General features: G+C 57.8%; 106 protein-coding genes and 2 tRNA genes (1 of these 108 running past the window's edge). 21 read left to right on the top strand and 87 right to left on the bottom strand.

Annotation, left to right across the window (positions count from 1 at the left end):
* The 24 genes from era to pyrR form a co-directional block, all read right to left on the bottom strand.
* On the bottom strand, positions 1-101 hold the 5' portion of the coding sequence (gene era, locus ACTQ0H_RS03510) for a GTPase Era (protein ID WP_195838553.1). The gene continues 973 nt to the left of window position 1, outside the view; only the first 101 of its 1074 coding nucleotides appear in the window; its start codon is at positions 99-101; the stop codon falls past the left edge of the window.
* 12 nt (positions 102-113) lie between these two features.
* Entirely contained in the window at positions 114-491 is a 378-nt protein-coding gene (locus ACTQ0H_RS03505; protein ID WP_427726826.1) for a diacylglycerol kinase family protein, read from the bottom strand.
* Positions 492-500: 9 nt separating this feature from the next.
* Positions 501-1010 carry an rRNA maturation RNase YbeY gene (gene ybeY / locus ACTQ0H_RS03500; RefSeq protein ID WP_441547817.1) on the bottom strand — a complete coding sequence of 170 codons (510 nt, stop codon included), beginning with the start codon at positions 1008-1010 and terminating at the stop codon, positions 501-503.
* Positions 1007-1993 carry a PhoH family protein gene (locus tag ACTQ0H_RS03495; protein ID WP_441015490.1) on the bottom strand — a complete coding sequence of 329 codons (987 nt, stop codon included), beginning with the start codon at positions 1991-1993 and terminating at the stop codon, positions 1007-1009. The genes ybeY and ACTQ0H_RS03495 overlap by 4 nt, the downstream gene beginning before the upstream one ends.
* Complete coding sequence (locus ACTQ0H_RS03490) at positions 1974-3266, bottom strand: MiaB/RimO family radical SAM methylthiotransferase (RefSeq protein WP_441547816.1); 1293 nt, start codon at positions 3264-3266, stop codon at positions 1974-1976. Before ACTQ0H_RS03490 ends, ACTQ0H_RS03495 begins: the two co-directional genes overlap by 20 nt.
* Before the next feature lie 9 nt (positions 3267-3275).
* Positions 3276-4424 carry a molecular chaperone DnaJ gene (dnaJ, locus tag ACTQ0H_RS03485; RefSeq protein WP_441547815.1) on the bottom strand — a complete coding sequence of 383 codons (1149 nt, stop codon included), beginning with the start codon at positions 4422-4424 and terminating at the stop codon, positions 3276-3278.
* An 81-nt stretch (positions 4425-4505) separates the two neighbouring features.
* On the bottom strand, positions 4506-5609 hold the full coding sequence (locus ACTQ0H_RS03480) for a DnaJ domain-containing protein (RefSeq protein ID WP_427747934.1): 1104 nt from the start codon (positions 5607-5609) through the stop codon (positions 4506-4508).
* A 58-nt stretch (positions 5610-5667) separates the two neighbouring features.
* On the bottom strand, positions 5668-6900 hold the full coding sequence (locus tag ACTQ0H_RS03475; RefSeq protein ID WP_441537861.1) for a coproporphyrinogen-III oxidase family protein: 1233 nt from the start codon (positions 6898-6900) through the stop codon (positions 5668-5670).
* Between the two features lie 2 nt (positions 6901-6902).
* On the bottom strand, positions 6903-7946 hold the full coding sequence (gene dusB, locus ACTQ0H_RS03470) for a tRNA dihydrouridine synthase DusB (RefSeq protein WP_441041564.1): 1044 nt from the start codon (positions 7944-7946) through the stop codon (positions 6903-6905).
* A 4-nt stretch (positions 7947-7950) separates the two neighbouring features.
* Positions 7951-9762, bottom strand: a complete 1812-nt coding sequence (lepA, locus tag ACTQ0H_RS03465; RefSeq protein WP_441537863.1) for a translation elongation factor 4 — start codon at positions 9760-9762, stop codon at positions 7951-7953.
* A gap of 96 nt (positions 9763-9858) precedes the next feature.
* The gene (gene rpsT / locus ACTQ0H_RS03460; protein WP_022094714.1) at positions 9859-10125 is read right to left on the bottom strand and encodes a 30S ribosomal protein S20; all 267 of its coding nucleotides are present in this window, start codon (positions 10123-10125) and stop codon (positions 9859-9861) included.
* 133 nt (positions 10126-10258) lie between these two features.
* Entirely contained in the window at positions 10259-11221 is a 963-nt protein-coding gene (holA, locus tag ACTQ0H_RS03455) for a DNA polymerase III subunit delta (RefSeq protein WP_427747932.1), read from the bottom strand.
* A 78-nt stretch (positions 11222-11299) separates the two neighbouring features.
* Positions 11300-12997 (bottom strand): DNA internalization-related competence protein ComEC/Rec2, encoded by a 1698-nt coding sequence (locus tag ACTQ0H_RS03450; protein ID WP_441547814.1) that lies wholly within the window; start codon positions 12995-12997, stop codon positions 11300-11302.
* Between the two features lie 602 nt (positions 12998-13599).
* The gene (locus ACTQ0H_RS03445) at positions 13600-14310 is read right to left on the bottom strand and encodes a helix-hairpin-helix domain-containing protein (protein ID WP_441537865.1); all 711 of its coding nucleotides are present in this window, start codon (positions 14308-14310) and stop codon (positions 13600-13602) included.
* A 214-nt stretch (positions 14311-14524) separates the two neighbouring features.
* The gene (thiI, locus tag ACTQ0H_RS03440; protein ID WP_427726849.1) at positions 14525-15769 is read right to left on the bottom strand and encodes a tRNA uracil 4-sulfurtransferase ThiI; all 1245 of its coding nucleotides are present in this window, start codon (positions 15767-15769) and stop codon (positions 14525-14527) included.
* Positions 15770-16051: a DNA-directed RNA polymerase subunit omega gene (locus tag ACTQ0H_RS03435; RefSeq protein ID WP_441547813.1), complete on the bottom strand. Its 282-nt coding sequence runs from the start codon at positions 16049-16051 to the stop codon at positions 15770-15772.
* Between the two features lie 5 nt (positions 16052-16056).
* Positions 16057-16626 (bottom strand): guanylate kinase, encoded by a 570-nt coding sequence (gene gmk / locus ACTQ0H_RS03430; protein WP_370450596.1) that lies wholly within the window; start codon positions 16624-16626, stop codon positions 16057-16059.
* The gene (gene mihF / locus ACTQ0H_RS03425; RefSeq protein ID WP_006236130.1) at positions 16627-16935 is read right to left on the bottom strand and encodes an integration host factor, actinobacterial type; all 309 of its coding nucleotides are present in this window, start codon (positions 16933-16935) and stop codon (positions 16627-16629) included.
* A gap of 240 nt (positions 16936-17175) precedes the next feature.
* Complete coding sequence (gene pyrF, locus ACTQ0H_RS03420; protein ID WP_441547812.1) at positions 17176-17892, bottom strand: orotidine-5'-phosphate decarboxylase; 717 nt, start codon at positions 17890-17892, stop codon at positions 17176-17178.
* Positions 17886-18794: a dihydroorotate dehydrogenase gene (locus ACTQ0H_RS03415; protein WP_154516266.1), complete on the bottom strand. Its 909-nt coding sequence runs from the start codon at positions 18792-18794 to the stop codon at positions 17886-17888. Before ACTQ0H_RS03415 ends, pyrF begins: the two co-directional genes overlap by 7 nt.
* Before the next feature lie 14 nt (positions 18795-18808).
* Entirely contained in the window at positions 18809-19576 is a 768-nt protein-coding gene (locus tag ACTQ0H_RS03410) for a dihydroorotate dehydrogenase electron transfer subunit (RefSeq protein ID WP_154516544.1), read from the bottom strand.
* Between the two features lie 116 nt (positions 19577-19692).
* A complete protein-coding gene (locus ACTQ0H_RS03405; protein WP_154516264.1) occupies positions 19693-20982 on the bottom strand; it encodes a dihydroorotase in 1290 nt (429 codons plus the stop codon).
* On the bottom strand, positions 20966-21910 hold the full coding sequence (locus ACTQ0H_RS03400; protein ID WP_035138537.1) for an aspartate carbamoyltransferase catalytic subunit: 945 nt from the start codon (positions 21908-21910) through the stop codon (positions 20966-20968). Before ACTQ0H_RS03400 ends, ACTQ0H_RS03405 begins: the two co-directional genes overlap by 17 nt.
* A gap of 4 nt (positions 21911-21914) precedes the next feature.
* The gene (pyrR, locus tag ACTQ0H_RS03395; RefSeq protein ID WP_138374176.1) at positions 21915-22499 is read right to left on the bottom strand and encodes a bifunctional pyr operon transcriptional regulator/uracil phosphoribosyltransferase PyrR; all 585 of its coding nucleotides are present in this window, start codon (positions 22497-22499) and stop codon (positions 21915-21917) included.
* A 450-nt stretch (positions 22500-22949) separates the two neighbouring features.
* Between pyrR and rpmB the strand changes: the two genes are divergently transcribed.
* Positions 22950-23138, top strand: a complete 189-nt coding sequence (rpmB, locus tag ACTQ0H_RS03390; protein ID WP_022094725.1) for a 50S ribosomal protein L28 — start codon at positions 22950-22952, stop codon at positions 23136-23138.
* Between the two features lie 229 nt (positions 23139-23367).
* Here rpmB and ACTQ0H_RS03385 read toward each other — a convergent pair whose 3' ends face one another.
* Positions 23368-23811: a hypothetical protein gene (locus ACTQ0H_RS03385; RefSeq protein ID WP_441547811.1), complete on the bottom strand. Its 444-nt coding sequence runs from the start codon at positions 23809-23811 to the stop codon at positions 23368-23370.
* Between the two features lie 232 nt (positions 23812-24043).
* On the opposite strand from ACTQ0H_RS03385, the gene adhE reads away from it, so the two are divergent.
* Together adhE and ACTQ0H_RS03375 are read left to right on the top strand one after the other, a co-directional pair.
* A complete protein-coding gene (adhE, locus tag ACTQ0H_RS03380; protein ID WP_427795671.1) occupies positions 24044-26692 on the top strand; it encodes a bifunctional acetaldehyde-CoA/alcohol dehydrogenase in 2649 nt (882 codons plus the stop codon).
* An 87-nt stretch (positions 26693-26779) separates the two neighbouring features.
* Positions 26780-27544, top strand: coding sequence for an aminoglycoside phosphotransferase family protein (locus ACTQ0H_RS03375; RefSeq protein ID WP_154516259.1), 765 nt, complete (start codon positions 26780-26782; stop codon positions 27542-27544).
* Positions 27545-27717: 173 nt separating this feature from the next.
* On the opposite strand, the gene ACTQ0H_RS03370 is transcribed toward ACTQ0H_RS03375, so the two are convergent.
* From ACTQ0H_RS03370 to rpsP, 27 genes are all read right to left on the bottom strand, one after another.
* Positions 27718-29439, bottom strand: coding sequence for a proline--tRNA ligase (locus tag ACTQ0H_RS03370; protein WP_441537867.1), 1722 nt, complete (start codon positions 29437-29439; stop codon positions 27718-27720).
* Positions 29440-30522: a flavodoxin-dependent (E)-4-hydroxy-3-methylbut-2-enyl-diphosphate synthase gene (gene ispG / locus ACTQ0H_RS03365; protein ID WP_441537868.1), complete on the bottom strand. Its 1083-nt coding sequence runs from the start codon at positions 30520-30522 to the stop codon at positions 29440-29442.
* A gap of 13 nt (positions 30523-30535) precedes the next feature.
* A complete protein-coding gene (locus ACTQ0H_RS03360) occupies positions 30536-31897 on the bottom strand; it encodes a M50 family metallopeptidase (protein WP_441537869.1) in 1362 nt (453 codons plus the stop codon).
* Positions 31898-31922: 25 nt separating this feature from the next.
* Positions 31923-33110, bottom strand: a complete 1188-nt coding sequence (gene dxr, locus ACTQ0H_RS03355) for a 1-deoxy-D-xylulose-5-phosphate reductoisomerase (protein ID WP_441537870.1) — start codon at positions 33108-33110, stop codon at positions 31923-31925.
* A complete protein-coding gene (locus tag ACTQ0H_RS03350) occupies positions 33110-34009 on the bottom strand; it encodes a phosphatidate cytidylyltransferase (protein WP_427717552.1) in 900 nt (299 codons plus the stop codon). Before ACTQ0H_RS03350 ends, dxr begins: the two co-directional genes overlap by 1 nt.
* 2 nt (positions 34010-34011) lie before the next feature.
* Complete coding sequence (locus tag ACTQ0H_RS03345) at positions 34012-34806, bottom strand: isoprenyl transferase (RefSeq protein WP_441041581.1); 795 nt, start codon at positions 34804-34806, stop codon at positions 34012-34014.
* Position 34807: 1 nt separating this feature from the next.
* Entirely contained in the window at positions 34808-35344 is a 537-nt protein-coding gene (gene frr, locus ACTQ0H_RS03340; RefSeq protein WP_006236112.1) for a ribosome recycling factor, read from the bottom strand.
* A 2-nt stretch (positions 35345-35346) separates the two neighbouring features.
* Entirely contained in the window at positions 35347-36069 is a 723-nt protein-coding gene (gene pyrH / locus ACTQ0H_RS03335) for a UMP kinase (RefSeq protein WP_441537871.1), read from the bottom strand.
* Positions 36070-36186: 117 nt separating this feature from the next.
* Positions 36187-37056 carry a translation elongation factor Ts gene (gene tsf, locus ACTQ0H_RS03330; protein WP_409064982.1) on the bottom strand — a complete coding sequence of 290 codons (870 nt, stop codon included), beginning with the start codon at positions 37054-37056 and terminating at the stop codon, positions 36187-36189.
* A gap of 45 nt (positions 37057-37101) precedes the next feature.
* Complete coding sequence (gene rpsB / locus ACTQ0H_RS03325; protein ID WP_055285135.1) at positions 37102-37830, bottom strand: 30S ribosomal protein S2; 729 nt, start codon at positions 37828-37830, stop codon at positions 37102-37104.
* 230 nt (positions 37831-38060) lie between these two features.
* Positions 38061-38969 (bottom strand): tyrosine recombinase, encoded by a 909-nt coding sequence (locus tag ACTQ0H_RS03320; protein ID WP_441547843.1) that lies wholly within the window; start codon positions 38967-38969, stop codon positions 38061-38063.
* Between the two features lie 8 nt (positions 38970-38977).
* Positions 38978-40315, bottom strand: coding sequence for a methylenetetrahydrofolate--tRNA-(uracil(54)-C(5))-methyltransferase (FADH(2)-oxidizing) TrmFO (gene trmFO / locus ACTQ0H_RS03315; RefSeq protein ID WP_427717560.1), 1338 nt, complete (start codon positions 40313-40315; stop codon positions 38978-38980).
* A 14-nt stretch (positions 40316-40329) separates the two neighbouring features.
* Positions 40330-41262 (bottom strand): DNA-processing protein DprA, encoded by a 933-nt coding sequence (locus ACTQ0H_RS03310; RefSeq protein ID WP_441537872.1) that lies wholly within the window; start codon positions 41260-41262, stop codon positions 40330-40332.
* A complete protein-coding gene (locus ACTQ0H_RS03305; protein ID WP_441537873.1) occupies positions 41262-42785 on the bottom strand; it encodes a YifB family Mg chelatase-like AAA ATPase in 1524 nt (507 codons plus the stop codon). The genes ACTQ0H_RS03310 and ACTQ0H_RS03305 overlap by 1 nt, the downstream gene beginning before the upstream one ends.
* The gene (locus ACTQ0H_RS03300; protein ID WP_441537874.1) at positions 42785-43270 is read right to left on the bottom strand and encodes a YraN family protein; all 486 of its coding nucleotides are present in this window, start codon (positions 43268-43270) and stop codon (positions 42785-42787) included. The genes ACTQ0H_RS03305 and ACTQ0H_RS03300 overlap by 1 nt, the downstream gene beginning before the upstream one ends.
* 188 nt (positions 43271-43458) lie before the next feature.
* Complete coding sequence (locus tag ACTQ0H_RS03295; protein ID WP_154516244.1) at positions 43459-44247, bottom strand: ribonuclease HII; 789 nt, start codon at positions 44245-44247, stop codon at positions 43459-43461.
* A gap of 93 nt (positions 44248-44340) precedes the next feature.
* Entirely contained in the window at positions 44341-44682 is a 342-nt protein-coding gene (rplS, locus tag ACTQ0H_RS03290) for a 50S ribosomal protein L19 (RefSeq protein ID WP_117583231.1), read from the bottom strand.
* A 148-nt stretch (positions 44683-44830) separates the two neighbouring features.
* Positions 44831-47590, bottom strand: a complete 2760-nt coding sequence (locus tag ACTQ0H_RS03285; RefSeq protein WP_441537875.1) for a hypothetical protein — start codon at positions 47588-47590, stop codon at positions 44831-44833.
* 172 nt (positions 47591-47762) lie between these two features.
* Positions 47763-50513, bottom strand: coding sequence for a pyruvate, phosphate dikinase (gene ppdK, locus ACTQ0H_RS03280; RefSeq protein ID WP_441057364.1), 2751 nt, complete (start codon positions 50511-50513; stop codon positions 47763-47765).
* 347 nt (positions 50514-50860) lie between these two features.
* A complete protein-coding gene (locus ACTQ0H_RS03275; protein ID WP_441537876.1) occupies positions 50861-51730 on the bottom strand; it encodes a pyruvate, water dikinase regulatory protein in 870 nt (289 codons plus the stop codon).
* Between the two features lie 34 nt (positions 51731-51764).
* Positions 51765-53861: a glycine--tRNA ligase subunit beta gene (gene glyS / locus ACTQ0H_RS03270; protein WP_441537877.1), complete on the bottom strand. Its 2097-nt coding sequence runs from the start codon at positions 53859-53861 to the stop codon at positions 51765-51767.
* Positions 53862-53864: 3 nt separating this feature from the next.
* Positions 53865-54776, bottom strand: coding sequence for a glycine--tRNA ligase subunit alpha (locus ACTQ0H_RS03265; protein WP_006236091.1), 912 nt, complete (start codon positions 54774-54776; stop codon positions 53865-53867).
* Between the two features lie 59 nt (positions 54777-54835).
* Positions 54836-55399 (bottom strand): signal peptidase I, encoded by a 564-nt coding sequence (gene lepB, locus ACTQ0H_RS03260; RefSeq protein ID WP_441537878.1) that lies wholly within the window; start codon positions 55397-55399, stop codon positions 54836-54838.
* Positions 55400-55401: 2 nt separating this feature from the next.
* Positions 55402-56160, bottom strand: coding sequence for a tRNA (guanosine(37)-N1)-methyltransferase TrmD (trmD, locus tag ACTQ0H_RS03255; RefSeq protein WP_441547810.1), 759 nt, complete (start codon positions 56158-56160; stop codon positions 55402-55404).
* 10 nt (positions 56161-56170) lie between these two features.
* Positions 56171-56662, bottom strand: coding sequence for a ribosome maturation factor RimM (gene rimM / locus ACTQ0H_RS03250; RefSeq protein WP_427717603.1), 492 nt, complete (start codon positions 56660-56662; stop codon positions 56171-56173).
* 34 nt (positions 56663-56696) lie between these two features.
* Complete coding sequence (locus ACTQ0H_RS03245) at positions 56697-56942, bottom strand: KH domain-containing protein (RefSeq protein WP_154516529.1); 246 nt, start codon at positions 56940-56942, stop codon at positions 56697-56699.
* 42 nt (positions 56943-56984) lie between these two features.
* The gene (gene rpsP / locus ACTQ0H_RS03240) at positions 56985-57335 is read right to left on the bottom strand and encodes a 30S ribosomal protein S16 (protein WP_427717582.1); all 351 of its coding nucleotides are present in this window, start codon (positions 57333-57335) and stop codon (positions 56985-56987) included.
* A 201-nt stretch (positions 57336-57536) separates the two neighbouring features.
* Between rpsP and dinB the strand changes: the two genes are divergently transcribed.
* Entirely contained in the window at positions 57537-58793 is a 1257-nt protein-coding gene (gene dinB / locus ACTQ0H_RS03235) for a DNA polymerase IV (RefSeq protein ID WP_427717584.1), read from the top strand.
* A 228-nt stretch (positions 58794-59021) separates the two neighbouring features.
* On the opposite strand, the gene ACTQ0H_RS03230 is transcribed toward dinB, so the two are convergent.
* The 20 genes from ACTQ0H_RS03230 to ACTQ0H_RS03135 form a co-directional block, all read right to left on the bottom strand.
* Positions 59022-59771 carry a transposase gene (locus ACTQ0H_RS03230; protein ID WP_441537879.1) on the bottom strand — a complete coding sequence of 250 codons (750 nt, stop codon included), beginning with the start codon at positions 59769-59771 and terminating at the stop codon, positions 59022-59024.
* Between the two features lie 229 nt (positions 59772-60000).
* Positions 60001-60456, bottom strand: coding sequence for a ribosome silencing factor (rsfS, locus tag ACTQ0H_RS03225; RefSeq protein WP_427726898.1), 456 nt, complete (start codon positions 60454-60456; stop codon positions 60001-60003).
* Between the two features lie 28 nt (positions 60457-60484).
* The gene (gene yqeK / locus ACTQ0H_RS03220) at positions 60485-61018 is read right to left on the bottom strand and encodes a bis(5'-nucleosyl)-tetraphosphatase (symmetrical) YqeK (RefSeq protein ID WP_427718844.1); all 534 of its coding nucleotides are present in this window, start codon (positions 61016-61018) and stop codon (positions 60485-60487) included.
* 87 nt (positions 61019-61105) lie between these two features.
* Entirely contained in the window at positions 61106-61783 is a 678-nt protein-coding gene (nadD, locus tag ACTQ0H_RS03215; RefSeq protein WP_441537880.1) for a nicotinate-nucleotide adenylyltransferase, read from the bottom strand.
* A 3-nt stretch (positions 61784-61786) separates the two neighbouring features.
* Positions 61787-63253: a GTPase ObgE gene (obgE, locus tag ACTQ0H_RS03210; protein ID WP_441537881.1), complete on the bottom strand. Its 1467-nt coding sequence runs from the start codon at positions 63251-63253 to the stop codon at positions 61787-61789.
* A gap of 86 nt (positions 63254-63339) precedes the next feature.
* Positions 63340-63597, bottom strand: a complete 258-nt coding sequence (gene rpmA / locus ACTQ0H_RS03205) for a 50S ribosomal protein L27 (RefSeq protein ID WP_154516202.1) — start codon at positions 63595-63597, stop codon at positions 63340-63342.
* Positions 63598-63630: 33 nt separating this feature from the next.
* On the bottom strand, positions 63631-64005 hold the full coding sequence (rplU, locus tag ACTQ0H_RS03200) for a 50S ribosomal protein L21 (RefSeq protein ID WP_035138585.1): 375 nt from the start codon (positions 64003-64005) through the stop codon (positions 63631-63633).
* Between the two features lie 67 nt (positions 64006-64072).
* A complete protein-coding gene (locus tag ACTQ0H_RS03195) occupies positions 64073-64885 on the bottom strand; it encodes a TIGR03936 family radical SAM-associated protein (protein WP_441537882.1) in 813 nt (270 codons plus the stop codon).
* Complete coding sequence (locus ACTQ0H_RS03190; RefSeq protein WP_441537883.1) at positions 64882-66759, bottom strand: TIGR03960 family B12-binding radical SAM protein; 1878 nt, start codon at positions 66757-66759, stop codon at positions 64882-64884. The genes ACTQ0H_RS03195 and ACTQ0H_RS03190 overlap by 4 nt, the downstream gene beginning before the upstream one ends.
* A gap of 9 nt (positions 66760-66768) precedes the next feature.
* Positions 66769-67698, bottom strand: coding sequence for a YcjF family protein (locus ACTQ0H_RS03185; RefSeq protein WP_441031136.1), 930 nt, complete (start codon positions 67696-67698; stop codon positions 66769-66771).
* Between the two features lie 18 nt (positions 67699-67716).
* Complete coding sequence (locus ACTQ0H_RS03180) at positions 67717-68943, bottom strand: FtsW/RodA/SpoVE family cell cycle protein (protein WP_154516190.1); 1227 nt, start codon at positions 68941-68943, stop codon at positions 67717-67719.
* Between the two features lie 9 nt (positions 68944-68952).
* Positions 68953-71022 carry a penicillin-binding protein 2 gene (gene mrdA / locus ACTQ0H_RS03175; RefSeq protein WP_441537884.1) on the bottom strand — a complete coding sequence of 690 codons (2070 nt, stop codon included), beginning with the start codon at positions 71020-71022 and terminating at the stop codon, positions 68953-68955.
* A gap of 13 nt (positions 71023-71035) precedes the next feature.
* On the bottom strand, positions 71036-71602 hold the full coding sequence (locus ACTQ0H_RS03170) for a hypothetical protein (protein ID WP_441537885.1): 567 nt from the start codon (positions 71600-71602) through the stop codon (positions 71036-71038).
* A 12-nt stretch (positions 71603-71614) separates the two neighbouring features.
* Entirely contained in the window at positions 71615-72556 is a 942-nt protein-coding gene (gene mreC / locus ACTQ0H_RS03165; protein WP_154516181.1) for a rod shape-determining protein MreC, read from the bottom strand.
* Positions 72557-72634: 78 nt separating this feature from the next.
* A complete protein-coding gene (locus ACTQ0H_RS03160) occupies positions 72635-73666 on the bottom strand; it encodes a rod shape-determining protein (protein WP_006236061.1) in 1032 nt (343 codons plus the stop codon).
* Positions 73667-73793: 127 nt separating this feature from the next.
* On the bottom strand, positions 73794-75098 hold the full coding sequence (locus ACTQ0H_RS03155) for a tetratricopeptide repeat protein (RefSeq protein WP_427726917.1): 1305 nt from the start codon (positions 75096-75098) through the stop codon (positions 73794-73796).
* 12 nt (positions 75099-75110) lie between these two features.
* Positions 75111-75653, bottom strand: a complete 543-nt coding sequence (locus ACTQ0H_RS03150; RefSeq protein WP_154516178.1) for a peptidylprolyl isomerase — start codon at positions 75651-75653, stop codon at positions 75111-75113.
* Between the two features lie 105 nt (positions 75654-75758).
* On the bottom strand, positions 75759-76913 hold the full coding sequence (locus ACTQ0H_RS03145; protein ID WP_441537886.1) for a zinc ribbon domain-containing protein: 1155 nt from the start codon (positions 76911-76913) through the stop codon (positions 75759-75761).
* 216 nt (positions 76914-77129) lie between these two features.
* Positions 77130-79847, bottom strand: a complete 2718-nt coding sequence (locus ACTQ0H_RS03140) for an HAD-IC family P-type ATPase (RefSeq protein ID WP_441547809.1) — start codon at positions 79845-79847, stop codon at positions 77130-77132.
* Between the two features lie 76 nt (positions 79848-79923).
* A tRNA-Arg gene (locus tag ACTQ0H_RS03135) sits at positions 79924-80000 on the bottom strand.
* A 203-nt stretch (positions 80001-80203) separates the two neighbouring features.
* On the opposite strand from ACTQ0H_RS03135, the gene aroF reads away from it, so the two are divergent.
* The 12 genes from aroF to ACTQ0H_RS03075 all read left to right on the top strand — a co-directional run bounded on the left by aroF (position 80204) and on the right by ACTQ0H_RS03075 (position 93662).
* Complete coding sequence (gene aroF / locus ACTQ0H_RS03130) at positions 80204-81226, top strand: 3-deoxy-7-phosphoheptulonate synthase (protein ID WP_441547808.1); 1023 nt, start codon at positions 80204-80206, stop codon at positions 81224-81226.
* 3 nt (positions 81227-81229) lie between these two features.
* A complete protein-coding gene (locus ACTQ0H_RS03125) occupies positions 81230-82144 on the top strand; it encodes a prephenate dehydrogenase (RefSeq protein WP_441547807.1) in 915 nt (304 codons plus the stop codon).
* A 36-nt stretch (positions 82145-82180) separates the two neighbouring features.
* On the top strand, positions 82181-83287 hold the full coding sequence (gene aroB, locus ACTQ0H_RS03120) for a 3-dehydroquinate synthase (protein ID WP_441547806.1): 1107 nt from the start codon (positions 82181-82183) through the stop codon (positions 83285-83287).
* Positions 83281-84600 (top strand): 3-phosphoshikimate 1-carboxyvinyltransferase, encoded by a 1320-nt coding sequence (aroA, locus tag ACTQ0H_RS03115; RefSeq protein ID WP_441547805.1) that lies wholly within the window; start codon positions 83281-83283, stop codon positions 84598-84600. Before aroB ends, aroA begins: the two co-directional genes overlap by 7 nt.
* A 1-nt stretch (position 84601) precedes the next feature.
* Positions 84602-85699 (top strand): chorismate synthase, encoded by a 1098-nt coding sequence (gene aroC, locus ACTQ0H_RS03110; RefSeq protein WP_441547804.1) that lies wholly within the window; start codon positions 84602-84604, stop codon positions 85697-85699.
* A 169-nt stretch (positions 85700-85868) separates the two neighbouring features.
* On the top strand, positions 85869-87014 hold the full coding sequence (pheA, locus tag ACTQ0H_RS03105; RefSeq protein ID WP_441547803.1) for a prephenate dehydratase: 1146 nt from the start codon (positions 85869-85871) through the stop codon (positions 87012-87014).
* Positions 87015-88253 (top strand): shikimate kinase, encoded by a 1239-nt coding sequence (locus tag ACTQ0H_RS03100; protein ID WP_441547802.1) that lies wholly within the window; start codon positions 87015-87017, stop codon positions 88251-88253.
* Positions 88254-88353: 100 nt separating this feature from the next.
* The gene (gene aroQ / locus ACTQ0H_RS03095) at positions 88354-88791 is read left to right on the top strand and encodes a type II 3-dehydroquinate dehydratase (RefSeq protein WP_441547801.1); all 438 of its coding nucleotides are present in this window, start codon (positions 88354-88356) and stop codon (positions 88789-88791) included.
* A gap of 129 nt (positions 88792-88920) precedes the next feature.
* A complete protein-coding gene (locus tag ACTQ0H_RS03090) occupies positions 88921-89370 on the top strand; it encodes a DUF4869 domain-containing protein (RefSeq protein ID WP_427748113.1) in 450 nt (149 codons plus the stop codon).
* Positions 89370-90371, top strand: a complete 1002-nt coding sequence (locus ACTQ0H_RS03085; RefSeq protein ID WP_441041620.1) for a hypothetical protein — start codon at positions 89370-89372, stop codon at positions 90369-90371. The genes ACTQ0H_RS03090 and ACTQ0H_RS03085 overlap by 1 nt, the downstream gene beginning before the upstream one ends.
* Before the next feature lie 154 nt (positions 90372-90525).
* Positions 90526-91650 (top strand): UDP-galactopyranose mutase, encoded by a 1125-nt coding sequence (gene glf, locus ACTQ0H_RS03080; RefSeq protein ID WP_441547800.1) that lies wholly within the window; start codon positions 90526-90528, stop codon positions 91648-91650.
* 236 nt (positions 91651-91886) lie between these two features.
* The gene (locus tag ACTQ0H_RS03075; protein ID WP_441547799.1) at positions 91887-93662 is read left to right on the top strand and encodes a phosphotransferase; all 1776 of its coding nucleotides are present in this window, start codon (positions 91887-91889) and stop codon (positions 93660-93662) included.
* A gap of 264 nt (positions 93663-93926) precedes the next feature.
* Here ACTQ0H_RS03075 and ACTQ0H_RS03070 read toward each other — a convergent pair.
* From ACTQ0H_RS03070 to ACTQ0H_RS03060, 3 genes are all read right to left on the bottom strand, one after another.
* Positions 93927-94003 (bottom strand) — tRNA-Arg (locus ACTQ0H_RS03070).
* A gap of 53 nt (positions 94004-94056) precedes the next feature.
* Positions 94057-94824, bottom strand: a complete 768-nt coding sequence (locus ACTQ0H_RS03065; protein WP_117776189.1) for an ABC transporter ATP-binding protein — start codon at positions 94822-94824, stop codon at positions 94057-94059.
* A 12-nt stretch (positions 94825-94836) separates the two neighbouring features.
* Entirely contained in the window at positions 94837-95682 is an 846-nt protein-coding gene (locus ACTQ0H_RS03060) for an ABC transporter permease (protein ID WP_441547798.1), read from the bottom strand.
* A gap of 161 nt (positions 95683-95843) precedes the next feature.
* Here ACTQ0H_RS03060 and ACTQ0H_RS03055 point away from each other — a divergent pair, with 161 nt between their 5' ends.
* Positions 95844-96779 carry a glycosyltransferase family 2 protein gene (locus tag ACTQ0H_RS03055; protein WP_427748122.1) on the top strand — a complete coding sequence of 312 codons (936 nt, stop codon included), beginning with the start codon at positions 95844-95846 and terminating at the stop codon, positions 96777-96779.
* Between the two features lie 173 nt (positions 96780-96952).
* Positions 96953-98029, top strand: coding sequence for a LicD family protein (locus ACTQ0H_RS03050; RefSeq protein ID WP_427748124.1), 1077 nt, complete (start codon positions 96953-96955; stop codon positions 98027-98029).
* 157 nt (positions 98030-98186) lie between these two features.
* On the opposite strand, the gene ACTQ0H_RS03045 is transcribed toward ACTQ0H_RS03050, so the two are convergent.
* The 9 genes from ACTQ0H_RS03045 to ACTQ0H_RS03005 form a co-directional block, all read right to left on the bottom strand.
* The gene (locus ACTQ0H_RS03045) at positions 98187-100079 is read right to left on the bottom strand and encodes a DUF4422 domain-containing protein (RefSeq protein ID WP_441547797.1); all 1893 of its coding nucleotides are present in this window, start codon (positions 100077-100079) and stop codon (positions 98187-98189) included.
* A gap of 11 nt (positions 100080-100090) precedes the next feature.
* Positions 100091-101101: a hypothetical protein gene (locus ACTQ0H_RS03040; protein WP_441547796.1), complete on the bottom strand. Its 1011-nt coding sequence runs from the start codon at positions 101099-101101 to the stop codon at positions 100091-100093.
* Between the two features lie 149 nt (positions 101102-101250).
* On the bottom strand, positions 101251-103308 hold the full coding sequence (locus ACTQ0H_RS03035) for a DUF6541 family protein (RefSeq protein ID WP_441547795.1): 2058 nt from the start codon (positions 103306-103308) through the stop codon (positions 101251-101253).
* Positions 103309-103469: 161 nt separating this feature from the next.
* A complete protein-coding gene (locus tag ACTQ0H_RS03030) occupies positions 103470-103808 on the bottom strand; it encodes a DUF2304 family protein (protein ID WP_441547794.1) in 339 nt (112 codons plus the stop codon).
* Between the two features lie 6 nt (positions 103809-103814).
* Entirely contained in the window at positions 103815-104507 is a 693-nt protein-coding gene (locus tag ACTQ0H_RS03025; protein WP_441547793.1) for a glycosyltransferase family 2 protein, read from the bottom strand.
* Between the two features lie 638 nt (positions 104508-105145).
* Positions 105146-106594: a sugar nucleotide-binding protein gene (locus ACTQ0H_RS03020; RefSeq protein WP_441547792.1), complete on the bottom strand. Its 1449-nt coding sequence runs from the start codon at positions 106592-106594 to the stop codon at positions 105146-105148.
* A 16-nt stretch (positions 106595-106610) separates the two neighbouring features.
* Entirely contained in the window at positions 106611-107633 is a 1023-nt protein-coding gene (gene rfbB, locus ACTQ0H_RS03015; protein WP_441547791.1) for a dTDP-glucose 4,6-dehydratase, read from the bottom strand.
* Positions 107634-107652: 19 nt separating this feature from the next.
* Positions 107653-108552, bottom strand: a complete 900-nt coding sequence (gene rfbA, locus ACTQ0H_RS03010; protein ID WP_441547790.1) for a glucose-1-phosphate thymidylyltransferase RfbA — start codon at positions 108550-108552, stop codon at positions 107653-107655.
* A gap of 24 nt (positions 108553-108576) precedes the next feature.
* Complete coding sequence (locus ACTQ0H_RS03005; protein WP_441547789.1) at positions 108577-109371, bottom strand: glycosyltransferase family A protein; 795 nt, start codon at positions 109369-109371, stop codon at positions 108577-108579.
* Positions 109372-109444: 73 nt separating this feature from the next.
* On the opposite strand from ACTQ0H_RS03005, the gene ACTQ0H_RS03000 reads away from it, so the two are divergent.
* From ACTQ0H_RS03000 to ACTQ0H_RS02990, 3 genes are read left to right on the top strand one after another with little or no spacing between them, the layout of a single operon-like run.
* On the top strand, positions 109445-110431 hold the full coding sequence (locus ACTQ0H_RS03000) for a glycosyltransferase family 8 protein (RefSeq protein WP_441547788.1): 987 nt from the start codon (positions 109445-109447) through the stop codon (positions 110429-110431).
* A complete protein-coding gene (locus ACTQ0H_RS02995) occupies positions 110418-111344 on the top strand; it encodes a glycosyltransferase (RefSeq protein WP_441547787.1) in 927 nt (308 codons plus the stop codon). The genes ACTQ0H_RS03000 and ACTQ0H_RS02995 overlap by 14 nt, the downstream gene beginning before the upstream one ends.
* Before the next feature lie 37 nt (positions 111345-111381).
* Positions 111382-112317 (top strand): glycosyltransferase family 2 protein, encoded by a 936-nt coding sequence (locus ACTQ0H_RS02990; protein WP_441547786.1) that lies wholly within the window; start codon positions 111382-111384, stop codon positions 112315-112317.
* 19 nt (positions 112318-112336) lie between these two features.
* Here ACTQ0H_RS02990 and ACTQ0H_RS02985 read toward each other — a convergent pair whose 3' ends face one another.
* The 3 genes from ACTQ0H_RS02985 to ACTQ0H_RS02975 form a co-directional block, all read right to left on the bottom strand.
* Positions 112337-113131 carry a DUF4422 domain-containing protein gene (locus tag ACTQ0H_RS02985; protein ID WP_441547785.1) on the bottom strand — a complete coding sequence of 265 codons (795 nt, stop codon included), beginning with the start codon at positions 113129-113131 and terminating at the stop codon, positions 112337-112339.
* Complete coding sequence (locus ACTQ0H_RS02980; protein ID WP_441547784.1) at positions 113121-114572, bottom strand: flippase; 1452 nt, start codon at positions 114570-114572, stop codon at positions 113121-113123. Before ACTQ0H_RS02980 ends, ACTQ0H_RS02985 begins: the two co-directional genes overlap by 11 nt.
* A gap of 20 nt (positions 114573-114592) precedes the next feature.
* On the bottom strand, positions 114593-115343 hold a 751-nt coding region (locus tag ACTQ0H_RS02975; protein WP_441547783.1), incomplete at its 5' end, for a glucosaminidase domain-containing protein.

The following is a 115343-nucleotide window of genomic DNA, read 5'->3' as shown; positions in this document are numbered from 1 at the left end:
TCGAACTCCTCGACCTCGCAAGCCTCAGTCGCTTCGGCATCCACAGCATCCAGGGGCTCGTCGTCCAGCGTTTCATCGATAGGCTGCATATTGTCGGACATGAAGATCCCTTTCTAAATAAAGCCGAGCGCGTGGGCAAATACCAACAAGCCCACAATCGCGGCGGTGATGGAAAGAACGTATACGGAGGCGGCGGCGATATCCTTTGCACGCTTTGCCAGCGGATGGAACTCCTGGGTCGCCAAATCGACAATCGCCTCCATGGCGGTGTTGCACAGCTCGCCGTGAATCACCAGGCCGCAGCAAATGATAATCGTAGCCCACTCGGCAATGTCGAGCCCCACGATGCAGCCGGCAATGACAGTGCACACACCCGCCACGAGCATGACCTTAATGTTACGCTCGGTCTTGACGGCAGTAACGAAGCCCTCCATGGCGTAGGAGAACGACTTTAAAAAGGACGGATGGTCCTTGTTCGATCCGGGAATCATAGACGGCTCCTAGTCGTGGGCATGGTTGGTGATGGGGCCGACGTGAACCAGCTTGGGGTCCTCGCCGCGCTCGAGCGCCAAATCGCGCAGGATGGCGTCCTCGCGGGCCTCCATGACCTCGGCCTCGTCGTCCACGATATGATCGTAGCCCAGTAAATGCAACATGCCATGCACGAGCATCAGGCGGCACTCATCGGCAGGGCTATTGCCAAAGCCGGGGGCCTGACGGGCAATGACCTGCGGGGCCAAGATGATATCGCCGAGCTCGAGCGTCTCGTCGGCTGGGATATCCCCGTCAAAGGCCGAGTCGCATTCAAACGAGAGGACATCGGTGGTACGGTCGATACCGCGCCACTCGTGGTTGAGCTCGTGCATCTCATCCTCATCGACATACGAAAGGGAAATCTCGACTTTTCGCTCAACGCCTTCGGCAGCAAGCACGACCTCGCAGATGTGCTCTACCTCCTGCACGTCAAGCAGCGTATCGAGCTCGGCATCGTTGCTGATCAATACACTCAACGGGACTCCTTTCGGTCGCGCACGCGTTTCTCGCGCACGTCATCATAAGCATCATATGCCTCGACGATTCGCCCCACCAAGGCGTGACGCACCACGTCGGCACGCTCGAGGTGCGAAAACGCGACATCGTCGACACGACCCAAAATCTGCTCAACGTCGGCAAGACCGCCGCGACGACCTACCAAGTCACGCTGGCTCAGGTCACCGGTAATCACAAACTTGGAGTTAAAGCCCAAGCGCGTCAGGAACATCTTCATCTGCTCGGGCGTGGTATTTTGAGCCTCGTCGAGCACCACGAAGGCATCGCTCAGCGTACGACCGCGCATGTAGGCAAGCGGGGCGATCTCGATCACGCCACGCTCCATAAGCTCATCGGTGCGCTCGCGATCCATCATGTCAAAAAGGGCGTCGTAGAGCGGACGCATGTAGGGATCGATCTTTTCCTCGAGGGTACCGGGCAAAAAGCCCAAGTTCTCCCCCGCCTCGACAACCGGACGCGTCAAGATCAGACGGCCCACCTCGTGACGCTTGAGCGCGGCAACGGCAAGTGCCATGGCCAGATAGGTCTTACCGGTACCGGCAGGACCCAAGCCAAACGTGATGGTATGCGAGCGGATGGCATCCACATAGCGCTTTTGACCGAGCGTCTTGGGGCGAATGGCACGACCGCGATACGAAAGCAGCACATCATCGCGAAGCGACGTAGCCCCGTACTCACCGTCGCGCAAGACGGCCAGGCAGCGAGAGACATCGTCGACAGACAGCGTCCGTCCGGCGGCAGCCTCGCGAAAAGCATGCTCGAAAAAGCGCGCCACGAGCTCGACCTCGTCCGGGTCACCGCACACGGCGATACGGTCGCCACGGGCGACCACGTGGGCGCGAACCAAGCTCTCGAGCGCACGAAGGACGCCGTCGCCGGCACCCAAAACGCGCGAGGGATCAATTCCATCGGGAACGGTAAGTCTAATCTTCGAGGCTTCCATGAACCTCCCTGCGTGCATGGACCAAGCCGGAATCATCGACTCCGATGATAGCAACATCGAGCAGGCACGGGGCTGTGAGTCCGCAGGTATCGTCAAGACGGGCATGATGAAACGAACCGAGCGTCAGGTTGTCGCCATACTCGAGCACGGCACGCTCGACGGTGCCCACGCGACGGCGGGCGTCGGCAATGGCGAGTTCCTGCGCCGCGGCACGCATACGACGGCTGCGCTCAGCCATAACCTCGGGCGGCACCTGGTCGGGCATGTCGGCAGCAAGGGTACCGGGACGCTTGCTATAGCGGAAGACATGCATGCGCGAAAAGCCCACGCGACGGCACAGCGCCAGCGACTCCTCAAATTCCTCGTCCGTCTCGCCGGGAAAACCGACGATCACGTCGCACGAAAGGGACGCCTGAGGCAAGTTGGCGCGGATCATACGCACCGTCTCCTCAAATGCCTCGGCGCTATAGGGACGGCCCATGCGATGCAGGGTCGCCGTGCAGCCAGACTGCACGGGCAGGTGCAAAAACGGGGCGATGCGCTGCGGATAGCGGGCCATGACCTTAAGCAGGGGCTCGGAGATATCCATGGGCTCGACCGAGGAAATGCGCACATGAGGAATAGACGTACGCTCCATGATTGCCTCGAGCAGCTCATCGATCTCGACGTGTTCGTCGGTCGCACTCTTGCCATCGTAGGCGCCCAGGTTCACGCCCGTCAGCACCACCTCGGGCATGCCGGCCTCCTGAGCCTCACGAACTTGTTCGAGCACAGACTCGACCGGCACGGAGCGCTCGGGGCCGCGGGCCTTCCACACAATGCAATAGGTGCAACGATGGTTGCAGCCGTCCTGGATCTTCACACCCAGACGCGAGCGACCGAGCGCGTCGACCACATCGCCGTCGCTACAGGCGGCCACACTATCGGACTCAACGCCCAGCACCTCGCAGACGCGTTCGGCGACATCGATCTTAGACGGCTCCGCGATCACGCGGTCCGAAAGCTCCAGAAGCTCCTCGGGGTGCAAATTGACAACGCACCCGGTCACGACCACATAGGGCTCTTTTGGATGAGCCAGCGCATGGCGGACGGCCTTACGGGTCTTGGCCTCGGCCTCGCCCGTAACGGCACAGGTGTTAATGACGATCAGCTCCGCATCCTGAGGATCCACCATTGCAAAACCCAGGCGCATAAGATCGGCAGTGATACGGTCGGACTCAACCCGGTTGACACGGCAGCCGAGGTTGACAACAGAGATATGAGGTGCGAGCACGCGGGCTCCTTAATCGAGGATGTCGTCGAGAGCGCTCTTAATGCGATCGGTCACCGATTTCTTGCCGGAAGCGACATCGTCGCCCGACTCGGCGGCGAAAGCCTCGAGCAGCTCGCGCTGCTTGGCGGAAAGGTTCGTGGGGACGAGCACGCGCAGCTGAACGATCAAGCGTCCACGCGAGCCGCCACCGCCGATACGGGGCATACCGTAGTTGTTGACACTCACGGTGTCGCCGTACTGCGTACCGGCGGGGACGCACACCTTGACGACCTCGTCGGGCAAAACGCCCTCAACCTTAATCTCGCAGCCGAGCGCAGCCTGCGCAATCGAGATATCGCTCACGAGGTACAGGTCGTCGCCGTTGCGTTTAAAACGCTCGTGATCGGCGACGCGCACGTTGACGATCAGGTCGCCCGAGGGCTCACCACGAAGGCCTGCCTCGCCAAAGCCGCTCACGCGCAGCTGGCGACCGGTCGAGACGCCGGCAGGGATATCGATGTCGATCTTTTCGTGCGAAGGCGTGCGGCCCTGACCGTCGCAGGTCTCGCAGGGATGGTCGATGACCGTGCCTTCGCCATGGCAGTCGGGGCAGGGCGAAGAGGACTGAACCTGACCCAGGAACGAGCGCTGGACCGTTGTGACATAGCCCGTGCCGTGGCAACGGCTGCACTGCTTTTCGGCCGCACCCTCGGCCCTACCGGTGCCATTGCAATCATCACAGGGTGCAAGGCGGTCATAGCTGATCGTCTTTTTGCAACCGAGCGCTGCCTCCTCAAGGGTCACCGAAAGGGAGATGGCCATATCGCGGCCGCGACGACGCTCGCGGCGATTTCGGGCGCCACCGCCGGCACCGCCGCCAAAGAACGACGAAAAGAGGTCGTCCATGCCCATGCCGCCAAAGATATCGTTAATGTCGACATAGCCGGAGCCACCGGGGCCGTCGGGCGAACCGTAGCGATCGTAGTTTGCACGCTTCTGCTCGTCGGAAAGAACGGAATATGCCTCGTTGAGCTCTTTGAACTTGGCCTCGGCATCGGGGTCGTCCGAAACGTCCGGGTGTACGATACGGGCCTTCTTTAGAAACGCGCGCTTAATCGTCCGCGCGTCGGCATCCTTGTCGACGCCAAGTACCTCGTAGTAATCCCTATTTTCCGACACGACCGAATCCTTCCGACTTTCATTATTGTCACAGTGCGTCCTATACCCAAGCTGGGCCGACCGCAAACAAAGGGTTTGATGTTATTGCATTGCGTAGGGCGAAAGCATGGCACGTTGCGAGCAGCTCGCAAACCAAACCGACACGAGAGCAAACATAAATCCGTTGGCAAAACCGTTGGCAAACTGCATCGCGCCGCGCTTCCACCACAGCAGGCTGCGGTGAAGCACGCCGTCCGAGAGCACCATGAACAAGCCCATGGCAAACGGAACAAAGCACATCATGGCAAAGGCCGAGAACACGCCCGAGATGGCCGACAGCACCAAAAAAGGCGCCACGATGCCCATCAGGTAAAAACCGGTACGAGCCTTGCCCTCCAGGCGTTCGGCCTCGACATGGGCGCGCCCGACCAAATCGCCGCCCGAGGCACCGTTGGTGCCGGCGTGACCCATGCCGTCAATATGGATCTCGTCGCCATCATGCGTGCCGGCAGGAAACTCAATCGTCTGCTCGGAGGTCACACGGGTCCGCCCGCTGCCACCGCAATCGGGGCAGGGGTCGGCGACGACCTTACCGGAACCGCCGCACTCGGGGCAGACCGACTGGAACGTGCCGGCACCAAACAGGAAGGACAGGTCGACGTCGATGTGGCCGCGACCGCCGCAGCTCGGACAGGTATGTGCATGCTCGGACGAGACAGAGCCCGAGCCTCCGCAATGACCACAGGTATCGAAGCGCGTATAGCGGACGGTCTTGCGGGCACCGCCCTTGGCCTCCTTGGCGTCGAGCTTAATATCGACGACCACGTTGGCGCCGTTCTCGGGATTATAGGCAGCCTGGCTGCGACGCTGCTGGCCCCAGGCGCCACCAAAGGGAAAGCCGCCCTCAAAGGGATTGCCATAGCCTGCGCTGCCGGCGTAGCCGCCGCCATAGGGCGAAGCAGAAGGAGCGCCGGCGAAGGGATTGCCCGAGCGCATGGCATCATAGCGCGCACGCTTCTGCTCGTCCGAAAGCACGGCATAGGCCTCGGAAACCTCTTTAAACTTTTCCTCGGCATCCGGCTCTTTGTTGACGTCCGGATGGAGCTTGCGGGCCTTTTGCTGAAAAGCCTTCTGTATATCACGCGAGGTGGCGTCCTTGGAGACACCCAAGATCTCGTAGTAATCTTTTTCGTTCATCGTCGCCATGCGCGGCAACCTCCTGCTCACAGCAGCGTATATATTGCGGTAATTCTACCCGAGCGGCCTAAGCTAGACCCCAAAACAGCTCGAACAGCATATTTCCATCGAGCCAGCCCAAGTGGGTGGGCGCTAAACGGGCGCGGGCGCGACCTGCTACAACATCTTTTGAGGTGATGCGCCCCGCATGCCCCTCGACATCATCGGGTACCCAGGTGGCAAGGCCCAATTCGAGCGCACGGTCGCAGGACACCGCCAGCTCGTCTGCAGGAATCACGCTTGCCGAGCGAACCAACAGGTCGGGCCCAATGCCACGCGTCATGCGACAGGCGAGCATCAAATCCTCCGCCGCCGCCTCGCGCCGCGACAGATACTCGGCATCAAACGTCGTCGCGGCATCGTCGCGTTGCACCAGACGCACGCGATACGCATCGCCGCGAGCGGGCACATCGGGATAAAGCCCGGCCAAGCGATCGAAATCCTCGGCGCCGAGCATGCCCGCGGCAGAGCGACCCAGGCCCAGATAGCCCCGTCCGGTCCAATAGGCAATGTTGTGGGCGCACTCATGATCGTCGAGTGCATAGCTTGCCACCTCATACGGGTGATAGCCGGCCGCACCCAGACGCTCACGCGCCGCTTCCATGCACGCAGCCTGAAAATCCTCGTCGGGCTCGAGCGACTCGTCGTAACACGCCATGCGGTAGAGCGGCGTGCCTTCCTCGAGCGTGAGGGGGTACACCGACACATGATGTGGCGCCGCTGCCAACACGCCATCGAGCGTGCGCTTCCAACTCGCTGAGGTCTGCCCGGGAAGGCCGCACATAAGGTCGCACGACACATCGAGCCCAGCGTCCTTAACCGTCGTGATGGCAGCGAGCGCCCGATCGGCATCGTGAATACGGCCGATGGCGGTAAGTTCGGCATTATCGAGCGTTTGCACGCCCAGAGAGACGCGTGTGACACCAACCTTGGCAAGCGCAGCGGCAAGCTCGGCGGTCAGCGACTCAGGATTAGCCTCGCAGGTAAACTCAACGGGCTTGCACCACATGCAAATACGCCGGGCAAGCTCCACCAGACGCTCTCCCGCCAGCGACGGTGTGCCGCCGCCAACATAGACGGTGCGGACTTGCGCAAGCGCCCCGGTGTCTCCAAAGGCATCAAGGCGCGCATACAGCTGCTCAAAATAGGCATCGAGCGCAGCGCTCAGGTCGCACGGAGCAAAACTGCGTGAGTCAAAGTCGCAGTACCGACACCTTTGAGCGCAAAACGGCACATGCGCGTACAGCGCGCTAACGGCCACCGTTAGGCCTCCAGCGGATGAGCGGGCACCGACTCGCCAGCGGCAAGCGCGGCCTCGCAGGCCACCACATCGCGCTCGATATCATCGACCAATGCCATGAACTCCTCATATGTAGAGCAACGCACCACCTGGGCGCGCCAGGCGGCAGCATGGGGCATGCCCTTTAGATACCAGCTTGCATACGTACGGGCACGCGACATGAGCGGCAGAAGCTCATGCGTCAGTGTGAGATGCTCGCGCAGGGCGTCCAGGCGCTCGACAGAGCTGCGCACCGGCACCGGTACGCCATTGAGCGCAAGGGCGCGAGCATCACCAAAGACCCAGGGATTACCGTAGATACCGCGTGCGATAAACACCGCGCTGGCACCCGAGTTGCGCAGATGCTCCGCGGCATCCTCGGCCGAGAACACGTCGCCCGAACCGATAACGGGAATCTCGACGGCATCGGCCACCTCATCGACGACCGACCAATCGGCCTGACCCGTATAGAGCTGCGTGGCACAGCGACCATGCACCGCCACAGCCGCGGCGCCCGCCCCCTCGAGCATCTGGGCAAACGTCGCGGCATTGCGATCTTCAGCGTAAAAGCCTTTGCGGATCTTAACGGTCACGGGCACGTGCGCCGCGCCCACCGCCGCCTCGACGATCTTTTCGGCCAGCTCGGGCGTGCGCATGAGCGCCGAGCCCTCCCCTTTGGTGACGACCTTGCGAGCCGGGCAGGCCATGTTGATATCGATCAGCGACAGGCGATCGCCCACACGCTCCTCGACGGCAGCGACGGCGCTCGCAAATTGATCGGGCTTGGAGCCAAAGAGCTGTACGCAGATCTGCTGCTCCTCGTCTGCCGGCAGCACCAGGCGCCACGTCTTATTGCTGGCATAGGCAAGGCCCGCCACGCTCACCATCTCGCTATAGGCAAGATTGGCGCCGCGGCGGCGGCACATGATGCGATAGGCGGGATCGGTCACGCCGGCCATGGGAGCCATAAGGAACGGCTGCTCGGCATAGGCACCCAGCAGCCGCGTACTGTATTCAGAAAGCGCCATGGAACTACTCGTCCACTTTGAGGATCGCCATAAAGGCCTCTTGCGGGACCTCGACCGAACCGATAGCCTTCATGCGCTTCTTGCCCTCTTTCTGCTTCTCGAGCAGCTTGCGCTTACGCGAGATATCGCCGCCATAGCACTTGGCCAAAACGTCCTTGCGGCGCGCCTTGACGGTCGAGCGGGCAATGATCTTGTTGCCGATGGCACCCTGAATGGGCACCTCGAACAGCTGGCGCGGAATAATTTCCTTAAGCTTGTCGCACAACCCGCGGGCCAGGCCATAGGCCTTGTCCTTGTGCACGATAAACGAAAGCGCGTCCACCTCGTCGCCCGAAAGCAGGATATCGAGCTTGACGAGCTCGGAGGGACGATACTCGTTGAACTCATAATCGAGCGACGCATAGCCCTTGGTGCGGCTCTTGAGCTGGTCAAAGAAGTCCAGGATGAGTTCGGCGAGCGGCATGTCGAAGCGCATCTCGACCGATTTGCTCGTGAGGTGGATCATGTCGGTCGTAATGCCGCGGTGCTCGATAGCGAGCTGCATGACGGCTCCCGTATACTCGGGCGGGCAGATAACCTTGGCCTTGAGGTAGGGCTCCTCAATACGCTCGATGCGCGTAGCCTCGGGCAGATCCTGCGGGCTGCGGACATCAATCATCTCGCCGTCGGTCTTGTAGACGTGGTAGTCCACCGAAGGGCTCGTGGCGATGAGGTCCAGGTTGAACTCGCGCTCCAGGCGCTCCTTGACGACCTCCATATGCAGCAGGCCCAAGAAGCCAACGCGGAAGCCAAAGCCGAGCGCCACCGAGGTCTCGGGCTCCCACACCAACGACGGGTCGTTGACATGCAGCTTATCGAGAGCGTCACGCAGGTTCTCGTAATCCTTGTTGTCGATCGGGAACAAGCCCGTGTAGACCATGGGCTTGGCCTCACGGTAACCGGGAAGCGGCTCAGGGCAGGGATTCGACGCCCACGTGAGGGTATCGCCCACGCGAACGGCCTCAGGGTCCTTCAGGCCCGTGACCACGTAGCCCACCTCACCGACCGTCAGCGCGTCGACCGGAGTCTCGGCGGGACGCTTGACGCCCACGCCATCGACCAAAAAGTCGCCCTCGGCCTGCATCATGCGCAGGGTATCGCCCTTCTTGATGGAGCCGTCAAAGACGCGGACCGTGGCGACGACGCCGCGGTACTCGTCAAAATACGAATCCAGGATGAGCGCCTTGAGCGGCGCCGTCGCATCGCCCTTGGGCGGTGAGATCAAAAAGACGATGGACTCCAGCAGATCATGGATGCCCTCGCCGGTCTTGCCCGATACGCATACGGCATCGTCGGCAGGAATCGCAAGGTCATCCTCGATCTCGGTCTTAACCTCGTCGGGGTGTGCCGACGGCAGGTCGATCTTGTTGATAGCGGGCACGATATCCAGGTTGGCGTTCATGGCGAGCGTCGCGTTGGAGACGGTCTGCGCCTCGACGCCCTGCGTGGCGTCGACGACGAGCACCGCACCCTCGCAAGCGGCAAGCGAACGCGAGACCTCGTAGGTGAAGTCCACGTGGCCCGGCGTATCGATCAGGTTGAACTGATACGTCTCGCCATCGTCGGCGTCATAGGAAACGCGAACGGCATTGGACTTGATCGTGATGCCGCGCTCGCGCTCGATATCCATGGTGTCGAGCAGCTGCGATTCCATGTCGCGCTCGTCGACGGTATGGGTGAGCTCGAGGATGCGGTCACTGATCGTGGACTTGCCATGGTCGATGTGCGCAACGATCGAGAAGTTGCGGATGTGGGAAATGTCAATTGAAGTATTCATGCGGACTATCTTACCCGAGCGGTACAAAAAATGGAGCCTGTTCCATAAAACAGGCTCCATTTATGCGCGTAATCTGAGTGGTGTGAAATTTACAACTTAGGCGTTGATGCTGTTCACGAGCTTGGCAAGACCGGACTTGCGGTTGGAAGCCTGGTTCTTGTGGATAACATGCTTGGCGGCAGCCATGTCGAGGCGCTTGGTGACGGTCTTGAGGGCAGCCTGGGCCTTCTCGGCGTCGCCCTCGGCGACGGCGGACTGGACATGCTTGGTCAGCGTCTTGAGCTCGGACTTGACAGCCTTGTTACGCATGCGAGCTGCCTCATTGGTGCGGATACGCTTCTTCTGAGACTTGATGTTTGCCACTTCTGGAGTTCCTTTCGAGTTCCTTGCAAAAAATGTATGACACCTCTGAGACACGGTGAGGTCATGCAAGCGCCTACTATAGCACGCTCCCCCTCAAAGGGATAGAACGAATTTGTCAAATAGACAGCTATCATCACGATTTTCTCAAGATGTTCGTAATCCAGAGCAAAAGCGCGTTCTGAGAATCGGCCGAACCCTTAAGAGCGAGCTCCACATCGACCGCGCCCTCGAGCGCCGCGACGAGCTCCGCCATCGAAAAGCGGCGTGCCCAGGTCAGGTGATTCTTAACCTGCCAGGGTTGAAGCTTGAGCGTCGCGGCAAGCTCGCGACCCTGTCCACGCGCATCGAGCGCCTTGGCGACGATAAGCTCGCGAATGCGTCCGCACAGCAGCGTGTAGGTCCACACATAGCTCTTGGCGGGTAGCAGCCCAAAGAGCTCAAGCGAGCGGCGCATATCACGAGCCGAGACCGCGTTGAGAAAATCCCAGGGCTGAACTTCGGCCGTGCGCACGATCCAGCGTTCCACATCGGCAAGCTCAATTTGCGGCGCATCGACCATCTGGGCAAGCTTGGCCAAGTCGTTATCGAGCATGCGAGTGTTTTCACCCGAACGCGAGACGAGTTCCTCGGCGGCCGCCGTCGAGATCGACTTGCCGTGCTGCGTCGCCATCTGCTGCACGCGGCGCGGTAGCTCCCAGCGCTTGGTGCCGGAGCAATCGATCACGGCCTTCTTGTCGATCTTGGCGATCGCCTTATACAGGCGCGTGTTCTTGGCAAGCGAGTCGGCGATGATGAGACAGACCGTTGTGGGGCTTGGACTCGCTAAATACTCGACAAGCGGCTCCGAGACCGCCTTGGCGAGCTTTGAGCAGCCGTCAAGGATTACCAAGCGAAACTCGCTGCCCATGGGAAAAGTGTTGAGCGATCCGATAATGGACTCGATATCGGGGTCCTTGGTCATGTCGCGCTCGTCGAGGTTGAACTCGACCATACCCGACTTTTCCAGACGCGCTTTCATACGCGAGACGGCGTGGTCGCGCTTGACTCCGTCGGTACCGACGATCAGATATGCCGGCAGCAGACCGGTTTCAGACATCGCGCTCCCCTCCCGCAGGCTCTCCAGTTCGTACCGTGCCATTCTATCCCACGGGTTGGTCCCGCGCCAACGGCAGCATCACGGTCGCTGACATCGCATGGTAAAACCGGCCGCAGTCGGCGAGACGGTAATGTCGCCTCTCTCGATAGTGCATGCGAACGCGCCGCCCGCATCGCTAACGGCATCGATGCAGGCATCGGATGGATGGCCGTAGCGGTTGCCCTCGCCCGCGCTCGCAATAGAGAGCTCGGGCTTAAGGGTTTCCAGCAGGTCTGTATCGACAGAAACTTTTGAGCCGTGATGCCCCAGCTTGAGCACATCGATATCACCCACCTCCTGTACAAACTCGCACTCCTGATCGAGCTCGGCATCACCGGTGAGGAGCATACGCAGGCTCTTGCCTTCCTGAGCATAGGAGAGCAGCAAGACAAGCGAGTCCTCATTGCCCTCACCGTCAACCGTATCAAACGGCCACATCACACGAGCCCGAAATGCACCGATATCGACTGTGTCTCCGCGAGCCACCTGCCGATACGTGACGCTTGGGCGATTCAGAACCTCAGCAGGCGCGCTGCCCATCGCATCCGCCGCAACCGCAATGGTTCCCACCGAAAACCGATCGAGTACGTCGGGAAGACCGCCCCAATGGTCATCATCCCAATGCGTCACGAAGACGGCGTCGATATGGTGGACGTTATTGCGTACCAACGCCGACACCACGCGCGCGTCGAGCCCACAGTCGACGAGCGCCACGGCGCCACCCTGACGAACCAGAATCGCATCGGCCTGGCCAACATCAAGGACTGTCACCGAAGGCGGCGCACATCGATCCCAATAGACATACGGAACGCCCGCTGCAAGCATCAAACACAGCAGCCCCACTGCCATGGACCGTGCGCTGGGGCGTGGCCACAAGACCAAGAGGACCACCAGCGAAAAAGGCACCACGTATACCAAGGGCGTATCGGGCGGCACGCTTACGGATGCGCCCGGAACGGCAGCAAAGAGCTGCTCAAAGAACAGGGCACAGCGAGCGATAGCCATGGGCACCACAAGCGCCCCGTGACGCAAGAGCGGCACAAGCGAGCAAGGCACCAGCACAACCGAAGATGCGAGCAGCACGCTTATCACCGGACCGATCACGGCATTTGCAAGCGGGGCAATGAGCGAAAACATCCCAAATGCGGGAATGGTTACGGGAAGTGTCGCGAGCTGTGAGCACAGCGTGACGGACAAAATACTGGCAACCCCCGATGGCACGCCCAGCTCGCCCAAGGCGTAGGTAGCGTAGGGGCAAAAACAAAGGATGGCAAAAACACTGGCGCACGATAGCTGAAAACCCATCTCGAACAATACCGTGGGACGCAGCAACACAAAGATTGCCATGGTGACAAAAAGAGCCGAAAGGCCATGCCGACGACGCCCGGCGCCGTTGACGACAAGCGTCGCCGCCACCATGCAGCACGCGCGCACGGCCGAGGGCGAAGCGCCCGTAAAGACGGCATAGGCAGCGAGGGCCAGCACCAACACCCCTCTCTGCAGCCCACGAGAGAGGCGAGTCTTTTGCAGGGCGCTCTCAATCACAAACCCAACGATGGCAAGATGGCTGCCCGAGACGGCGATAAGATGTGCGGTGCCCGTTACCGAAAACAAATCGCCCGCCGGCTGAGCACGCAGCTCGGAGGAGCGTCCGCAGACAACGCCGGCAATGAGCGAGCGCGCCGGATCGGTCTCGGGCGCGATAGCGGCAAGGAGCTCGTTTCGCAGCCAGGGCAACGGCCCCGGAAAGCCTTCGTCAACCGATACCAACCGGATGACCTTAACTTTTCGAAGCTCGCCCCGAAGCACGCGTGAGCGCCCGTACGCATCATTCTCAAAACGCGAAATTCGACCGATAGCACGTACATGCGAACCGGCGCCGAGCTCACGATCACACGACAGCCGTATCTCGCCCAAGCGCTTTCCACCCGCATATGAATCACAGGTATAGGAGTACGTCCCGTCATTGATGGATGGATCACCCTGTACAACAAACTCGAGACTGCTCGCAGCTCGATTATCCAGTGCCGTCGAAGCACGCAACGCCCCTATCGCCCAACCCGCGGACACGACCGCTCCCGCCAGGAGGCCGAGGGCCGCGGCATACAGCCATCGCCTCCACCGCACAAGACGCATACAAAACCGAGCCAATACGATGCACGCGGCAGCCGCAACGGGAATGGCCATAAGCAATGTGACGGGCGCTGCCCGCTCTCCCAGCAGCAAATCGGCTGCCACGTTAAGTACCAGGCCGCAGCTCGTACACAAGCCAGAACAAAGGGCCATCGTCCACGGCATTAGGGGCCGCGGCGGCATCACATGCTCGCACTCGGACACACTCATACGCAGATGCAATCTTTAATTTTGGCGAGCTTTTTCTCACCGATCCCCGATACGCGCATGAGGTCATCGACCGAGGCAAAGGCCCCGTTTTGAGTCCGCTCATCGATAATCGACTGGGCCGTAGAAGGCCCGATGCCCGAAAGCGTCTGCAGTTCCGCCGCACTTGCCGTATTGATATTCACAAGCCCCGACGAAGACCCCGCACCAGCAGTCTTGGCAGCACCGCTTTCGACCCCGCCGACCGCCGCAGCCGCTTGTTGCTCCCCCACCATCGGAACATAGATCTTTTGGCCATCTGTGATCTTGGACGCACGGTTAAGCCCTGTCACATCCGCCTCAGCCGTAAGCCCTCCGGCGGCATCGATCGCTTGGGACACCCGCGCTCCGTCTTTGAGCCGGTACACGCCAGGCCTCGCAACGGCGCCATCGACATCGACGTACACCTCAGCAGCAGAAGAACTCTTGGCAGACGACTCATCGGCATCATCAGGTAACCCTTCCCCGGCCCCGCGCACACCCGAGGCGCCCGCCACATCACTACGCTCAAACGACACGCCGCTGGAGCGGCTACCAAAACTTGCCATCGCCAAGCCGCTCGCGGCGGCAATGACAATCAGAATCGCCACGACCATCGCCTTATAGCCGAGTAGCTTTTCTGCCCAGCGGTCCATCCGTTTAACCCGTTCGTGTTGCTCGCGTTGCGCCATAGCAAACACCTCCCAACACCATCGTGTCAGGAAACGAGCGCCGTAGCCTCCGCACGCCCACACCGGTTATCGAAGTCAAACCAAAAGCTGACCAAAACCTTGCAGGATAGTGTCCATTTATTCAGATACACGTCGACAAATGAACCGTTTATCGCCTAATGCCCAGATAGATTGAGACCGACGATGCAAATGCACCGCCGGTCTATACACAACATTATTCGTGATCTTGGTAAATCTCACGTGGAGCAAGCTGAGGATGTTTACGTTTTAAGGTCTTAGGGGCCTTGTACGTGTTGCTCTCGAAGTCGATGTACTCGGTCTGTTTGAGCAAGCGCTCAATCATCTCCTCGTGATCGAACAGCTCCCACGCCTCATGCACGGCATCGAGTTTTGCATGCGTCTCGGGGCGGCGCGGCATAAAGAGCGTGCAGCAATCGGGAGCAGCCTCGGTCGAGATATCGAAGGTACCGATTTCCTCGGCACGCGCGATGATCTCCTGCTTGTCCGAACCGATCAGCGGGCGGAACACGGGGATCTTGACGGCCTCGTTGACGGCCATAATGTTCTCGAGCGTCTGGGAGGCAACCTGACCGAGCGATTCACCGGTCACGATAGCCTTGGCGCCCTCGATATGCGCAATGCGCTCGGCAACCGAATACATAATGCGGCGATACATGATCACGCGCAGGTTACTGGGGCAGGCCACGGAAATCTCACGCTGGCAATCGCCAAACGGCACCACGTACAGGCGGCCGATCTGGACGCCCGGCGCAAGCGCACGGATAATGTCCTGCACCAAATACTCGCTCGTATCGGGTGTCTGCGGACGACCGGAGAAATGTACCGGCACGCACACCGCGCCGCGACGCGCGAGCATCCAGGTCGCCACCGGAGAATCGATGCCCGACGACAGGAGCGTCACAACCTTGCCGGCGGAACCCACCGGCAGACCGCCCACGCCGCGCTCGGAGCGCGCATACACGTAAACGCTACCCTGGACCACCAGTACGTGCACCATCGCGTCGGGGTCGTGCATCTGGACCTTTTTATCGGGGAAGGCCTCGCACAGTACCTCGCCAACCTGACGATTGATATCAATCGAGGTGAGCTCGTAGTCGGTGTTAGAGCGTTTGGCATGCACCTTAAACGAATCGAAGGGACCAAACTCACGCAGCGCCTTCACGGCGGCGGCGCAGTACTCCTGCGGGTCGCGGTTGGTGTGATATGCCAGGGACACGCGGGCAACGCCGGGGACGGTGCGAATGACACGCGCCGCCTCGTCGGCCTGATGCTCGTTAAAGGTCACGAGGATATAACCGGAAATTCGAGACACGGCATTCACGGAAAAGGCGGCCAAGGCCGCCTTGATGTTATCCATGAGGATATGCTCAAAATGTGCGCGGTTCTTGCCCTTCAGTCCAACCTCGTGATAGTGGACCAGGCAGACGCGAGCTGCCATTTAGGCTTCAGCAACCTTGTGGCCGAGCGCCTTCTTGTAACGAACCTCGTCGTAGGAGATATCGCCGTCGACAATCTCGTCCATAGCCATCGAGATGGTATCGGCGCCGGAGAGGCCAATGGTAATGTCATCGACATCCTGAACGGCAAGCACGCGGTTGTGCTGGCCGCGCAGCATGCTGTTAATGTCGCAGGCGCGCTTGGAGGCAAGCGAGGCGAGCAGGAAGCGGTTGTGATCGGTCTTCTCCAGAAGATCGTCAATACAAGGCTTTACAACGGACACGGACCTCAGATCCTTTCATGCATATCGAGAACGCGAACGAGCTCATCGGTCGCGCGGTCGAGATCGTCATTCACCACGACGTCGTCGTAGCGGTCGGCAAGGGCAAGTTCATCGGCGGCGTTTGCCATACGCAGCTCGATCGTCTCGGGCGTCTCGGTGCCGCGACCGACCAGGCGATCGCGTAACACCTCAAGCGAAGGCGGCTTGATAAAAATCAACACGGCCTCGGGGAAACGCTCCTTGACCTGCAGGGCACCCTGGACATCAATCTCCAAGATCAGAGACGAGCCAGAGGCGAGCTTGGATGCGACCTCGCTCACCAACGTACCGTAGCAGTTACCGTGGACCTCGGCCCACTCAACAAACTCACCGTTTGCCACGCGGCGGTCGAACTCCTCGCGCGTCAGGAAAAAGTAGTTGACGCCGTCGACCTCACCTTTACGTGGCGCTCGCGTGGTAGCCGAAACCGTCAGGCCCAGGTTCGAGCGGCGCTCGCGCACACGAGTGACGAGCGTCCCCTTGCCTGCACCTGACGGTCCAGAAATCACAAAGAGCTTTGAATCCTGAGCGCTCACTTATTTGGTCAGCTGCTCGAGGAGCTGCTCGCGCTGACGGACGCCGAGGCCCTGGACGCGACGGGTAGCGGAGATGCCGAGCTCCTCCATGATCTTGGCGGCCTTGGCCTTGCCATAACCGGGCAGAGACTCGATGAGGGTGGAAACCTTCATGCGGGAAGCGATGGGGTCATCGGAGTTGAGCACGGACTCGAGGGACTTCTCGCCCTTCTTGATCTGCTCGCGAAGCTCAGCGCGGGCGTGACGTGCGGCGGCAGCCTTCTCAAGAGCCTGCTTACGCTGCTCGTCGGTAAGCTGAGGGAGTGCCATTCGAACCTCCAAATAGTTGGGTTATATCTGATGCAATAATTGGCATTTTAGCACGTCAAACGCACTAAATGCCCAATCGACGGCTCCATAGGTTAGACGATACCTGCGAAAAGTGCAATATACGGAGGTCAAAGTTGAGCCCCTGACCTGTGATTCCACACAAAGGATGGGAAAGTTTTCGCAGGCACAAGGGCTAATTTGTGCTAATAAGACCCAAAAGTGGTGACTTGAGGGAATCTTTTACGCGACGTTTTCGACCAGCTCGGCGACGATGGCGTCAAAGGCCGCAACCGGATCGTCGGAGCCGGTAATAGGACGGCCCACCACGATGTGGCTCGCACCGCGCTCGATAGCCTGGGAAGGTGTCGCCACACGGGATTGATCGCCCAGGGCGGCACCCACCGGACGCACACCCGGAGTCACGATCAGCGCGTCGGGGCCGAGCAGCTCACGCATGTCATGAGCCTCCATCGGCGAGCACACGATACCGTCGATGCCGTTGGCCTGAGCGAGCTTTGCCAGGCGAGCGGCCTCCTCGGCCACGGGCGACTCGACGCCGATCTCCGCCAGCGCATCCTGATTCATGCTCGTAAGTACGGTGATGGCGACGAGCTTGGCGCGGTCCTCGCGCGCCTCCTCGGCACCCTCGCGGCAGGCAGCGAGCATGGCGCCCGAACCCAAGCCGTGGACCGAGAGCAGGTCGGCACCGGCAAGCGAGGCCGAGCGAGCGGCACCGCGCACCTGATGCGGAATGTCATGGAACTTGAGGTCGAGGAAGACCTTAAAGCCCAAATCCTTGAACGTCTTGACGATCTCGGGACCCTCGGCGTAATAGAGCGTCATGCCCACCTTGAGCCAGACGGCATGGCCCGAAAGCTCATGGGCGAGCTCGAGTGCGCGCTCACGGTCGCAGTCGAGGGCGACGATAACACGGTCGCGGGCATCGGTCTCTAGCATTCGAACGCACCTACCAGCTCGTTGATGTCCTTTACGCCCTGGGACTCCGCCCAGGCCTCGAGCTCGTGCGCGATCTTAAGCGAAGCACACGGGTCGACGAAGTTGGCCATGCCGACCGACACGCAGGTGGCGCCGGCCAGGATAAACTCGGCCGCATCCTCGCCGGTCATGACACCGCCGACACCGTTGATGGGGATATCGACGGCCTGGGCGACCTCCCAGACCATGCGGACGGCGATGTGGTGGCACAGCGGGCCCGAAAGGCCGCCCTTGGGCTTGGCCACACGGGACCTGCGGGTGTGCACGTCAATGGCCATGCCCTGGATGGAGTTGATGACCGAAAGGCCGTCGGCGCCGGCAGCCTCGAGGGCGCGGGCGATCTCGGCGACGTTGACCGGAGCCATCTTAACGAACAGCGGCTTATCGGTCACCTTGCGGCAGGCAGCCATAACGGAAGAGGCGCCCTCGGGCGTGGAGCCCATGGCGGCACCGCCGGCGGCAATGTTGGGGCAGCTCACGTTGATCTCATAGCCGGCAGCCCAGGGGCACAGCTCGACATACATCTCGAGCGCGCGCACGAACTCATCAACGGAGTGACCGGCAACCTGGCAGATGACCTGGCAACCGTCCTTGGAGAGCTGCTCGAGCCACGGACCGGACTCGCGGGCGAAAGCGGCAACACCGGGGTTCTGCAGGCCCACGGAATTGATCATGCCGCCGGGGATCTCGGCCATGCGGGGTGCAGGATTGCCGGGCCAGGGCTCGGCAGCGCAACCCTTGGTGGTGATGGCACCCAGCTGGGAGACATCAAAGAAGTTCTGGAACTGCCAACCGTAGCCAAAGGTACCGGCTGCGGTGTTGATGGGGTTCTGCATCTTGACGCCGCCGAAATCGACGGACATGTTCACGGTACCCACTAGAAGACCACCACCTTGGAAGCATCGAACACGGGGCCGCACATGCAGGCGCCCTTCATACCGTCGACCGTCTCGACATTGCAGGTGTTGCAGGCGCCAAAGCCGCAGCTCATCATGCGCTCGAGCGACACCTCGCAGTACGCGCCGGCCTCGGCGGCAGCGGCGGCGACTTTCTTCATCATAACGGCGGGACCACAGCTGGCGACGTAGTCGTAACCGCCCTTGCCGAGCAGCTCAGCGGCAGGATCGGTGCATAAGCCGTGCGTACCCAACGAGCCGTCGTCGGTGCACACGTTGACCGTGGCTCCCAGCGCGCGAAACTCATCGACGCCCACGACCTTGGACGCAGTGCCAAAACCCAGGCACACGTCAACGGCCACGCCCTGCTCGGCAAGCATGCCAGCGAGGCACAGCACGGGCGGAACACCGATGCCGCCCGCCACGAGCAGCGCCTTCCTGGTGCCCTCGGGTACCAGCCAGCCGCGGCCGCCAGGGCCCAACAGGTTGGACTTGGAGCCGGGGCCCATCTGCGACAGACGACGGGTGTCGTCGCCCACGACGGCGTACCACAGCTCGACGGTACCGGCCTCGGCGTCAGAGCGATAGAAGCTCAAGGGCACGCGAAGCAGCGAAGAGGCATCGCCGGGCACGGCGATGTTCACAAACTGACCGGGCTTGAGCGCACTTGCAAGCTTGGGGGCCGAAATAACGAGCGAGAAGATGCCGTCGGCGATCTCCTGGTTCGAGACGACCTCGAAGTCGTGCATGCGTGCAGTGGAAGGTGTGGGCATAGACGCTCCAATCCCCCATGCAGTTGCATGGACCAAACGAACAGAAAGCGCGGCACCGCAAGGGCACCGCGCACAAAAGCGATAAGGCTATGCTAGCAGATGCAGCCGTCGGCAAGCGTCTGTTTACCGCCGACAAACACATCGGTGGCACGACCGGTGAGCGTGCGGCCGGCAAAACCGGAGTTCTCGGCGCGCGACTCGTAACCGTCCTCGCCGACCGTCCAGGTGACAGATGCGTCGAAGACGGTCAGGTCGGCAACAGAGCCCGCCTTGACCTGAACCTGGTCGAGGCCCAGGATCTCACGCGGCTTAATAGCCATGAGCTCGACCATGCGGCCCATACCCATCTTGCCCGTGTTGACCAGCTCGGTGAGCACGAGCGACAGCGAGGTCTCGAGGCCGATCATGCCAAAGGGCGCGAGCTCGAACTCACGGGCTTTCTCCCACGGCGTGTGGGGAGCGTGATCGGTGACGATGACGTCGACGGTGCCGTCGATGACACCCTGGCGGATGGCCTCGGCATCCTCGTCGGTACGCAGCGGCGGGTTAACCTTGAGCGAGGTGTTGTAGGTCTCGTCCAGGTCGTTCTCGGTCAGGAACATGTGATGCGGAGTGGCCTCGCAGGTAACCTGAACGCCAGCGGCCTTGCCGGCACGCACGAGCTCCAGGCCATGGGCGGTGGAGATGTGCTGGATGTGCAGCTTGGCACCGGTCAGTTTTGCGATCTCGATGTCGCGGGCGATCTGGAGCTCCTCGCCGGCAGCCGGCCAGCCCTCGAGGGCCAGACGAGTCGAAACCTTGCCCTCGTTGATCTGGCCGTGGCCGACCAGGTCCTCGTCCTGGCAATGGCTCATGAAGACCTTGCCGAACATCTTGCCGTAGTCCATGCAGCGACGGAGCATGCCTGCACCCTGCACGCCGCGACCGTCGTCGGTGAAGGCGACGGCGCCGTGGGCGACCATATCGCCCATCTCGGACATAGCCTCACCCTTAAGACCGCGGGTCATGGCGCCAGAAGGATAGACGCGGCAGTGGCCGACCTCGGCAGCGCGGGACTTGACGAACTCAACAACGGTACCGTTATCGGTAACGGGGTCGGTGTTGGGCATGGCGCACACGCCAGTGAAGCCGCCCTTGGCAGCTGCGCGGGTGCCGCTCTCGATGTCCTCTTTAACCTCGTAACCGGGCTCGCGCAGGTGGACGTGCATGTCCACCAGGCCAGGGACAAGATACTTACCGGAAAGGTCGCGGACCTCGGCTCCCTCGGCGGCGAGGTTCTCGCCGACCTCGGCGATCTTGTCGCCGTCGATCAGGACGTCAACGACCCCGTCAAGCTCGACGGACGGATCGACGACGTGGGCATTCTTAAGAAGCAAGGCCATTATCGGCACCTCCAAGCAGCAGATACAGGATAGCCATACGCACGCAGATACCGGCGTAGACCTGCTCCAGGATGACGGAGCGTTGCGGGTGGTCGGCCATATAGGAGTCGAACTCGACGCCGCGGTTGATGGGGCCCGGGTGGCAAATGATCGCGTCGGGCTTCATGAGCTTCTCACGGTCCTTGGTCAGGCCGAAGAGCTTGTGGTACTCGCGAATGGTCGGGAACGGGGCACCCTCGAGGCGCTCCTGCTGTACGCGCAGCATGTAGACGACGTCCAGCTCGGGCAGGACGGAATCGAGGTCGCTCGTCACGTGGTCGCAGCCCAGAACCTCGGGCGCCGGCGGCAGCAGCGTGCCGGGGGCGACGGCGTAGGTCTCGCAGCCCATGATCTTCAACGCGGGGATCAGCGAGCCGCAGACGCGGGAGTGGGCGATGTCGCCGACGACGGCGACTTTCAGACCGTGGAAGTCACCCTTGTGCTCCCAGATGGTGTACAGGTCGAGCAGAGCCTGCGTGGGGTGATTGTGCTTACCGTCACCGGCGCAGATAACACTCGCGGGCGAATTCTGCGTGACGATGTAGGGAGCACCGGCATGTTTGTCGCGCACGACGATGCAGTCGATCTTGTAGGCGTTGAGCGTCTCGACGGTATCGACGAGGCTCTCGCCCTTGACCGTGGAGGTCGAGGAGCCGCCAAAGTTGAGGCTGTCGGCCGAAAGACGCTTCTCGGCGAGCTCGAAGGAGCTGCGGGTACGCGTCGAGGGCTCGTTGAACATATTGACGATGGTCTTGCCCTTGAGCGTGGGGACCTTCTTGATGGCACGCTCGTTGACCTCGGAGAACGCCTTGGCGGTCTCGAGGATGAGCTTGATGTCCTCTTCGGAGTACTCGGTAATGTCGATCAGGTGCTTATGATTGAACGCCACGGTACTACTCACCTCCCAGCGGCGCGGAGCCCACGTGGGAACCCGGCGCGACGTCGTTGATCTCGACAGCGGTACGGCCGTCGACTTCCTTCATATATAGGTGCACGTTCTCCTCGTGCGACGAGGGAACGTTCTTGCCGACAAAGTCCGGCGAGATAGGGAGCTCGCGGTGACCGCGGTCAACGAGAACTGCCAGCTCGATGCGGCTCGGACGGCCCAGGTCCATAACGGCGTCCAGAGCGGCGCGGATGGTGCGGCCCGTGTACAGGATGTCGTCCACCAAAACGACGCGCTTGCCGTCGACGCTGAAGGGAATGTTGGTAGCGTGGATCGCGGGAGCGAAGTTAGTCGCATAGTCATCGCGATAGAAGCTGATGTCCAGGCTGCCGAGCGGAACGTCAACACCCTCGATCTCCTTGATCGCCTCGGCGAGCTTCTTTGCCAGAAGGTCGCCGCGCGTGACGATGCCGACCAGAGCGAGGTCTTCACAGCCCTCGTTGCGCTCGAGAATCTCGTGCGCGATGCGGGTCATCGCTCGGTTGACGGCGGTCTCGTCCATGATGACCGCCTTGGGGGAAGTCGTGCCCATCGATCTCCTTCCTCACATGTCTTGACTGCTGATACAGTCAAAAAAATAGATGCCCGACCGCTCAAAGCGGACCAGACACCCACAGGAAGGACTGCTCTATGGCAGCAATATAAATCCATGTGGGTATCTCGTACCCCTTTAATGGTCAAGGGATAGTGTAGCCAACCCCGAGCTTAATTGCGAGCATTAATACGGAGCAATCCGCAAACGGACTCAACGCTCCATAAACCTATATATATTTGCGGGACAAGCTTGAAAACGTCGATGCGAGCTGGCATAATCCCCTCTGCTACACGCAAATCGGATCTACGTCCAGGGCCGTAGCGTGGGCACTATCGCCATAAGAGAAATATCTCTGTGTAGATTACGCACAGGGAGCTGCTTCTGTGCTATAGTTCAGGCTTGTTTGTTAACGCGACATGTTCGTTTGTCGCCCAAGGAGGGTCAGTTATGTCCAAAGTTTGCGAAGTTTGCGGTAAGCACCCCGTTGCCGGTCGCTCCATCAGCCACTCTCACCGCGTCACCAACCGTAAGTTCCGCCCCAACATCCAGCGCGTCTACGTCGTCGTCGATGGTCACCGTCGCAAGATGAACGTTTGCTCCACCTGCCTTAAGTCTGGCAAGGTTGCGCGCTCCTAAATAAGGTCTTACCAACAAGTACCTCGGACTCTCCGGGTCAAAGACCTCGCGTTCACATAGAACTTACCAAAGGCGTCCTCTCTTGTGGAGGGCGCCTTTTTGCACTCATTGGGGACAGACTTACATGGGTGTTTTCACTCATTGGGGACAGACTTACATGGGTGTTTTCACTCATTGGGGACAGACATGATGCGAGTCTGCGGCGCCCCGACTAGCTCCGGCCCCTGCCTCACGCAGCTTCCTTCCAGCCCGCAGTTGCCTTGGTCACACTTGTAGCGCCGATACCGGTGATACGGGCAATTTGCTTGACCGTGAGATGTGCCTGCCGGAGCCTCAGCAGGCAGGCACCGCGTTCGGGGCGTGGCAGGGCCTTAAGCAGCGTAGGATCTATGCTCGGCAGGACTTCGCGCGCAACGGAAAGGGCCTCCTCATCGGGGATCCGACGGCGCGGAAGAACCTCCACCGACCAGATGCGCCCGGCAACTTCCTTGAGATGCTCGCAATAGCAACGGGAGCCTCCGACAATATCGAGCATAGGGGCCGCATCACAAATGTCAAAGGGATCGTAGCCCAGCTGATATGCCTTGAAGCTTGACCATCGGTACGCCTCGAGTGAGTCGAGCGCACCTTTCACAGGATTGAGATGGATATAATCGAGCAGCTGCACCGCCATAACAGATCCAGAACAGCGAAATTGCAAAACGATGTCTGTCCCAAATGAGTGAAAGCACTCATATAAGTCTGTCCCCAATGAGCGGGCCGATGCCAGGCAGATATTTTAATTAAAACGCTTCATCTAGTTGAAGCGTTTTAGTGTGCCTTTTACGGGAATCTTACCGTTCGCCGAATAATTTCTTGCTATCATGCAACACGTAGGGTAAATCTCCGATCGCAAGGAGACACAAATGGTGAAAAAGTCACCGGAAAACACTACTCCCGCAATTGTGGACAACGTAGAGGCGCTTGAGGCTAAACTCGCTCAGATGCGAGAGGCCCAGGCGCTTTTTGCTACGTACACGCAGGAGCAGGTCGACAAGATCTTCTACGAGGCCGCCATGGCCGCCAACAAGGCTCGTATCCCGTTGGCGAAGATGGCCATCGAGGAGACCGGTCGTGGCGTTCTTGAGGACAAGGTCATCAAGAACCACTACGCCGCAGAGTACATCTACAACGCTTACAAGAACACCAAGACCTGTGGTGTCATTGAGCGCGACGAGGCCTACGGCATCACCAAGATCGCTGAGCCCATCGGCATCGTGGGCGCCGTCATCCCGACGACCAACCCCACCTCCACCGCGATCTTCAAGACGCTGATCAGCCTGAAGACCCGCAACGCCATCATCATCTCCCCGCACCCGGCTGCCGCCAAGTGCACCATCGCCGCCGCCAAGCTCGTGCTTGACGCCGCCGTCAAGGCCGGCGCCCCCGAGGGCATCATCGGCTGGGTCGATGTCCCCTCCATCGAGCTGACCAACATGGTCATGCGCGATGTCGACATCATCCTCGCCACCGGTGGCCCGGGCATGGTCAAGGCCGCCTACTCCTCGGGCAAGCCCGCCCTGGGCGTTGGCGCCGGTAACACCCCGGTCGTCATCGACGACACCGCCGACGTGCTGCTCGCCGTCAACTCCATCATCCACTCCAAGACCTTCGACAACGGCATGATCTGCGCTTCCGAGCAGTCCGTGACCGTCATCGACACCATCTATGACCAGGTTAAGGCCGAATTCCAGAAGCGCGGCTGCTACTTCGTCAAGCAGGGTGCCGAGATGGAGGCCCTGCGCGGCGCCATGTTCAAGAACGGCGCTCTCGATCACCGCATCCCCGGCATGGCTGCCGCCAAGATCGCCGAGCTCGCCGGTATCGAGGTTCCCGCCAAGACCAAGATCCTGATCGCCGAGGTCACCTCCACCGACCCCGCCAAGGAGGAGTTCTCCCACGAGAAGCTCTCCCCTGTCCTGGCCATGTATCACGCCAAGGACTTCCAGGAGGCCGTCGACAAGGCCGAGCACCTGGTACTCGCCGGTGGCCCGGGCCACACCGCCTCTCTGTACGTGCATCCCGCCCAGGCCGATAAGATCAGCCTGTTCGAGCATGTCATGAAGGCCTGCCGTATCGTCATCAACACCCCGTCCTCGCACGGCGGCATCGGTGACCTGTACAACTTTGGCATGAAGCCGTCTCTGACCCTGGGCTGCGGCTCCTGGGGCGGCAACTCCGTCTCCGAGAACGTTGGGGTGAAGCACTTGATCAACGTTAAGACTGTGGCCGAGCGCCGTGAGAACATGCTGTGGTTCCGCGCTCCCGAGAAGGTCTACTTCAAGAAGGGTTCCACGCCCGTCGCTCTCGACGAGCTGGGCAGCGTCATGGGCAAGAAGCGCGCCTTTATCGTCACCGACCAGTTCCTCTTCAAGAATGGCAACACCCGCGCCATCGAGGCCAAGCTCGACGAGATGGGCATCGCCCACGACTGCTTCTACGACGTCGAGCCCGATCCGTCGCTGCAGTGCGCACGTCGCGGCGCCAAGCAGATGGCTCTCTTTGAGCCGGACGTCATCATCGCCGTCGGCGGTGGCTCCGCTATGGACGCCGGCAAGATCATGTGGATGATGTACGAGCACCCCGAGTGCAAGTTTGAGGACATGGCCATGGACTTCATGGACATCCGCAAGCGTATCTTCACCTTCCCCGAGATGGGCAAGAAGGCCTACTTCGTCGCCGTCCCGACCTCTTCGGGCACCGGTTCCGAGTGCACGCCGTTCGCCATCATCACCGACAAGGAGACCGGCATCAAGTGGCCGCTCGCCGACTACGCGCTGCTCCCCAACATGGCTATCGTTGACGCCGACAACTGCATGACCGCCCCGCGCGGCCTGACCGCCGCCTCCGGCATCGACGTCATGACCCACGCCATCGAGTCCTATGTCTCCATCATGGCCTCCGACTACACCAAGGGCCTCTCCGAGCGCGCTGCCAAGCTCGTCTTCGAGAACCTGCCCTCCAGCTTCGAAAACGGCGCCAAGGACCCGCATGCCCGCGAGGAGATGCACAACGCCTCCTGCATGGCCGGTATGGCCTTCGCCAACGCCTTCCTGGGCCTCAACCACTCCATGGCCCACAAGCTCGGTGCCTTCCATCACCTGCCCCACGGCATCGCCAACGCCATCATCCTGACTCGCGTCATGCGCTACAACGCCGCCGAGGCCCCCGTCAAGATGGGCACGTTCTCCCAGTATCCCTACCCCAACGCGCTGCACAACTACGCCGAGATGGCCAAGTACTGCGGCATCGAGGGCAAGGACGACAAGGAGGTCTTCGAGAACTTCATCACGAAGCTCGAGGAGCTCAAGGACTTCATCGGTGTCAAGAAGACCATCGCCGACTACGGTGTTGACGAGCAGTACTTCCTCGACACCCTCGACGAGATGACCGAGCAGGCATTCAACGACCAGTGCACCGGCGCTAACCCGCGCTACCCGCTCATGAGCGAGATCAAGGAGCTCTACCTGGACGCCTACTATGGCCGCGAGCCCCAGGACTACGCCGTCTGCTAGTTTTTAGCACGGTTATTTCGGCGGGGGTGAACGGGCGCACGCACGCCCCCGCCGCTGCTTCTATCGCATCGTTGAAAGGATGCAATCATGCTGCTCCCCGAATCCAAGACCGAGCTCGTCCGTCGCGGCAACAAAGTCGTTTACGACCTGGGCGACAAGATCGTCAAGGTCTTTAACGAGACCAAGCCCGTCTCCGACGTGTTCAACGAGGCTTTGAATCTTGCCCGCATCAATGAGTGCGGCATCCGCAGCCCCAAGGCTCTCGAGGTTTCTCAGCTCGAGAACGCCAACGGCTGGGCGCTCGTGACCGAGAAGGTTCCGGGCACCACCCTTGCCGAGAAGATGACTGCCGAGCCCCAGCGCTTTGGTGAGTACCTCGAGATGTTCGTCGACCTCCAGATCGAGATCCACGGCTACACCTCCCCGCTGCTCAACCGTCAGCGCGACAAGTTCGCCCGCATGATCGACAGCCTCGATCAGCTCAATGCCACCACGCGCTACAACCTTCAGGAGCGTCTGGACGGCATGACCAAGGAGTTCAAGGTCTGCCACGGCGACTTCAACCCCTCCAACGTCATCGTTGGCGACGACGGCCAGCTGTACGTCTGCGACTGGGCACACGCCACCCAGGGCTCCCCTGCTGCCGACGTTGCCACCACCTACCTGCTCTTTGCCCTCAACAGCAAGGACCAGGCCGAGGCCTACCTGGAGCTCTACTGCGATCGCGCCGACATGCCCATGCAGGTCGTGCGTCAGTGGACGAGCATCGTCGCCGCTTCCGAGCTCGCTCGTAAGCGCAACGTGAACGATGAGTTCCTTAAGAACTGGATCGACGTCGTCGATTATCAGTAATATCTGAGCGATTTATTTCGCATCGGAGGCACAAAGGAAAACCCCGCAGCTCGCATGGGCTGCGGGGTTTTCCTTTTAGCAACAACTGTCCCTTAGACGCAAAAGCGGCCCTGCATCTCTACCTCGAGAGACGCAGGGCCGCTTAACAAGTGCACTAAACGCAGCGGGCTCGATTAACGGCGTGCTGCTTTCACAAGCTCAGCCACCTTGGCGACAACCTCATCGATCGCCACATCCTCGCGCTCGCCCGTGGCACGATCCTTGAGCTCGACGGTGCCGTTCTTAAGGCCGCGCTTGCCGAGCACCACCTGATAAGGGAAGCCCATAAGGTCGTTGTCGGCAAACTTAAAGCCGGGACGCTCGTCACGGTCGTCTACGACAACCTCGATACCCTCGGCGCACAGACCCTCGACGATTTGATCGCAAACAGAAGCGCACTCCTCCTTCTTGGGGTCGAGCGGAATCACCGCAACCTCGTACGGGGCAACGGAGACCGGCCAAACGATACCGTGCTCGTCGTTGTGCTGCTCCACGACGGCAGCGAGCGAGCGGGAAACGCCCACGCCGTAGCAACCCATGATAAGCGGCTTCTCCTTGCCGTCCTCGTCCATAAAGGTGGCACCCATGGCCTCGGAGTACTTGGTGCCCAGCTGGAAGACCTGGGAAACCTCGATGCCGCGAGCAGCGGAGAGCGGCTTGCCGCAGAGCGGGCAAGGGTCGCCGGCAACGACGGTAACCAGGTCGGCCCACTCGTCGACGGTAAAGTCGCGCTCGGGGCAGGCACCGGTAAAGTGATAGTCGACTTCGTTGGCACCGCAGGCCCACTGCTTGGACTCGCGCAGGCTCTCGTCGCAGACCAGACGAATGCCCTCGGGCAGGTTAACCGGTCCGATAAAGCCCTTATGCAGACCGTAGGTCTGGAGCTCCTCGTCGGTCATCATGCGATAGCCCTTGCCAAAGACATGCTCGGCCTTGCAGTCGTTGAGCTCATGATCGCCCGGAACGATGGCCACAACCGGCTTGCCCTCGGCGTCGATGAGAGCCAGCGACTTGCGCGTACCGTTCTCGGGGAAGCCGAAGAACTTGGCGACGGCCTCGATGGTGCCCATACCCGGAGTCTCGACCTTGGTGAGCGTGCCGTCGCCGGGGCCCTCGGTCACAACGACCTTGGTGCTTGCCGCCTCGTCATCGGCAGCAAAGCCACAATCGTCGCAGTAGACCAGCGAAGCCTCGCCGGCATCTGCCAGCGCCATGAACTCGACGGAGGTGTCGCCACCGATCTCGCCGGAATCGGCGACGACGGGCAGGGCCTTAATGTAGCAGCGCTCGCAGATATTGGCGTAGGCCTGCTTCATCTTGTCATACTCCTCCTGCAGGCTCTCCTGCGTGGCAGAGAAGCTGTAGGCGTCTTTCATGATGAACTCGCGACCGCGCATCAGGCCAAAGCGGGGACGGAACTCGTCGCGGAACTTGTCCTGGATGTGATAGAGATTCACCGGCAGTTGCTTGTATGAACGCAGCTCGTTGCGCACCAGGGCAGTCACGGTCTCCTCGTGCGTGGGGCCGAGCACGAACTCGCGGCCGTGACGGTCATCAAAGCGCACGAGCTCCTTGCCATAGGCATCGATACGGCCGGACTCACGCCACAGCTCGGCATCGACCATGATGGGCATCATGAGCTCCTGGGCGCCGGCGGCGTCCATCTCGTCGCGCACGATGTTCTCAATCTTGCGAATCGAGCGCCACGCGAGCGGCAGATAGGAATAGAGACCGGCGGCCTCCTTGCGGATCATACCGGCACGGAGCAGCAGGCGATGGCTCGCAAGCTCAGCGTCGGCCGGATCCTCTTTGAGCGTCGGAGCATACAGCTTAGACATATACATTGGTCGGGTCATTTATTTCTCCTCAATAAGCTTGTCGACCTCGGCCATAAGCGCGTCGACAATTTGGTCCTCCGCTACTTTACCAATGATCTGGCCGTGCGAAAAGAGCAGGCCCTGACCACGTCCGCAAGCAACGCCCAGGTCGGCATCAGAAGCCTCACCGGGGCCATTAACGGCACATCCCATGACGGCAATCGAAAGCGGCGCGGCATAGTTCTTAAGCCGCTCGGTTACTTCCTCGGCGATTGCGATCAGGTTAACCTGACAGCGGGCGCACGTGGGGCACGAGACAATCTCGGGGCCGCGGCGACGCAGGCCCAGCGACTGCAAAATTCCCCAGGCGACCGGCGGCTCCTCAACCGGATCGGCCGTGAGCGAAACGCGCATGGTGTCACCGATTCCCTCGGACAGCAGGATGCCAAGGCCCACCGAGCTCTTGATGGTGCCCTGCAGCTTGGTGCCCGCCTCGGTTACACCCAGGTGGAGCGGAACGTGGGGAATCTCACGCGACAGGGCACGATAGGTGTCGAGCGTCGTTTGCACGCTATGGGCCTTGGCCGATAGCACAATGTTCGTAAAGCCGCGGTCTTCAAAATGCTTGACGAAACGTTCGCTCGACATCACGAGCTTTTCGGGCTGCGTGAGGTCGTCGCGCTCAGCGATATCCTGCTCAAGCGAACCAGCATTGACGCCGATACGAATCGCACAGCCCGCGGCACCCGCAGCATCGATCACCGCGTCAACCTTGGCCCAATCGCCGATATTGCCGGGATTGATGCGCAGCTTGGCAGCACCGGCCTCAACGGCACCAATGGCGAGCTTATGGTTAAAGTGGATGTCGGCAACGATCGGCACCGGAGACTCGGCACAGATGGCGCGGAAACCCTCAAGCGCGGCCTCGGTGGGCACGCTCACGCGCACGATATCGCAGCCAGCCTGCGCCAACGCGCGCACTTGCGCAAGCGTTGCCTGGGCATCAGCGGTATCGGTGCAGGTCATGGATTGAACCGCCACCGGCGCGCCTCCACCGATCTGCACGTCGCCCACATGCACGGGGCGCGTCAACTCGCGAGGCAAAGGATGGGATAAAGACAATCCAAACACTCCCCTACAGAATAAATCGAAGGATGTCGGAACGAAGCATATAGACAAACAGCAGCGCAAAGAGCGCGATGCCCACATAGCTCACAATCGTCTGGACCTTGAGCGGAAGCTCGCGGCCCGCAATCTTTTGAATGATCTCGATGAGCAACTTGCCGCCATCGAGTGGCGGGATAGGCAGCAGGTTCATAAAGCCAAGCGAGAACGAAATGAGAGCGGCAAACGAAAGGAACGTGGCAGGGCCGGCAGCAGCAGCTTGTGAGGACATAACGCTAATACCCACGATCGAAGAGGACTGATCGAGAATCTCCATCGTATGCTGCGGCTGGAGCAGGCGCATCACGCCCTCCGCTGTCTGCACGACATAGGAGAACGACAGGCGAGCCGACGTGATGGGGTCTAAACGAACCACCTGCGTAGAGACATACACACCTAGGCGTTCGTCCTCTTTGAGCGCAACCGTGGTCGAATGCTTCTTGCCGTCACGCTCATACTCAATGGCGATATCGTCCTTACCAGCAGCCTTGCCAATGGCATCGTAAACGTCCATCCAGGTAGAGCACGATATTCCGTCGACCGAAAGAATCGCGTCGCCATCCTCGATTCCCGCCGCGGAGGCAATCGAGCCTTCGTCAACCTGGCCGATCACATTGGTGTCCACCGGCACCGTGACACCCGCGATGGAATAGATGCTCATAAGGAGCAAAAAGCCCGTCAGGATATTGACGATAATGCCCGCAAGCAGCATAAAGGCACGCTTGACAAAGCCCTGACCCAAATAGGTGTGCGAGCGCTCGCGTGCAAGGAATTCGGCCTCGCCGCACGGCAGTTCCCATACATCGCCCTCGGCAGTCGCGTGCTCGCGATCGAACCGACGGCCGTCAAAGGTGGTATAACCCGCCGCGTCACGCGGCAGGGTCTGGTACTTGGTGGGATAGTAACCAGGCGAAGGCTTTTCCCCTTCTTCATACCAAGGAGCTATGGAGCCCCAACCCAGCAGCAAAGCACAGGCCTCGAGCACATCCTCCTCGGACAGCTCAAGCTCGACGGCAAGATCGGCCACCGTCACACGGCCGTGGCGATAGATGGCGGCAAGCACGCGATCGGCACACAAGACATCGGTCGGATCCATGCCACAGATGGCAGCATACCCACCCAGCAACAGCGGGGTCACGCCAAACTTGGTGCCGATCCGACGAGACGTATGGTGAATATCAAAGCGACACGGCAGGCCCAAAAAGAACTCAGTCACCCGGACGCCGCAGGCACGCGCCGCCAAAAAGTGGCCGCCCTCGTGCAAAAACACGAGGACGGAAAGCATCAGCAGGCCCCAAAAGACCGATGAGAGAACGCTCAGAACAGTTTCCATAAAACGAAAAAGCAATCCTTATGGGTTAAGAACGGGTTGCGACGAGCACTTGCGCGGCCTTTTCACGCGCCCACGCATCGATACCGCGAAGCTGTTCAAACGAATCGACCGTCTGCGCATCATGCGCATCCATACAGGATTCCACAATGCGATCGATATCGGTAAAACTGCAGCCATCATGCAGGAAGGCATCGACGGCGACCTCGTTGGCGGCATTGAGCACGCACGGCATGGTGCCGCCCGTCTTGCCCGCACGCTCGGCCAGCGCCAGGCAGCGAAACGTATCCATGTCGGCCGCATCAAAGGTAAGCTGACCCAACTCGCGGAAATCGATGCGCGGAGCCGGAGTATCCCAGCGCTCGGGATACGAGAAGGCAAACTGGATGGGGATGCGCATGTCAGATGCCCCGAGATGCGCCATCACGGAGCCGTCGGCAAACTCGACCATCGAATGAATCTTTGACTGGCGCTGAACGACCACGTTGATAAAGTCGAGGTCGCAACCGAAGAGGTGCATCGCCTCGATACGCTCCAGGCCCTTGTTCATGAGGGTAGCGGAGTCAATCGTGATCTTGGCACCCATAGCCCACGTAGGGTGCGCCAGGGCATCGGCACGCGTCACACGGTCGAGTTCCTCGCGCGAACGGCCAAAGAACGGACCGCCCGAGCAGGTAAGCCAAATACAATGGGCCTCGTGCGGATTCTCACCCAGATAGCATTGGTAAATTGCAGAGTGCTCGGAATCGACCGGGATAAGCTGACCAGGCTGAGCCAACGGCATCAGCAGGTCACCGCCAACAACGAGCGACTCCTTATTGGCAAGGGCAAGGCGCTTATTCGAGGTCAAGGCCGCGTGGCTCGCCTCGAGACCGGCGGCGCCCACAATAGCGACAAGCACGCAATCGACATCGTCGCGACGCGCGAGCTCGCAAACCGCCTGCGCACCAACGCCGAGCTCCGTTCCCTCGGGCAACTCCTGCAGCACGGCGTCATCGCCATGAGCGACATCGGCCACGGCAACCGCCGGAACCGAGAACTCGCGGGCAGCTGCAACGAGCTCGGAGGTGCTGGAATTAACGGAAAGCGCCGTCACCTGCAGACGATCGGCATGCTGACGGCAAACATCGAGCGCCTGAGTGCCGATAGAGCCCGTACAGCCCAGGATGGCAACACGAAGGCGTCCATCGGAGCCATACGTCGTCTGGAAGGACATTACAGCACGCCTCCGATCATCAGCATCAGCTGCGCGGTGATGCAGCCGAAGATAAGCGAATCGCTACGATCGAGCATGCCGCCGTGACCCGGGATAAGGTTACCGGAATCCTTGACGCCCACGCCACGCTTGATGCGCGACTCGATAAGGTCGCCGATAACGCCCAAGATGGACACAACCACGCCGCAAAGCAGCGCATAGGGCAAGCTCAGCTTATAGAGATGCGTCACCCACAAAATGAGCCAGATGAGAACCGAGCCCAGAATGCCACCAACAAAGCCCTCCCAGCTCTTGTTGGGAGAGATCTTGGGGACCATCTTGTGTTTGCCGATACGGCTGCCCACGATGTAGGCAAACGAATCGGAAACCCAAAGGGACGCGCAAACACCCACTGAAAGCAGGGCGCCGGCAAAACCGGGCACGGCATCGCGCAGCAGCACAATAGCCGACAGCATAAAGCCTGTGTAGATGGGACCCATGAGCGTCACGGCCACATCAGAGATGCGGGTACGCGGCGACCAAACATACCAAATGCCCACCGCGAGCATCAGTGCAAAAAGCAGGGCGTTCAGCAAAAGCGAATCGCCAAGCGCCGATAACGGAAAGAGCACGGCGGCAATAATGCCCAGATGCTCGTTGGCGACCTTGCCATCGAGCCTCGTCATACGGAAAAACTCAAAGCAGCAAAGCCCGCTCATGACAGAGACAAAAATGGCGGTGGGCACGATACCCAAAACCAGGCACAGGATAAAGACGACGGCGTAGACGATACCGGCGGCGGCACGGGTAATAAAGCCCGCAAGCCACGAACCGGTGCCGCTCTTCGCTGCAGGCGCTCCCGCAGTGGCAGCTTTGCGCGCAGGCGTCTTGGGAGCAGATGCCTTGGGACGATCGGACACGATTAAGCCTCCTCGGTCTTGCTCAGTCCACCAAACCTACGGTCACGGCCCTGATAGGCCAAAATGGCGTCAACAAGGCCCCAACGATCAAAGTCAGGCCAATAGGTATCGGTGACATAGAACTCGGAATAAGCCACCTGCCACAGCAGATAGTTCGAAAGGCGAAGCTCACCAGAGGTGCGAATGACCAGCTCGGGATCGGGAAGACCGGCGGTGTACAGGTGCGAAGCAACCATATCATCGTCGATAGCAGCAGGGTCGATCTTGCCGGCGGCGGCATCGAGCGCAAGCTGACGGGCGGCACGGGTAATCTCGGCACGCGCGCCGTAGTTGACGGCAAGCGCCAGCGTCATACCGGTGTGATCAGCGCACTCGGCAAGACCGCATTCAAAAACGTCGCGGGTCTTCTTGGGCAGCGCGGAAATATCACCCAAAAAGACAACACGGACATTTTCGCGCTTCAGAAGCGGCAGCTCATCGATAAACGTCTTGGCAAACAGATGCATCAAGACGTTGACCTCATGCTGCGGGCGGTTCCAGTTTTCGGTTGAAAACGCATAGGCGGAAAGCACGTCGACACCCAGACGCACGCAGGCGGTAATGATCTCACGAAGGGAGACGATACCCGCCTTGTGACCCTCGGTACGGGCAAGACCTCGCGCCGTAGCCCAGCGACCGTTACCGTCCATGATGCACGAGATATGGCGCGGAATGTTATTGAGGTCAAGGTCGGAAAAACCGACGCCCGCAGGGGCGTCGGCAAAGTACTCGACCAGTTTGTTCTCGTCGTATTGCACCTTAGATCTCCATGACCTCGGCTTCTTTTTCCTTCAGAAGCTCCTCGACCTTGGCGACATACTCGTCGGTATGCTTCTGCACCTTGGCCTGCTCACGGCGGACGTCGTCCTCGGTGAGCTCCTCATCGCGCTCGAGCTTGTTGTTAAAGTCGCGACGGATGTTACGGATAGACACCTTGGCCTGCTCGGCATACTCGCGGCACTCCTTGACGAGCTCGCGACGGCGCTCCTCGGTGGGAGCCGGGAACGGAAGACGAACAACGGTGCCATCGGAGTTGGGGGTAATACCCAGATCGGAAGCGCCGATGGCCTTGACGATGGCGTTGATAAGCGCCTTATCCCACGGCTCGATGAGCAGCATGTGGGCCTCGGGGGTCTTTACGGCGGCAACCTGCGTGACCGGCGTGGGAACACCGTAATAATCGACGGTGATGTCGGACAGAATATTAGCGTTGGCTCGGCCGGTACGGACCTTGGAGAAGTTATGCTTGAGGGACTCGAGCGACTTGTCCATGTGGGCGGTGATGTTCTCTGCCATGCTTAATCCTCCTGATAGACGAGCGTGCCGACGGGCTCACCCGAAAGCGCGCGCTTGACGTTGTCCTCGCCATCGATGTTGAGGACCAAAATGGGCATACGGTTATCCTGGCACAGGGCCGTAGCCGTGGAATCCATAACCTGCAGGCCGCGGACGAGCACCTCGTGATAGGTGATCCTGTCAAAGCGGACGGCATCGGCGCACTTGACGGGATCCTTGTCGTAGATACCGTCGACCTTGGTGGCCTTAATCAGAATCTCCGCACCGATCTCGCAGGCGCGAAGGGCCGCGGCGGTGTCAGTCGTAAAGTACGGATTGCCCGAGCCGGCCGCGAAGATAACGACATTGCCCTTGGACAGGTGATTGATGGCGCGACGACGAATATAGGGCTCGCAAATCTCGTTCATCTGGATGGCACTCATAACGCGGCAGGGAACATCGTTATGCTCGAAGGCATCCTGCAGGGCGAGCGCGTTCATAACGGTTGCAAGCATGCCCATGTAATCGGCCTGAGCACGCTCCATACCGCCGGCAGCTCCAGCCATGCCGCGGAAAATATTGCCGCCGCCGACAACGATGCCGACCTCATGGCCAACGGCAAGCAGCTCCTTGACCTGCTTGGCAAGATGGTCGGTAATCTTGGGGTCGATGCCATAGTGGCCATCGCCCATCAGTGCTTCGCCGGAAAGCTTCAGAAGCACGCGTTTATATCGGATGTCGGACAAAGCGATCCTCCTTTAATTAGACTCTCAATATGATATCAAAGGCTCTGCTTGGAGCCATGAAAAAGCAGGCTGTGAGTAAAACCCACAGCCTGCTCATTACCAGCTACAAGAGCTTATTTACTCGCCACGGACCAGACGGTCGAAGGCAACGACGGTAATGGTATCGCCGAGCTCCTTAGAGACCTGCTCGGCGTACTTCTTGATGGTGAGGGAGCTGTCCTTGATGAACTCCTGCTCGGTGAGCACGGACTGCTTGTAGAACTTCTCCAGACGGCCAACAGCCATCTTCTCCTGGATGGCCTCGGGCTTGCCGGACTCGGCAGCCTGAGCCATGTAAATCTGCTTCTCATGCTCGACGGTCTCGGCCGGAACCTGATCGCGGGTAGCGCAGATCGGAGCGACAGCGGCAACCTGAAGGGCAACGTCGTGGGCAAAGGTCTTGAAGGACTCAGCCTGAGCGGTCTCAGCCTTCTCGAAAGCAAACTCGACGAGGACGCCGATCTTACCACCCATGTGGATGTAAGAAGCGAGAGCGCCGTTCTCGACCTTGCGGGCGGCGAAGCGGGAGATCTTCATGTTCTCGCCCATGATGTGAATCATCTCGGTGAGCTCGGAGGAAACGGTCTCCTCGCCCATCGGCTTCTCGAGCAGAGCGTCGACATCGGCCGGCTCGGTGGTGGCGACAACCTCGGCGACCTTGGAAGCAAAGCCGGTGAACTTGGCGTTGGAGCCGACGAAGTCGGTCTCGCAGGAGAGCTCGAGCAGAGCGCCGGTCTTGCCATCCTCGGAGACGAACGCGGCGACAGCGCCCTCGTTGGTCTCGCGGCCAGCCTTCTTGGCAGCCTTAGCGAGGCCGTTCTTACGCAGAACGTCAACAGCGGCGTCCATGTCACCGTCAGCCTCGACGAGAGCCTTCTTGCACTCCATCATCGGGGAGTCGGTCATCTCGCGGAGCTGCTTGACCATAGCGGCGGTAATCTGGGCCATTGTGGTTCCTTTCAAAGAGATGAAAAAGACTTAATTAGGACTGATTTACTCGGCCTTGGGCTCAGCGGCCATCTCGGCCTCGGAGACCTGCTCCTTGCCGGAGCCAGCGAGGCAGGCGTCGGCCATGAGCTCGCACATAAGGGTGACAGCGGAGATGGCGTCATCGTTGCAGGGGATGCCGTACTCGACCTCGTCGGGATCGGAGTTGGTATCGATCAGAGCGACGACGGGGATGTTCAGGCGCTGGGCCTCCTTGATGGCGTTCTCCTCGCGCTTAGTGTCGATGACGAAGAGAGCCTGGGGCAGACCCTTCATGTCGCGGGCGCCACCGAGGTTGGTCTGGAGCTTAGCGAGCTCCTTACCCAGAACAGCCTGCTCCTTCTTGGGAAGAACAGCCATGCGGCCGTCCTCGACCATGGCCTCGAGCTCCTCCATGCGGTTGATGCGGGAGCGGATGGTGACGAAGTTGGTCAGCATGCCGCCGAGCCAACGCTGGTTGATGTAAGGCATGTTGGCGCGCTCAGCGGCGTTCTTGACGGCCTCCTGAGCCTGCTTCTTGGTGCCGACGAACAGCACGTTGCCACCCTTGGCAACGTTCTTGACGAAGGTGTAAGCCTGGTCGGCGTCAAGAATGGTCTGCTTGAGGTCGAGGATGTAGATGCCGTTGCGCTCACCGAAGATGAACGGCTTCATCTTGGGGTTCCAGCGACGGGTCTGGTGACCGAAGTGGCAGCCGGCCTCGAGCAGGGTGCGGATATTAATCTTGGTAGCCATGTTAAACCTCCTGTGGTTTGCCTCCGCGCGGGGTCATCCTCCAAAACCAACCCGGACATGTGCTACCAAAGCCCGGGCACCACGGTATGAAGTAGCCGCGCGTGCGTGATAAAAACCTGTTGCCGTGAAGCAACCCGATGAATGATAGCAGGATTACATCTTTCTGCCAACCCGAAATCAAAACCACACACACGGACGCGCGATCGATTGGATAGAACCCCTCTCCTGCCTTATTCGCCGCGCGGAAGAGCTTGGGTAACGGCGCGTTTGAGCCGATCGGGCGTGAGATGCGTATAAATCTGCGTGGTGGACAAGCTTGCATGCCCCAGCAACTCCTGGACAGAGCGCAAGTCCGCTCCGCCCTCGAGCAAATCGGTCGCAAAAGTATGGCGCATCGCATGCGGGGCGATATCGGAAGGGATACCCGCAAGCGTCGCCAACATATGAAACCGTCGCCTAAGCATGGCGGCGCTCATACGGTTGCCGCGTGCCGAGATAAACAGCGGATGCACACCGTTCGTACCGTCGCCACACTTTGCCTGAGCAAGAAGCTCCGGTCTTCCTTCCTCAATATAGCGGCGGGTCACATCGAGAGCACGCCGATACAGGGGCACGATGCGCTCCTTGCTCCCCTTACCCCAAAGCCGCAGCGTTCGCTCGGACCAAGCAATGGACTCAACATTGAGTGCCGCAAGCTCAGAGATGCGAGCCCCAGATGCATAGAGCAATTCGAGCATCGCCGCATCGCGCAGTCCCGCAGGCGTTGAAACGTCTGGCGCTGCAAGCAGTGCCTTAACCTGCTGGGTGGTCAGCACTCCGGGCAAATCGCGTGGAAGCTTGGGCGAGGCAATCGCAGAGACAGCGTCTCCATCGATAAGACCCTCGGCAGCCATCCATCGATAGAACGAACGAATGGCAGACAGGTGCGCCGCAATCGTCCTGGGCGCCACCTGCTCGCGCGACAGCTCCGCCAGATACATACGAACGGTACGTACGTCCGCCGTGCGCGCATCGATATCCCCACGCTCGCACCAAGCGGCAAAACGCTCCAGACGAGAGCCGTAAGCGATAACAGTGTTAGAAGAAAGCCCCTCGACGCGTGCAATATAGGCTATGAACGAGTCGACGGCACCGTACAGGTCAAAGGCTATGGCCGGTCGCCCCCAAACAGGTCGGAGCGCGATTCCAGATAGGAATCCAGGGCCTTAAGGGCGCGATCCGCATAGGCCTGATAGCGCTCACGTTTGCTGCGGCGTTTACCGTCCTCGAGGGGAGGCACCAGGCCAAAATTAACATGCATGGGCTGATATCCGACCGTAGCGGGATCGGTCGCATAGCCCACGAGCGCGCCGAGAGCGCCCACGCGCGGCAGCTCGACAGGAGCAACCTCGATAGCCTCGGCATAGGTATTGAGCGCAGCGAGGAGACCCGTCGCGACCGCTTCCATGTAACCCTCCGTACCGGTAATCTGTCCGGCAAGGCGCACGCCCGTGCCGGGTACGGCGAAGGTCCCATCGAGCACATGGGGAGCATCGACAAAGGTATTGCGATGCATGACGCCATAGCGGAAAAACTCGGCATTCTCCAGACCGGGAACCATATGAAAAACGCGCTTCTGCTCGCCGAAGGTCAGGTTGGTCTGGAAACCAACCAGGTTATAGGCGGTCTTCTCCTTGTTCTCGGCGCGCAGCTGAATCGCCGCCCAGGGACGGCGACCGGTGCGCGGGTCGGTGAGCCCGACGGGCTTCATAGCGCCAAAGCGGATGGCATCCTTGCCCGTGCGCGCAACCTCCTCGGCTGGCTGACAGGCCTGGAAGAGATCCCCGCCCTCAAAGTCCTTGAGCACCACGCGATCGGCCGTGGTAAGCGCCTCGATAAAGGCCTCGTACTCCTCCTTGTTGAGCGGGGCATTGAGATAGTCGCCACTCCCCTGCTCCTCGTAGCGCGACTGCGAGAACAGCACATCCATATCGAGCGTCGAGGCATCGACAATTGGGGCCGCGGCGTCAAAAAACGCCAGGGAATCACCACCGACGAGCTTCATGACCTCCCCGCTCAACGCCGGCGAGCACAAGGGACCCGCGGCGATAACCACATGGCCCTCGGGAATCTGGGTGACCTCGCCGTGAACGACCTCGATATTGGGACGGGCGGCAACCTCGGCCTCGACGAGCTCGGAGAATTTAACACGGTCGACCGCCAAGGCGCCACCAGCGGGAACGGCAGCGCGATGAGCGCAGTCGAGCAGCACCGAACCCATACGCTCGAGTTCGGCCTTCAACAGGCCGGCGGCGGAATCGGGTCGGGTCGACTTAAACGAATTGGAGCAGACGAGCTCCGCCAAGTGATCGGTATGGTGGGCAGGAGAGGTCACCAGCGGCCGCATCTCGCACAGCTTTACGGCAAACCCGCGATCTGCCAGCTGAATCGCGCATTCCGATCCCGCCAGACCGCCACCGATAACCGTCACTTGATCAAACAGCATCTGCAAACACCTTTCTAATTGACACGCTTTCCATTGTGACCGAAGGGCGTCTGAGCGTGAAGCGCAAACTTTGAGGGCGCATACCTTCCATCCATCATGCGCTCGATGAGTCCCTCGAGCTCGAGTGAGCCCAGGAGTTTGAGCACGCCGACGGCATCGAGGGAGACGAGCGCGGCAATGTCATCGACCTTGAGCGGCGAGGCAATGAGCGCGTGCATCACGGCCTGCTGCGTGGGGTTCAGATCGGCGATACCGGGCGCATCGGGACGCGAATAGCGCAGGGTGCCGTAAATTCGCGAGATGGCCATCTCAATAGACTCCTCGTCAACAATGCAGCAGGCACCGTTGGCGATGAGGTAGTTGGTCCCACGCGACTCTGGTGACAAAATGGAGCCCGGTACCGCGAGCAGTTCGCGCCCCAGGTCCATGGCGGCCTCCGCTGTCGAGAACGTGCCCGAGGGCATGCCGGCCTCCGACACGAAGAGCGCCTGCGAAAGCGCGGCAATCACCCGGTTACGCCGCGGAAAGGCAAATTTGCGTGGCCCCATACCCCAAGGCGAGATGGACACGACCGCGCCGCCCGTATCGATCGTGCGCGCGATGAGCCCTGCACTCGAGCGCGGGTAAACCACGTCGGCGCCCGTACCCAACACCACGACGTGCCTGCCACCAGCGTTGACCGCGGCCCAACCCGAGGCCTGGTCGCAGCCGACCGCACCGCCCGAGACCACCGTCACCCCCGCCTCGACCGCAACTTTCGCGGCCAGCTCTGCCACGGCAAGGCCGTACGGCGAGGCCTTGCGAGCGCCGATGATGGAGAGCGCAGGCGTCGACAGTGCGGCGGGATCGCCACGCACATAAAGCGTCTGGGGGACATCGGAGAGCTCCAAAACGGTAGCTGGATACAACACATCACCGGGATGCAGCTCAAAAGTCTCCTCGGGCATTACTGGTCCCTCCTCCCCTGGTACATCGCCGCCTCGAGCACGTGGTCTTGGGTTACCCGCTCACTTTCGGCAACATCGGCAATCGTGCGCGCGATACGCACCAAGCGCACGATGCCGCGCCCGGTAAGATGCGTGCGCCTCGACAGGCCGAGCACGCACTTTTCCGCTGCCCCATCGAGCGCAAAGGTCGAAACGACGCCGTCGATGGAACGTGACTCATCGTCCTCGGCCTCGGCATCTGCATCGTCCATACGGGACTCGCGCCAGGCGCGAAATGCCCGTCCCCGCACAACATAGTCACGTAGTTCAGCTGACGACATACCCTCGGCGCCCTCGATAATTACCTGCGGGTCGGGTCGGGTCACGTCAATCATAAGGTCAATACGATCGGCCAAGGGACCACGTAGCTTAGACCGATAGCGCTCAACCATCGAAGCCGAGCAGCGGCACGGTACCTCGCGATCGCCCAAAAAGCCGCAGGGACAGGGATTGCTCGCGGCAAGCAGCTGGAACCGCGAGGGAAACGTGAAAGCCCCATCGACGCGTACGATCTTGACGTAGCCGCGCTCGATGGGCTGACGGAGTGTCTGCAGCACGCTGTTGGGAAACTCGGCAAGCTCGTCTAAAAAGAGCACGCCGCCGTGCGCTAGGCTAATCTCGCCCGGGTGCACCGGCCGTCCGCCGCCAATAAGGCCCGCAGTCGAAATGCTGTGGTGGGGGCTACGGAACGGCCGGTGTCCCGCCAGCAAACCATCGATGTTCTCGCCCAAGACCGAATGGATGCACAGCGCCTCTTGCTGATCCTCGAGAGAAAGCTCGGGCAAGATACCCGTCATGCGGCGTGCGAGCATGGTCTTGCCCGAACCCGGCGAGCCAATCATAAGCAGGCCGAGCTCCCCCGCCGCCGCGAGCGCAATGCCGCGCTTGGCAACCTCCTGCCCCAGCACATCGGCATAATCAAGTTCTGGCTCAAACGACGCCTCGACACCCTCGGAATCCAGATAATGCCGAGCCGCCTGGCCCATACCGCGGGCGAGCTGAGACAGATGGTCGATAAAGCCACAGTCCACACCGGCAAGCGGCACATGTTGATCCGACCTTCCTGCAATAAAGAACAGGCCCATATCACGCGCCAACAACTGAAACGCAACCTCGCCTTTTACGGGCAGCACGCTACCATCCAGCCCGAGCTCACCGGCAATAAGGCAATGGTCTAGATGGTCGCGGGGAATCTGCCCATCGGCCGCCAGTACCGCGATGGCGATCGGCAGGTCAAAACCACTGCCCGTTTTACGGATGTCGCCCGGAGCCAAGTTGACGGTAATGCCCGCCCGTGGAATCTCAAATCCCGCCGACCGCATTGCACAGCGTATGCGGCCACGCGACTCCATCACCTCCATACTTGGAATGCCAAGCATTTGGATACCCGGAATACCGCCGGCAAGCGAGACCTCGACCGTGACGGGAATCGCCTCGACGCCACGAATGCATGCAGCGTGGACGGCAAAGGTGTCAAACGCCATCACGATACCTGCCAATCGAATGCGTTGTATTGATGCTCAATCTCCGCAATGTGACCGCCGCGGATAGTAACGCCCACCGCGTCGAAGCGAATCGCCTTAAGGGGATAGTGGTCCATAAGGTAACAACTCGCGATACGGCGGTAGCGACGCTGCTTCTGGGCGTCCACCGCCTCCTCGGGAAAGACCCGCGTGTTGCAATCTAGGGCGACGCGCCTTGTCTTGATCTCAGCCATCACCACGACATCATCAAGTTCATCAAGCAGTACCAGATCGGCCTCGCCCTCGAGACACCGGTAGCCCTGTTCCAAGAGGGCATAACCACGCTCACGAAAGTAATCGATTGCAATAAGCTCGCCCAGCATGCCCAGTTCTCGAGGACTGAGGCCCTTAATGAACCCAGGCGTAATCGACGCGCAATCAATCTCCCCGCTCTCCCAAAGCTCTTTGAGCTGTTGCGTCTTGCTCTTTGCACTTGCGGCGCACATGGGGTCTCCTTTCCCGCGCACGATATTGACCCGATCATGGGGCCGCCTTTCTTGCGGGTAAGTACCAAAAGAAAACCAAAGTCCAACCAAAAACAAACAAAAAAGGGACCGCATGCAACAATTGCGTTGCATGCGGTCCCCACCAGCTGGTTTATAAAATCCCAGAAGTCCCTGTCTCCATATTTGCCTTAAAAAAGACGCTCCGTCTGCAAAAAATTTCCGCAGAAGCTCACACGATGCAACGGAGAAAGGCCATGTTTACGAATAGCCTCAATGTGCTCGGGGCTCGCATAGCCCTTTGACTCAGCAAGATGATATTCGGGATACTCGGCATCGTACTCGACCATCATCTCGTCACGCGTGACCTTGGCCATAATGGAAGCAGCGGCGATGCAGGCGATTTTGGCATCTCCCTTGACCACATCGCGCTCGTTGGGGACGGCGCCCAAAGGGTTGCCGTCCATAAGCACGCAATCGGGCTCGAGCCCCGTATCCGCCACCGCGCCCGCGACGGCAGCGCGGATGGCGCGGGCCATGCCCATCTCATCGATGTCCGCAGGCGCGATATGGCAAAAACCAATGGCCGTAGCCACCTCGGCAATCTGCACCGAGAGCAGCTCACGACGGGCAGGCGTGAGCTTTTTGGAATCGTTAATGCCCCAAACGCGCGGCTCCATGGGAAGGCAGACAGCGCAGACCGTCAACGGGCCGGCGACAGAGCCGCGCCCCACCTCGTCAACACCAACGACCACGCCATCGCCGCCGAGCTCATGCATCAGCTCGTACATGCCGTTGACGCGCTCGCGCTCGGAAAGTTCCTTGGCATGGCGCTTAAGTGCGCGTTCGCAAGCCTTGATCACCTGCTGGCGCGGATCCTCGCGATAGTGCTCCACGAGGGCGGGAATCTCCTCGAACGTGGCACTCGCCAGCTCGCCGGCAACCTGCGATGCCGAAATCGAGCTCGTCATATTGGCCATACCAGGCCCTCCTTGCATGGAAATCAGATAAAAAGAAGGGCCACCCGAAGGTGACCCTTGTGTCCAAACGAGTGGACAGACGCTGCGATCTTCTTAGCGCTTCTCGGGGATGCGAGCAGCCTTGCCCACCTTGTCGCGGAGGTAGTACAGCTTGGCGCGACGGACGCGACCATGACGGACGACCTCGAGCTTGGCGATCTTGGGGCTGTGAAGCGGGAAGGTACGCTCAACACCGACACCGAAGGAAATCTTGCGGACGGTGAAGGTCTCACGGGCACCGGCGCCGGCCATGCGGATGACGTCACCCTGGAAAACCTGGATGCGCTCGCGGTCGCCTTCCTTAATGCGGTAGTGAACCTTGACGTTGTCGGCAACGCGGACCTGCGGGATGTCCTCGCGGATCTGCTGACGCTCGATTGCGCGGATGTAATCCATGTGCAATTCCTTACTCTTCTAGAGGTGCCGTACCACCTTGGCCGGCACGTAGTTGAACAAACGTATTCGAGTATACACGCCACGACCTTGGCTGCAAGAACTATTTTGCCCGTGCGCAAAAAGACAAAAACACGCACTCTTTCTGCACTTATGCGCCGTCCGCAGCATCAGTCGTCGGCGTCGTCACGGTCGTTCCGGGCGCGATATAACCGTATTCGAGCAGCACCGAAAGCGCATGCTGCTTCCAGGTGGCAAGCTCTTCGTCATTATAGTTGTCATGAGCCCATTCGTTCATCGCATCCTCGGCGGCTTGGGGCACCAGGTCCTGGCTGTCCGCCATCAGGTACAGGATGCCTAAGATGTCGAAGTCCTGCTTGGTCATCTCTTCCTTGTTTGATGTGCCGATGAGGCCGTGATCGATACCGTAGCGGCAGATATCGGTCAAAACGGTAACGAGGCCCGTAGGAATCGGCGAGGCATCTTTTGCGGCAGCGGGCGCGGTGTCGTCAGTCACTGCAGTGGCATCGTCGCTCGCCGGAGCAGGCTCGGCCGCGTTCGCATCGGAAGCCGCCTGCTCTCCCTGGGCAGGAGCCGCGCTATCCGTCGTTGCCGAAGAATCCCCCGAAGAAACGGACGCAACGCTCACCGGTGTCTCGACCACGGTCGTCATCGGGTCGACCGGCGCGGGTGCGGCGATGACCTCGGCCCAATCGGAATACACGCCGTCAATAAAGGCGCGAACATGGAAGGTGCCCGGTTGCGAGATGGTCATCGTGCCGTCCGTCGCGACCGAAATGCCCTTGCTCTCGAGCTCCTGGGCCTCCCAGCTGCAGACCCTATCGACTTCCTTGCCCGTCGTGTCATAGACCGTAGCCGTTAGACCGTCGATGCCGTTGAGATTCTCCTCGACGCCGACGACGGTCTGTGCCGAGCCCTCGAGTTTGATGCTGCCGTTAAACGACTCGGGCGCCGCGTCGCTTACCTTATATTTGTAGGCCGCGGCGTCGATCTCGTCATTGGTCGAAACATGCCCGTTCACGTCCACATAGGTGTCCTCGGGGATAAAGTACTTTACGTAGGCGGTGCCGGCCTTTTTACCCACCACGACTTGCTCGTGGGTGACAGGGTCGGTCTGGATCTCGATGACGTCGGACTTGCATTTCTTGCCGTTTTTATCGACCACGCGCCAGTCGCCCGACGACTTCACAAAGCCGTAATAGTCAACATCGTCCTCGTCCCTTGCACGCACGCGATAGGAAGAGATGGGGTCTTCGTCTCCCACCGTAAGCCTTCGGGTCTTATCGGTCTGCAGCGATACGAGAATCTTGGAAATGGGCTTAATGGGCTGCGGCGTGCCCAACTGGGTATCGACCGTCACCGACTCAAACGACAGATTGGAACCCGTAATGGACATGGGGTAGGTGGCGGCCATGTCGTTGAGCACATTGCACGTGCGCGGGGCGCCGCCGTTGCGCGAAGGCACCTCGCGATCGGCCAGGACAGAATTCCAATCGATGGCGCGCACCATGTGGTTGTTGGTGCGATGCGACCAGCTCGTAACGTTTCCGGCGGTGGTATCGTAGCCGTCGTCGCCACGATGGGCGATTGAGCGCAGGAACAGGTTCTGCACGGCGTCGGTCGACTGATCGCCAAAGGTGGTGTAGAACGAGCGCTGGTCATAACCGGCGGTATGGAACTCCTGCACGGCGGCGTTGTCGTCGTAGCACTCGCCGTTCATGTTAAAGATAATCACGTCGAACGTCACGCCCACCGGCTGGTCATAGTCCTCGGACAGCGTCGTGGTAGAACTCGTCTGCTTGCTATTGACCTGCGTGTGCGCAGGGATCGTCATATCGACGGTGACCGACTGATTGTCCGTTGTGGTGATCGACTGTTCCTCGGTCTTGCTCGCCTCCCACAACTGGGACATCGTGGTTTCGGCCGAAAACGAAGTCTCGATCTCCTCGCTCGCTGTTCCGGGCACGCCCAGCGACTCCTTGAGGCTCACCGATGCGCCCCACGAGCCGCCTTTGGAATACGATGTGGATTCAGAAGTGCTCGTGCCGACCGTCTCCTCGGTACCGCGGGCGAGCGTGATGCTCTGCGAGGCGTCCTCATAGCCGACGTTAAGAGCCGAGGTAACGAGCTCCTGCTCAGTCTTAGAATCGACAAAGGAATAGCCCGGCGCGTCCTCGGGCGCACAGTTAAGCTTGTTCATGCTGTTGAGCTGCTGAACTCTAAAGTTATAGAACGCGATGCCAAAGCCATTGAAATCATACTGATAGGTGCCGCCGAGCTTGTCGACACAAGCAATGGTGGCATAGATGACGTCCTGCTCAGTCGTGTCTTTCGACAGTCCGTCGAGCGGCACGTTTTCACGGAAATCGGAGCCCGTCAGCTTGTGACCGATACAGCCGGCGATATCGTCGGTCAAGCGATCGTAGACAGCTTTGAGGCTTTTTGCCGATGTCAGACCACTCTGTTTCGATTTGTCGGCGCCGTCGGAATGCTCACCGTTGCCGCCCGAAAGCGCATCATACAGATAGATGTAGTGACCCTTACCGAAGTCCTTCTCAAAGCCCTTGCCGGCGTGGTCCCAGTACAAAAAGTCCCCGGAGTCGTCGCCTCCACCATAGCCAAGGATGTTATAGGCAAGCGATGCCCAGTTGGGCAACACCTTTTTGACGGCGGCCGTATAGAACGAGACGTTGTCGTACATCGAGGTACGGCCCTCGAGCTTGCCGTCATCGATATCTACAAACGTGCAGTCGCGATCGTTGACCGTAATGGTGAGCGGGTTGACCACGTCGCCATAAAGCTCGTCGCGCGATTCATCCTGAAGGGCAAAACCGGCCGTCGGCATCCCGCAAAGCGCCGTGACCGCAACGACCACCCAGCACAGGGTCATCTGTGCTCCCCGACGCGCTCGTTGCAAATACCTGGTGAGGTTTTTCATCGCAGTCCTCCCGTCAGTTGCCAATGTATTGAACCAACAGAATAAATATAAAACGCCGCCGCGTCCACAGGGGGCGCGGCGGCGCGAAGGGGGGCGTAAGAGGCGCAAATGGAACGCGACTCAGTTAAGCGGAACGCTTGGCCTCGAGCTTGGCCTGAGCGGCCGCCAGACGCGCCAGGGGTACGCGATAGGGCGAGCAGGACACGTAGTCCACATCGGCCACGTTGAACAGGCCCTTGATGGACTTGGGGTCGCCACCGTGCTCGCCGCACACGCCAAAGTGCATGTCGGGGTTGGCGGCGCGACCCTTCTCGACTGCCATACGCACCAGCTCGAGCACCGCCGCGTCGATGGTCTCGAAGGGATTATCCTTCAGGATCTTCTTGTGCATGTACAGCGGGATGAACTTGGCCTCGGCGTCGTCGCGCGAGAAGCCGAAGGTTGTCTGGGTGAGGTCGTTGGTGCCAAAGCAGAAGAAGTCGGCATGGTGGGCGATCTCGTCGGCGACCATGCAGGCGCGCGGCAGCTCGAGCATCGTGCCCACGGGAATATTGAGCTCGACGCCCTCCTCGGCGGATACCTCGGCGATCACGCGCTCGATGACCTCGCGGGTCTGGACATGCTCGGCTGTGATGGAAACGAGCGGGACCATGATCTCGGGGCGCGGGTCGACGCCCTCCTTGATAAGGCGGGCAGCAGCCGTGGCGACGGCGCGAACCTGCATGAGCGGCAGATCGCCAAAGACAACGGACAGGCGCACACCGCGCAAGCCGAGCATCGGGTTGGACTCAACCATGCCGTCGATTCGACGCAGGCGGGCACGCAGGGTGGCAAGCTCTTCCTCGCTGGCGCCGGCGGCTTCCTTCTTGGTGATGGCGACCTCGAGCTCGCGAGGATTATCCAGGAACTCATGCAGCGGCGGATCGAGCAGGCGAACGACCACATCGCGACCGGACATGGTCTTAAACATCGCCAGAAAGTCCTCGGTCTGAACCTTGAGCAGGTCGGCCAGGGCCTGCTGCTTCACGGCCTCGTCGTCGGACAGGATAAAGCTCTGGATAATGTTCTTGCGGTCGCCCAGGAACATGTGCTCGGTGCGGCACAGGCCGATGGCCTCGGCGCCAAACTCGAGTGCGAGCGCGGCATCCTCGGGGTTGTCGGCGTTGACGCGCACGTGGTTGGCGTGACCGTCGGTCTCGTCCAGGCGAATCTCGTCTGCCCAGGACAGAATGGTGTCCAGATCGCCGGTGAGCTCGGCGGAGACCAGATCGACGGCGCCGTCGACGACAATGCCCTGGGTGCCGTCGATGGAGATGATGTCGCCCTCGTGCAGCACACGGTCGCTGCCCTCGATGCGCACGACCTTCTCGGCGGCGTCAATATGGAAGCGCTCAACGCCGCAGACGCAGGGCGTACCCATACCGCGGGCGATAACGGCGGCGTGGCTCGTCTTGCCGCCGTGGCTGGTAAGGATGCCCTCGGCAGCGACCATGCCCTTCAAGTCGTCGGGGTTGGTCTCCCAGCGAACCAGAATGACCTTGTGGCCCTCGTTGGCGCGCGCGACGGCATCGTCGCTCGAGAACACGACCTCGCCTACGGCGGCGCCGGGGCTGGCGTTAAGGCCGCAGGCCAGGGCTTCGTACTTCTTAGAGGAGTCGAACTGCGGATGCAGAAGCTGGTCGAGCTGCGCGGGATCGATGCGACTCACGGCCTCCTCGCGGGTGATGAGACCCTCCTCGACCATCTCGATAGCGATGCGCAGCGCGGCGGTAGCGGTGCGCTTGCCCACGCGGGTCTGAAGCATCCAAAGTTTACCCTGCTCGATAGTGAATTCGATATCGCACATATCGCGGTAATGATCCTCGAGCGTCAGGAAAACGCGCTCGAGCTCCTCACCAGCGGACTCGAGGCCCGGGGTGGTCTTGAGGTCGGCGATGGGCTCAGTGTTGCGGATGCCGGCGACGACGTCCTCACCCTGGGCGTTAACCAAAAAGTCACCGTAGAACTCCTTGGTGCCATCGGCCGGATTGCGCGTAAAGGCGACGCCGGTCGCAGAGGTCTCGCCTTTGTTGCCAAAAGCCATGGCCTGGACGTTGACGGCGGTACCGAGCTCGTCGGAAATGCCATGCTGTTTGCGGTAGATGCAGGCGCGCTCGTTCATCCAGCTGCCAAAGACGGCCTGGATGGCAAGGCGCAGCTGGAGCTCCGGATCGTGCGGGAAGACGGGCTTGCCGTCGACAACCTCGAGCTCGGGATACAGGGCAGCCTCGACGTTCTCGGAGAAGATGCCCTTGAAGGTCTCGACGAGCTCCTGCAGGTCCTCGGCCGAAAGCTCGGAATCGACGCGAACGCCGGCGACCAAGCGAGCCTGGGTCAGGGCGTTCTCAAACAAGTCGGCATCGACACCCATAACGACGTTGGAGAACATTTGGATAAAGCGGCGGTAGCTATCCCAGGCAAAACGCGGGTTTTGCGTCTGGGCAATGAGGCCCAGAACGGAGTCGTCGTTAAGGCCCAAGTTGAGGACCGTGTCCATCATGCCGGGCATGGAGAACGGAGCACCCGAGCGAACCGACACGAGCAGCGGATCGGATGCGTCACCAAGCTTCTTGCCGCAGCGGGCCTCGAGATCGGCCTCGGCGGCAACGATCTCATCGAGTGCGCCTTCGGGCCACACGTTGCCGGCGCCGGAGTACTCGACACAGGTTTGGCAGGTAATGGTAAAGCCACCGGGAACAGGCAGGCCGATGCGGCTCATCTCGGCAAGATTTGCACCCTTGCCGCCAAGCACGAAGTTCATGGACTTGTCGCCCTCAGTGACACAGGTGCCCTGGGCATCGGTTCCAAAACGGTAAACCCTCTTGCAATCGCTCACGATACTCCCCTTCCATGCGCTGTCGCGCACGACCGTGGTAACGAATCGACCCGCCGGATGCGAGCCGTGAGGGTACTATACGGCGGGTATTGGAAGTGCTTGCGTAGAGGGTGCGAGGTTTGGTAAACGTGGTAAAACTGACGGTAAACGGTAGATAAAGGTGGTTACCTTATGAAGATACCAGTTAACGAGACTTGCAGGTTAACTGAAAGAACTTTGCTAAATCGCTTTACCATAAGTAGCTAATTTGGGACGGGGCTTTTTTAGCTACCCCGTCGGCAATCGGCCAAAAAGCTCGCGGCCTCAGCCGGGGTAGCTAAAAAAGCCCCGTCCCAAATTAGCTACTTTTATTGAGCGCGGCGAGCGGCACGACGGGCTCGAGCTTCTTGGATTTCCTCCAAATGACCGATGATCTCGGATGCACTCTCCTCAATCGCCTTACCGTCGGTACGCACCACAAAGCAGCCTAGGCGCTTCATGAGGGCACGGGCTTCCTCAAGCTCGCTGCGCACACTCTCGGGCTCGGCATAGGAGCCGGCGACGGCGCGGGCGTAGTCATCGCCCAAGCGGCTGTCGCGAATCTCAGAAATTACGTCAACGGTCGAAATCAGGCCGAACAGGCGCATCGGGTCGACCTCGTAAATCGACTTCGGCGGCTCCATGCCGTGCGCCAGCGGAACGTTTGCGACCTTGTAACCCTGATAGGCCAAATACATCGACAGCGGCGTTTTGGACGTACGCGACACGCCCAGCAGCACGATATCGGCCCCCGAAAGGTCGTCGCAACCGCGCCCGTCATCGTGCTCAACGAAATACTCCATAGCCCCAATGCGGTGGAAATAGCGGTCATCCGTTTTGTGAATAACGCCCGCAACGCCCTTGGGCGGCACACCGATGAGCGACGACAGCACGGCAAGGGTCGGACCGATCAGGTCGACAGAGCGAATATGCAGCATAGCCAGGTAATCGAGCACGCGGGCGCGAAGCGCCGGATCGACGATAGTGTGGAACACGGCGATATCACGATGATCCGCATCGACGCGCGGGCCCACAAACGACTTGACCTGCTCCACCGAGTTCACTTTGGGCAAGCGCAAGAGACGAAAAGCCCCTTCATCAAATTGCCCGGACGCCGCAAGCACCACCTCACAAGCGGTATCACCGAGCGAGTCGGAGATAACGATAACGGTGGGACGAGCGGTGACCGGGCAATCCATGCGGGGCTCCTTTTGCGCTTATGCGCAGGCTGGCTTACTTTTTGCGGGCAAGCTCACCGATGTTGGCGATGCCTGAGAAAACGGCCTCGAAGCGGTTGAGCAGCTTAAGGCGATTATCGCGGAGCTGCTCGTCCTTGTCCATGACCATAACCTCGTCGAAGAAGCGGTCGATGGGGGCACGCAGGGCGGCAAGGGCGGCAAATGCGGCCGGGTAATCCTCGGCAGCAAGGGCGCCATCGACAGCGGTCTGAGCAGCCTCGGAGGCATCGGCAAGCGCGAGCTCGGCCTCACCCATCAGGCTGCGATCGTACTCCATACCCAGCTCGGGCTTGGAGATGTGCGCGGCGCGGGCATAGGCAGTAGCCAGGTTGTCGAAGGTCTCGGCATCGTTCTTACGAGCCTCGTCGAGCGCAGCGCAGCGGGCGAAGAAGACGGACGGAGCGATGATGTGCACCGCGGAGACGGCGGCGACGGTATCCGCCGGAATCTTCTCGTCGCGGGCCATGCTCACCAGACGGCCGTGGAAGAAGTCACGGACCTGCTGGGCGACCTCGGCGGCGTCGAACTCGATGCCCTGCTCGCTATAGAGCTCAAGGGCAAAGTCGATGAGCGTCGTGGGGTCGATCGGCAGACGATCGCGCAGGATGTTGATAATGCCGATAGCGGCGCGACGCAGCGCGTACGGGTCGGAAGAGCCGGTCGGGGGCTCACCGATGGCAAAGATACCGGCAATGGTATCGAGCTTGTCGGCACAGGCCACGATGCAGCCAGCGGTGCCCTCGGGCAGCTCATCGCCGGCAAAGCGGGGACGATAGTGATCGCGAATGGCGTGGGCGACCTCGTCGTTCTCCCCCATCGCAGTTGCGTAATAGCCACCCATCACGCCCTGCTGGCTCGTAAACTCGACGACGGCGTTGGAAACCAGGTCGGCCTTGCACAGGTGCGCGGCGCGAGCGGCATCGGCAGCGAGGTGGGCGCCCAGATGGGCCTCGCGGGCAATAACGAGCGCGAGCTGCTCAATGCGCTCGGACTTGGCGAGCACGCTGCCGAGCTTCTCCTGGAAGGCAACCTTGGCCAGACGCTCACGGAACTCGTCGAGGGAGATCTTCAGGTCCTCCTCGTAGAAGAACTTGGCATCGTCCAGACGGGCGCGCACGACGCGCTCGTTGCCGTCGATCACACGATCGGCATTCTCGGGCTTGCTGTTGGAGACGACCACGAACTCACGCGTGAGCTTGCCCTCGCCGTCATAGATCGGGAAGTAGCGCTGGTTGGTGAGCATGGACTCGCAGATGATCTCGTGCGGGACCTTGAGGAACTCCTCGTCGAAGGTACCGACGAGCACCGTCGGCCACTCGCAGAGGTTAATGACCTCCTCGAAGACCTTCTTGGGCGTGTCGACATGGCAGCCAGGGCGAGCGGCCTCGACCTCGGCAATACCGGCAAGGATGGCCTCACGACGACGCTCGGCAGAGAGCACGCCGGCGTCCTCGAGCACCTGCTCGTAGACGGCGGGACTGGCGACAACATGGTCACCGGCGCCCAGCACGCGATGTCCGCGCGTGGTGTTGCCGCTCGTCACATCGGCAAACGTCACGGGCACAACGTCCTCGCCCAGAAGGCAGCAGATCCAACGGACCGGACGCACAAACGTAGCGTGCTCGTGGCCCCAGCGCTGGCTGCGGTAGTTGGGCCACTGCAGGCCGGCAATGGTCTTCTCGCACAGGGCCGTCAGAATAGGGGTAGCCGGCACGGAGGGAATGTTCTTCTCGGCGAATACGTACTCGCGACCGTCGGTGTCCTCGCGACGGATCAGGTCCTCGGCAGCCACACCGCACTTGCGGGCGAAGCCCTGGGCGGCCTTGGTGGCGTTGCCGTCGGCATCGAAGGCAATGTTTGCCGCAGGGCCGCGCTTGACCTCGTGGACCTCATCGGTAGCGGTGGCGACGTTGGTCACGAGCGCAGCCAGACGACGCGGGCTCGAGATCACGCGGACCTCGCCATGGGCCAGGCCGGCCTCGTCGAGGCCCTTGGCGATCATATCGCCAAGCTGCTTGACGGCATTGTTCAGCGGTGCGGAGGGCATTTCCTCCGTACCGATCTCAAACAGGAAATCCTTAGCGTCTGCCATGGCTTACGCCACCTCGCCTTCCTGGTCGGCATTCTCGTTAACTCCGGCGACCTCGGCCATATAGGCCTCGCAGCACGCCTTGGCGACGGCGCGGACGCGCAGGATGTAGTTGGCACGCTCGACTGCGGACAGGGCGCCGCGGGCATCGAGCAGGTTGAAGGCATGGCTGCACTTCATGACGCAGTCGTATGCGGGCAGCGGCAGCTTGCGCTCCAGACAGGAGTGGCACTCGGCCTCGTAGTCGTCAAACTTCTGACGCATCATCTCGACGTTAGCGACCTCAAAATTGTAGGCGCTAAACTCGCGCTCGTTCTCCAGGAACACGTCACCGTAGGTCATGGGCGTGCCGTCGGGCAAATAGCTCCACACCAGGTCATAGACGGAGTTGACGCCCTGGGCATACATGGCGATGCGCTCCAGGCCGTAGGTGATCTCGACGGGCACGGGGTCGACCTCGATGCCGCCCACCTGCTGGAAGTACGTAAACTGCGTGACCTCCATGCCATTGAGCCAGACCTCCCAGCCAAGGCCCCAGGCGCCGAGCGTCGGGCTCTCCCAGTCGTCCTCGACAAAGCGGACGTCATGGTCGTTGGGGTCCAGGCCAATGGCGGCAAGAGACCCCAGGTAAAGCTCCTGAGCATTAACCGGCGAGGGCTTGATGAGCACCTGGAACTGATAGTAGTGCTGCATGCGGTTGGGGTTCTCGCCGTAGCGGCCGTCGGCGGGACGGCGGCAGGGCTGCGCATAGCAGGTGCGCCACTCGGCAGGACCGAGCGAGCGCAGCGTGGTCGCGGTATGGAAGGTACCGGCACCGACCTCGGAGTCATAGGGCTGCATAATGACGCAGCCCTGCTCGCCCCAGTACTGCTGGAGGCGCAGGATGATGTCTTGGAAGGAAAGCGATGAAGCGTTCATGCCTCTAATATCCCCTCGTCGAAACGATTACACGGTTAGGTACTGTACTATAGCGGTTTTTAGTCGATAGCGCCCAGACGGTTGAGCGGCCAGTAACGCACGAGCGCCACGGCGATCAGGTCCGAACGGTCGACCGGGCCAAAGTAGCGTGAGTCGGCTGAGTTCTCGCGGTTGTCGCCCATCACCCACACGCACCCGTCGGGGACGGTGTAGGGATAGCTCACCTGAGCACCAGGCGCCTGGACCGACAGTGGCCAGCTCATGCCCGTCGTATAGTCCTCGTCGAGCGCTTGGCCGTCAACGACCACCTTGCCGTCCTGCAGGTTGACCGTCTGGCCGGCCGTAGCGATGACCCGCTTGACGAGCACATCGTGCTCAGAGGTGCTATCGGGGTTGTGGAACACCACAATATCGCCCTGTTTGACAGGCTGGCCGAGCTCAAGCGTCACCTTTTGCGCCAGGATCTGGTCGCCAATCTCAATCGTGGACTCCATGGAACCGGTGGGAACCACAAAGGGCTCGACCACAAAGGTGCGAATCAAGAAGGTGGCCACGAGCGCGATTGCGATGACCACGACCCACTCAAACGCACCCTTTAGCATGGAATGCTGCGACGGAACCATTCTCACTCCTCGCTCTGCGAATACGAAGCGTCCAAAATCTCCTGCGCGTACGCACGCTCCTGGGGCGTAAGGCGCGCCGTCTCGATCAGATCGGGACGCCAGCGACAGGTGCGCTCGATGGCGTTCTTTCGGCGCCAGGCGTCAACCTTGGCGTGGTCACCACTTACAAGCACGGGAGGCACGCCCTCGCCGTTAAACTCGGCAGGACGGGTGTACTGCGCGTACTCGAGCAGGCCTCCGTCCTCGGCGGTCGAGAATGATTCGTCAACGTTGCTCATCTCGTCACCAAGCGCGCCGGGAATCAGACGCACGACGGCGTCAGCAACGACCATAGCAGGCAGCTCGCCGCCCGTGAGCACATAGTCACCGATCGACAGGCGCTCGTCGGCATAGGCATACGCGCGCTCATCGACACCCTCGTAGCGGCTGCACACAAACAGCAGGCGCTCGCTTTGGAGCAGGCGCTCGGCTACCTGCTGCGTAAAAGGCTCACCGCAGGGCGTAAAGAACACCACGGTGGGCTTGGGGCCCTCAGAGCTGATGGCCTCGATTGCCTCGGCAATAGGCTCGACCTTCATGAGCATACCCTGACCGCCGCCGTACGGCTCGTCATCGACGGTACGGTGGCGATCGTGCGTCCAGTCGCGCAGGTTATACGCCTTAAAATCAAAAAGGCCGGCCTTGCGGGCACGGCCCAAGATCGATGCGGACATAACGGGCTCAAACATCTCGGGAAAGACCGAAAGGGTCTCGATCAGCATGTTGTCCTCCCTACTTGTCCATATCGATCAAGCCGTCCATAACGTGGACGGATATTGCTCCCCGATCGGGAAGATCGAGCACAACTTGCTCGATCACGGGAATCAGCACCTCGCCGTACCGATCACCCTCGACAACCCAAACGTCGTTGGCGGGCGTCGACATAATCTCAACGATCGTTCCGAGCGACCCAAAGCGCTCGTCAACCACCTCGCGACCCATAAGGTCGGTATAGGCGGCATCGAGTGAATCGAGCTCAAAGTCATCACGGTTCGCCAGAACAAAACAACCCGTGATGCCCTCGGCGGCCGTCAAGTCGTCAATGCCCTCAAACGAAACCAAATCGCCATCGCCCGTATCGGTAACGGATGTAACCGTGCAAAAGCGGTCACGCTTGAGCGCCGGTGGCGTCAGGGCGACGCGCATACCCGGCTCCAATACAGAAGGAAGCCCCCGCAGCGGCTGCGCGAGGACCTCCCCCTTCCTTCCGTGCGGCTTAACCACACGGGCGATGTTTTTGTACTGGGACCTCAAGGTCCTAGCCCAGAACCTCTACCTCGACGGAAGTGTCGAGGCGAGCGGCCAGTGCACGGGCGAGCGTGCGAATGGCCTTGATGGTACGGCCGCGACGGCCAATGACCTTAGCTACGTCATCCTCGGCGACCGAAACCTCAATAGTTGAGGCGTCGTCGCCATCGATAACTTCCAGGCTCACGGAATCCGGGTCGTCGACGATCTGAACAACGAGATATTCGACGAGATCGGCGATGCGATCTGAGAGCATTGCCTCACCCTCGAGCTGTGCAGCGTCAACCTCAGGCACGATTTACTCCTCGGCGCCCTCAGCGGCCTCAGCGGCCTCAGCGGCAGCCTTAGCGGCCTCGGCCTCTTTGGCGAGCTGCTTCTTGGACTTCTTGACGACGGTCTCGGTCTTCTCGCCCTCGTTGGCGGCCTTGACCAGGGCGGCGACAGCGTCGGTGAGCTGAGCGCCCTTGGACTGCCAGTCGGCGATCTTCTCGAGATCGAGGTTGATGGTCTTGGGGGCGGTCATCGGATTGTAGCGGCCAACCTCCTCGATGATACGACCGTCACGCGGGGCGCGGGAATCGGCGACGACGACACGGTAGTACGGACGCTTCTTAGCGCCGTGACGAGCAAGGCGAATCTTGACTGCCAAAGGAAACTCCTCCAACCAAGCAGCTTTAGGCTGCAACTACAAACAAACAGTTGAACATAATACGCCATCGACGCGGGCAGGTGAAGTCCGTGAGACCAACTTCTTCGGTGTAGTCGAAGGCAAATCCATATCTTAGACAAGAATTCGCGATTTGCAAGCACATCCACGCACCCCACATGAGCTGCGCGGTATACTCATGCCATGAAAAGATGCGAACATACATACGGTTATGAGGATACTGCGGGCGTCACGCCGCCGCCCTGGACGGGTCCGGCGGTGGGCCTGATGGATCTCGATGCGTTTTTTGCGAGTGTGGAGATGCTCGATCATCCCGAGTGGCGCGGCAAGCCGCTTATCGTGGGCGGAGACGCCGAATCTCGCGGCGTCGTCTCCACCTGCTCATACGAGGCACGCCGCTTTGGCGTGCACTCCGCCATGCCCTCGGCCGAGGCGCGCCGCCTCTGTCCGCAGGCCATTTGGACACACGGGCATTTCGATCGCTACCACGAGGTCAGCGCACAGGTCATGAATATTCTTGCCGACGAGACCCCGCGCGTAGAGCGCGTGTCCATCGATGAGGCCTTTATCGACATCACGCCGGGCCGCTTTGCGCCCGAGGACCCACTGCTCGTCGTACGACGCATCAGCGATCGCGTGGCGGCACTGGGGGTGACGTGCTCCATCGGCGTCGGTTGCAACAAAACGGTGGCCAAGATTGCAAGCGAGCGAGACAAGCCGTTTGGGCTTACGGTCGTACGCCCGGGAACTGAGCAGCGTTTTCTGGCACCGTTACCTGTTTCTGCCATGAGCGGTATCGGGCGCTCGGCCGAGGAGCGGCTGCGCCGCATGCGGATTTACACGCTGGGCGAGCTGTCGCGCGCACCGGAATCCACACTGTCTGCGATTTTTGGCGTTAACGGCGAGCGCATGCGCCAGCGTGCATTGGGGCTCGAGGTTTCCGAAGTCACGAGCCTCGATGAAGAGCGTGAGGTCAAGTCGGTAAGCAATGAGCGCACCTTTGCGAAAGATTTGACCGAGCGCGGGGACATCGAAGCGGCGATTGCACTATTGGGCGAATCCGTCGGACGTCGCCTGCGCCGCCAGGGGCTTACCGGCGCCACGGTGACGCTCAAACTTAAGTACTCGTACGGCAGCGGTCGCTCGGCACAGCGACGACTCCCCCATCCCACCGACGACGAGAACATCTTTGTGGCGGTAGCGATCGAATTGCTCGACAACATCTGGCAGGAAGGAATGCATGTACGCCTTGCCGGCATAGGCATGAGTGACTTCAATCATCAAGGCGGCATACAGACCGACCTGTTTTGCGAAGTCGACGACCGCGGAGCCCAATCCAGCGACCGCCGTGACCTCTCCGTCGCCATCGACGCAGTCCGAGACAAGTTCGGCGACACCGCCCTATCCTTCGGCCGCCAATCACGCTTCTCCTCCCACTAAGTAGTCAATTTGGGACGGGGCTTTTTTAGCTACTTTAGATTGTCAGGGTAGTACGGGGCAGCTAATTTGGGACGGGGCTATTTTAGCTACCCTTCAGCTGGCAGCGAATTACCCGGGGCCGGAATAAAACTCAACCGATTTGTAGGGTTAGCTAAAATAGCCCCGTCCCAAATTAGCTACCCAACCCATACCTGACGCGGTCGCAACACAGACCTCGTCCAAAATGAGCTATTTTTTGACGTTGACCTTTTGTATGGTGCAGTGTCCAATGCCCGTAAGGCGAACGATCTGTTTAATCGAAAAGCCCTCGCTCTTCAAAGTACGAATGCAGGCATCGTGCGCCCCCTTTGGCAAAGCCTTAAGGTGATGAGGCTCGTACGGCTTAAGAAGAGCCTGCGCAAACTCCAGCGCATCTGTGTCGCTCACATGAGCGCCGTCACGGAAGCAATAGCGATTGGGCTCACCCGAGGTGCTGAAGGCAAAAAATCTCTGAGAGTCACCAAGCAACCCAAGAACGCAATCCGTTTTGCAGATACCCGGATATCCCATATACTCGCGAAAGCTGCTCCATCGATACAGCGAAGCGGTCCCAATCCTCGCCTTCGCGGGATTGTCGTGAATGTATCTCACGCAGTTGAGCAGCTGATCATCATCGAGGATCGGCACACTCTTAAATCGATCCTGGAAAACAGGCCCCTTCCTGCCTGTCTTTGAGTTGAAATACATGGCATACGCCGTCGTAATCGAATGCATGCAATCGCTCAGATGAACATGCTCGTCGTCAAGCAGAAGATGAATATGGTTATCCATAAGGCACCACGCGATGACATCCACTTTAAACTTCTGGCATTTCGAAGCAATCAGCCGAATCAGATAGAGCCGATCTTCGTCATCCTCAAATATGAGTTGGTCGGCACATCCCTTTTGGACGACATGGTAAAAACCATATACAGAGATTTCTCGCGCAGTCCGAGTCATACGCATCCCCTCCTCTACAGATAAAAATTACGTTACCCGAGCCAGAGTAGAAAAAACGTACTGGGAGCTATAAATCGCGATGTTCGGCGAACGGTAGGTAGTAGCTAAAAAAGCCCCGTCCCAAATTAGCTACTTTTGGGCAAAAAGAAAGCCGGGCGGCCGCGGAAAAACGCGACTGCCCGGCGAAACACTTGAGGGTAGCTAAAAAAGCCCCGTCCCAAATGAGCTACTAGAGGAGGTCCAGGGAGAGTTGGGGAGCATCGCCCCAGAGCTTTTCGAGGCGGTAGAACTCACGCGCCTCGGGAGTGAAGACGTGGACGACAACCGAACCGTAGTCCATGAGCATCCAGGTCTTCTGCTCGCGGCCCTCAATGGAAAACGGGTGCTCGCCGCAAGCCTCGGCGACTTTCTCCTCAATCTCGTCGACGATGGAATCAACCTGGCGGTTGTTGGTGCCGGTAGCAAGGACAAAGTAGTCGCACACATCGGAAAGCTCAGTCAGGTCGAGCACCTGAACGTCCTCGCCTTTCTTGTCGTAGGCGGCCTGCGCGGCAGCGCGGGCGACATCCTCGGCGGCGACACCGCTGGCGGAGAGCGTCGCGGCAGTGCGGTCGGACGTGGCCACGAAGCTCTTGTGCTCCGCACCTTCAAGAATCTGCTCGTCGGTCATGGTCTCATCGGCCATGGAATACCTCTTTCTAGACGCACCCGAGCTAGCGCAGCTGGGCGTAATGGTTGTAAATCGTAATAGCCGTGGGATAAAGATAGCGCCCGGACTGGATCACATAGACCAGACCCTGCGCAAAACAGGAGAAGAACAACTCGTCAAGCGAGGACTTCCCCACCATCTTGCGCAGCGCATGGGCATAATCGCCGTGGCGGTTGGGTTCGATGGCATCGGCCACAAAGACCACCATATCGAGCGGCGTCATGTCGCAAGCGCCCACGGTGTGACGGTCGACAGCCTGAAAGACCGCCGGCGACAACTCGGGAAAAAGCTGCGGAAGCTCATAGGCGGCAACCGGGCCATGCAAAAGCGGCGTCGCGGCAGACGGAGAGCCGGCAATCTTAATGCCGTAATGCAGAGCACGCGTGACCAGCTCGTCGTCGGAGAGCACTTTGTCCCAGTCATGGATCAGGCCGGCGGCAGCGGCATCAAAGCGGTCGACACCGTATACCTCGGCTAGGTGCAGCGCCGTCTCGGCAACCCCGAGCGAATGCACGTAGCGCTTACGCTTATCCTTCATGCGCACATCGAGCAACTCGTGGATACGCGTCAAGAGCGCGCGCTCGTCGCCCTCAAACTGATCTTCTACCGACAACGTTTCCCCCCGTCAATCAAAATCGTCTTGCCCAAGATCGGCATACAGGCCGCGTTTACGGATATAGCCGAGCACGGACTCGCTCGTAAGATAGCGCACGCTCATGCCGCGGGCAACCCGCTTGCGAATGTTGGTCGAGCTAATCGCCAGCGCCGGAATCTGAATATAGCGCACATCGAAGGGCAGCCCCGATTCCTTAATCCTCGACCGGGCCGTCTCGATGTCAAAGCCGGGGCGTGTCGCAGCGATAAAGGTTGCCAGTTCGGCAATCTCATCAGCATTGTGCCAGGTCACAATATCGATAATCGCATCGGCACCCGTAATAAAGTAAAGCTTCACCTGTGGCGGGTAAAACTCGCGAAGGGCACGCAGCGTATCGGCTGTATAGGTGACACCGGCACGATCGATCTCGAAGCGGCTTGCCAAAAAGGCAGGGTTCGCGGCAGTCGCGAGGACTGTCATGGCATAACGGTCCTCGGCAGGCGTCACCGGTTTGTCGAGCTTAAAGGCAGGAGAGCCGGCCGGCATAAAAAGCACAGCGTCCAAGTCGAGCGACTCGCGAGCCTGCTCGGCGGTAACCAAGTGCCCGTAATGAATCGGGTCAAAGGTGCCGCCCATAATGCCAAGCCGAAACTCGTGCCCATCCTTGATGGGCAGCTCAGGCAATCCGATTCCACCGCGCAGCGACATGGCCTACTCGCCCTCCGGGGTCTCAATAACGTCGACTTCGGTAGCGCCTTCGGAGCCCTCGGTGACATGAGCCACGTCCGCATCCTCGGCCGCTACGTCAATAACCTCAACGCCAGCATCCTCGAGCTCGTCCTCGAACTCCGAGAAATCCTCGGCGCCCTCAAAGTCAAAGGCGCGCTGGCAAATGCGAACCTCGTCGCCCGCACGGCAGCCGGCCTTCTCGAGCGCGTCGTCAACGCCCATGCGCGCAAACTTATGCTGCAGATAGATGACAGCTTCCTCGTTTTCCCAGTCGGTCTGGATAACCATGCGCTCGATGGCACGGCCGACCACACGGAAAGCACCGGGCTCTTCCTCAACAATGCGGAAGCGCTTCTCGCGCTGCAGACGGCGACGCTCCCACTCCTCATCGCGCAAATCGACCGGCTCATCAGAGACCGCAAGCTCCGCGCGAAGCTTAGCCACCTGCTCGCCCACGGCAAGCATCAGGGTGTTGAGGCCGGCACCCGTCACGGCAGAAACGGCAAAAAACATGTGGCCGTCGTCGAGCGCTGCACGCTTAAGGTCGGCAATCTTATCGGCCGTACCCGGCGCATCGCACTTGTTGGCGACAACGATCTGCGGGCGCTCCGAGAGCTCGGCACCATACTGCTCGAGTTCGCGGTTAATGATGCGATAGTCCTCGACCGGGTCGCGATCCTCAAAACCGCCCGTCATATCGACAACGTGCATGATCAAAGCAGTGCGCTCAATATGGCGCAGGAACTGGTGACCCAGGCCCTTGCCTTCACTCGCACCCTCGATGAGACCCGGTACGTCGGCGACGACGTAAGAATATTCGCCGGCACGCACCATGCCCAAGTTGGGCACAAGCGTGGTAAACGGGTAGTCGGCGATCTTGGGACGGGCGGCGCTCATACGCGCAATGAGCGAGGACTTGCCCACCGAGGGAAAGCCCACGAGCGCGGCATCGGCCATAAGTTTCATCTCGAGCTCGATCCAGTGCTCCTCGGCAGGCTCACCCAGCTGGGCAAAAGCCGGAGCGCGGCGCACCGACGTCACAAAGTGGGTATTGCCCAGACCGCCGGCCCCACCGGGTGCCACGACAACGCGCTCGCCGTCGTGCACCAGGTCGGCAATCTCGAACATCGGGGTCTGCGTCTCGGGATCGAGTTCGCGGACTACGGTGCCCATGGGAACTTTCAAAATCAAGTCCTCGCCGCTCTTGCCATTGCGACGGGCGCCCTGGCCGTGCGTGCCGCGCTCGGCACGGAAGTGATGCTTAAAGCGGTAATCGATCAGCGAAGACAGCTGAGCATCGGCCTGGATGACGACATTGCCGCCACGACCGCCGTCGCCGCCATCGGGGCCACCCTTGGGAACAAATGCCTCGCGCCTAAACGACATGCATCCGGCTCCGCCGTCGCCGCCGCAAACGTTAATGCGGCTGATATCGGTGAACTGTGACAACAGAATCGCCTCCTACAAAAAAAGAGGGAGACCCTTGAATCCTAAAACTCAAGTGCCTCCCACATATGTGCTCTATGAAGGGTGAATTACGCGTTCGCGAGCGGGCGTACGCTGACCCTGTGCTTGATACCCTTGTGGAACTCAACGGTACCGTCGACCAACGCGAACAGCGTGTCGTCCTTGCCACGGCCAACGTTCGCACCCGGGTGGATGTGCGTGCCATGCTGACGGACGAGAATCGTGCCCGTGGTTACCGTCTGGCCGGCGAAGCGCTTCGTGCCAAGGCGCTGACCGCGGGAGTCACGGCCATTACGGGAGGAACCGAGTCCTTTTTTGTGTGCCATTGTGTATACCTACTCTTTCGTTACGAGTGTAATCTACTCGGCGACGGGAGCCTCGGCAACAGCCTCAGCCTCTGCCTTGACAGCCTTCTTGGCGCGGGAGGTAGCCTGAACCTTCACGATCTTCAGCTTGGTGAGCTGCTGACGGTGACCCTTCAGACGACGATAGCGCTTACGCTTGTGGAACTTGAAGACCAGCTGCTTCTCGCCCTTGAACTGCTCAACGATCTGAGCGGTAACCTTGGCCTTGGCCAGCTTGTCGGGATCGGTGACGATCTTCTTACCATCGTTGAGGAAGATGACCGGCAGGGTGACCTTGTCGCCCTCATTGCCCTCGATCTTCTCGACGGTGATGACATCGTCGGTGGCGACCTTGTACTGCTTGCCGCCCGTGTTAACGATTGCGTACATGTTTACTTGCCCTTCATGCATCAGTTAGTGCAACAGCCGAATATAGTAGCAGGCGATAATACCCCCGTCAACGAGTATGTGGAGCAAATCCACAAGTTCGCACAGGTATGGGGCTGACGAGTCGGCCCTCGTCGTCTTCGCATGCTTGATTCTGACGCTCGACATCGTAGGAGCAGATGGTCACGAGGTCTTGCATACCGGTGGAAACAATAGGTGCATCGACGCCCGGGGTCAAGCCCTGCAACAAAACATCAGCAGCAGAAAGCAAAATTTCCGGACGCATGGAGCCCTCGTTGTCGGCATGGGTGTCGAGTATGAGCACCAGATGGTCCGGGCGCTCCCCCGCCTTAAGCTCGTAACCCACGAGCGTATGGTCCAAGTCCAGGCGCTTGCTCTTTTTGCCGCGCGCATAGTCGATGCCGTGGCCCGCACGCAACGTGTCGATTGCGCGACGCACCTCGTCGACGGCGACCGGCGCCTCAGGGTCCAGGTGCAGGTCGATGCGGTACGACAGGCGCGTGAGCTGGGCCGTGAGCGCCGGCGTGCGCACGTCGATGTATGCAGCCTCGATGGGCGCCAAATCGGCCGGAGATGCCGCGGCCAGTCGCCCAAAGGCCTCGTCGAGCGCGACGAACTCGGTCATAAACAGGTCATACCACTCGCAGGTCGACGACGTGCCCACGGGCAGCGCCGACGAAAAGCCCACACGCATATGCGGCGAGAAGCCCTGCGTGACAGCATAAGGCAGGCCCGCGCGACGCACGATACGCTCAATGGTATGGATTAGTTCCAAATGGCCCAGGTACTTGAGACGATCGCGCTTGCCGTAGCGAACGCGCAGCCTAAAGAGCGTGGGGTTGTCGGTCAAGCGCTCACTCATGCGCGATCACCCACCAATACGTTCTTGGCGTGGAGCGTGGGGCAGATTCCGCAGCCGGTGCACGACGTGCGGGTGCAGTCGGGCGTCGTGACACCCTCCAGCGAGCGACGGTATTCGCGCTCGAGGAAGCCGCGCGAGCAACCGGGGCTCACGTGCTCCCAGGGCAGGTGCCAGTCCAGCTCGTAGGGCAGGTGCACGAGCTCGTTGAGGTCGATGCCGTTTTTGGCCGCGGCCTCCTTCCAGTTATCGAGCGAGAAATGCTCTACCCAGGCGTCAAAACGCGAACCGGCACGCCAGGCATCGATGATGACAGGCGTCATGTCGCGGCCTGCACGAGACAGCGCCGCCTCGATAAGCGAGGTCTCGGCATCGTGGTAGTGCACGCGGACCGCACGGTTGCGAACGCTCGTAATGAGGAGCTTCTGGCGGCGTTTGACATCGTCGTAATCGAGCTGCGGGCACCACTGGAAAGGCGTGGCGGCCTTGGGGATAAACACCGACACCGAGATGGACACCGAGATGGAGCCGCGGCGCGCCTTGGGTACCACGGAGCGGCCGAGCTCCAGCACATGGTCGGCCAGGTTGGCGATGGCCACGATATCCTCATCGCGCTCACCGGGAAGACCCATCATAAAGTAGAGCTTCATGCGGTTCCAGCCGGCCTCGAAGGCCGCCTTGGCCGCGCGGTCCACGTCCTCCTCGGTCACGTTCTTGTTGATGATGTCGCGCATACGCTGACTGCCGGCCTCGGGGGCAAACGTCAGGCCGCCCTTCTTTTCGCCGGCGACCGACTCGGCCATATCCACGCCAAACGAATCCAGGCGCTGCGAGGGAATGGACACGCGAATGCCCGTATCTTCCAGGCGGCGGTTGAGCCTGCCAAGCACGTCGCGGATGCAGGAGTGGTCGGTGGTCGAAAGCGAGGTAAGCGACACCTCGTCATAGCCGGTCTTTTCCAGGCCCTGGATCACCGAGGACACAATCTGGTCTGCCGAACGCTCGCGCACCGGGCGATACGTCATGCCGGCCTGGCAAAAACGGCAACCGCGAGCGCAGCCGCGCAGGATCTCGATAGACAGGCGATCGTGAACGAGCTGCGCATAGGGCACGCACGACTGCGACAATGGATTGGTAGCGCCAAAGTCCTCAACGACGCGCTTGTAGACCACCGGCGGCACGTCTTTGCCCTCACGCGGCACGGTATAGCCGTGCGGTGAGCAGGGTTCGTCATAGCGCACCTCGTACAGCGACGGCACGTAGGTACCGGAGACGCTCGCGAGCCGCTCGACAATCTGGGCGCGCGGGACGCCCTCGTCACGCAGGCGGCGATGTAACTGGCAGATCTCGAGCAGCGACTCCTCACCCTCGCCAATCAGGATGGCATCAAAGAAGGCCGCATACGGCTCGGGGTTATAAACCGAAGGTCCGCCGGCGACGACGATGGGATCGTCCTCGGTGCGGTCAGCAGCCAGCAGCGGAATGCCGGCGAGGTCGAGCGCCTCGAGAAAGTTTGTCACGGCCATCTCGTGCGGCACATGCATACCGACGATATCAAACGAGGCCACGGGCGCTGCGCCCTCGAGCGACAGCAGCGGGATACCGGCCTCGCGCATGGCATCGCCCATATCGGGCCACGGCACATAACCGCGCTCACAGGAGATGCCCTCGGCCTGGTTAAGGATGTTGTACAGGATGGCGATACCCTGGTTGGGCAGGCCGACCTCGTACACGTCCGGGTAAATCATGCAGCAACGATAGTCGGCATCGGCCTTGGAGAGCGTACCCCACTCGTGGTCGATATAGCGACTCGGCTTTTCGACCTTCGCGAGCAGCGGCTCGATCAAATGAAAACAGTCTTGGTATGGAACGCGCAAAAGAAACCCCTAAGCAGCGAGATCGGATGCATCCTCAAAAGGATTCATGGGACGGGTAGCGCCGGCAACCGTGGTCACCAGGTCGCGGACGCGCGAGAACGTGGCGGCAACCACCTCGTTGGCACGGCTGTAGTCGATATCGCGCTCGTAGAGAGACACGAGCGCACGACCCATGCCATAGGTGCCGACGGCGGCGGAGAGTGCCTTGACGGCAAAGCCGATATGCGGCGTCTGCTTTACCAGGGCGCGAGTGACGGCGCGCATTACCAAGCCGCCGGCAAGCACGCCCGCGACCTCATAGCCGCGCTCGGGCTTAATGCCGCGCCCAAAGATAGCCGCAAGCTCAAAGAGCATGCCAACCTGCGCCAGCGCCATAACGGGATAATCGGCCCCCGGCAAAAACACCAGCGCGCCCGTCGCCATATTGGTAAGCGCGCACGAGGTGATGATGCGGTTGGCGGCGGCGATGCGCATAAAGGCAAAGTTCGCCGCAAAGGCCGTCTCCTTTTCCGTACGGTCCAGGATCCAGCGGGCGAGTGTCTCGAGCAGATACGTCTTATCGGTGGCCGCTACCACGCCGAGCATGGGCGTGGACTCCTGGATAAAAGGCACCTCGACAGCGGACTCGGCCAGCACGCACACGGGAGCGCCGGCAATGACGAGCTCCTGCACGGCGCTCTCAAGGCGGTCGGAACCGCACGAAAGCACCAGCACCACGTCGGTATCGGTCTTGGGGACGATACGCTCCTCACCCAGGCGCTCAACGCGCACAATACCCGAGGTCGTCTGCGGCACAAAGGCATCGCGCACCGTCTCGACCAAAAAACGCGAGGCAGTCGAATCCAGGTAGACCGAAACGCGCACCGGCGTATCGGAATCCCTCTTGGTGGTCGCGCCCATTTTAAAAGCGCGAGTCAGCTTTTCCACGGGAATCTTCATGGCAAATCCCTCCAGCGGTTACGCGGCGCCCGAACGATGCCGCCATATGGATTGTACGATACCCACCGTCAACAACTGGATCATCATCGAGGACGAACCAAAGCTAATGAACGGCAGCGGAATACCGGTAATCGGCATCATGCCAATGCACATGCCGATGTTCTCGAACGTCTGAAATGCCCACATGCCGACAATACCCACGCATGACAAGCGTAGAAACAGAGACTCGCACTTAAAGGCAACGCGGATCGTCGAGAAGATGAGCAGTACGTACAGGCACAGCAACAAAAAGGAACCGCAGAAGCCGAACGTCTCTGACAAAAAGGCGAAGACGAAGTCGGTATGGAACTCGGGCAGAAAGCCGCCGGCCGACTGCGTCGCATGCCCCAGGCCCTTACCAAAGAAACCGCCCGAGCCGACCGCGATCAACGACTGCTGCAGGTTGTACGCATCGTCCGAATCGGCGTTGTCGGGGTCGATAAAGACCGTCAGACGATTCATCTGGTACTGCTTAATGAGCACATCGTGACCGAGCAGCGAATCGAAGACCGAATCGAGCGCCAGGACGAGCGCCACCAAACCCACGAGCAGAGCCAAAGTCGACAGCACCCATTCGCGGCGCGCACCGCTCATGCAGATGACGATGGCGCCCGACACCAGCACGACCAGACCCGAGCCCAAATCGCCCATGGCGACGACGGCCAAAAACGGAACGGACAGCATGCCGCAGAGCTTAATGTAGTCGCGAGCGGTATCGATGCGCCCGTTGTACTGCGAGCCAAGCGTGGCCATAAAGAAGATGGTGATGAGCTTGGCAAGCTCAACGGGCTGGAATGTTAAACCGATACCGGGAATCTTGATCCAACCCGTCATTCCCAAGCCGCCCGTGTAGGACAGGCCCGGAATCTTAGGCGAGAAGATCACGATGAGATCGATGACGAGCAGGGCCGTCGAAAAGTTGGAAATGCCGCGCAGGTCGGTGCGCCAGACGAGCACCGCCAGCACCGCGCCAATACCGATACCCAGCAGGTGACGCGAGAACGAGGCGTCGGCTTTAAACTGCGAGGCGGACCAAATAATAATGGCGCCATAGGTGACGAGCGCCACAGTCGCCAACAGCACGCCGACGTGCACCTTTTGGCGAAACGTTCCGCGCGATGCGGAAATCTGCTTGTTGACGCGGTCCAGGCTGCTGCGAGAGCCGGTTTTGGTTGAGCGGAACAGGTCCGCCGGCGAAAAGTCCATCGCAACCTCCTATCGAACCGAGGAATCGCCCGTGGCCGTCGACGTGTCGGGCTCGTCATAAATCGCACCGAGGACATCGCGCACAACGTGCAGCGCGGTATCGGAGCCGCCACCGCCCTGTTCCAAGACAGTGGCGATCACGTACTTGGGGTCATCGGCCGGCGCGTAGGCGCAAAACCACGCGTAATCGTCCTCGCCGCTCTTCTCGCCCGTGCCGGACTTGCCGTAGACCGTAGGGGTCAGGGAGTTAAAGTGCGCGGCGGTCGAAGTCGACGCCGAGTAAATCACATCGTGCATGCCGTTGCGGACCAGCGCAAGATCGGCATCGTTGTTAATTTGGGCCTCAAGGCGCTTCTTTTTGCCCTTGCCGTTGTACTTGTAGGCATCGCCGTCGCCATCACGCGAGACAGCAGACAAGAACACATGCGGCACATACTGTTTGCCGCCGTTGGCAATACCCATGTAGGCGCAGGCCATCTGCAGCGGTGTCACCAGAATGTCGCCCTGGCCGATGGCGATGTTGGTCATATCGCCGGCATTCCACTTGCGGTCCTCGGCCGAGGCGTCGGTAAAGTACGACTCTTTCCACTCTGCATCGGGAATGCGGCCCGCACCCTCACTCGGCAGGTCGATGCCGCAGGTCTTGCCCAGGCCCCAACGGCGAAAGACCTCTTGCAGGCCTTCGGGATGCTGGTCGTTGTAGAAAAAGGCCTTGCCCATATCGTAGAACACGGGGTCGCAGGAGTTGGCGATACCGGACTGCAGCGTCATCGTGCCGTGGCCGGAGTGCAGCCAGCAGTACTTTCCCCAAGATTTGCCCAAGCCGGTCCAATATCCCGTGCAGTTGGTCGTTTGACTCGAAGTGTACGTGCCAAATTCGAGGCCAGCCAACGCCGAGAGGGGTTTGATGGTCGAGGCGGACATGTACTGGCCGCTAATGGCGCGGTTGAGCAGCGGATGCGAGCCCTCGTCATCGTTAAGCTCGGTCCAAACGTCATTGGAAACGCCGCCGATAAAGACAGAAGGATCAAACTTGGGTTCGCTTGCCATGCCCAAGATCTCGCCGTTGTTGGGGTCAAGGCACACCACGGCACCGTTGCCGGCATTGCTATGACCCGCAGTCTTGGCAAGCTCAATGGCATTCGCCAGAGCCGTCTCGCAGGCCTGTTGAATCTTAAGATCGAGCGTAAGCTTAATGTCAGAACCGGCCTTGGCGGGAACGGCGCCGGCTTGACCGGTAACGTTACCCGAGGCGTCAACTTTCACGGTCTGCTCACCGCGAATGCCCTGCAGCAGATTTTCGTAGTAAATCTCTACGCCCGCCTGACCCACAATATCGCCCGATTGATACGAGATCTGGCCAGCCGCGCTTTCGTTGCCGTCCGACGACTTCTTGTTCTGCGCCTCGAGCTGCTCGGAGGTAATGGTGCCGGTATAGCCCAAAATATGGCAGGCGGTCTCGCCATACGGGTACTGGCGCTCGGTGCGCTCGGCGATCTTCACGCCGGGAAACTCACCGGCGTGCTCCTGAATGTAGGCGACGGTAGAGCGGCGCACGTCAGTCGCGATCGTATGCAGGCTCTGCGCGCCCTCGGAATTGTCCTGGATGTTGCGCAGCACCGCGACATACGGCATGCCGAGCACGTTGGCAAGATGACGCACCAGCACCTTGTCGTCGGCAAGATCGCGATAGGCGACGACGGCGAGCGAGGGGCGGTTTTGCACCAGTGCGACGCCGTTGCGGTCCAAGATGCGGCCACGCACGGCCGGCGTGGTAACGGTTCGGGTCTGATTGCTCTTGGCCTGCTTGTCGTAGTAGTCCGACGAGACCATCTGCATGCCCCACAGCTTAACGGCAAGCGCGGCAAACATGGCACCCACGCCCGTGGTGAGGATGGAGAAGCGGCCCTTGAAGGCCGTGGCGGCCGTATTGCCCTCGCCCTCGGTGGCGCGCGGGGCCGTTCCGTGCTGTGTGTCGTAGGTAAAGCGGGAGTCGCCGCGGCGCATGATGACCAGCGCGACCACAATGGCCACGACCAGCGCGATACCGGCGACAACAACCGTCAACTGGGAAGACATCTTGAGGCCTCCCCTATTTGAGCTTACGGGTCTTGGGCTTAAAGCGCATGCCCGTCTGACGCCCACCGCGTGCGGAGAACCCATAGCCAGACTGCGGAGCGGCACCGGACATCAAAAACGGAATGGCAATCAAGCCCGTCAGGATCGAGGACGGCAGAGCGTGCCCAAAGATGGCCACCACAAAGCTCGTCTCCAGACCCATAAACAGCAAGATGATGCTGTAGACCACGTTGATGGCAAGCGCAAAGGCGCCCACGGTAATGCCGCGCGCGCTCGGCGAGCCGCCCGTCTGACCAGCCGCGCTGTGCACCAAAGCAAAACTGCCCACGGTCAGCAGCATCGACATAACGCCCACCGGCACGGCGGCGGAAAGGTCGTAAAACAGACCGCTGCAAAAGCCGCACACGACGGCACGCGTAGGGTCGCCCGAAAACACGCTCAGACACACCAAGATGATCATAAAGTTGACGCGGCCGCCCGCGATGGAGATTTGCGGTGCCAGTCCCGCCTGCAGCAGCACGCAGACGATAGCGGCGATTGCAAAGGCACGGGAGCCAGTCCCCTGCTCGTGTAGATCCATGGACATGCCTCCCTATTCGCTCGATCCAGAATCGGACGCTTCGGCCGTGTCGGAATCATCATCCGATTTCTCGTCCTTAGACTGAGTCGCAGCATCGCGCGACGAGCCCTGCGGGGCACTATTGGCCGAGCTCACATCATCGTCCGAAGCCGACTGCTCGTCGGTGAGCGAGGTGATGACGAGCACTTCCTCGTTATTTTCGGCCGTGGTCTGCGCACGCACCACAATGGTGTAGTACACGTCGTTAGCCGACTTCTCGACCGAAGACACGGTGCCGAGCGGCAGTCCCTTGGGGAACACGCCACCGATGCCCGAGGTCACGATGATATCGCCCACCTTAACATCGGAGTCGACGCTCACGTACTCAAGACGCAACGTGCCATCGGGCTGGCCCTGTAGCATGCCTTGTGCGCGCGTGTCCTGCACCATGGCGGACACACCAGAGTTCTCGTCTCCAATCAGGCGCACGGTCGATGTCTTGGCCGAAACCTCGATAATCTGGCCGATGACGCCGGCCGAGCTCGTCACGGGCATGTTGATGGTAAGCCCGTCGGCAGAACCCTTATCGATGGTGACGGTCGACGTCCAGGCGTCACCCGAGGCTCCGACAATACGAGCCGCAGTGGACTTGAGGTTATAGGTCGACTGCAGGCCCACAAGACCCTCAAGGCGCTCAGCGGTCTTTTGGGCCTCGGAAAGCTCCGCGACCTTGGAAGTGAGGACCTCGTTTTGCTTCTTAAGGTCGTCGAGCGACTCCTGCGAAGCGGTGAGGTTGGAGAACACGTTGCCGATGGCATTGAATGGCGCCGCCACCGCCGAGCCAACGAAACGCACCGGAGAGGTGATTGTCGTGACGCCCGAACGCACGGCATGTATCGGCCCGGCCTCGCCCTCTCGAATGTAAAACGTGAGCAGCAACACAGAAATCAGGCTGAAAACAATCAACGGGCGCATACCCGTTGATTGTCGTTTGGTATTCAGATTTGAAGAGAAACCCGAAGATCGTGCCAAATGGAATCCACCTTTTGGAAATTAAGCATTGGTCTGGACGAAACCGCCGTCAAACGCGTTGGCCTCGAGCACGCGGGCACAACCGTTTACGACGTTGTCGAGCGCCGTGGGGCTCACGTTGACCGAAACGCCCGTCTCGTCGCGCAGGCGCACGTCGAGGCCGCGCAGCAACGCTCCGCCACCGGTCAGCAGAATGCCGTAGTACATAAGGTCCGAGGCAAGATCGGGCGGTGTGGCGTCGAGTGCGTCCTTGACGGCCTTGGCCATCTCGTCGAGCGGCTTATTGAGCGCACGACGAATCTCCTCGCTCTCGATGCGCACGGTCTTGGGCAGGCCCGTGATCACGTCGCGGCCATTGACCTCGACGTCAAGCTCGTCCTTGAGCGGCACGGCAGAGCCGACCTTAATCTTAATGTCCTCGGCCGTACGCTCGCCGATGGCCAAATTGTAGGCATCGCGAACATGCGTGAGGATAGCCTGATCGAACTCGTCGCCGGCAATGCGGATGGACTGCGACACGACGATACCGCCCATGGCGATAACGGCAACCTCGGTGGTGCCGCCACCGATATCGATGACCATGGAGCCAGTCGGCTCCTCGACAGGCAAGTCAGCACCGATAGCCGCGGCCATGGGCTCCTCGATCAGATAGGCCTGGCGAGCGCCAGCCTGGATCGTAGCCTCAAAAACGGCGCGCTTCTCGACCGACGTGACACCAGAGGGAACGCATACGACGACGCGCGGACGAGGGGTCCACGGATAGCGCTTCTCGGAAGCCTTATCGATAAAGTAGCGAAGCATGGCCTCGGTGACATCGAAGTCGGCGATGACGCCATCCTTAAGAGGACGCACGGCCACAATGTTGCCGGGCGTACGGCCAAGCATACGCTTGGCCTCGATACCGACTGCAAGAATGCGCTCGTCGTTTTTGTCGATGGCGACGACGGAAGGCTCGCGAATGACAATGCCCTTGCCGCGCACAGAGACAAGCGTATTGGCGGTGCCGAGGTCGATGGCTAGATCGCCCGCATAGCTACCGAAAAACATGTCCATCAAAGAAAACAACGCAACTCCTGATGTGTTGGATGATTGCTGGAAAACTACTAGCCCATCATACTAGCGCAAGCCCGGCACCTCACTTGCGGTGAAGCACCGGGCAGCGCCAAATCTCATAAGGTCACTACTGGTTGTCAGCGGCCGAGAAATCGATGTCGAGCGAAGATACCGCCCAGCCGATATGGTTATCGGAGCGCACGAATTTGACGGTATATTCCTGCTCGCCGCCCTTGGACAGCGAAGCCTTCACCTTCGCGGTGGTCTCGGTCATGGACTGATCCATGCCCTCGATGGAGACGGTGGCGCCCTGCGGGATCGAGGAGATAATCATCGCCTTGGCGTCCTCGGACAGGCTGGAGGCCAGGCAGGACTCGGCCTTGGCGGTATCACCGTCGCCGGCAGCCTGGAACAGATCGGTGATGACGGACTCCTGCGAGGGGATACCCATGCCGCGCGTGTAGGCAAAGCCCAAACCGCCCGCGGCAAGAACAATCAGCAGAAGCAAAACCAAGAAGACCTTGAGGCCCGTATGGCGATGGCGACGACGGACCTTGGCCTGCTTGCGGTCCTGACGATCCTGCTGGACCATCTCGGACTCGGACAGCGTAAAGAAGCCCGTGTCGGACGGATCGGGCATAAACTGGCCAGTGGCACCCGTGGGATCGAGCGAATCGACAGCAGTCGTATCCATGGCGGGCGCCGGGGCCGTGGCCATGGCGGTCTGGGCCGAAAGCGCGGCAAGTGAATCGTGCACGCGGGCAAGCTCATCGGCCTGCTCGGGTGTGAGCTGGTAGATACCGTCGGCGGTGGCGGCATTAAAGGCATCGAGCGCCTCGGAAGGACGACCCGCGGCAGAAAGCGCCTCGCCCATACCCGCGTTAAGCGCACGCGTGTCATCGCGCGGACCGGCAAAGTCGATGGCCGTGCGATAGGTCTCCACGGCGTCCGCCGGTCGGCCAAGTTTGATGAAGCAGCGGCCGAGCTCGCCAAGGGCGGCCGCGGGGGCTGGATTGGCGCCATCGATGGCGGCCTGGCGGAAGGCAGTGCCTGCATTGGCGAAATCGCCCGACTGGAACAGCGCGTTGCCAAGACCCAGATAGGCCTTAAATGGCGTGGCATAGGAAGCATCCTGCGTTGCGGCGGAGAACGCCTGGGCTGCGGTCACATAGTCACCCACGGCAGCGAGCGCCTTGCCGCGGTTGGTGAGCAGCGCGCCGCGCTTTCCATAGGTGCCGTCGTTGAGGGCAGCCGCGTACGCCTCGGCAGCCTCGGCGTACATACCCAGGTGCATCAGAGCGTTGCCACGCAGATGGTCGGCCTCGCCCATGATCTCGCTGGGGGTCTTTGCCGCACCGAGCATCTGAGCGGCTGCAGAAAAGTCGCCCGCACGATAAGCGGCTCGACCCTGTTGAATCAGCTGACTATTCAAGGAAGTCCCCTTTTACTCGTGAACGATCTCGACATGGACGATCTCGTCGCCGGCACGCAGCTGCGAAATCACGTCGAGGCCCTCGACCGTGGTGCCAAAGACGGTGTAACCGGAATCCAGATTGTGCTGGGCACCCAGGCAGAAGTAGAACTGGGAGCCCGCGGAATCGGGATCCATAGAACGCGCCATGGCAAGCGCACCGTCCACATGGCTGTTGCGCGGGTTGGTGGCAAACTCGCCCTTGATGCAGTAGCCGGGGCCACCGGTGCCGGGCATACCGTCGGGGCCCTCAAGGCCGGCGGCGACGTCAGCGCCGGACATATCGCGGGTATTGGGGTCGCCGCCCTGGATCACAAAGCCGGGCACATAGCGGTGAAACTTAAGGCCGTCATAAAAGCCCATGGTGGAAAGCTCGCAGAAGTTCGCCACATGGATGGGAGCGCCCTCGCCGTCAAATTTGACCTTGATCGTACCCTTCGACGTCTCGATGATCGCACACTCGTCACCAGCGAGCTGGTACTCGGGCGTATAAAGCTCTTTCTTAAAACCAAACATGTGGTTCCTTCCTCGTGCGTTTAAAGCATATTTGTACGAATTGTAGCAATAAGCACAGGCTTCCATCAATTGCGCACGCAGGTTATGCCGTCGGAGGGCAACAAATTACGAACGCGGCTGCGGCTTCCAGGCGCTCACATTGGCATCGTACTGATTAAGGGCGCTGTTGCCGCCCTGTGCGATGGGCGCCAAGATTTCACTCTGGCGGGCGCTCAGCGACTCGCCATCGGGAATGGACAGCGAGATATCCCAGCTCTGGCAGATCATGTCGACGCGCTCGTACATCCACTCGGCAAGCTGCTTGAGGTGCTCGATATCCTCCGCGTAGACCGTATCGTCTTGCACCTTAAGGTTGTTGAGCTCGTCTTGGGTCTTTTTGATCTGGTCGCGCAGGGCATAAGCGCTCTGCGACAGCTCCTGACGCGTGGAGAGCGGCGTGCGCAGGTACCCGCTGTTAAACGAGTCGACAACCTCGCCGATCTGATCATCGTCGCCATACGACACGATCGTCTGATACAGACCGTCGAGCTTGGTATAGAGCTGGTCGTCGGAAAGGACGGTCTCCTCCTGGACCACCTCGGCGGTATCGTCGGACTTGGTCTCTTCCTCGGTAGCCTCGCCCTTCTGGCGCGAGGGGAACGTCGTCTTGGCGGCCTGGCCAAACTGGTCGTAAAAGCCCGGCATAACGCCCATGGGGTCCGATGTCACAAACCAATAGGCACTGCCGCACAAGGCAGCGAGCAACGCGATGACGATGAGCGGCTTGGGAATACGGCGCTTGTGCTTGTGGTAGGCATCCTCGTCCGGATGTACCTTGCGCTTGGGTTTTTGATTTTTGGACTGAGCGTCGTCACGAAGGGACACCGGCAGCGGGATATCGACCTTGGGAATGCCAAAATCCCTGTCGAAAGCCGGCAGCACGCAGGTCTCATTGGGATCGGCGGCATCGGAAAGTACCGCGGCGGCAGAGGCCGGCGCATGGGGCACCTCGGTATCGATCTGATCCTGCGTCAGGCGGGGAAAACCAGCCGTGCGCCCAGCAGCCAGGTCGGATGCGGCCGCATCCTCGGATAGAATGCCCGGGGCAGGGCGCCCGCACTTGGAACAGGTGCGGTCATGAGGCGACAGACGGGCACCGCAGCCTTCGCAGAACACAAACTCGGTGTGCTCGGGGCCATCGCCCGGGCCAACATAGGTGTTGCAATAGGGGCAGAACGAGGAGCCGTCCTCTATGGTCTTGAGACAATGCGGGCAAATCACGGCAGCCTCTTTTCGGAATCATTCGAACCATCGAGGTTAGAGCATAACATCGCTACGCCCCTAAAGGCACAGGGCACCAATTCAACATCGCAGGGTAGCTAATTTGGGACGGGGCTTTTTTAGCTGCCCTGGCTGATGACGCGATCTATTTGGCCGATTGGCGGCCAGGGCAGCTAAAAAAGCCCCGTCCCAAATTAGCTACCCTGTGAGGTGCGGTTACTTCTTCTTTTTGCTCGGCATCGAAACCTTAATGCCCTGGGCGGACTTGGTCACACGCGAGCGCTTGACGCCCGCGCCCTTCTTTTTCTTGGGCTGGGTCTTTTCCACGCCCTCGAGCGCGCGGGCCTCGGCCTCACGGGTCGTACGCTCCTCGCGGCGCTGCGCCATGTCGGCGGCGACGCGCTTGGCAAAACGCTCGGCCGTCGAGCCCGTCGAGCTCACCTTGCCGCCACCGCGGCCCAAGCGAACGCGCACGCCGCGGCCAAAGCCAGTGGCGGCATGACGGCGACGCGGCTTAAGCGAATCCATCATCGTGGCGAGTTTAAAGAACACGCCGCAAGTAAAGACCACAATCACCAGAAGGATAATTGCCTCGCCCATCGACAAGTTGGCGATAGACAGCAGCTCGGGGAATCCGATAACGCCCGCCAAGATGCCGACGACGACAAATACAAAGAGCACCACGCGCAAGGGAGTGAGCGGCTGCGAGATACGCCAGATCAGGCTCACGCTTGCCGCGCACGACGTGAGAAGGCACATCGTCGACAGCGTGAGTTGGCTAAAGCCAAACACGCGCGCCACAAAGATGTCGAGCGCCGCGGCCAAAATGACTGCAACCGACGCCGGCAGCGCGCGCTTGAGCACGTTGGTTAAGAACGACCCCTTCACGCGGGCATTGTTGGGCTCAAGGCCCAGCACAAAGCCCGGCGCGCCGATGCAGAAGAAGTTGATGAGCGTCATCTGGATAGGCTCAAAGGGATACGGCGGCAGCGCGATGCACAGCGCCGCCAGGCCCATCGAAAACAGCGTCTTGGTCAGGAACAGCGACGCCGAACGCTGCAGGTTGTTGATGGAGCGACGGCCCTCGGCCACCACGGCAGGCATCGAGGCAAAGTCGTTATCGACCAGCACGATTTCGGCCACGTTGCGTGCGGCATCGGAACCGGCGGCCATGGCCACGGAGCAGTCCGCCTCCTTGAGTGCCAGCACATCGTTGACGCCGTCGCCCGTCATGGCAACGGTATGGCCACGACGCTTGAGCGCCTGCACGAGCTCGCGCTTCTGCTGCGGTGTCACGCGGCCAAAGACATGGTAGCGGTCCACCGCCGCATCAATCTTGGACGGCGTATCGAGCGTCGTGGCGTCCACATAAGCGTCCGCCCCCGGTACGCCCACCACGCGCGCGATCGACGACACGGTACGCGGGTCGTCGCCGCTGATCACGTTGAGGGTCACGCCCTGCTCGTTAAAGTAGCCGATGGTCTCGGCGGCCGAAGTGCGAATCTCATCGCGAATGGTCACAAAGCCCACGGGCTCAGCCTCGCCCACCATATCGCCATCGGGTGTAAAGCCGTCCACACGGGCCACCACAAGTACGCGGCAGGTGTCGGCAAGCTCGGCCACACGATTTTCGACCTGCGCAAAGATACGCTCCGAAAGCACAAATTGCGCCGCACCCATCACATAGGAGCCCTGTGCAAACGAGGCGCCGCTCCACTTTTTGGACGACGAGAACGGAATGACCGACAGCGGCTCGGACACCTCGACCGGGCGGTCGGCATAGTAGTTGAGCAGCGCCTGACAGGTCTCATTGGCATCAGCCGAGGTCGCGCGCGCGACATTGGCAAGCGCAAAATCGAGCACGGTAGTATCGACGGGGACAGATGCCTCGTCCGAGGCCAAGCCCACACCCTCAACGGGCAACGGATAGGTGCCCTCGACCTCCATGCGACCAGACGTGATGGTGCCCGTCTTGTCCAGGCACAGCACGTCGACGCGCGCGAGCGTCTCGATGCAATAGAGCTGTTGCGCGAGTACCTTGCGGCGCGCCAGGCGCACCGTCGCGATGGCAAGCACCGATGAGGTCAGCAGCACCAGGCCCTGCGGAATCATGCCCAAAAGAGCGCCCACCGTGGACAGCAGCGCCGACGAAGGCACGCGACCGGCCAGCAGCTCGGAAAAGCACCACGAAAGCGCGCTATCGCCCGGCGCGCCCGCGGCGTCCCACAACCCACTTACACTCGAGGCGAACAGAGCCAGACCAAGCGGAATCATGATGACGCTTGCAAAACGCACGATGGCGTTGAGCGCGTTCATGATCTCGGAATTGACCTTTTTGACGTACTTGGCCTCGTTGTTGATCTTGGCCACATAGTTATCCGCACCAACATGGACCACGCGGGCACGCAACAGGCCCGAGTCGATAAAGCTGCCGCTCATGAGCTCGGAGCCAGGCTGCTTTTTGATGAGGTCGCTCTCGCCCGTCAGCAGACTTTCGTTAACGAGCGCCTCGCCCGATACCACCACGGCGTCGGCAGGTATCTGGTCCCCGCGCCCCAGGCGAATGATGTCGTCGAGCACGATCTGGTCCAAGTCGAGCTCCACCTCGGCGCCGTCGCGCACCGCGATGGCCTTCTTAGAAGTGAGGAGCGTGAGCTTGTCGACCATCTTTTTGGAGCGCATGGACTGGATGACGCCAATGGCGGTATTGAGGAACACCACGAACAGGAACGTCAGGTTCTTAAACGATCCGGTCATAATGACCAAAATCGCTAAAATCACGTTGATCAGATTGAACAGCGTGCAGAGATTTTCGATGATAAGCTCACGAACCGATTTGGTCTTAAGCTCCATGTTGCGGTTGATCTTGCCGGCGGCAATGCGCTCCTCGACCTCGGCGGTCGAAAGTCCGCGCTCGATATCCGTCGTTGCCATACCACGTCCTATCACGTCGCGTCGATATAAGAAAAACCGCCCGGACCATGCGAGGTTCGGACGGTCTTACGTTCGATGGTGCCCCATGTTGGATTCGAACCAACGGCCTTCTGCTCCGGAGGCAGACGCTCTAATCCCCTGAGCTAATAGGGCCAACGGTTGGCATTATACCCAAGTGCACCACGAGCTAACAACATAATAGAAAAAGCTCTGCAATTACGTGGGAGACGAAGCGCAGCGGCTCACTTTAGGACGCAAAAGTGAAATAATTAGTATAAACTCTCATGCACCATATGATACGGCTCGCACTGCGGGCCGTTTTTGCAAGGGTTATCCATCGAGGTGAGAGGCACACCATGATTGCAATTTTAAAGCGGAGCGCAAGCGATGAGGCCATCGGCCACATCGTCAGCTGGATTGAGAAGAAGGGTCTCAAAACCGACGTGTCGCGGGGCGAGAACGAGACCATCATCGGCCTGGTGGGCGATACGACCAAGATCGACCCGTTCCTGCTCGAGTCCATGGACGTCGTCGAGCGCGTGCAGCGCGTCTCCGAGCCGTTCAAGCGTGCCAACCGCAAGTTCCACCCCGAGGACTCCGTCATCGACTGCGGCCACGGCATCAAGATCGGCGGCGACCAGTTCCAGGTCATCGCCGGACCCTGTTCCGTCGAGGGCGAAAACCTCATTCGCATCGCCCGTCGCGTAAAGGCCGCCGGCGCCACCATGCTGCGTGGCGGTGCCTACAAGCCCCGCACCTCCCCTTACGCCTACCAGGGCATGGGCCCCGCCGGCCTGGACCTGCTATGCGAGGCCTCGGCCGAGCTCGACATGCCGATCGTCACCGAGATCATGGACCCGCGCGACGTGCAGGTCTTCTTGGATAAGAAGATTGACGTCATGCAGATTGGCGCCCGCAACGCGCAGAACTTCCCCCTGCTCAAGGAGGTCGGCAAGACCCAGACCCCGATTCTGCTCAAGCGCGGCATGTCCGGCACCGTCGACGAGCTGCTCATGGCTGCCGAGTACATCATGAGCGAGGGCAACGACAACGTTATCCTGTGCGAGCGCGGTATCCGCACCTTCGAGACCCGTACCCGCAACACCTTCGACCTCAACGCCGTGCCGGTGCTGCACCACCTGTCGCACCTGCCCGTCGTGGCCGACCCCAGCCATGCGACCGGCTACACCCGCTACGTTGAACCCATGGCGCTCGCCGCGACCGCCTGCGGCGCCAATGGCCTGGAAATCGAGGTCCACGACGAGCCTAGCCGCGCGTGGTCCGACGGCGCTCAGGCCCTCACCCCCGACCAGTTCGACGACACCATGCGCCGCATCCGCGCCATCCGCGAGGTCGTCTGCCAAGAGACCATGGAGTAGCACATGGGTACGGTGAGAAACGCGCGCGTTAACCAGGGCGGCCCCAAACGCGCCGGCATTGTGGGCCTGGGGCTGATCGGCGGCAGCTTTGCCCGCGGCTATGCGCAGGCGGGCGTCCGCGTGCTGGCCTGGGACCCCGACGATGACGTCATGACGGCCGCCAGCATGGGCACCGTCTCCGGCGAGCTCAACGACGAGACGCTCGGCGAGTGCGACATCATCGTGCTGGCCTGTTACCCCGAGGCCTGCATCGAGTGGCTCGAGAGGCACGCCCAAGCGCTCGCCGACGCCACCGATACCGAGGCCATCATGGGGCCCGTGGTGATTGACACCGTGGGCGTGAAGGGCATCGTGTGCGAGCGTGCCTTTGAGCTTGCCCGCGAGTACGGGTTTTACTTTGTGGGCGCGCACCCCATGGCGGGCACCCAGTACTCGGGCTACGCTCACTCCCGTGCCGACCTGTTCCAGGGCGCGCCACTCGTGCTCGTGCCGCCTGCAGTGGACGATGCGCTCAAGCTTGAGCTTTTAGGCCAGGTGCGCGAGATGGTGCGCCCCTTAGGGTTTGGCAAGTTCAGCGTGACCACCGCCGCCGAACACGACCGCGTGATCGCCTTTACGAGCCAGCTCGCGCACGTCGTCTCAAACGCCTACGTCAAAAGCCCGACCGCCCAGGTTCACCACGGTTTTTCGGCCGGTAGCTACCGCGATCTTACCCGCGTGGCGCACCTCAACCCCCAGATGTGGTCGGAGCTCATGATTGACGACGCCGACGCACTTGCCTTCGAGATCGACCATCTGATCGACTCGCTTAGCGCCTACAGCCGTGCGCTCAAGGACCGCGACCAGCGTTATCTTGAGAATCTCCTTGCCGAGGGCGACCGCATCAAGCGCGCGCTCGACGACGAGGCCGCCCACTAGACCACCTATCACGCCAGGTCGAAAGGACCAAAGCTTATGGCGATTACCATCGATATCGACACCGCACGCCCCTACCAGGTGCACGTCGGCACGTTTTTGCTGGAGCAGGCGGGCCCGCTCGTGCGCGCCACCGCCGGCGGATCGCGCGCCGTCATTGTGACAGACACCAATGTGGGTCCGCTCTACCAAATGCCTGTTAAGCAGAGCCTGGAGGCTGCGGGCTATACGGTGAGTGTCTGCACCTTCGAGGCCGGCGAGGCCCACAAGCGCGCCGAGACCTACATCAACATCTTGGAGTTTGTGGCCGAGCACGAGCTTTCGCGCTCCGACGTGATCGTGGCACTCGGCGGCGGCGTCGTAGGCGACGTGGCTGGCTTTGTGGCCGCCACCTACATGCGCGGCTGTAAATTTGTGCAGATCCCCACGAGCCTGCTCGCCATGGTGGACTCGTCGGTGGGCGGCAAGACGGCCATCGACCTAGCTGCCGGCAAAAACCTGGCCGGCGCCTTTTGGCAGCCGAGTGTGGTTATTGCCGACGTGGGGTGTCTCGCCACCCTCACGCCCGAGCAGTTCGCCGATGGCTGCGGAGAGGTCGTCAAACACGCCGTGATCGCCGACCCCGAGCTTTTCACCGAGTTGGAGAAGACCCCGCTCACGCTGGAGCTCCTCAACCGCGACGTTGCCCGCGTGGCGCTCATCATCGCCCGCAATATCGACATCAAGCGCGCCGTGGTCGTTGCCGACGAGCGCGAGTCCAACCAGCGCAAGCTCCTCAACTTTGGACACAGCGCTGGACACGCTGTCGAGGCCTGCGAGCACTTTGAGCTGGGACATGGCAACTGCGTGTCGATCGGCATGGGCATCATCACGCGCGCCGCAGCCCTGCACGGCATTTGCGACGCCGAGCTGCCCGGCCGCATCGAGGAGCTCTGCGCCCGCCACGGCCTCAAGACCCGCTGCGAGCTTTCCGCCGACGCCGTCTTTGCCGAGGCACTGCACGACAAAAAACGAGCCGGTGACACCATCGACCTGGTGATTCCACACGACATTGGCCGCTGCAGCATCGACCGCACGCCGCTTTCCACCTTCCATGATTTAATTGCCGAGGGCCTCGGCCAGAAGGGAGACGCCTCCGCATGCTAGCCCGCATCACTCCGTCCCCACTCAAGGGCACCGTCCCCGCCATCGCATCCAAGTCGATGGCGCACCGCCTCATCATCTGCGCCGCCCTTGCCAACGGAGAGACGCATGTGACCTGCAACACCACCTGCGCCGATATCGAGGCCACGGTGCGCTGCCTCACGGCGCTCGGCGCCCGCATCGAGACCGTCGAGGATGGCTTCCAAGTCCATCCCACTATGAAAAGTATTGAGTTTGGCCTGCTCAAAGCACTTGCCGGCAGCACGCTCGACTGCGGCGAGAGCGGCTCCACGCTCCGCTTTATGCTGCCCGTCGCCTGCGCGCTGGGAGCAGAGGCCACGTTTGTGGGCCAGGGCCGCCTGGGCGCCCGCCCGCTCTCCCCGCTCTCCGACGAGATCATCGCCGCCGGCTGCGACCTGCAGGGCCTGGGCGGCTTTCCGCTCAAGACAAGTGGCCGCATGCGCCCGGGCACGTTTATCCTGCCGGGCAACGTGAGCTCGCAGTACATTTCCGGCTTGCTGCTGGCGGCCCCGCTGCTGGCCCAGCCCTCCTGCGTGCAGGTGACCGGCCTTATCGAGAGCCGTCCCTATATCAACCTGACCATCCAGGCCATGAAGGCCTTCGGCGTCGAGGTCAACGTCGAGCGCATCCCCGCCAAGAATGGCAAGCCCGAGGTCACGAACTTCCGCGTGAGCAGCGGCTCGTACCGCACGCCCGGCAACGTAGCCGTCGAGGGCGACTGGTCCAATGCGGCCTTTTGGCTGTGTGCCGGCGCCATCGGCTCCGACCCCATCACCGTCGAGGGTGTGTCACTCAGCTCGGCCCAGGGTGATCGCAACGTGCTTGCCGCGCTCTCGCGCTTTGGCGCCCGCATCGTGCGCTCCACCAACGCCGCCACCGTGCAGTCCGACAAGCTCGCAGGCTTTGAGATGAGTGCCCACGACATTCCCGACCTGGTGCCCGTTATCTCGGCCGTAGCATCGCTGGCGCAGGGCCGCACGTTCATCCGCGATTGTGCCCGCCTACGCATCAAAGAATCCGATCGCTTGGCCACCACCACACGCGAGCTCACTGCACTGGGCGCGCAGGTGCGCATTGCCGGCGACGATCTCATCATCAAGGGCGTCGACGCCTTTACCGGCGGCGAGGTCGATTCGCACAACGACCATCGTATCGCCATGATGGCCGCCATCGCCGCGAGCCGTGCTACCGGCGAAGTTGTGATCCACGGCGCCGAGGCCGTCAACAAGTCCTATCCCGATTTCTTCGACCACTACCGCCTGCTGGGCGGCAAGGTCACGCTCGAGGAGGAGTAGCATGTCCTCGACCTTTGGCAACGTTTTGCACTTAAGCATCTTCGGCCAGTCGCACTCCCCCGCCATCGGCTGCTCGCTCGACGGCATTCCGGCAGGTATCGCCGTTGACCAGGAGCAGCTGCAGGCGTTTTTGGACCGTCGCGCCCCCGGTCGCGACGAGACCGCGACCAAGCGCCGCGAGGCCGACGCCGCGCACATCATTGCCGGCGTGGTCGATGGACACACCACCGGCGCGCCCATCGCTGCGATCATTGAGAACACCAACACGCGCTCCAAGGACTACTCCGAGCTGCGCCGCAAGCCCCGCCCCGGGCACGCAGACTTTCCGGCGCGCGTGAAGTACCACAACATGCACGACGTCGCCGGCGGCGGGCATTTCTCTGGACGTCTTACGGCCCCCTTATGCATCGCCGGCGGCATCGCGCTGCAGGCACTCGAGGCCCGCGGCATTCAGGTGATGGCGCACGTCGCGCAGATCGGCGGCATCTCCGACCTGCCCATGGACGACATGGTCTATCGCGAGGCCGACCGCAAGGCGATCCTTTCGAACGACCTACCGTGCATCGACGCTGCTGCTGCCGGCCGTATGCGCGAGGAAATACTCGCCGCGCGCAATGAACTCGATAGCATCGGCGGCATCGTGGAGTGCGGCATCTATGGGCTCCCCGCGGGTATCGGTGACCCCATGTTCGATGGCATCGAGAACCGCATCGCGCAAATCGCCTTTGGCATTCCCGCCGTAAAGGGCGTGGAGTTTGGCATGGGCTTTGCCGTGGCCGCCATGCGCGGCAGCGAGAACAACGACCCGTATCGCGTTGATGCCGAGACCGGCGAGATTGCGGTCGAGTCCAACAACGCCGGCGGCATCCTGGGCGGCATTTCAACGGGCGCACCCGTCATGTGGCGGATGGCCGTAAAGCCGACGCCCTCCATCGGTCGCGAGCAGCAGACCGTGGACATGGACGCCATGGAAAATGCGGAGCTCTCGGTCCACGGCCGCCACGACCCCTGCATTGTCCCGCGCGCCGTCCCCGTAGCCGAGGCAGCCGCGGCGCTCGCCATCTGGGACGCCCTCCTGGAGGACGCTGCCCAACGCTAGCCCGCCCACCCCGAGGGTAGTTAATTTGGGACGGGGCTTTTTTAGCTACCCCCATATGCCAGTGAGTATTTGCCCCGGCACCCATCGATTCGCCACCAGTCAAAGGGTAGCTAAAAAAGCCCCGTCCCAAATTAGCTACCCCAGGCAACGATTCACGAAAGGGGTCTCCATGGACCTTGCCGATATTCGCCAGGCCATCGACGGCATTGATACCACGCTCCTCAATAGCTTTATCGAGCGCATGGATATTGCCACCGAGGTCGCCAAGTCAAAAGTCGAGATGGGCAAGGCCGTCTTCGACCCCGCCCGCGAGCGCTCCAAACTCAACAACCTCGCCAGCCGAGCACCCGAGCGCTACGAGGCCCAGACCATTACCCTGTTCCGCCTCCTCATGAGCATGAGCAAGGCCGAGCAGCAGCGCTACATCAACGAGCTCAAGGGCATCACCGTGTCGCAAAAGGCCCATGCCACGGCAGCAGCATTTGACACACCTTTCCCTCAAACGGCCTCCGTCGCCTGCCAGGGCGTCGAGGGCGCCTACAGCCAAATCGCCGCTTGCAAGCTCTTCGACGTGCCTGATATCGCGTTCTTTGAGACTTTTGAGGGCGTTATGCGCGCCGTGCGCGACGGCTTTTGCGAGTTTGGCGTGCTGCCCATCGAAAACTCAACCGCCGGCTCGGTCAACGTCGTCTACGACCTGCTCGCCCAGTTCGACTTCCACATCGTGCGCTCGCTGCGCCTCAAGATCGATCACAACCTGCTCGTCAAGCCCGGCACCAAGCTCGCCGACGTGCGCGAGGTCTACAGCCATGGCCAGGCCATCGCACAGTGCGCCGGCTTTATCGAAGCCCACAGCCTGCACGCCACCAAGTACCCCAACACTGCTATGTCGGCCGAGATGGTCGCCAACTCCGATCGCACCGACGTCGCCGCTATCGCCTCGCGCAGCTGCGCCGCGCTCTACGGTCTGGAGGTGCTGGAGCCCAACATCCAGGACTCGGACAATAACTACACGCGCTTTGTTGTCATCTGCCGCGAGCCGCGCGTCTACCCCGGTGCCAACCGTACCTCGCTCATGATCACCACGGCAAACGAGCCGGGCGCCCTCTACCGCGTACTCGAGCGCTTCTACGCGCTCAACATCAACCTCATCAAGCTCGAGAGCCGCCCCATCCCCGGGCATGATTTTGAGTTTATGTTCTACTTTGACCTGGACTGCCCCTTTGGCAGCAAGGCCCTCGACGACCTGCTCGATTCCATCGACGATGTGTGCGAGAGTTTCACCTATTTTGGCAGCTACACGGAGGTGCTCTAGATGACCGAAACCGCTGCAACCCGCCCCTACGGCGTGCTGGGCCACGTGCTGGGCCACAGCTACACCCCGACCATCTACAAAGAGCTCGCGGGCCTGGAGTACGTGCGTTTTGAGCGCGAGCCCGAGGACCTCGAAGCCTTTATGACGGGCGACGAGTGGGAGGGCACCAACGTGACCATCCCCTACAAGCGCGCCGTCATGGACTACCTGGACGAGCTGAGTCCCCTGGCCAAGCGCATGGGCAACGTCAACACCATCACGCGCCTACCCGACGGCCGCCTGCGCGGCGACAACACCGACTACTTTGGTTTTCAGTGTCTAGTCGAGGAGCTGGGCGTGGAGGTTGCCGGCAAGAAGGTCCTCGTGCTCGGCGCCACCGGTGGCGCCGGCACCACGGCCAGTATGGTGCTCGGTGACCTGGGCGCCGTCGTTGTGCCTGTCGGCCGCACGAGCGAGGTCAACTACGATAACATCGCACAGCAGTCCGACGCGACGCTGCTCGTCAACTGCACGCCTGCCGGCATGTTTCCCCACTGCCCCGACGCGCCCTGCACGCTCGAAGGGCTCGATGCGCTCGAAGGCGTCATCGACATTGTCTACAATCCCGCCCGCACGGGTCTGATGCTCGAGGCCGAGCGCCGCGGCATCCCCTGCATCGGCGGCCTGCTGATGCTCGTGGCCCAAGCAGCACAGGCTGTCGAGCGCTACACCGGTCAGATTACACCGCGCGAGCACATCCTGGACGTAACGGAGCGCTTGTCTCGCCGCGAGCAGAACATCGCGCTCATCGGCATGCCGGGTTCGGGCAAGACCCGCGTAGGCGAGCAGATCGCCCAGCTCACGGGTCGCGAGCACATCGACTTGGACCGCGCGCTCGAGGAGCGTCTGGGCATGCCCTGTGCCGACTTTATCGTCGAGCGCGGCGAGGCGGCCTTCCGCGAGCAGGAGACGGCGGCGCTGGCCGACATCTCCAAGCGAAGCGGCCTGGTACTCTCCACCGGCGGCGGCGTGGTCACGCGTGACGAGAACTATCCGCTGCTGCACCAGAACAGCCAGATCGTGATGCTCAACCGCGGGCTCGACGAACTCGCCCACAAGGGCCGCCCCATCACCGCCCGCGATGGCATCGATAAGCTCGCCGAGCAGCGCATGCCGCGCTACCGCGCCTGGGCCGACTACATCATCGACTCACGCGACTGCGCCGCCAACACCGCCCGCGCCGTCCTCGACGCCCTCTAAAACCTGCCAAAAAGGGACAGGTTTATTTTGGCAGGTTTTATCTGGGCAAACGCCGCAGACAGCAAGCCCCGCCACCAACCAGACCGCAAAGGAAGCAACCATGAAAGCACTCGTCATCAACGGCCCCAACCTCAACATGCTCGGCATTCGCGAGCCGGGCATCTACGGCAGCGACAACTACGGCCGCCTGGTCCAGATCTGCCAGGAGGCAGGAGCCGCACAGGGCTTTGACGAGGTCGAGGTCTTCCAGTCCAACCACGAGGGCAGCATCGTCGACAAGATCCAGGAGGCCTACGGCAAGGTCGACGGCATCGTTATCAACCCAGCAGCCTACACGCACACCAGCGTAGCCATCCTGGACGCGCTTAAAGCCGTCGCCATCCCCGCCGTTGAGGTCCACATCAGCGCCGTCGAGACGCGCGAGGACTTCCGCCAGGTGAGCTACGCCCGCCTGGCCTGCTTCGCCACCATCACCGGCGAAGGCCTCCAGGGCTACGCTCACGCGCTGGAGCTGCTGAAGGAGCATCTCGAAAAGTAGCGTCGCGAGCAAATCCATCAACACGACCACGCGCTAATAAAGCCAGCGCCGGCAGTAGCGACCTCGCTGCTGCCGGCATTTTATTACTGGCATATAATCGTTGCAGTCACACTACGTCTGGAGACCCACATGCTGAGCATTCACCTGGGGGATTACCCCGGTTCCATCTACGATACCGAAACCTATTTTAGGAACTCATACTTGGACTCATGGTTCGAAGACCCCATGGCCGCACAGATTATTAAACGCGTGGACGGATCAGAGCTCATCGGTCCCCACAACATCGTAAGCAAGCAGCTGGGCTCAATCACTCCACTCGAACTGTCCGGCGGCGTTAAGACGCTGCTGCTGGTGCGCAATCTCCCAAATATGGTGTTTAACGCATCCACCTGCGGAGACAACTGTGCCCGCTGGCTACTCAAGATCGGCAAAGAACAGGATGTGCTGGTGACCTTATACCACATTATGAAATTCCCCTGGAAGAACTTTGAAATCCGCATTGAAAACGATGGCCGCATCGTCAGGAACATGCAGGAGTTTGTCGGTGCCACGAATGACTTTTTGGATGTTGATGAGTAATGAGGGGAACGCACACCGTTGTCGTAGAGCGTGCAAAGGTCAAATACACGCTCACGTTTAAACGAAATATTTCCTTCATACGCGGCAACAGCGGCACGGGCAAAACGACGCTCATCTCGATGATTCGCGACTACAACGACCGAGGACCGGAAAGCGGCGTTGCACTCAGCTGCGACGTACCTTGCGAAACGCTTTCTGGCAGACGCTGGGAGCGCGAGCTGTCGATCATCGAAGATTCAATCGTCTTTCTAGATGAGGGTAACGAGTTTATCTACTCAAAGGACTTCGCCAAAGCCGTCAACGGCTCGTCCAACTATTTTGTTCTGATATCTCGTCGCGACGCCAACGAGCTCCCCTACAGCGTCGACGAGATCCTAAAACTGGTCAACACCACAAGCAAGACGATCAATGGCCGCAAGAGCGACAGGCGCTTCTACTCGGTGACCAAGCCGCTATATGACCACACGGCAAGTATGCTGTATCAGGACCTTAACGTAGGTTTCGACAATCCCGATGCCGTAATTGTCGAGGATAGCAAGTCTGGTTATCAATTCTACAGCGCCCTTTGCAACCGACTGGGAATCCCCTGCTACACCGCTACCGGCGTAGCAAACCTAAAACGAACGATTCACGAATGCCCCGAGCAAAACGTTCTTGCCATTGGAGACGGCGCAGCGTTTGGTCCCTACATCGAAAAGGTGCTGGGACAGCGCGTTTACAAGAACGTTCGCTTGTTCCTCCCGGAATCATTTGAGTGGACGCTTCTGCAATCCGGCCTCATCCCCAACAACGACATTCCAAAAATCCTCAAGGATCCTTCGAGCTATATCGAAAGCCGCAAGTACCTAAGTTGGGAGCGATTCTTCACCGACGTATTGATCAAATACTCGGCAGACACTCGCTATGCCTACAAAAAGGCAAAGCTCAATGAGCAGTACCTGAGGCCGCAGGCAATGGATGCAGTAGCAAACGTCTTGCCCGAGTGTTTGAAAGCAGAATAGTGGGTCCTTAAGATCATTTGGAAACCTGGCAACGCTCACGCACTGGAGCTGCTGAAGGAGCGTCTGCTACACTAACCCCAGGGACGAACACATCAGGTACGTTTGTCCCCAAATCTAAAGTAACCGTCCAATTGACATACAAAGGAGCATATCCATGTCCCAGTACGATTACCTCGTCGTCGGTGCCGGCCTTTCGGGTGCCGTCTTTGCCAATGCCGCCAAGCGCGCCGGCAAGTCGGTCCTGGTCATCGACCGCCGCGACCACATCGCCGGCAACATCTACACCGAGGACGTCGAGGGCATCCAGGTCCACCGCTACGGCGCGCACATCTTCCACACCTCCATGAGGGACGTGTGGGACTACGTTAACCGCTTCGCCGAGTTCAACAACTACGTCAACTCGCCGGTCGCCAACTTCCACGGCAACATGTACAACATGCCCTTTAACATGAACACCTTCGCCAAGATGTGGCCGGGTGTCGTTACGCCGGCAGACGCCAAGGCCAAGATCGCCGAGCAGGTGGCCGCCGAGAACATCGGCGAACCGCAGAACCTCGAGGAGCAGGCGCTGTCGCTCGTCGGCCGCGACATCTTCGAGACGCTCGTGAAGGGCTACACCGAGAAGCAGTGGGGCCGCGACTGCCGCGACCTGCCCGCGAGCATCATCAAGCGCCTCCCCTGCCGCTTTACCTACGACAACAACTACTTCAACGACCGCTACCAGGGAATCCCCATGGGCGGCTACACCAAGATGGTCGCCAACATGCTCGAGGGGATCGAGGTCCGCTGCGGCGTGGAGTACAAGGAGCTGATCGCCTCCGAGCCCGATATCGCCGCCAAGACGATCTACTGCGGCCCCATCGACGCGTTCTACGACTTTAAGCTGGGCACGCTCGAGTACCGCAGTCTGCGCTTTGAGACCGAGACGCTCGACGAGCAGGACCACCAGGGCGTGGCCGTGGTCAACTACACCGAGCGCGAGATTCCCTACACGCGCATCATCGAGCACAAGCACTTTGAGTTTGGCACGCAGGACAAGACCGTCATCACGCGCGAGTACCCGGCAGATTGGAAGCCCGGCGACGAGCCCTACTACCCCATCAACGACGCCAAGAACGAGACCCTCTACAAGCAGTACGAGGAACTAGCAGCACAGGAGGGCGACGTGATCTTCGCCGGTCGCCTGGGCGGCTACAAGTACTACGACATGGACAAGGCCATCGCCGCCGCCTTCGAGCTCGTCCGCAACGAGCTGGGCGTGGAGCCCACGGAGGCGTAGGGTTAAGCATTAATCATCGCCGGCCACCCTGAATGCTAGACGACATTTGGTTTAAGAGTTGCACGTAACAGTCCATAACGCCTTTTTGATAAAAGTCTCCCCCACTCACGTATTGGAGGGTTCGAACAAATGACATTTGCTCGAACCCTCCAATGGATAGTAAAACGGAAAGTAATGCCTTCGGCTGTTCAGGTTTGCGATAGCATTTGACAAAACCGAACGCAAAGGAACCATTAATGCAGCTTACGCATAAACAGTTTAACGTCCTCTATGCCCTGAGCAGACGCCCCGGCATTACGCAACAACAACTTGCGGGCGAGTGCGAGATTGGGCTTACAGCGGCAAATGCCGCCGTAATAGACCTCTCAGAAGCCGGCCTCATCAAGGACGCCCGCCTCACGCCTAAGGGCATGACCGCACTAAAACCCTACGCCGTGGACAATGCCGTTATCCTTGCGGCAGGCCTCTCCAGTCGCTTCGCCCCCATCTCCTATGAACGCCCCAAGGGGCTTCTTAAAGTTCGTGGCGAAGTCCTGATCGAGCGCCAAATTGAACAGCTACACGAAGCCGGGATTTTCGACATCGTCGTCGTTGTGGGATACAAGAAGGAGTCCTTCTACTACCTCGAGGACAAATATGGCGTTAAAATCATCGTGAATTGCGCCTACGCTGAGCGCAATAACAATTCCTCGATTATGCTCGTGCGTGAGATGTTGGGCAATACGTACATCTGCTCCTCGGATAACTATTTCGAGAAGAACCCTTTCACAGACCATGCCTGGAAGGCCTACTACTCAGCCGAGTTCAACCAGGGCCAGACACCTGAATGGTGTCTGGAAACCGACACCCACGACCGCATCACCAAAGTTAGGGTCGGCGGGTCCGATGCATGGTACATGATTGGCCACGCTTATTTCGATCGAGAGTTCTCAACTCGTTTTCGAGAAATTCTTGAGGAAGAATACGACCTCCCCCAAACCCGCAACAAGCTCTGGGAAGATCTCTATGCCGATCATATCGACGAGCTTGACATGCAAATCCGCAGGTACGATCCGCCCACCATCCACGAGTTCGACTCACTCGACGAGCTGCGCAACTTCGACCCTCTTTTCCTCGAAAACCTTGATTCCGAGATTTTCGACAACATCGTTGCCGTCTTGGGATGCGATAAATCAGAAATTCGTGACGTCTATCCGCTCAAACAGGGACTTACGAACCTCAGCTGCCACTTTACGACCGATGACGGCGAGTGGGTCTACCGCCACCCCGGCGTAGGAACCGAGCTCCTTGTAGACCGCAAAGCCGAAAAAACCGCACTCGAAACCGCATGCACGCTCGGCCTTGACTCCACCTTTGTTTTTGCGAATCCCCGCCGCGGCTGGAAGGTGTCACGATTTGTGACGAATTGCAGAAACCTCGACGTTCACGACGACGCCCAATTGGCCCAAGCCATGCAAATGGCCCGCAGGCTTCACGAGAGCGGTGCAAAAGTTAATCGCTATTTTAGCTTCTATGAAGAGGGAAGGGGCTACGAACGTGCCATTCTAAAACACGGGCCCATCGATGTGCCGGATTTGTCCGAGATGGATACGCAGGCAGCCGAACTGAACAGGATGCTCATTGCCGACGGCGGCGATCCGGTCCTCTGCCACAATGATTTCTTTAGTCTCAACTTCCTCGTAAGCGGCGACGGCCATGTCGATCTCATTGACTGGGAATACGCCGGTATGAGCGACTATGCTAACGATTTTGGAACATTCTGTGTTTGTGAACAGTTAACCGAGAAGAAAATGCGCAGGGCACTAGAGCATTACTTCAGCCGCAAGCCAACCGATGCGGAATGGCGTCACAACCTGGGCCAGGTGGGCATGGCGGGCTGGTGCTGGTACACATGGGCACTGCTTAAAGAGGCAGAAGGCGATAACGTTGGCGAGTGGTCCCATATCTACTACCGTTATGCCAAAACTTACCTTAAGAAGGCGCTCGAGCTCTACAAGGAGTGCAGCGGGTAAGCAGCGGATTGTCTCCCCATCACATGTTTAAGAGGAGCAAAATCAAGGCGGCATCATCAGCGGCGACGACCGCCATAGCAAGGGGTACCGAAAAGGAAGCGAACACACTTATTATCGTATAAGCCCCATAACCAAGCATGCAACCATTATCGAAATAAGGCTGCAAGTCATCCCCATGCCTTACAGTCCGCGTTAAACAATGTCACGGCTGAACGCTTATAAAGCAAAGACCCGGCATGATAACCGGGTCTTCAAAAACTCTTTTGGTGCTCCATGGCGGATTCGAACCGTCGACCTTGGGATTAGAAGTCCCCTGCTCTATCCAACTGAGCTAATGGAGCATAAAGTCGCGTATCCAAGCGAGTGCAAGTTCACGCGGCTAATAAATTATAGCCTACTTGAACTGGTCGTGGTACGCCTTGCAAACCTCATCCACGGGGCCATCCATGCGTAGATCGCCCTTCTCGATCCATACGGCACGCTGGCAAATGCGCTCAACCTGCTCCATGGAGTGAGAAACGAACAGAACCGTGACGTCGCCGCTCTCAATAAAGTGCTGAATGCGGCGCTCACACTTCTGCTGGAAAAAGACATCGCCAACAGAAAGCGTCTCATCAACGATCAGAATATCCGGCTCGGTAATCGTAGCGATAGCAAAGGCGATACGCGCGACCATACCCGAAGAGAAGTTCTTCAGCGGCATGTCAACGAAGTCTTTAAGCTCAGCGAACTCGATGATCTCGTCAAAGCTAGCGTCGATAAACTCCTTGGTATAGCCGAGCAGCGCACCGTTCAGATAGATATTCTCACGCGCGGTAAGCTCCGGGTCAAAGCCAGCACCAAGCTCAATCAGTGGCGCGATATTGCCGTGGACCTTGACCTCACCCTCGCTGGGCTCCAAAACGCCAGCGATAATCTTGAGCATCGTAGACTTACCGGAGCCGTTAGTACCAACAAGGCCAACAACCTCGCCGCGATGCACATCAAACGAAATGTGCTTAAGCGCCCGGAACTCCTCAAAGAACAGCTCGTGCTTAGCGAGTTTAATGAAGTACTCCTTGAGATTCGTAAGCGACTCAGACGCCATGTTAAAGATCATGGTGACGTCTTTAACCTCGACAGCAAGGGGCTGCTTGCTGTAATCAATAGCAGATTCAGTCATGAACAGCACTCCTTAGATGTAGAGAATAAACTTGTGCTCGGTCTTGTGGAACACGGTATAGCCAATGGCAAGAGCAAAAACAGCCCAAGCAACGCACAGACCAAACGTAAGCGCAGAAGGCATGGTATTAAACAGGAAGATATCGCGCATAAACTGCAGATAGTTGTACATGGGATTCACAACCACCAGAACCTGAATCCAGTGAGCCATCTTGCCAATGAAGTCAGTCGTCCAGAAAATCGGCGTCAGATACATCCAGGCAGTAATGACAACACTCCACAGATGCATAACATCGCGGAAGAAGACTGCCAACGCCGAAAGCATCAAACCCAAACCCATGCAGAAACACATGAGCAAAAGGAGACAAACCGGCAACAGGATTAAATGCCAAGTAGGAACTACATGGAACCAGAGCATGACCAAGGCGACGGCGACCAGAGAGAAAGCGAAGTTAACAAGCGAAAACAATACCTTCTGCACCGGGAATACCCAGCGATGCACCTTGACCTTCTTTAGCAGTGAGGAAGCCCAAATGATGGACATAAGCGCTTGGTTCGTCGACTCGGACATGACGGAAAACGTCACGTTACCAACGATCAAATAAAGCGGATACATCTCAGGCGTGATGGAGCCATTACGACCTTGAGCAAAGATAGTCGAAAACACGATCGACATGACAATCATCATCAACAAAGGATTAAGAACGGACCAAGCTACGCCCAAAACGCTGCGACGATACTTAATCTTAAAATCCTTGGTAACCAACTGCCTGAGGATAAATTTGTCCTTCTCATAATCATTTTTAGCGTGAGAGGCCGGTTTAGCCACCGCTTTCTGACTCTCAAGATTGTCAGCCACGGACCATCTCCTTGTCTCGCAAAACATAACAGTGGAAAGTATAGCCCTCCCGCGCAGACGATAACTCACCGCAACAAATCTGGAGAACTAACCCATATCTAATCAAAGGGATAGTTGATGGTTATACTTTCGACCAGTTGAGTCATTAAAGGAGGTCCTATATGGACTATTCGAATATCGCCGTCATTATCCCTTGCTACAACGAAGCATTAACGATCGGCAAAGTTGTCGATGACTTTCACCGCGAATTGCCAGACGCAACAGTATACGTTTACGACAACAATTCTGCCGACAATACGGCACAGATAGCCAAGCAGCACGGGGCCACAGTGCGACATGAACCAAGACAGGGCAAAGGCAACGTCTGCCGCCAAATGTTTCGCGATATCGACGCCGAGTGCTACTTGATGGTTGATGGAGACGACACGTACCCCGCCGAAGCCGCCAAATCGCTCTGTGAGCCCATCCTTAATGGCGAGGCAGACATGACCGTCGGAGACCGTCTCTCTAATGGCACCTATGCAGAAGAGAACAAAAGAGCATTTCACGGGTTCGGAAACAATCTTGTTCGCGCTATGATCAAGTGGATTTACGGCTACAGCTTTGACGACGTGATGACCGGCTACCGAGCCATGAGCAAACCCTTCGTCAAGACCTTCCCCGTTTTGAGCGAGGGGTTCCAAATTGAAACCGAGCTCTCCATCCATGCCGTCGATCACCGCTGGCGCATTCAAGACGTACCAGTAGAGTATCGAGATAGGCCCGCAGGCTCCGAGTCCAAGCTCAACACAGTAGGTGACGGTATTAAAGTTATCGCAATGATTGGAACGCTTTTTAAGGATTACCGGCCACTCAAGTTCTTTAGTCTTATTGCATTCATCTTTGCCGTCATAGGTCTCACTCTCGGAATCCCAATTGTTGCGGAGTACTTCCAAACCGGCTTAGTCCCCCGCTTCCCCACAGCCATGCTCGCGGCCTCATTCATGTTTCTGTGCGGGCTGAGCCTGGCAACCGGCCTCATCCTCGACTCCGTAGCAAAAGTTGAGAAAAAACAATGGGAACTGCAGGTGTATAGCAAAACAGAATGCAGTCACTAGCGATGCCACAAATTAAAGGGCGGTATACAAATTTTATTTAGCATTTAATCATGCTATCCACCGCTTAATGGGAGCCGGGCTCCACTCATCCAGATTTAATCAGTCGTCGCAAAACCATCGAACTACGTAGGCTATATTAAACAGAACTCAATTCTCAACACGAAGGATACAGAATGGGCATCCTGTCACGCATCGTCGACCATCTTCCCGCATCAAAGCGAGCAATTAGAGATCTTCGCTCAGATGTCTATGAACTCTATGAACTCAACCGATCCATCAATGCGAGGATCGAGCAGGCTGACAACGGTATTAACGACAACCTGAATTTTAGGGCCGAATGGCTTAAAAGTGATAACGACGGCGTTTCGATGAGAATCGAAACGATGCTTTGGCAGCTTTACCGAAACGACAACGAAGATCTACAAGACACAAAGAAGCGTTTTTTCGCATCGCTTCCAAAAGCCAATGGCGGGCTCAGGGCAATGCAACTCGGATGTGCAAAGCTGCTTGGAGAGTTTGACTCATTATGTAAAGACAACGGTCTTCAATACTGGATTGCATTCGGAACGCTTCTTGGAGCAATCCGACACCAGGGCTTTATTCCTTGGGATGACGATAGCGATCTCGGCATGATGCGATCGGAGATTGACAGACTTATCGATATTGTCAGCGATGACGAACGGTATCGAATCTCAATCGTTTACGATGTCTGGAACTTCTGTAAGCAAGTTCGTTTTATGTACGCAGACATTAATAATCCCTGCTTTTTAGACTTGTTCATATTTGAAGAGAGCGGCAACGCCGATAAAAAGACGTTTGAAAAACAGCTAGAACTAAGAATGAAAATGATAGCTGAGATGAAAGACGCCCCCTACTACAGCGAATGGAAAGAAAAGGAATTCATTCCAGCATCCGATCCACTAACAACCCAAATAGAAGAAACGTTTGCAAAATACCGCTCGATCGAAATGAGCCAGGGAATAATTGATGGCCAAATAACTAATGGCATGCTTTGGGGCATTGAAAACATCTACTATTTATCTGATTACAAATGGGCTTGTCAAAAGCGAGAAGTGTTTCCGACGCAGACAATTTCATTTGAACGGATTTCTTGCCAGGCGCCAAAAAATCTAAGAAAGTTTACCGAAGATGTATATGGAGACATCTATCGTGTTCCAATGGACATAACTACACACTGCGAACATGTCAGCAAAGAGCAACTCCGCGCATTAGAGAACCAAGAGTTATAGGGCGCTGCCATCAATGGATTGGCGTTCGACTCGAAACACCAATCCATTAAATGTGTTTAAACTTCATTATGACGACCGTGTAATTGTCCCTGCAATAGCACGGTCGAATCTACTATGACGGCCACTCTGTGACGATAGCTTGAATAGACTATTTTAGCTATCGAAAACGCCTAATCAGAGAAACCATCTTAAACATAACCCTATGTCGCCTTGTCCCAACTGGAAACAACGTCCGTTTTAATCCAAGCGGTCGGTATTCCGCAAGCATAACTAAAAGTGACTCATACACATCCATACACCTGGCCAAACGCCAATAATCACGACAAAGTGCATTCGCCGGTTCAGAGAATGGAGTCGTATCCGATGAATAGAGCAACAATCCACTCTCATCGGAGGCCTTATACTCCTTTGCCGTGCACTCGTTGGCCCACATGCCAACTTCTTCAAAGGACACCACGGGCATACTGCTCGAATTCGGGATAAAGCTGAAATTTAGTTTGCGCATCATAAGGCTTCGAACCGCAAATACGCTTAGCGGGAAGCAGAAAGCATCTTTAGCGCTGCCCGGTTTCTTTTTATGCGACTGATACTTTTGAAACTCTTTAGCCAAATCGCCTCTTGGATCGATGCCCAGCTCAGATGCACAGGCACAGTACAACTCATATGGCTCAGGACAGATAGTAGAAAGCTGAGACAAATCAACTATAAGAGCGGACGCCTCGCTCATCTCCCAGCCACCTGCAGCAGCAAGATATAAGTCGCGCAAACGAGACGAAACGGGCTTATTAAGCTCTTTCTCGAGGAAAACGCTCTTTATAGCAGCGAGTGAATATACTGAACCTTCAATAATTACGGCTGGGTCTTTTTTAAAGAAAGCACACCCCTCAACCCAAAGAACTCGATGATGACTAGTCGAATCGGCATCCATGATGCGAGGAAGCATAAAAGGAAGGACAATATGCGCTTCAGCGGCATCCATAGAACCAAAGAGGTTGTTGGGTCCAACTACCGGGAAAGTTGCTTGTCTAATTTCAAGATTCTCCGGAATAGCCTCGAGTATGTTAAGGCAATTGGCAAAGTTAAACTGACAATTATGAATTAGAAGCAATCGATACTTTCGATTCGCGTCAAGCTGACGAATTAAGCTCTCCAGCGCGACGGAAAATTTAATAGGCGTCGATTCCGCATAGCGCCATACGATATCAACCGTTTGGCTATCGACTACAGCAGCGTCAATCGGAGCAGGAGTCTCTTCAAAGAAAACAAGCGGACGCTCAGCGATCTTAATCCCCCTCTTAGAGATATGAGAAACGAATACGCTGTATAGGATCTCGCCCAAATAGCCACAAATACGTTTGTGAGTAGTCGTCTTGTTCTCATAGTCGTATTCAAAGTCAAACTGCTGAAGAATCGAAAACTCAAATGCACAGAGTTCATCGAAGAGGGTCTTCTTCATCACGAAGCAGTTATAGCCCAGATACTTGGAACCGTTAAGATATGCGACAAGCTCGTCTACATAATCAGGCTGAACAATCTTGCAAATATCAACCATATGGTCTAGCTCGGCTTGAGTAACAAGGCCATAAGCACACATATGGTCCCTTATAGTTTTTTTAGGGCCGCAAGGAGTGGGAACTCCCCTCACGTCCCAATAAGGAGCGCGTACAAGGTCGACCTTCTCGACACAGTCCCTAATCAAAGCCTCGTTTGCTAGCTGATACTTTTTAATTGACAGTGGAGACAAACATTCATCCTCAATCTGAGCATGATCGTTCGACTCATATTTCTTCTCATCAAAATTGAAAAAACGGCGGTAATGGCATTGGCCAACATAATCTGCCTCTAAGTTTTTCCAGGCCCAATACTGACCGCTCATTTCACAAAAAGTGAAATTCCGATCGGAGATATTCTCGCCGCAATCATCGCGCTGGCATCCAGGAATAGTCTCCTTGTCCAAAGAGCCTACATGAACAGGTAGATACAGGTCGGAGCAAGGAATGCAGACGGGCTTATGACACGAAACTAGAATCTTGATGTTGGGTTTAGACATATATCCCCCGGCTACGCCTTAAGCTTAAATTGATCACGATGATTGGCGTGGAACTCAACCATCGTCTTTGTTTGCGCGCCACCGTAACCAAGATGGCCCACAACAATATTTTCATTTACAACCATCACTCGCCCAGTAAAGCATGCATAGTTGCAAATATGCTCCTCGTCGTCTCCAAGGCCATATGGACCTCCGACAAAGGTCAACGGGAAATGCCCAAACTCATTCCATGCATCGCGTGTGAACAGAATGGCACCGATACTATAGCGAATCGGGCAAATTGAATACTGGAAACCTTCATTTTCAATTGAGAAGCGCTCCGTAAGCGCATCGATATCGCGCAAAACAGGCTGAGACTCGCCCCACATATAGCGAGCGACCTTAGGTTCGGAAATGACCTGTCGATTGTGATGCAAACCATCCGAATATTTCATATCCGTGAGACCGGTATTCCTGAAATCATCCAAGAGATTCAACTTATCTAGCAAGCGAAGATGCCCATAGCAACTGACATTAATTAGAGGAGAGACAAACGCAGGCTTATACAGGGTGTTAGACTCAAGTTCCTCATAGGTATCAAGCATCGCCTCAAAGAAGCCCTTGGTCAAAAACATATCCTCATCGAGCTTATAAATCCACTTAGCCCTGGGATGGCATTCAATCGCAATATTCTGAACAAAAGATAGATGATTAACAGAAGTCGAAAGATAGGACCAACCATGCTCAGCGGCAATTTTCTTAAGCTCTTCGTTCACAAGCCCGCTGGTCATTACGCACACATCAACATCGGAAGGCACATATGCCGCAATACGGCCAAAAACGTCTTCCCATAATGTTGGCTTATATCCAGCGAGAATAATACAGAGTTTATCACTGCCCTTGCTACGATCGATAAAGTCATGAGTTCCGGATTGGATAGCCCGTACGGCCTCGTCGCCCCGAATATCACGACGAGCCTTTAAGAAAGCCTTTCCAAACTTATTTGAGTTAATGGCATCATAAACAGCGTTTTTAAGAGACATGAAATACTCCTACGAATCAGTGACATGAAAAATAATAAGCCACCCGCTTGTCGACGAGTGGCTTATCGCGAAGCACTAAAAATGAATAGAAATGGAACTTAGCCTTAAAGATTATTCATAAGGTGCTTTGACAACAACAGAAAGAATAATTAATTGAACGCAGAATAGTCTATCTCATAAAGTCGCATATCATCTTCCGACATAAGAAGCTTGAGTCCCGGAGTCGAATCTTCGATCGAATTAATGCCTTGCCATTTGTCCCAAGTATAGTAACCATAGTAGCAGCGCTCGTCGTTGACCTCACCACCATAGTCCAGATCAAGAATGTACTTAATACCATTTTCTTTAAGGATGCGTTGGACATCTTCGTTTGTAGCAAGCTTGTCGAGATGCAATCTTAGCGTTTGATTATCACTTGTCTCATTACCGAGCATCTCTGCAGCAGATCGGCGGTATAGAAGGTTTAAGCCATATAAGGGGTATGCGAAAGCGCTACCGTCATCTGCGTTGTTATATATCAAACTATCATCTTTTTCGAGAAACTCGGCTACGCGCTTGCAAAAAACCCGCTCTTTAGGGTCAAACAAGTTGTCACGCTTCGAATCATTCGCAAGCGTCGAACAGTTCTGGTAATCACCCAAACCCGTGTAAACCCGTCCAAATCCAGGCAAGTTGAAATCGTTAACATATAGGGCACACATAGTAATAATCAAACATACAAAACAAGCTGATATCTTTGCCCAAGGTTCATATCCAAGTCTGTTGAATATCCTCAAAGCAAGCGAATAGACAGCCTCTAAACCAACAGCAGCCAAGGGAATTGCCATGAGGCTGGCACATGCACCCAGACGATACGGATCGGTATACCAAAAACCCGCAAGAAAATGCTTTAAAAACCCGGATGATGATGCCCCGATTATATATATGATGGCAGCGAACATATACGAGAAACACAACCATGAAGACTCTTTATTGCGAAGCAAGGCAAAGAAGCCAATTGCAACGAACAAAGCAAGGAGATAATTGCCTGCCGGAAGCCGAAAAGACAGAGCCAATACATTAATAATAGCCTGTAAATGCGAGGCGGTTACACCCCAGGTGAAAGAAACAGTATTACTTAAAGCTGGATTAATAAAGCAAACAATCCAAATAACTAGAATCAATAAAGCGGGAATCGCGAGGGAAGTTAATCTCACTGATATAGGCATGTCAGAATCTACATATTTTTGTTTCACAACATACCAACGCGAAAAGCGCAAAACAACAAAAGGCGCAAGAAGGACAGCCATCGTAAATATTGCATTTGGGTGAGAAAAACAGAGCGATAGAACGCCTAATAAAAATGCAGCAATGTAGTTCAGGCTGAACCGCTTTGCGCACGCACCGATCGTATTAATAAAAATAGCGGCACAAGCTGGCACAAGCATAAGACCCAAAGTATTAGGGAACAAAGGACCTGACACTGAAATTAAAGTGCCCCAGGGAAAACTATTAAAAGCGAATAATACTAGCGCCCCAGCAATTACCACACCGCGTTCTTCCTTGAATACTGTTTTTAAAAACAGAAATACGCTAGACGGTAAGACAAATAATAGCATTACATAATTTGTAACGTTTGTCGCAAACGCAACATCTTGTCCAGAGAAGCTCGCAACAAGGGCTGCAAGCAAATGCCAAGCCGCAGGATAAAAGCCGCTAGCAACTGAAATAATCGAACTAGACATCACATCATGATAAATGCCGACATTAACTGTCGAATAATCACCGCTGTCAATAAAAGATCTAATAACAGCAAGATGAAAAGAATTATCCGAATCCTGTATGAAAGAAGACGGCCCATCTAAAGGAAGCACATACGTTTTAGTTGCAATAACAAAGGCAATGCCAATGTACAGAAATAGTATTAACCAGTTTGAACGACCCGAGGATGGCTTTGCTACATCAGTATTGCGTGAGCGACTAAATGATGCAATCAGTAAAAGTATCAAAGCAAGGAGTAGACAGGGGAGACTCAGACTTACCCATGAAGCATAAAATCCAAGCTTAGAGTAAATAATGCTTATTATTTCAAGCAATGCAATTGAAAACAACGGTGCAGCTAAAAGTGAATCAATCCTGCTAAAACACATCAAACGTGAAAAAGCAAATCCAGGAATCTCCAAGAGGAACAATAGAAAAAGCGAAGAAATGAAGAAAGCGGCCCACATAGAATTAACCAACCTAGGTTCAGGTACATTGCTGAAATGCACAGGCATTAAAAATGAAATACAAGCATGAATTAACACGCACAATAAATCTTGTTATTTACAACAAAGCATGTACAGAAGAAAAGCAAATGTTGAAAAAGAACGTGTTCAGAATCAGTCGATCATTTGGCTTTATCAATATCGCTAAGCGCAATCGACTGAGCCAACCCATTAATACGCTCCTCCTGCTTCGAAAGTCGCAAGGAATTTGAGAAATCCCTCACTACGAGAACGGCGATAACGTAAAGAAAAACAAAATTAGAGGCGGACACAAAGCCAAGTTCTGAAGAAATAATTAAAGCTATTTCGGGAAATAGGCCCAACAATACAAAACTCAAGCTAAACAAGATCCAAAACATGGAATCGAGAACCTGCATCTGAGATCTCTTCAATTTATGAATAACGAAGAAGAAAACAAGAGCAGCAAATATAATGAGTAATGCACGCAACGTAAAAGTCATTTACAATCACCTAAACCATTGAACAATTAGCAGCGTAGCAAACACTCTAAGCATATACTGCATTGACTTTACAGGATTTAAGTAGCTCACGCCGCCTTGGCGTTCACGCATTGATACCTGAACTTCAGAGACCGAATACCCTTGTTTTAAAAACAAAGCGATTGATTCGGGTTCAGGATTGAGAGTGTTGTCGTAATAGTATTCTTTGAGTACAGAACTACTAAATAACCTAAAACCTGATGTGGGATCACTGATACGACGGCCGGTCAACATCTTGATTAGCACGGTAATCATTCGCGAACCTATCATACGCATCGATTTGTCTTTGCGAACAGTTAGGAACCTCGAGCCAATAACAATATCGGAACCAGATGTTTCGGCTTTCTCAACTAAAGCAGCTATATATTCCGGTCGATGTTGCCCATCTGCATCAAACTGAATCATATAGTCGTAACCATGATCGATGGCATATCGAGCCGCAGTCTGAAAACCAACGGTCAGCCCGCAGTTAATTGGCATTGTAACAACCTTACAGCTCAACGAACCACAAATCTCACCCGTTCGATCGCGTGAACCATCATTGATAATAATGAAGTCAAACCCTGAAGCAACCGAACGGAGCTCATTAACCGTGCTTTCAATGCACTCCTCTTCATTATATGCAGGAATCGCAATAAGCACATTCGATTTAGACGACAATCGAACACCATTCTCTCGTGACAAATCAATTGAACCTGAACATCCATTCAATATATCTCATGAGAAACCAAGTCATACGATAATTATAAAAAGGTGGAGGCTGTATTGCACCGACGAAAGGATGCACACCGACACCCGCATAGTAGACATCATCTCTTCGCCTCACTTACATATGCCAGGCTAGAATCAAAGAGATTCCGAACAGGCACTCAAAGATGGCTACAGGGTGGCCGTCCGAGTTTAAAGAACATGCGTAACAGCAAAGCGCTGGCACACTAACATAATTCGAGTGGAAGATAATTTTCAATTAGCGAATAGAACTACTAATTGAAAATTAGCAACAATCTGTTAGATTGCTAGAAACTGTTTTTACGCAGAAGAGAGTGATAGACAGAGAGACCTGGAAAACATAAATGCTGATGAATATCCACAGCTCGGTTCACTAACCATTTAGAGCGGCTTGGCCAAGGTTTATATCATGTCCGACCACAACAAGAGCCATGAATTACTTGAATAGAATCGGGTGAGATCGCATCGTTGGACAATCAATTTAATTCGCACTATAAAAATTGGTATAGGGACGAGCCGGCCTCATCCCTATACCAGAAGTTCAAGATAATCGAAATGTCAAACTAACACTACTTGAGATACTCCCCCAGCTCCTCCTCCCAGTCGGGCATGTGGAAGCCAACCGACTCGAGCTTGGAAAGGTCGAGCGCGGAGTGGACCGGGCGCGGTGCGATTGGGCCGGCGGCGCCGGCGTAGTAGTCGGCGGTGCTGACGGGGACCACTTTGTCGCCGTTGCCGTTGGCGGCCTCGAAGACGGCGCGGGCGATGTCGGCCCAGGACCTGACCGCGCCGGAGCCGGTGCAGTCGTAGGTGCCGTAGGGGGCGTGCGTCCCCAGCACGTGAAAGATCGCAGCCGCCATGTCACGCGTGAAGGTCAGGCGTCCCAGCTGGTCGTCCACGACCGTGACCTGCGCAAGGCTGTCGTCCGGGTCTGCGACGCGGTCGGAGAGTCCCTTCATCGTCTTCACGAAGTTGTGACCCTCGCCGATGACCCAGCTGGAGCGCATGATGTAGTGGCGCGGGCACCCGGCCACGGCGATGTCGCCGGCGGCCTTGGTCTGGCCGTAGACGGACAGCGGGCTGAGGGGCTCCTCCTCGTCGTGCACCTCGGCGGTGCCGTCGAAGACGTAGTCGGAGGAAACGTGGACCAGGGTGATCCCGTGCCCGGCGCAGGTGCGGGCGAGCAGCGCCGGCCCCGTCGCGTTGGCCTTCCAGGCGGTCACGCGGCCCTCGGGGGTCTCGGCCCTGTCCACCGCGGTGTAGGCGCCGCAGTTGATCACGGTGCCGTAGAGCGACCAGTCGTATTGTGAATAGGCGTCCGGGTCGGACATATCGAAGGTGTCGATGTCGCAGAAGTCGAAGTCCTTGGCGACGCCGCGCTCCTCGGCGAGCGCACGCACCGCGCAGCCCAGCTGGCCGTTGCAGCCGGTGACCAGCGTCCTCCTGGGCGCCATGGGGACGACGTCCTTGAGGTACGGATGGTTGAGGTCCGCCTCGGAGACGGTGGCCTCGTCGAGCGGGATCGGCCACTGGATGTTGAGCTCGGGGTCGGCGAGGTTCACGAACGTGTAGGTCTTCTTGAGCTCCAGCGACCAGTGGGCGTCCACCAGGTAGGTGTAGGCGGTGCCGTCCTCCAGGGCCTGGAAGGAGTTGCCAACGCCGCGCGGGACGTAGATGGCCTTGCTCGGGTCCAGGGTGCAGGTGAACACCTTCCCGTAGGTCTCGCTGCCCTCGCGCAGGTCCACCCAGGCGCCGAAGACGCTGCCGCGGGCCACGGAGATGAACTTGTCCCAGGGCTCGGCGTGGATGCCGCGGGTTACGCCGCGGCTGTCGTTGTAGGAGACGTTGTTCTGGACGACCCTGAGGTCGGGGATGCCCAGGGCGGTCATCTTGGCGCGCTGCCAGTTCTCCTTGAACCAGCCGCGCGAGTCGCCGTGGACGGAGAGGTCGACGACCTTGAGGCCCTCTATGCCGGTCTCGGAGACAGCGAGTTCCTTCTCGAATGCGATGTCTGCCATGTCTCTCTCCCCTCTCCTATTGCCCCTGGGCCCTGTACCTGGCCTCGGTGGCCTCCTTGGCCGGTCGCCACCAGGCCTCGTTGGCGACGTACCAGTCGATCGTCTGCTTGAGCCCCTCGACGAAGTCGGTGTGGGCCGGCCTCCAGCCCAGCTCGCGCTGGAGCTTGGTCGAGTCGATGGCGTAGCGGCGGTCGTGGCCGGGGCGGTCGGCGACCCAGTCGAAGTCCTCGGGGTCCTTTCCCATCGCCTCCAGGATCATTCGCAGGACGGTGATGTTGTTCTTCTCCCCGTCGGCGCCGATGAGGTAGGTCTCCCCCATGCGGCCCTTGGTGAGGATGTCCCAGACGGCCGATGAGTGGTCCTCGGTGTGGATCCAGTCGCGGACATTCTCGCCCTTACCGTAGAGCTTGGGGCGCACGCCGTCGACGATGTTCGTGATCTGCCTGGGGATGAACTTCTCCACGTGCTGGTAGGGACCGTAGTTGTTGGAGCAGTTGGAGATCGTGGCGCGCAGGCCGTAGGTGCGGGTCCATGCGCGCACGAGCATGTCGGAGCTGGCCTTGGTCGAGCTGTACGGCGAGCTCGGATGGTAGGGCGTCTCCTCGGTGAACTTGGCGGGATCGTCGAGCGCCAGGTCGCCATAGACCTCGTCGGTGGATACGTGGTGGTAGCGGACGCCGTATTTCCGGACGGCCTCCAGCAGGCGGAAGGTGCCCTCGACGTTGGTGCGCAGGAACGGCTCGGGGTCGGCGATGGAGTTGTCGTTGTGGGACTCCGCGGCGTAGTGCACGATGGCGTCGTGGCCCGGCACCAGCCTGTCCAGCAGCTCCGCGTCGCAGATGTCGCCGACGACGAGCTCCACGCGGTCGGAGGGGAGCCCCGCGATGTTCTCGGGGTTGCCGGCGTAGGTCAGCTTGTCCAAGACGGTGACGTGGACGCCCGGGTGGTTGTCCACGACGTAGTGGACGAAGTTGCTGCCGATGAAGCCGCAGCCGCCCGTGACGATGATGTTCCTGGGGGAGAAGGTCTCCTCTGCCATATGTATGTCTCCTCAGTTCCTAGTACTCGCGCGGGCTGTTGACGATCTCGCCGGCGGCGACCTTCTTGAGGTGCTGGCCGTAGACCGACTTGCCGTAGGCCTCGGCGGCCTGCTTGAGCCCCTCGGTCGTGATCCAGCCGTTCTCCCAGGCGATCTCCTCGGGGACGGACACGGGAAGGTCCTGGGAGTGCTCTACGGCGCGGACGAACTCCGCGGCCTCGTGCAGGCTCTCCATGGTGCCGGTGTCCAGCCACGCGTAGCCGCGGCCGAGGGTGACGACGGACAGCGTCCCCTCCTCCAGGTACATCTGGTTGAGCGTGGTGATCTCCAGCTCGCCACGGGCCGAGGGCCTGACCTCGTGGGCCTTGGCGGCCACGTCGCCCGGGTAGAAGTACAGGCCGGTGACGGCGTAGGAGCTCTTGGGGCGCTCGGGCTTCTCCTCGATGGAGACGGCCCTCCCCTCGCCGTCGAACTCCACGACGCCGAAGCGCTCGGGGTCGTCCACGTGGTAGCCGAAGACCGTGGCCCTGCCCGACTCGGCGTTCTGGACGGCGCGCGTCAGGTGGCGCGACAGTCCGTTGCCGTAGAAGATGTTGTCGCCGAGCACGAGCGCGCACGGCTCGCCGGCGATGAACTCCTCGCCGATGGTGAAGGCCTGGGCCAGGCCGTCCGGGCTCGGCTGCTCGGCGTAGGAGAGGTTCACGCCGTAGCGCGAGCCGTCCCCGAGCAGGCGCTCGAAATTGGGCAGGTCGGTCGGCGTGGAGATGACCAGGATGTCCCGGATGCCCGCCAGCATGAGGGTGGACAGCGGGTAGTAGATCATGGGCTTGTCGTAGACCGGCAGCAGCTGCTTGGAGGTCACAAGCGTGAGCGGGTACAGGCGCGTGCCGGACCCGCCGGCGAGGATAATGCCTTTCATATAAATACCTCCGCTGGAACAATTTTATAAAGTATTACTATTTTGACCTTTCGAGTATAAAACATTGATTAGACGCGCGATCTTATCTGGCCAAAACTTTCGAAGCATCAAGTAATCTTCTGTAGTGCGCGTATTATCTTTAATAAGTGCAGACGTTTCAGATTCAGAATGTATTCTATGCCTTGTGAGCTTTTCCGAACAATAGCAGAAGTCTCCATCCAGTTGAGATATTTGTTCCCATGCTTCCCAATCCAAATTCGATTTAAAGCCTTCCTTAAAAATCGGAGTTTTTAAATTGGGCAGGACTAAGGTCACCGATGGACAACAGATTGATGACCCAAAAGAAAGAGAAAGGCGTTTTACGAACTTTTTGGAAGATAATTGTTTACTTTTCAGGGGAAACAATAAAATCCTTTTTATGTTTAGGAGCAAACTCGAAGAACAGACCGAGCGATCGCGAAGCTCCTCATAATCCGTAAAAAAAATCAAAGGTTTGCGGCTCTGGTTCACTCGCTCGAGCATACTTTCGACATATGAGCAAGAGTAAACATCGTCTTGATGCGCAATAGTAATTAGCTCAGTTGGACAATGATTGACAGCGCAATTCCAGTCATGAGCTATACCCGCAGCACCTTCATTGATAAATAAAGGCAAACCGTAACGATCGGCAACCGAAGCGATTAGATCGTTAGGAGTGCTTGTCGAGATAATGACATTAGATTGTATGGATTGATTTAAAAGTGATTCAACGCAGTCAATCAAATAAGGCGATTTTCCATACGCGCAAACAACAAAGGTATGATTGTATTTGCTATACAATTCCGCTCCCTGAAAGTCTAACAACTGTAAAATATTCTAGAACAACTATACAAGCGTTATTGGAGATAACTAGATGAATCTCGTTTATACGATTGATAACAATTTTGTTCCTCAATTGGCCGCGAATATTCAATCGGTAAAACAAAACAACCCTAATATCCAATTGAATTTCTATATATTATCGATGGGTTTAAGTAAAGCAAATGTTGACTATTTAACAGATTTTTTCTCAGATAAGCTATGCGATGTAATCATCATTGACATCAGCGATTTTAAAGACAGGATTGCATTTGAATTCGACACAACGGGATGGAATGAGATTGTCCTTGCACGACTCCTGCTAGACAATTATCTTCCAAATGAAATTGAAAGGGTCATATACTTAGACGCTGACACAATTTGCAGGTCATCTTTAAGGGAGTTATGGCAAGCTGACCTAGATGGAAAGACTATCGCCATGGCGCCGGAGCCCACAGCAGATAGAAATAGAAGAACAAGCCTCGGCATTGCCTCCTATCCATACTGCAATGCCGGTGTCGTTCTCTTTAATTTAAAAAAATGGAGGGATAACGACATTGAGAAAGGAATACTGAATTTCTGCAAACAGAATAAAGAGAAGTTGTTCGCAAACGATCAGGATGCCTTAAACGTCTATCTCAAGGACGACATCAAAGTGATGTCAATTTCTTACAATTATTCAAATATTTTCGATTACTATCCATTCGAATATTTAAATAAACTTATGCCAAACTTCTGCAACAAAATAGAATTCGAACATGCCAGAGCGAATCCGGCTATTGTTCATTTTCTCGGAGAAGATCGTCCTTGGCGAGCTGGAAACACCCATCGATTCTCTTCAGACTATTTCTATTATCTTAGACAAACCCCTTGGTCTAAAGCTCCAATCGAATATGGCTGGGAGCATTACTACAAGGCATGGCGTTTGTTCAATACAATTACTTCGCCCTTTCCTTCCGCGAGATACAAAGCCATCACCTCGCTTATTCCTTTTTTCATGAAAGTTCGAGCAAAGAAAAGGAGGCAAGATGAATCCCGATAAGAACAAGGCGTGCGTCATTTTGCCAACTTATAACGGAGCTAAGTTTATCAATGAGACTCTAGCCTCGATTAGCAATCAGTCCTACAACAATATAGATGTATTTATCAGAGATGACGGATCCACGGATAGCACCGTTGAATTGATTAAGTCTTTTATTAAAGACAAAAATAACTTTACATTACTAGAAAGCAACAATCAAAATCTCGGAGTTCCCGGCAGCTTCTATGAGATTTTGCGGAGGATTCCGTCTACTTATGGCTATTATTTCTATGCTGATCAGGACGATTACTGGGAGAAACAAAAAATAGAGTATGCAATCAAGTTATTAAATGAACAGCACAATAATATTCCTAAGGTGTACTTCTCTTCTTTTGAGTATTGCGACTCCAATTTAAATCACATCCGCTATTCTTCCGACCAAACTAAGAACTGCGATTTTTATCACAGTTTGTTTTACACACTAGGACTTGGTTTCACTATTGCATTTAACCGTGAAGCATTTATCCAGTTTATTAAAAATGTTAATCCAGGCGACGAAATGCACGACAGATGGATAATTCGCTGTGCCTGCGCACTAGGCCAACTGGTTTACGATAAAAGACCTACAGCAAAGCATATCAGGCATGACGCAGCGGTAACCGCTTCTGATAACCACATGATTGATTTATTCAAGTATTTTATTAAAGAAGAGCTGTTTGGCACAAAGGCACAAAGTGAAGCAGAAAAACTTTCACATTTTAAGTATTGTTTTATCGATAAATTAACTAGCGATGAACTGGAAGCGCTAAACCTGTTCACTGAAGCAAAAGGCATACCCAGTCAGCTCAAAAAAGCGTTGTTTCCACATCGACTAAGACCAACATATATAAGTGAAATTTGCCTCAGGTTCCTATTTTTGATTGGAAAAATTTAAGTTGCAAATACAAAATCCTCCCCAAGTTCAAATCGTAATGGCCGTTTATAACGGATCTCTCTATTTGAAAGAACAAATAGAATCGATTATCAACCAGGATTATAAAAACTGGCAACTACTCATTTCAGATGATAATTCAAATGATGACAGCGTACAAATCATTAATCGCTACGCTGCAAAAGATAATAGAATCAAGGTTGTATTAAAAGATTCAGCCTTCGGTAATGCAGGCACACATTTCTTATCGCTACTAAAGATAACTACCAGCAAATACGTCATGTGTTCCGATCAAGATGACGTCTGGGATTCAAATAAAATAACCACATGCCTCAGCGCTATGATACAGGAAGAGGCGATGTCCCCTGATACCCCGATCCTCATTCATACTGATTTAAGAGTAGTTGACAGTAAATTAAATCGCATTGCCGATTCTTTCTATAAGTATTCAGGTATTAATCCAAACACCTCAACCTTCGAATTTCATATTGCAACGGCAAATGTTACTGGATGCACTATGCTAATTAATGACAGTCTAAGAGACCTGATCAAATTAACGAATGATGATCGCTACATTTGCATGCATGATTGGTGGTGTTCGTTAATCGCATCGGCATTTGGACGTATCGGCTTCATAGACAATCAAACAATTTGTTATCGTCAACACGAAAACAATACTCTTGGTGCACAAGAAAAATCTTTATGGAATTCTATACATCAAATTAAAAAGCTTAAAGCCGATACGATTAAAACTATTGAGCAGGCTGAGTCTTTCAAAGAAGTTTATGGTTCCATGTTAAGTAAAAAACAAATAACTCATCTCGATAGCTACATTCAATTAAAAAGCTGCAACACCATTCAAGTACCGATTAATTTAAATAAGGCAAGGGTATGGAGACACGACCTGCGTGGTAATCTTGGGCTCTTAGTGACCTTTATCTTAATATCAGTAACTGGTTCTGAAATAGATTCATAACGATTCAAAAATTGAGCAATTATTTAGTTTTTAACCAATCAGGAGTATAGGGCATATTATATTTCCCCTGCTTAATATGCCTCAATACTTTTAATGCGCTTGGCTCCTCTGAATTGATCATAGGAAACGTTTTGACGGTATTCTGATTTTTAATTAGCCAGACATTCAATAAAATCTCTGAGACATACCCAAAAATACGTTTTTGCGACTTTGAATAGTCACTAAGATCAACAATATTCTCGAATTCAAAGAGAATCTTAAATAGCCATTCACAATATGAATCAAATAGCTGCTTAGAACAAATCAACATATTGCAATAATAAGCTGATCCTGAATTTAGAACAGCATCATAAGTTGCAACATACTCCTTCGATATATTAGATATTGTGTCTCGCAAAACATCTAAATCGGTCTCATGGCCGACACTGAGTGCATAATTTGAAAATACCGTTCTATTTTTCCAAATATACTGCTCAGGCAAAACGAAATCGCAATAACTTAGCGCAGAGAGAATATCATCTTCCTTTAAAAAATACTTATAGCTATTCGAAAATCGATTAGTCGATAAGTACCTACGGTAATGTTCAATGCCGATAAAACCATCAGAAGCTATATTCTTCCATAACCAATATACGGCAGTTAATTCACAGAATGTACTGTTTTTAGCAGAGATGTTGTCACCGCTGTTATCCCTAATTATTGGAGTATCGTTCCAAAAAAGCTCATTTCCAAAACCAACCTGAATAGGGCAATAGAGCGGATCGCAGGGGAACTCTGCCTGTTTATGCGTTACAACATAGATTTTATTTTTCACGAACATCCCCTATAACAAGAAATCGGACTGTTTTATAGTACAGAACACTAAAGGATAAATAAATAAAAGCGCCGAAGAGTATCAGACTGAATAAATAGACCCACGAATAACCCAAATACATGATGATTACAGGAGAAATAATTGCAACCAAAAAAAGCATTAATACACCGATAATCACATAGGGAAACGCACTTACAACCATACGGCATAAATTAAGCTGCTTTTTTACGTAACAACCCTGAACAAACAAGACGGTTAGTTCCGTGAGAACAGTGGCGATTCCAGCACCAATGGAGCCATAAGGTTTTAATAACAAACAACACAGTAATATATTTGCAATTGCTCCGAAAACAACGGACTTAGTGTATTGTTTGTCCATGTTCTTAGGCAGCATATATTGAACACCCAGTACATTGCTTGCAGCAATGATTGGAATCATAATTGCGACGATAGGAAGAACAATGGAACACTTTCCAAAGCCTGGCCCAAAATAGATATCAGCAATCGGCTTAGCAACCGCAACAATCCCAAAAGCAAGTCCAAGAGAAATAAACTGCATTATTTCAAAGGAGCTCTGGAGAAGAGATTCAGACTCTTTCCCATTACTTGAGCAACTCATAGATTCAGTCATATGAGGAAGCATCACGGTACCCAATGCAGTAACAACTGCCAGGGGCATTCTTGCTACCTTGTCGCTGTATTCAAACAGTCCAGCCTCATTCATACCAGAAACCAAACCTAGAAGAATCTTATCAAAAGACGAATAGAGCGATATAGCGATTACCGGTGCAAACAACCTGAGATTCGGAACAAAATGTCGCTTAATCTCTGCCCAGGGACAGCTAATAAAATCAACATATCGATTTAAAAATGGGAACAGCATGAGGGCATTCAAGAAAAAGGGGAGCGAAATCCCCAACACGTATGCCCACAAATCATCAGAAGTTCTACAAAATACAAAAATGATAAATGTACCGACTAATTTCGTGATAACACTTCTGACGGTTGGAACAGCGAACTCCTCCACCCCGAAATACAGCCAAGAAATATCAAGAGAGCTTGACACCACCCAAAATAGCCATAAAAATGAGCTGACGATGAAATCTCTATTACTGAAAGCAATTATATAAAGTATATATACACATACAATCGGAAGAGAGACTAAGACTTGCGCGGCCCAAGCGGAGCAAAATACTTTGGATCTCCGCTCTCTGTTATTACCACATTTAGCAATCTCTCGAACTCCATATTGAGCCATTCCAAGCGTAGCAAACAATACAAAATAGTTTGCTATCGAGTACGTATATGAATAAACTCCAACACCGTCCGTTCCAAGCACACGCGACACATAAGGAATGGTAAGTAAGGGAATTAGCAAAGATAAAACCTGATAAGTGGTATTCCACACCATGTTTTTTACTAATTTACTGCGAGACGACACTCCGAAACTCCAATTAATACCTAGCCAACATAACAAGACAGCTCTCTCGCAATTAAGGCTATATGCTCACCATAACCTTCACCAGGAACAGCCCATTTCCCATTCAACTTTGTTAGATATTGAGCTGAACCCCTTTTAACCATAGAAAATCTTGGGTCGACACAATCCCCAAGAAGTGGATCCGTTGATGCATACGCTTTTAGATGCTGGGTCTGAGCCCGTAAACCAATAGCCACCGAATCAAAAGAAGCACCAGCTACGCCGCTTCCAGTTGACCCCAAGCCTCCAAAATTGCACTGTCCCGCGGAAACACTGCCTCCGAATCGAAGCCACCCAGTCTCAACCATAACTTGTGCAAAAAGTACTTCGGCGCGAACTCCCTCAAAAGATGCTTCGGCTATCAAGGTTTTACAGAATTCATTAATGGTTCCGGCACCCTTATCTTTATAAATACCGGAAGGGTAAACGCCCATGCCGACCTTAGACAGATAATAACCTACCATTTGATCAGATTTTACAAAAGAGACTCCCATAATCAGCTCGTCCTTTGAAAAGGGAGCGCCGGAACGACCTTCATGAGATCCGAAAGTAAGGTAATGAATATAATATAAATCGAGTCGATTTCCATAAGCAATTTGCAAATCAGTATATCGATTTTTATAGCTCTGGACGTCGAACGCCTCGTTGCCGCGGCGGCCCTCGGCCATGCCGCAGCTGACGAAGTGGCCGATGACGCCCGTGTCATCGAGGAGGACGAGCGACCCGACTGAC

This window comes from Collinsella sp. LCP21S3_A3, assembly GCF_052118905.1.
In the GTDB taxonomy this organism is placed as follows: Bacteria; Actinomycetota; Coriobacteriia; order Coriobacteriales; family Coriobacteriaceae; genus Collinsella.
The sequence above is the reverse complement of the archived record's forward strand: the minus strand, read 5'-3'. Positions and strand labels throughout refer to the sequence as shown.

Coding starts and splice junctions, on each gene's coding strand:
- ACTQ0H_RS03505 (WP_427726826.1), bottom strand. CDS start 491: ATGATTCCCGGATCGAACAAGGACCATCCGTCCTTTTTAAAGTCGTTC.
- ACTQ0H_RS03495 (WP_441015490.1), bottom strand. CDS start 1,993: ATGGAAGCCTCGAAGATTAGACTTACCGTTCCCGATGGAATTGATCCC.
- ACTQ0H_RS03480 (WP_427747934.1), bottom strand. CDS start 5,609: ATGGCGACGATGAACGAAAAAGATTACTACGAGATCTTGGGTGTCTCC.
- dusB (WP_441041564.1), bottom strand. CDS start 7,946: ATGGCGCTTTCTGAATACAGTACGCGGCTGCTGGGTGCCTATGCCGAG.
- lepA (WP_441537863.1), bottom strand. CDS start 9,762: ATGAATACTTCAATTGACATTTCCCACATCCGCAACTTCTCGATCGTT.
- holA (WP_427747932.1), bottom strand. CDS start 11,221: ATGTCTGAAACCGGTCTGCTGCCGGCATATCTGATCGTCGGTACCGAC.
- ACTQ0H_RS03445 (WP_441537865.1), bottom strand. CDS start 14,310: ATGGCGCAACGCGAGCAACACGAACGGGTTAAACGGATGGACCGCTGG.
- thiI (WP_427726849.1), bottom strand. CDS start 15,769: ATGGCAGCTCGCGTCTGCCTGGTCCACTATCACGAGGTTGGACTGAAG.
- mihF (WP_006236130.1), bottom strand. CDS start 16,935: ATGGCACTCCCTCAGCTTACCGACGAGCAGCGTAAGCAGGCTCTTGAG.
- pyrF (WP_441547812.1), bottom strand. CDS start 17,892: ATGCTAGAGACCGATGCCCGCGACCGTGTTATCGTCGCCCTCGACTGC.
- ACTQ0H_RS03415 (WP_154516266.1), bottom strand. CDS start 18,794: ATGTCCGTCGATTTCGGCGGCGTCAAGATGCAGAACCCCATCAACACC.
- ACTQ0H_RS03410 (WP_154516544.1), bottom strand. CDS start 19,576: ATGCACGACTTCGAGGTCGTCTCGAACCAGGAGATCGCCGACGGCATC.
- ACTQ0H_RS03405 (WP_154516264.1), bottom strand. CDS start 20,982: ATGGCCTTGCTTCTTAAGAATGCCCACGTCGTCGATCCGTCCGTCGAG.
- pyrR (WP_138374176.1), bottom strand. CDS start 22,499: ATGGGCACGACTTCCCCCAAGGCGGTCATCATGGACGAGACCGCCGTC.
- rpmB (WP_022094725.1), top strand. CDS start 22,950: ATGTCCAAAGTTTGCGAAGTTTGCGGTAAGCACCCCGTTGCCGGTCGC.
- ACTQ0H_RS03385 (WP_441547811.1), bottom strand. CDS start 23,811: ATGGCGGTGCAGCTGCTCGATTATATCCATCTCAATCCTGTGAAAGGT.
- adhE (WP_427795671.1), top strand. CDS start 24,044: ATGGTGAAAAAGTCACCGGAAAACACTACTCCCGCAATTGTGGACAAC.
- ACTQ0H_RS03375 (WP_154516259.1), top strand. CDS start 26,780: ATGCTGCTCCCCGAATCCAAGACCGAGCTCGTCCGTCGCGGCAACAAA.
- ACTQ0H_RS03370 (WP_441537867.1), bottom strand. CDS start 29,439: ATGACCCGACCAATGTATATGTCTAAGCTGTATGCTCCGACGCTCAAA.
- ACTQ0H_RS03360 (WP_441537869.1), bottom strand. CDS start 31,897: ATGGAAACTGTTCTGAGCGTTCTCTCATCGGTCTTTTGGGGCCTGCTG.
- dxr (WP_441537870.1), bottom strand. CDS start 33,110: ATGTCCTTCCAGACGACGTATGGCTCCGATGGACGCCTTCGTGTTGCC.
- frr (WP_006236112.1), bottom strand. CDS start 35,344: ATGGCAGAGAACATCACCGCCCACATGGACAAGTCGCTCGAGTCCCTC.
- tsf (WP_409064982.1), bottom strand. CDS start 37,056: ATGGCCCAGATTACCGCCGCTATGGTCAAGCAGCTCCGCGAGATGACC.
- rpsB (WP_055285135.1), bottom strand. CDS start 37,830: ATGGCTACCAAGATTAATATCCGCACCCTGCTCGAGGCCGGCTGCCAC.
- trmFO (WP_427717560.1), bottom strand. CDS start 40,315: ATGCTGTTTGATCAAGTGACGGTTATCGGTGGCGGTCTGGCGGGATCG.
- ACTQ0H_RS03310 (WP_441537872.1), bottom strand. CDS start 41,262: ATGCCCGAGGAGACTTTTGAGCTGCATCCCGGTGATGTGTTGTATCCA.
- ACTQ0H_RS03305 (WP_441537873.1), bottom strand. CDS start 42,785: ATGGCGTTTGACACCTTTGCCGTCCACGCTGCATGCATTCGTGGCGTC.
- ACTQ0H_RS03300 (WP_441537874.1), bottom strand. CDS start 43,270: ATGTGCGCCGCAAGTGCAAAGAGCAAGACGCAACAGCTCAAAGAGCTT.
- ACTQ0H_RS03295 (WP_154516244.1), bottom strand. CDS start 44,247: ATGGCCAATATGACGAGCTCGATTTCGGCATCGCAGGTTGCCGGCGAG.
- rplS (WP_117583231.1), bottom strand. CDS start 44,682: ATGGATTACATCCGCGCAATCGAGCGTCAGCAGATCCGCGAGGACATC.
- ACTQ0H_RS03285 (WP_441537875.1), bottom strand. CDS start 47,590: ATGACCCTGTGCTGGGTGGTCGTTGCGGTCACGGCGCTTTGCGGGATG.
- ACTQ0H_RS03275 (WP_441537876.1), bottom strand. CDS start 51,730: ATGGATTGCCCGGTCACCGCTCGTCCCACCGTTATCGTTATCTCCGAC.
- glyS (WP_441537877.1), bottom strand. CDS start 53,861: ATGGCAGACGCTAAGGATTTCCTGTTTGAGATCGGTACGGAGGAAATG.
- ACTQ0H_RS03265 (WP_006236091.1), bottom strand. CDS start 54,776: ATGAACGCTTCATCGCTTTCCTTCCAAGACATCATCCTGCGCCTCCAG.
- lepB (WP_441537878.1), bottom strand. CDS start 55,399: ATGGTTCCGTCGCAGCATTCCATGCTAAAGGGTGCGTTTGAGTGGGTC.
- trmD (WP_441547810.1), bottom strand. CDS start 56,160: ATGCTGATCGAGACCCTTTCGGTCTTTCCCGAGATGTTTGAGCCCGTT.
- ACTQ0H_RS03245 (WP_154516529.1), bottom strand. CDS start 56,942: ATGCTCTCAGATCGCATCGCCGATCTCGTCGAATATCTCGTTGTTCAG.
- dinB (WP_427717584.1), top strand. CDS start 57,537: ATGAAAAGATGCGAACATACATACGGTTATGAGGATACTGCGGGCGTC.
- ACTQ0H_RS03230 (WP_441537879.1), bottom strand. CDS start 59,771: ATGACTCGGACTGCGCGAGAAATCTCTGTATATGGTTTTTACCATGTC.
- rsfS (WP_427726898.1), bottom strand. CDS start 60,456: ATGGCCGATGAGACCATGACCGACGAGCAGATTCTTGAAGGTGCGGAG.
- yqeK (WP_427718844.1), bottom strand. CDS start 61,018: ATGAAGGATAAGCGTAAGCGCTACGTGCATTCGCTCGGGGTTGCCGAG.
- nadD (WP_441537880.1), bottom strand. CDS start 61,783: ATGTCGCTGCGCGGTGGAATCGGATTGCCTGAGCTGCCCATCAAGGAT.
- rpmA (WP_154516202.1), bottom strand. CDS start 63,597: ATGGCACACAAAAAAGGACTCGGTTCCTCCCGTAATGGCCGTGACTCC.
- rplU (WP_035138585.1), bottom strand. CDS start 64,005: ATGTACGCAATCGTTAACACGGGCGGCAAGCAGTACAAGGTCGCCACC.
- ACTQ0H_RS03195 (WP_441537882.1), bottom strand. CDS start 64,885: ATGAGTGAGCGCTTGACCGACAACCCCACGCTCTTTAGGCTGCGCGTT.
- ACTQ0H_RS03185 (WP_441031136.1), bottom strand. CDS start 67,698: ATGAAGATTCCCGTGGAAAAGCTGACTCGCGCTTTTAAAATGGGCGCG.
- ACTQ0H_RS03180 (WP_154516190.1), bottom strand. CDS start 68,943: ATGGACTTTTCGCCGGCGGACCTGTTCCGCTCAACCAAAACCGGCTCT.
- mrdA (WP_441537884.1), bottom strand. CDS start 71,022: ATGTCTTCCCAGTTGACGGTTGTTGTCGCCGGTATCGCGCTGGTCGTG.
- ACTQ0H_RS03170 (WP_441537885.1), bottom strand. CDS start 71,602: ATGGATCTACACGAGCAGGGGACTGGCTCCCGTGCCTTTGCAATCGCC.
- mreC (WP_154516181.1), bottom strand. CDS start 72,556: ATGCGCCCGTTGATTGTTTTCAGCCTGATTTCTGTGTTGCTGCTCACG.
- ACTQ0H_RS03160 (WP_006236061.1), bottom strand. CDS start 73,666: ATGGACATGTTTTTCGGTAGCTATGCGGGCGATCTAGCCATCGACCTC.
- ACTQ0H_RS03150 (WP_154516178.1), bottom strand. CDS start 75,653: ATGTTTGGTTTTAAGAAAGAGCTTTATACGCCCGAGTACCAGCTCGCT.
- ACTQ0H_RS03140 (WP_441547809.1), bottom strand. CDS start 79,847: ATGGCAACGACGGATATCGAGCGCGGACTTTCGACCGCCGAGGTCGAG.
- aroF (WP_441547808.1), top strand. CDS start 80,204: ATGATTGCAATTTTAAAGCGGAGCGCAAGCGATGAGGCCATCGGCCAC.
- ACTQ0H_RS03125 (WP_441547807.1), top strand. CDS start 81,230: ATGGGTACGGTGAGAAACGCGCGCGTTAACCAGGGCGGCCCCAAACGC.
- aroB (WP_441547806.1), top strand. CDS start 82,181: ATGGCGATTACCATCGATATCGACACCGCACGCCCCTACCAGGTGCAC.
- aroA (WP_441547805.1), top strand. CDS start 83,281: ATGCTAGCCCGCATCACTCCGTCCCCACTCAAGGGCACCGTCCCCGCC.
- aroC (WP_441547804.1), top strand. CDS start 84,602: ATGTCCTCGACCTTTGGCAACGTTTTGCACTTAAGCATCTTCGGCCAG.
- pheA (WP_441547803.1), top strand. CDS start 85,869: ATGGACCTTGCCGATATTCGCCAGGCCATCGACGGCATTGATACCACG.
- ACTQ0H_RS03100 (WP_441547802.1), top strand. CDS start 87,015: ATGACCGAAACCGCTGCAACCCGCCCCTACGGCGTGCTGGGCCACGTG.
- aroQ (WP_441547801.1), top strand. CDS start 88,354: ATGAAAGCACTCGTCATCAACGGCCCCAACCTCAACATGCTCGGCATT.
- ACTQ0H_RS03090 (WP_427748113.1), top strand. CDS start 88,921: ATGCTGAGCATTCACCTGGGGGATTACCCCGGTTCCATCTACGATACC.
- ACTQ0H_RS03085 (WP_441041620.1), top strand. CDS start 89,370: ATGAGGGGAACGCACACCGTTGTCGTAGAGCGTGCAAAGGTCAAATAC.
- glf (WP_441547800.1), top strand. CDS start 90,526: ATGTCCCAGTACGATTACCTCGTCGTCGGTGCCGGCCTTTCGGGTGCC.
- ACTQ0H_RS03075 (WP_441547799.1), top strand. CDS start 91,887: ATGCAGCTTACGCATAAACAGTTTAACGTCCTCTATGCCCTGAGCAGA.
- ACTQ0H_RS03065 (WP_117776189.1), bottom strand. CDS start 94,824: ATGACTGAATCTGCTATTGATTACAGCAAGCAGCCCCTTGCTGTCGAG.
- ACTQ0H_RS03055 (WP_427748122.1), top strand. CDS start 95,844: ATGGACTATTCGAATATCGCCGTCATTATCCCTTGCTACAACGAAGCA.
- ACTQ0H_RS03050 (WP_427748124.1), top strand. CDS start 96,953: ATGGGCATCCTGTCACGCATCGTCGACCATCTTCCCGCATCAAAGCGA.
- ACTQ0H_RS03045 (WP_441547797.1), bottom strand. CDS start 100,079: ATGTCTAAACCCAACATCAAGATTCTAGTTTCGTGTCATAAGCCCGTC.
- ACTQ0H_RS03040 (WP_441547796.1), bottom strand. CDS start 101,101: ATGTCTCTTAAAAACGCTGTTTATGATGCCATTAACTCAAATAAGTTT.
- ACTQ0H_RS03035 (WP_441547795.1), bottom strand. CDS start 103,308: ATGTGGGCCGCTTTCTTCATTTCTTCGCTTTTTCTATTGTTCCTCTTG.
- ACTQ0H_RS03030 (WP_441547794.1), bottom strand. CDS start 103,808: ATGACTTTTACGTTGCGTGCATTACTCATTATATTTGCTGCTCTTGTT.
- ACTQ0H_RS03020 (WP_441547792.1), bottom strand. CDS start 106,594: ATGGCAGACATCGCATTCGAGAAGGAACTCGCTGTCTCCGAGACCGGC.
- rfbB (WP_441547791.1), bottom strand. CDS start 107,633: ATGGCAGAGGAGACCTTCTCCCCCAGGAACATCATCGTCACGGGCGGC.
- rfbA (WP_441547790.1), bottom strand. CDS start 108,552: ATGAAAGGCATTATCCTCGCCGGCGGGTCCGGCACGCGCCTGTACCCG.
- ACTQ0H_RS03000 (WP_441547788.1), top strand. CDS start 109,445: ATGAATCTCGTTTATACGATTGATAACAATTTTGTTCCTCAATTGGCC.
- ACTQ0H_RS02995 (WP_441547787.1), top strand. CDS start 110,418: ATGAATCCCGATAAGAACAAGGCGTGCGTCATTTTGCCAACTTATAAC.
- ACTQ0H_RS02990 (WP_441547786.1), top strand. CDS start 111,382: ATGGCCGTTTATAACGGATCTCTCTATTTGAAAGAACAAATAGAATCG.